The following is a 115,343-nucleotide window of genomic DNA, read 5'->3' on the forward strand; positions in this document are numbered from 1 at the left end:
GTGGCCGGCGGAGCTGTCATCAAGGCATGCACGCGCCTTGCGGAGAAGATGAAGCGAATCGCAGGATACCAACTGGAAGTCAGCCCGGAAGATATCTCGCTCTCTCAAGGCAAGGCCTCTGTCAATGGCGTGCCCGGCATGTCGGTCACGATAGAGACGATCGCCCAGACAGCGTACATGATCGGAATGGGTGACATGCCCGAGGGAGAAACGATTGGCCTGGACGCGCTGGAATTCTACGATCCGCCCTCGTCCACGTACGCTATGGCCTGCCATGTTGCTCAGGTGGCGGTGGATCCGGGAACGGGGCTTGTTACCGTGGAGCGCTACTACGTCGTCCACGACTGCGGGCGAGTCCTGAATCCGCAGATCGTCGATGGACAAGTGGTCGGAGCAATTGTCCAGGGTATTGGCGCCGTACTGATGGAGGGCGCCCGCTACAGTGAGGATGGGCAGCCTGTAGCGACGACTCTGCTTGATTACACAATACCCACAATGCTTGACGTGCCAGAGATCGTGGTCGATCACATCGAGACACCATCGACGTTCACGCTTGGCGGCATGAAAGGCGCGGGGGAGAGCGGCGCCGTTGGCGTGGTTCCGGCGCTCATCCTTGCGGTCACTGATGCCTTGTCGGCCTACAAGGCTCAGATCACGACTATGCCGCTGACGCCGAGCAACGTCCTGAAGCTGATGGGCGTGGTGGGGACGCCTTCCTGAGACTGGTGCGGATGCGGCAGGGTTGGCAATGGATACTTCTGGACGTGTCGAAGGCGTCTGAGAATCTGCGAACCCTGTGCCGCCGTACCAGGATCTTGTCAATGCACTGGCTCTGCTAGACGGGGCCATCGGTTCTCGTGGGCCAGAGCGTCGGCCCCGCTGTCGCGCGCCAGCTCACCTGGCGCCATCCGGAGTTCATTCTCGCTGTCGCGGCCCTGGCGCAAGCGTTGGTAGCATTGCCCCGCCTTCCCCCGCTCGACAACTTCTCCGGGACCGCGCGTGAAGGCTCTCGGCAGCGCTCTATCAATTCCGGCAGGTTGGTTTCCTGAAGCTGCTATTGCGCTATTTCACCTTTCTCGTTCTGTGCGGCCCACGTACTGGCAACGCGGCGGTCTACCCGCGAGCTTCGCACGCATGCACGGAATTCTCTCGCGATCGCCACGAAGATGCATGGTGCATGAAGTCTCCTCTGCGCGTTGCCCTCAGCACCGTCCGGGTGAAGTTCGGCATCGTCTACCTTTTTGGTTACGCATAAAGAGTGCGTATATGCCCAGTGTGTGTGCGGCCGTTTTTTCCTTGGAAACATAGCTACATATCGTATTGACATACATACGCACCGTAGTTAAAGTCTTTTCGTCGCATATCGAGCGAGAGGCTTTGGTGTGGAGATGCCAGACTCGAAGCGCACGCATGAACGGATGCGTTGGGATCCAAGTTGCGCGCATGCACTGTTCCACTGCCATTGCGCTGGCGAGTGGTCCCATCGATAGACAGGTGACGACCTGGGAGGCCTTCGTCTGTCCCGCAAGCGTTTCCAGCGTCGGCAGACACGGGGTGGTCAATCGCCAAATCCGAGGGGGATTAGGAAGGGAAGACTACTGAAGCTACAGCGCGATCCAGCGAGCCATCAACAAAGAAAACTAGCCACAGGAGAGAGGGAACAGTATGCGTAAGACAGTCACGGCACTGATTGCCATCGGTGCCGCAGGGATTCCTTTTGCCGCGCAGGCCGATGTAACGCTGTACGGCCTGATCGACACGACCATTCGATTTTCCACCAATGAGAATGCAGCGGGAGACAGCAAGTGGCAGATGTCGGACGGTCTGATTACAGGCAGCCGCTGGGGTATCCGGGGCACGGAGGATCTTGGCGGTAACCTAAAGACCTGGTATATCCTCGAATCAGGTTATGCGCCAGATACAGGTGTTAGTTTGCAGGGCGGGCGGCTGTTTGGCCGCACCGCTGTGGTGGGGCTTGACGGCGATTTTGGCAGGATCGTGTTCGGGCGGCAATACACGCTCGCCAGTGACATCATTGGTTCCTACGATGCCTTGTCAGTGGCCAATCACGGTATTATCGGGTTCCAGGGGGGCAACTATACGGGACTGCGCTACGACAACACCGTCAAGTACATCAAGTCTTTTGGGCCACTGCAAGTGGCGGGTGCATACACGTTTGGAGAAGTTGCAGGTAACTTCTCAGGCAACAGTGCCGCTGCCGGCTCTTTGGTCTACAGCTCTGGGCCGCTGGAGATCGGTGGGGTTTATCAGGTCACTCACGACGTCTCTACTGCCTACTTCGGCGCGGTGCCGCCATCTCAGGCCAGCAAGCAAACGTTCTTCAGCATTGGCGGAACCTATAAAGCATCCCGCACGCAGTACTTTCTCGGCTACTCGAACAATCGCCTTGATGTAGCAGACTACCGCAATGACCTGATTTATGCGGGCATCCGATTCAATCTAACGGGAGCGCTGGCTCTCGTGGGCGAGTTCAACTACGATTGGCTTCAGCATGCTGGCCAGGGTGGCAAGCGGCTATCAACGGCAGCGATGCTGGACTATAACGTCAGCAAGCGTACCGACGTCTATCTGGAAGCTGACTACACGCATCTACGCGGTGCCTGGGTGGCCTTGAATGGCTCGCCTGGTTTCATCAGCAGCGCAAACACTTTTGGCAACAGCACGCGCCTTGGCGTGATGGCGGGCCTGCGTCACAAATTCTAATGGAATTAACCGTGCTCATTGGCCTATGAATCCGTCAACTTCTGCGCTGAACTGCTCGGCCTTCGCGGCAATGAATCTCGATAACCTGAGAGAACTCTCATGACACGCTATCCTCCCATCGCGCCTGAAGACATGTACTACGAGCAAAAGCGCGTATTTCAGGCAGTTTCCAGCCGCCGCAAGCCCTCGGCCTCGTCAGAAGGCGGCGTCGAGGGGCCTTTCGTGCCGCTGGTGCACGTACCCGGCATCCTCGATCGGCTGCAATCGCTTGGCGAGTACTGCCGTTTCCATACTGCCATTCCGCCAAAGCTGCGAGAACTGGCAATCATGATCACGGCCCGTCACGTAGCAGCGCAGCTTGAGTTCCATGTGCATGCCATGGAAGCCCGTGAATTTGGCCTCGCCGAAGAGGCAATCGAAGCGATTGCGGCGAGGCGCCGTCCCGCGGCGTTGGATGACGACGAGGCGATCGTCTATGACTTCTGCACTGCCTTGTTCGCAGAGGGTCGCGTGTCCGATGCCCTATTTGATCCCGCGGCGGAGCGGTTTGGCAGGGCGGCAATTATCGACCTCATTGCGACCTGCGGTTACTACGCGACGCTAGGCCTAGTCATTAACGTGGCGAAGCCGGCGACACCCGCATTCCTGGCGGGCTTCGTCCCGGCCTTTCCTGTTCCGAACGATTGAAGGAGTCTCCCAATGCGATTTCCAGAGCTAGCCCCAGACGAAATGACGCCAAGACAGCGCGAGGTTGCCGCGGCCATCGGCGAGCGAAGGGTTGGTGGCCTTAACGGCCCTTATGTGCCACTCCTCTACTCGCCAGAAATTGCAGACCGCGCACAGTTGCTGGGCGATTACCTTCGCTACAATCTGAGAGTTCCGGAGCGGTTGCGCGTTCTCGCCGTCTTGGTGGCCGCTGGTCGGTACCGAGGCAGCGACGCCGCTGCATTTCTTCAACTGGATGCCATCCAGGAATCCGGGCTCGCGGCGTCGACGATCGATGCTTTGTGCAATGGGCGCCGACCCGACGAGATGACTCCGGATGAGGAGATGGTCTACGAGTATTGCATGGAGCTGACGCGATCTGGCCGTGTCAAGGGTGTCACATACGACAAGCTCTCGGCTCGCCTTGGTGCCGAGATCTGCCTGGAGTTGGTTGCCGTCTGCGGCTGTGCGTCCTTTCTCACCATGGTTATTAACGTGACGGAATCCACAATCTAATAGAAAGTGAGTAATAGTCACTCATCCGGGGGGCGCCGTTACACCGGTGAGTCTGGCGAGTTTAATGAACAGAAGGCGTGCGCCCCGCTGTCTGTACCTCAAGGCGGTATTCGTCGCAGCAAGTGTAAAAGCACTGATTTCCGTACGACGCCAAGGTGTGCTCTGGGGGCACGTGCGAAGTCTTAATGCGCTAACGCTGCCGACAGCTCCCCAATCGTGATGGCGCATTGCATGAGCAGCGGCGCGACGCGTTGGTGCAGGATCCGCTCGGGCAGTTGCTCCGCTGGGCCACCGCAGGACAGGAGCCTGCGCCGGCCGAGATGCGCAGATTGAGCATGACGCTGATGCTGTGGTTGCTTGGCCTGCTCTCCCCGAGCGATGTCCAATAGCCCTGGTTGCGGTATGACTGGATCGCGTGGTCGAGTTCGCTGCGCAAGATCCCAGTTTGCGGTTATCGCCATGTGCCAGATGCGCAACAATCTTTTCCTTCTCGTTGTCACTGTAGGACGCCATGTGCGCGCGGCCCATGGCCCTACGCGGAAGCGCATACCGGTAGCCCACATAGCTCGGGGCTGGAATGTCGGGATTGGTGCATGCGTCGCTGCACCACGGTAAGGCCAGAGATAAAGTCAAGTTATGAAGGTGATCGTGGCCGGTCGTCAAACCGCGAGTCTCTGCTGAACCGGCGGATTGTCTTGCTCTTGCGCCGGCGCAACGTCCTTGAAGGGGACGCCCTTCAAGAGCAGTTCGATGTGTTCGGCACCGTTGATGCGGCGCCAGGTTTTCTCGGCTTCCTCGATCAGCCTGAAGGGCAGGCCAAGGAAGGTCGCTCGTGACACGCAATTGCGCGTGCGCGTCGTGTGGTGTGCTGGCAGTACTTCTGGGCGAGGAGTACTTCCTGATGCGGCTGTCGTGTGACCCGATATTTCCGACAGGTCCTGGGTGAGGCATGGCGTCGAGGAACTGCTGGACACGAGGATTGCTGCTGCCACTGCCGTGCACATGAAGGTGATCAAACCGGCCGAGTTCGAACGGGTCATCGTCGACACCACGGTGCAAGAGAAGGCCAATGCCTATCCGCTCAACAGCCGGCTGCTGTAAGTAGCGCGGGCCAAGGTGGTGCAACTGGCCAAACGCGCCGGCATCCAGCTCAAGCAGACCTTGCCAGGGAAGGCAAGTCGTTGCGATTTCGTGCGGGTGGTTATGCACACGCCAAGCAGTTCAAACGGCTGAGAACCGTGTTCAAGCGTCAGCGCACCGTGCTCGGCCGCGCACTACGTGATATCGAACGCAAGATGACGGCGCTCGCGGAGGATAAGCAAGAGCGTCTGCGTCCCTGGCTCGAATGCGCCCGACGCATTGCGCAGCAACGTGCCAAGGACAAGCTCTATACCCTGCACGCAGCCGAGATGGAGTGTGTCGCCAAGGGCAAGGCCCGTCAGCCCTACGAGTTCCGCGTGAAGGTGAGCCTGGCGATCACCGCCAATCAGGGACCTCATCGTCGGTGCGCGCAGCTTCCCCGGCAATCCCTATGACGGCCACACGCCGCACGCCCAACTGGAGCAGACCACTATCCTGCTGCAGGACCTGCTCGGATCGCCCCGACCTCGCACTGCCATCGTTGACCTCGGTTACCGCGGGGTCGATGCCGAAGTGGCGCCAGTGAAGATGAATCATCGCGGCAGGATCAAAACCATGAATCGTCGTCAGCGCAGAACGTTCAAACGTCGCCAAGCGGGCGAGCTTGTCTTCGGTCATGTCAAAGGGAATCACGACATACGCCGGAACTGGTTGAAGGGCGAACTCGGTGACGCCAACCATCCTATCCTCTGTGCTGCAGGCTTCAATCTCCGTTGGTTGCTGCGAGCAATTTCCCGCCAGGGCGTTCACCGGCTTTTTTACGTTCTGAGCCTGCTCACAGTCATGGCTCGCTTCGCCACGGGCGCAGGCCAATCGACTCTGTCCGCATGCCTGGGTCAACTGATACGACCAGAATCCGCCACCTTTCGGCCGAACCCACAATCCGAATTTTGCAGGTCCGACTATTTATTCGAAGAAGCCCTACGACGACATGAATCGACGAGTCCCCTTCCTTCCGCGGCATAGCGATGACTATCGCCTGGCAAGGCACAACCCATCGTGAGTGAGCACACTCGGGTATCGATGTTCGCGTCAGGCAACAACGGCCTTAAAAAAATGCGCTTGCAAGAACGAAAAATTCACAATGAGACATGGCTCCAGACGGCTTAGAAAATATATACCCTTCGTACGTTCCTGTGCTAGCATGGAATCACAGCATTGTCATGGAACATCGCGCCAGGGGGCCGACGCAAGCCCTTGAAATGAAGGCAGGGTTTGAGGAAGCGCTGGGAGGGAGCAATCACTCGTCATAGGCACAGCCATCAACGTGTTTATGTTGGGGACGATGACTATCGCTACCGGGGATCGAAACCTAGCGGATTGACCCAAGCCACCCGGCCTGCCATCATGCGGAAAATATGTACCATTTGTATATTGGCGTGCTAGCATGCGCAGTAACCGCGTTACATCGCGCAGTCGGCGTGACGAATGTTCTTGAAGTGAGTCGAGGTTAGCGGTTTGCGAACGACTTAGAGCGTGTTATGCACTTTGCAGAATGGGGACTGCATGAACAAGCATGAGCATGGCGAAGACAACGAAATGCAAGCCAGCCAGGGTTTCTGGCAAACGTTCATAGTCTCGTGCGAGCCGGCGAAAGCGATTGCCCCAGCCGAAGCTGCAATCCACAACCGATCGTCTGGGCAGCAGGACGAAGCCTTTCTTGGCTTCGGGCAGTCGAATCACCTGCAACTCTATGCCTTCATTGCGCGCCGCCTCTGTCGACTCATCACCGGTGTAGCCCTGGTCTGCAAAGGCAACCTTCGTAGTTTGGCCGCTTGCACGCTGGACCTGTTGCGCCAGTTCTTGGACTTGAGCCCGCTCTTGTTCGTTGGCCGGCGTTATATGTACCGCGAGCAAGGAGCGGAGCGTGTCGACGGCCATATGAACTTTGCTTCCCCGCTTGCGCTTGTACCCATTGTATCCAGCCCTTGGTCCGCTTTCACATGTCGACTGCAACGTCCGACCGTCGAGAATCACGGCCCTGGGCTGGCCACGACGACCCTGTGCAACACGCAGTATCGAACGCAAGTTGCTCACCATTGCTTCAAAGCACGCCGCGCGCAACCGGCGCTGCGTTTGCTGATAGTCCGCCTCCCACGGCGGGAAATTAGTCGGCAGCAGTCGCCAGGCTGCTCCCGCATGTGCTATCCAGCGCAGCGCATTGAAAATTCGCGCAACTCACGCTTGCGCTGTGGAGCGTCCTTGTCCATCAGCGTCAAATACGGCGCTACAAAGCTCCCATTCGTCGTCCGACACGCCCGTCAGGTACGGTCTGCGTTTCGTCATCTCCCTATGACATCAGCGGTGACGAGAAGTGCATAGCATTCTCTAGAGAAGCTGTTGCGAAATTATTTCATGCAGGGCTTTAGCCTGCTCCAGCAAATCAGCGAACAGGCAAGGGACAGGAAGGCTTCGTGGACATGGGCATGTCGTTCGTATCGAATCTTCAGGCGGCTGAACGAGTGGAGCCAAGCAATCGAGCGCTCCACGACCCAGCGCGTTTTGCCGAGCCCACTGCCGTAAGGCGACCCGATTTTGGCAAGCTCGGGCGTGATGCCGCGCTAGCGCAGGCGGTGTCGGTGTTGCTCGAAACTGTAACCCCGGTCGCCTTGGACGATTTTCGGCTTACGCAGAGGGCGTCCGCGCTTTCCGAGAATGGGAGGAATCGCCTCGATCAGCGCATCAAGTTGCGTGATGTCGTTGCAGTTCGCGCCGGTCAGGATGACCGCGAGTGGGATGCCTTGCGCGTCGACGACAAGGTGATGCTTGTTGCCGAGCTTGCGCCGGTCTGTTGGGCTCGGAGCGGTATTTTTCCCGCCAGCATGGCGAGGACCGAGGCGCTGTCGACAATGGCGCGCGCCATATCGAGTCGGCCGCGCCGGCGCAATTCGGCAAGCAGTATCTCGTGGCTCCGTTGTCAGACGCCAGCCTCCTGCCACGCAACCAGCGGCCGCCAGCATGCGGTGCCCGAGCCACAGCCCATCTCTTGCGGCCGTAGGTTCCAGGCGATGCCAGAGCGCAGCACGAACACGATGCCAGTCAGCACCGCTCGGTCTGGCGTCGGCTTGCATCCTGCATATCGGCGGTTGCGCGGCGCCCGCGCCGGCCACAACGGTTCGATGAGTGACCACAGTTCGTCGTCTATCAGTTCTCCGGGCATCGATTCCTGTCAGGCAAAACAAGACAGGAAGTTAACACCCGCTCAAAAAAGTTAACAGACCCTCTGGGTAATTTCGCGACAACTTCTTCGTGAGGATATGCAATGACGCAGCAGTGTATCGGAAGTAGGGGAGCTGGAGGTCTCACGGCCGGAGGTCTTCTTCAGCGGGTTTCTAAGGTGGCCGCTTGCGTGCGGGTGAAACAGTGCTCATACGTCGGAGTGAGAAACCCACGGTCTTCAACAATTCCGGAATTCTCGAGCTTTTGCGGGGAGGCTCAGTCATCAAAAAAACACAGCACTTGTGGGCGCGCAATCACCTATCTAGAAAGATAGCGTCGGACAACCATGTGAGATCCGCTCCCCGTGAGGTTGACGACGGAGCGAACATTTCCCTCCAAATGCCAGGTGCAGATATGCGTGAGACCTATTTTTCCCTGAACTCGGTACTGCGAGTTTTTTTAGTATTCCTGAGCTTCCTAGCGAGCTCCTCCGCTTACTCCGTTACCCTCGATGAAGCGAAGCGAAATCTTCCAGAATCGATCAAGAGCAGTGGAACCATTCGTGTGGCCGTGTACCTTCAGTGGGCGCCGTTTGGCTATGTTGACGAAAAGGGTCAGCCAACGGGGATTGATGTTGAGCTTGCGAAGCTCCTCGGTCGGAAACTTGGGCTAACTGTGCAATTGAACGATATTGGTTCTGCTTCGATTATTCCTGGCGTGTCGTCTGGCCGATTTGACATGTCTGCGGCGCAGCTTTCTATCACAGAGGAACGAGAAAAAGTGGTTGATTTCGTGCCTTATTTCAAGAACGATTGGAATTTGCTTACAAAAAAGGGCGCGCCAAGTATAGACATTAATAATCTATGCGGACATACGCTTGCCGTCACGCAAGGCAGTGCACAGGCTCTGATGATCGATAAAATCTCCGATAATTGCCTCGCTACGACTGGAAAAAAAGTTAATACTATCTATTTCAAGGACGGCGCGCAATCATATTTGGCAGTGGCTAATGGACGTGGCGATGGATTTATCGCAGCGAAGGCAGTAGGGCTATATCTTTCCAAGCATAATCATAACCTCGATGTGTCAAAAGATGTGCTGCGCGGCTATTCTGTGCTTTGTGGGATAGCCGTGAATAAAAATTTGCCAAAGCTGAAGGAAGCCTTAAGCGCCGCGCTGAGTGAGGCGATGATGGATGGTAGCTATCAGGCACTGTTAAAAAAATATGGGGTTCCGGAAAGTGCATATACTTCCCAATAGGAGCGCCGTGAGATGAAAATGACCGCTCACACTTTTACTATGAAAGACGTCACACCAGTGATTAAAGAGCCAAACCGTCCTGGTCGCGTAGTTGGAATACTTATCGCTCTCATTTTCATATCCTGGATCGTCTACCAGATGTTGACAAATAGAGGGTTCCAGTGGGATGTGGTTGGTAGATATCTGTTTCACCGGGATGTTATCAAGGGGGTTGTGACGACTGTTGTTTTGACCATACTGGTGATGATCATTGGAATGGTTACTGGGACTATTCTGGGGATCATGTCTATCTCTAGCGATAGATTCTTCCGGCATTGCGCCAGTACATTTGTCTGGTTCTTCCGCGGGTCACCAGTCCTTGTTCAGCTCGTTTTTTGGTATAACCTGGCGGCGTTATTTCCCATCCTAGAACTCGGCATTCCGTTTGGGGGGCCAAAATTCTTCGAGGTTTCGGCGACCCTTGCGATTTCTTCGTTTACCGCGGCATTGCTAGGTTTGGGTTTGTGTGAGGGAGCATATATGTGTGAAATTATCCGTTCGGGATTGCTTTCAGTCGATCCTGGTCAACGCGAAGCTTCGCAGGCGCTGGGCCACAAGCCACGACAAACATTTTTTATTGTCATCCTTCCGCAGGCTATGAAAGCAATTATTCCACCGACTGGTAACCAGGTGATTGGAATGTTGAAATACACGTCGATAGCAAGTGTCGTTGCACTCCCAGAGCTTATGCATTCCGTTGAGACAATCTATTCCAGAACTTTTGAAACGGTACCGCTCCTAATTGTCGCTTCAATCTGGTATCTGGCGCTGGTGACCATACTGTCCTGTGTTCAATTTAAGATCGAGCAGTATTATGCCAAGAGCACGTCGAGCAATTTCCGACCACAGCTGAGTGAGATCTAGTTATGTCGAAAGATATGAAGGATTCAGTGCTTGTTCGGATAAACGGTGTGCATAATAGCAAGGATGGGGCGGCAATATTGAAAGACATTGACCTAGAAATCGAGCGCGGAAAGGTTGTTTGTCTTTTAGGTCCATCCGGCGCGGGGAAAAGTACTCTTTTGCGCTGTATAAATGCAATTGAGAGGTTCGACTCGGGCGTTATCTATGTTGACGGTGAGCCGATCGGTTTCCAGGAGGAAAATGGAGCGCTTGTGAGATTGCGGGAGCGCGATGTTGCTCGTCAACGGGCGGAAATTGGCATGGTTTTCCAGAATTTTAATCTCTTTCCGCATTTGTCCGTACTTGAAAACATCATCAATGCTCCGATCAGGGTGAAGGGTATCGGCCGCAAGCGAGCTGTTGAGATTGCCCAGGATCTATTGAATAAGATAGGACTTTCGGAAAAGATTAACTACTATCCACGACAATTATCCGGAGGACAACAGCAGCGGATTGCCATTGCGCGTGCATTAGCGATGACGCCGAAGTTGATGCTTTTCGACGAGCCAACTTCCGCCCTTGATCCGCATATCACCGGTGAAGTGTTGGACGTTTTGCGTACCCTCGCTTCCTCCGGTATGACCATGGTCGTTGTGACCCATGAGATTTCGTTTGCTCAGGAAGTTGCCGATGATGTCGTGATAATGAGTGAAGGAAGAATCATTGAAAAAGGCCCGGTCGACAGAGTTCTGCTCAATCCGAGTAATCCGATAACTAAAATGTTTCTATCGAAGTCCGTTCGTGCTGCAGCTTGACCAATGTCGGCAAGGGCGCGAATTTATCTGTGAGTGAGATTAGGAGTGTATAAATGAAAAAGATGCACCTCGGAACGATGGTTCTTGGGACTGGCCATCATGTCTCCGGATGGAGAATGCCGGGCGCTGAATTTGGCTCGGAGAATATTGATCTAATCCGAAAGATCGCGCTCAATGCTGAGCGTGGTAAGTTCGACTTTATCTTCTTTGCTGATGGTCTCGACACTAGCGCGGATGCACATCCGGGGACTCAGGTCAGACTGGAGCCGCTGACACTGTTGGGGGCACTGTCAATGGTGACCACAAAGGTGGGGTTGGTGGCCACCGTCTCCACGACGTACTCACAGCCCTATAACACGGCAAGAGCACTAGCGTCAATTGATCAAATGAGTTCGGGGAGGGCTGGCTGGAACGTTGTGACTGGCGGTATTCCAAACGTTGCGTTCAATTTTGGCAATGAAGCGCATCCAGATCATGCATCTCGGTATGAAATGGCTGCGGAGTACTTGGCTGTTACCAAGGGTCTTTGGGACAGTTGGGAAGATGATGCACTAGTCGCAGACAAAGCTCGGGGTATCTACATGGATGCCTCAAAAATGCATTATCTGAATCACCAAGGGAAGTTCTTTCAGGTAAAAGGTCCCCTCAATGCAAGTCGTCCACCGCAAGGGTACCCCGTTATTTTCCAGGCCGGTGCTTCTGACAAAGGCAAGGACTTTGCAGCATCTTCCGCGGAGGTGGTATTCGCGACGCAACAGATCCTAGAGCAAGCTGTTGATTTTACGCGCGATCTCAAAGATCGTTGCGAGCAGTTTGGCAGGAGCAGAGATTCTATTAGGGTGATGCTTGGGGTCTCTCCGATTATTGGAAAGACCCTTGAGGAAGCCAAGGAGAAAATTTCCGATCTGGCGAAGCTGATCGACCCTGCAACGGCCTTGAGGGTACTCTCAGATCGGCTAGGACACGACTTGACTCCTTATGCGTTGGACGAACCCATTCCGGATCTTCCGGAGTCGTCTATGACGCAAGGCCACGCGATCGCTCTTAAAGCTGTAGCTAGGAAATACGGCATGACCCTGCGCGAACTAAGAGATTATGCGGCGGTAAGCCTCGGCCATCGACTGGTTATGGGTACGCCAGATCAAGTGGCGGATGACTTGCAGATGTGGTTTGAGCGCGGAGCTGCCGATGGGTTTGTTCTGATGCATCCATTCTTGCCAGGCCCTGCCGAGGATTTTGTCAATGAGGTGATTCCACTTCTGGTCAAGAGGGGCATCTTCAGAAGCGAATATGAGGGCGTAACATTGCGCGACTATTTGGGCCTGCAGCGTCCAGCACATCCTACCTCGGTAAATCGCTCACGCGCATAGAAAAATTGAGGAAATGATGGAGCAAAGTATTTTTTGGGATGCGGCATCCAAACTTAAATGGTCTTGAGGAAAGATACTTAAATATTGTGCCAAAGTCATCTTAAGCTTCATCCGGAAAGATCACTCTGGATCCGCGTCATCCTTTCCCCCTCTAACCCTAAGCAAGAGGCCAGCATGAGCATACCGTCCGCCAGTGCCACAATCACTCCCACCGAAATCCCTACCTTGGACGCACGAGACTTCCGAAACGCGCTGGGAGCATTCGTTACTGGGGTGACCGTCGTGACTGCGACACCGGAAGGAAAACCGATCGGCTTCACGGCAAACTCTTTCAGTTCCGTCTCGCTTGATCCTCCGTTGATCTCCATTTGCATCGGAAAATCTTCCTCAAACTTCGACGCCTTCAGCCGCACTGACAGGTTCAATGTCAGCATTCTTTCGGAGGAGCAAAAGGATGTTTCCAAAACCTTCTCCGCGAAAGGCATCGATCGATTTGCGCAGGTGAACTGGAGACCCGGAAAACTCGGGGCACCAATCATCGAGGGCACCTCAGCGTGGTTCGAGTGCACTCTTCACCAGCGAGTCGATGCTGGAGACCACCAGATCTTGATCGGACATGTTCGCTCCTTTGGGCACAACACCGGCAGCCCACTAGGCTTCTGTCGCGGCAACTACGTTTTGTTCCATCTAGGACAGGAAGTGGCAAATCTGTCGACTACGAAGGCCAAGGTGGGGGCGCTGCTCGAAACGCCTGATGGTATCTTGATGGTTCCCGACGAGCGGGGCCTCCTCGTTCTGCCGCACGCGCAACAGCTTGGTAGCCGGAAGTCGCAAGACGGTCTGTATCAGATGCTCGCGGGCCTGATCGAGAACTTCGAGGTGGACTTCCTATATTCCCTGTGGGAAGAGAAGGACGGCGGATTCTTCAATATCTACTACCGGGGAACGGCCGAGGGTGACCTGCGCGACAGGAATGTGCGAGTTGTTCCACTGCACGCATTGAAGGACCTGGAGACGACGCGCGACCTGTCCATCATGTTGAAACGCTACGTCAATGAGCGAGAGGACTTCAGATACTCGGTCTATCCCGGACTGACACCCTGACCAAGTTGTGTATCACGACGCAACGGAACGCTGAGGGTGACCCAAAGCGTTTGCGCAACGCGCCGGCTGCCCCTCAGGTACCCGCGCACATGTGGCGCGGGCGCCCGACAGCAGACACGTCTTCTTAGATCAGTTTCTGGCACGGCCGTCGATTCACCGTTGCGCGATCGTGTGCACAACTTGCTTGCAATTCCTTGCCCCACTGAATCAAGAGGTGTACCCGTGAAAGCTTTCTCCCGACGTATCCTGCTGGCAACGTTCAGCGCCGCCGCCCTCAGCGTCGGCGATGCGGCGCTGGCCCAACCCTACCCCAACAAGCCAATCACCATTGTTGTGCCGTTCCCCGCGGGAGCGGGCATGGACGTGGTTGCGCGGGCCCTGGGGGAGAAACTGGCAAAAAGGGTGGGGCAGCCCGTTCTCGTCGAAAACCGGAGCGGCGCAAGCGGCACCATCGGCAATCGTTACGTGGCCCAAAGCCCCAAGGACGGTTATACGCTGCTCTTGGCGTCGACAAGCCTTTCGTTCGCGCAGATGGTGCTCAAAACATCGCCGGCGAATGGCTATGATGCGTTGAATGACTTTGCGCCTATCATCGAGATCGGTAGGACGCCAGTCTTCCTGGTGACCAATTCGGCGAGCGGTTTCAAGTCATTCAAGGAGGTCTTAGTCGCCGCCAAGTCTAAGCGGATGGCCTACGCCAGTGCCGGGTCAGGCTCAACGAACCACATCGTCGGCGAGATCGTGAACAAAGTGACCGGCGTGAACCTCGATCACGTTCCGTACAAAGGGTCAGCACCTGCCGTGACAGATCTGGCGGGTGGTCATATCCCGTTTGCTTATGTAGCGTTGTCCACTGTCAAGCCCTACATGGCGAGCGGAAGGCTTATTCCCTTGGCTGTGGCGAGCGGTGAACGGTCAAAACTCGCTCCGGAGATCCCTACGCTGAACGAATATGGCTACAAGGGTATTGACTATGACACATGGTATGGGCTTTTCGGTCCAAGGGGTATGCCCGCAGAAGCGATCAAGTTGCTTAACTCGCATCTCAACGAAATCTTGGTGCTGCCAGAGATCGTCAAGGTCCTAGCCGACCAGGGGACGTCGGTAACGGGCGGAACGCCGGAGTCGCTCGGTAAAGCAAACCAGACAGATTCCGAGCGATGGGGTAAGGTCATCAAGGAAACAGGGATCCAAGCCGACTGATCAACAACGTAGCCGACAGCCTCCGGTGATGCATCGATGTCCTCGTTCTGTACGTGAAATGTTCCCAGCGAATCCCGCTGATGGCATCACGAAGCGTCTGTCATCGTACTTACATCTGCGCCATTCCACAGCGGATATGCCATCCCCGCCCCGTGTGGGGAACGCTGGGGTCGAGAGTGGCATCTTTGGCCTCATCTCTTGCCATGGCGTGGGGGCCCGCAAACTTTGGAGCTATCGATATGAAGCGCTATCCGGAAATCGAACCGAGGGACATGTATTTCGAGCAACGCCGTGTCTTCGATGCGGTGTCTGCTCGTCGAAAGGGTGGGATCGCGGGCCCGTTCGTACCCCTCGTCCATGTACCCGGCACTCTTGATCGTCTGCAGGCACTAGGTGAGCACTGTCGTTTTCATACCGGCCTACCCGATAAGTTGCGCGAACTCGCGATCCTGATCTCCGCCAGGCACGTTGCGGCACCTCTGGAGTTCCACGTCCATGCAATCGTGGCGAGACGTTTCGCATTGTCGGAAGAAATCGTCAGCGCTGTCGCGTCGGAGCGCTATCCTGCTGGCATGGACGCCGACGAGGCATTGGTTCACGAGTTCGCTACAAGCTTGTTCGCAGACGGCCGTGTTTCCGATGACGTATTCGGCCGCGCTGCGAAGCGCTTCGGCAAGGCAGTGATCATTGACCTGGTTGCCACATGCGGCTACTACGCCATGTTGGGTTTGAGTATGAACGTCACCCATGCGCCGATTCCCCCGGAATATCTCGACGACTTCGTCCCGGCCTTTGCCGTTCCTGCCGATTAAAGGAGCTTGGTGAACATCTGATCGTACTTAGCGACGCCATAGCGGTATGGCAACGCCTACCCTATCGCCATCTCGTCGCATTCAGCGCGGCATGCACCATCGCGCTGGACGCATTTATCTACATGTACCGAGGTCGTGCACTTCTAGATCCTATGTATTTACGCTGGCCGGCGAATTTTTGCCTGTAGCAATGGAGCTTTCGAGCGGATCCTGGAAGGCTTGTAGTTACTTGACAAACTATTCCTCATAGAAGCGGTCCCCGCTACGAGGAGGTGGAACTACTGGCGCGCAAGTTTGCTTCCCTGACGGCATTTCGGAGGGCCGCACGGCCCGGGACATGATGACACCGGCAGCGAGAACGCCGCCGGCAACCTCGGTCAGGAAGCGCACCCGGCCCATCCTGTGCGCTAGGAACGCACCGAGGGAATCCTCGACGTGGTCAACGGCTTGTGGGGCGGCGTCGAGGACGACGCTTTCCTGTACGACAAGCAGAGCGGGGTCTACTTCGACAACAGTAAACCAGTAAACTGCACAGGCCAGGGCAAGCACTTCTCGGTAGGGGGGCGCTCAATATCTCGCGTTCCGCTGGTGGTTCACGCGGGCTGGTCGGACGCCGGCGCGAGTTGGCCGCGCGTACCGCTAAGATAATACTCACCGCATGAGGAAGCGCTGACAGGGGGCCATCTCCGGCGCGTCAGTTTGAAGGTGACGGCCTATGAGCAGACGGAGCAGTCCGGACGTATCGACGAGGGAAGCCGTCAGACGCCATCAGTTCGACGGCTGTGAGCGCATCTACTTTGACAAGGCGCTCGTTTTGGTCATTCCAGGCTTTACCCGCAAGCTCGGTCGTACGCTGATCAATCTTGGACGGTGCGACTGCACACGTCCCCCATAGGCGCGACCTCCATACACGAGGCACGCGTTCGCGTCGCTAGCTTTGGTTTCGGCCGACGTGGCGCAGGTGAGGGCGTCGCCGACCAACGTCTGTCTGACATCCATGCAACACCCTCCGGCCTGGCGATGGCTTTCCGGCGGCAGGGCGGAAGTCGGGCCCTGATGTGTCATCGCATCTCGTGATCAATGTAATGTACGATCGGTATATATAACTCTTGAGCTTGTGGTAAATTATAACAATACCGCGAACTTTCTCAGGGCGGGGTGATCGGCGGTAATCGTGTGATACATGCGTAGCGCGCGAGCGCTTGCAGCTGCAGCGTTGCAGCAAGGTCAGTAAACCGGGTGCGATTCCGGGGCCGACGGTCAAAGTCAAGAGTCCGGATGAGAGAGAGTGGGGTTATCGCGCATGCGTGCGCGGCTTGACCCTGTGCGCCGATTTCACTTTCACAGGAGCAAGCCAGGTGACGCAAATCCAGATCACACCGCATTCCCAGCGTATTGCATTCATTCAGTCGTGCTGGCACAAAGAGATCGTCGATCAGTGCCGGACATCGTTTGTGGCGGGGCTCGCACGCGCCCGGATTAGTGAATCGGATTGCGATTTCTTCGAGGTTGCCGGCGCATTCGAGATTCCGCTGCATGCGAAGCTGTTGGCAAAGACGGGAAAGTATGGAGCAATCGCCTGTGCCGGATTCGTGGTCAATGGGGGCATCTATCGTCACGAGTTCGTGGCGCAGGCGGTCGTCAGTGGGCTTATGCATGTTCAGTTGGAAACGGAAACGGTCGTACTTTCGGCAATACTGACGCCGCACAACTTCCACGCGTCCGGTGAACATACACAGTTTTTTCGGGAGCATTTCGTTGTAAAGGGCAATGAGCTGGCAGATGCCTGCATCGACACCATCCAGAAGATTGAAGCGTTGCGCCGTGAGTGAGCCATCGACCTTATCGGTACAGCAGATTTTGTAACGCATCCACTGATGCCCGTTGGCTTTGCGGTGCTTGATCGACGCCGTGTTGCTGACGCATTTCCGAGACCTCGCCCATGTCGATCGGCTCCCGCTGTCGGTGCTGCTGGGCGAGGATGCTAAAGGGCTATCGGCCAACGTGGCGAGCCGCTTGAAGGCGCAGTGGGCAGACGAGCATGCGAGCTTGAATCAGCGTGGTCTGTCGCCGGCGCGCTATGTGTATTGGTGGGTGGAGAGCATCCACATGGGTCTGCGCAGCGAGGGCTCGGACGGGCAATGCCTGCTGGTGATCATCGGCGTTACGCCCGACGGCAGGAGGGAGCGCGTGGCGATCGGTGACGGCTATCGGGAATCGAAGGCATCGTGGGCGGAAGTACTGTTGGATCTGAAATCCCGCGGCCTGCAGGCTGGCCCGCTGGCGGGGGGCGGCGATGGCGCCGTGAGATTCTCGGCTGCCCTGGAGGAGATGTTCCCGGCCACGCGCGCCCAGCGTTGCCGGTTCCACAAGATGGGCAATGTCCTGAACGCGTTGCCAGAATCCCAGCACGGCCGCGCCAAGGCAGATCTGCAGGCGATTTGGATGGCGGCTACCAGTGCAGATGCCTCTGCCGGCGGACGGGAACTCCCGTGCTCGAGCGTTAAGTTGAATGTAGGCCAGGTCGGGCAGCCGCTGGAGAACGAGGCGCAACGTGCAATGATGATGATGGCGGCTGTGACCGCGCCACCGCGAAGTTCGCCATTCACCGGGACGCCGGTTGGTCTGCAGATCGATGCAGGTTATATCAAGGCGCCGCGGCAGGAAGATGGTAAGCGATGGACTCCCGTGGTCGCCTCCAAGCTGATTTGGCCCAAGACTCCTTGTACCCATGCGCATGCCTACGCAGTAGGGCATGACCCTAGCCAAGGGCTGCGTCAGCAGGCGTTCTTACAGTCTGTGGGCATCGGGCCCCAGGCCCCCGTCACGGTCATCAGTAATGGTGGCGATGATATTAGTTTGCGTGCAAGTTGCCATCGGTAACGGCCCGCGTGCTGGACTGGTATCACATTGGCATGCGATTCGAGAACCTCCCCATGGCACTCCGCATGCGGTTATACACAACTGCCCTAAACTAATCGTCGGCGGCTCGAAGCCCGCGCAGTGTTTTTGCGGCGACACGAACTTCTTTCAGCCCGAGCCAAATCGTCTTCACGCCGGGCTCGCCATCGCTCTTGCGGCCGAGGAAGCCGCCAAGGGTGGCAATCAGGCGAAGTACCTGATTCAGCGTTGGCTTGGCAGGCGTTCTTGACGCTGGTAGTCGCATGAGTTTCTGTTTCACGAGGTAAGGTATTGATCAAACCGGTTGCTCGATCAACCGTAAACCGTACCCTGCCCGGACATGCGGAGCGGGGTAACTGCTGTGAAGCTCCGGGGACAACGTACCCACCGGTTTATCCGGTACACGGGCCCGCGAGGGGCCGCGGAAACTGCCAGTACAGAGGCGGTGAGGGGCTACGGACGAGCGGCAACGATCAAAATACGTGAACTTCCCTTAAAGTTAAATGTCGTCATCATTGAACAAGCCAAATGTGCTGTCAGGCTTGAGCCAAAAGGCAAGTGGCAAAGCATGGTCTCTATGCGCTGGACCATCATGGCCAGGACACCGCCGGCAAATAGGTAGGTTCCGACCCGCTCTGAGACTCATGTGGAACAGGGTCCAAGGCAGGCGAATCGCAAGGAACGCGCTGTTGGCGTTGCGGGTATAGGAACACGGAAAAAGCGAAGGCCTTGCTGTAATGGGAAGGTACCGGTTATCCGGTGGCTACGTTGTCCCCGAAGCTTCACACCGAGCTGTTGCCGGGCTCGGCATGTCCGGGGTATGGAACGGTTGATGGAACAACTGGTTTCATCAGATCGTACCTTCTCCAGTGAAACAGAAACTCAAGCGAGTTTCAAGTCGCACATGAACATCGAGACCGACGTGTACCGCGCTATCGTGCTCCATGCATGGCCTCCATGCCGGAGATCACCGGGTGTGACCCTGTTCACACTGTGCTCTGGCAGCAATGCTAACCGGCGTTTGATTTGATTCCTCACGGCGGGCCAGCCTCTGCCTCATGGACAGTCATAGTGTCTTACGTAACTATGTCAATACGGCTTGTAGCTATCTCTGGCATAATGAACCAACTTTCTCGGGATTGTCTGACCCAACGCCAGAAATGAAAAAATCATCTCGCATCAGCGCAAAAGCAAGTGAGCAAGTGGGCTCGCGTTTTCAGCCTGCGACTTCGGTCTCGCATGAGGCAATGCTGGTAGATGGCAACGATGAGTTATTTCGCCACGTCCTGTTCCTCTCACGATTGTTCGCGGACAGGCTAATCATGTTTCTGGAGGCAGTCGCCCGACAGATTGGTCTCAGCGGGAACCAGTACGTGATCCTCTTGGCAATCGCTCACTCCCAGCGCAAAGGGGGCGTAACGGTTCGGGACGTCGCGGGCTACGCACTTATGGCATCGACCCACGTGACAACACAGGCCGGGGCCCTTATCCGCAAAGGTCTGGTGCTGAAGCGGCCTAATAGCGAGGACGGCCGCAGTGTGTTGTTGTTGCTCACACCGAAAGGCGAAGAAGCTATGCGCCGCATTGCATCTCTCCGCCAAGAGTTCAATGATGCTATGTTCGAGAGCGTTTCTCGAAAATCGCTGCTCGATGCCGCTAAATTTCTGGAGCAGGTGACGGCAAATAGCGAGAAGGCGCTTCCATTGCTGGAGCGCCCAGCGATCCAGGGCAAACCTGCCAGGCAACTGGGAGGTGGCATCGAAGGTGCAAACAAGGGCAGCGATCCGGAAGTCCACTTTGCCGATGGGTCGACTTCAGTGAAGGAGCGGAAGCCAACTGCGCGAGCGCGTCGCATTGGCGCGGCTGTTCAGGAGGGGGCGGGCAGAGCGGCTAGGCGCGCACATGGCAACGTGGGCTGATTACTGCCAAGTCTGGAGAAGTCCTCCAGGAGTGCTCTTGCTTCACCCCAGTCAATGGTATCGAACCCTTCTGTGAACTTTCCATGGATCTCGGCCAGGGTCTGTCGAGCAGCATCCTTCTTATCCTGATGTTGCTGTAGCCGTGCGAGGCTCAGCGTGCCTTGGAGCTCGACCGACATGGCCCCTTGTTTTCGGGCAAGGGCAATTGAATTCTGAAAGCACGCTTTGGCTTCGTTGGTCATGGTGCTTGAAGAGCCTTTCTCGCACGGCTGCTGCAGAATGAATTCTCCACTGAGCCTAAGCAGGGAGGGTTCATCGTAACGTTCGCCAGTAATCTCCACCAAAGCCATCGCCTCGGTCAGGACGCGAAGCCCCGCTTCCGCTTGTCGTGCTCTTCCGTACGAGCGAGGAGTGAAAGATGAGTCGACCGTCCCAATGCCGGTGGCTTCGTAGTCAGCGAGGCCCTTGCGAACTTGAGCGATGCCTGAGGTGCACTTCTGCAGCGCTGCGCGCAGCCCAGTCTAGGGCGCGGTCTGGGCGGTAGGCGTGCATGTTGGCCTGGAACTGCACCATCTTGAAACCCAGCTTCTTGACGCAATGCTCGATCGCATTGATGCCGTTCTTCACGCCGCAGCGCGGGTTGTAGACAAAGCAGCCGATAAAGCGATCTGGGTACTTCTGCACCATCTCGACGGTGTAGGCCATGTAGGCGTCGATGGGCTCGGTGCCGGACTTCACACCGTCGGTGTAGGTATAGATGGTGTTGCCCTGCGGGGGTTGAATAAAGGCTTTGTCGATGCGGGCGGCTTGCCGTTGATGGTGAACGGGCCGTCCATCATCTGGATCAGGCGCTCGCCGGTGAACAGGTCGCCGTCATAGCGCCAGGTGAGGTCGACCCGGTTCGTCGGATAACAGCTGGTGTCGATGATCATAGGCGATCCCCTAACAATGACTAGGTTGGGCATGGATGCGGCGGACGCGCGCGAACAACGTCACGGGGCCGGCCTTGCATGCTGCTTTCGGGAGTCTTTGTCAGGGGAGCTGTTGGACCACTGCGCCACCGACGAAACACTCCGTCATTGAGCAATCTCCAGTTGGACCTCGCGGTATTGCACCCCTGCTGTCCAATGGACCGCTGCTATCGACGCGCACGTTATACAGAGCCCCGCGCGCGACCGTCAAGAAGCTCGTGTGCTGGGCTGCAGAACACGCAGTGTGCTCAAACCGGCCAAGCCAGGAAAGCGGTGATGTAGGTGCATCGGCGTGCGATAAATAGTGACGCGCATACAATTTCTCCGCAGCTTGACAATCAAGCCGCGTGTTCTATATCACTAACTGATAGCGGCAGGGAGGGCGAGAATAATCCCCCTCCGGACTTGCCCGGTGTTGGAGGAGCCACTGAAAATGATAACGATCATGGTCCTATTCAACTTGCCTGACGGTATGAGCCGGCAGGAGTTTGTTGCCCACTGCCACAAGACAGCGGAGCACTGGAAGGAGAACCAGGCGTTATTGCACAAGACATATCTGTATGACCCGAAAGCGCGCCAGGGCGGCGCAGTGTTCCTGTGGCGGGACACAGCTGCTGCGGAGCAGGCGCTGGGCGATGCCTGGCGCCAACAGATGGCGCAGTTTTACGGCGCGGACCCGGTCGTGCAGTACTTCGAAGCGCCGCTTGTTATTGCCGGCGGGGAATTGCGCAACAGCAATGAAGCATCCGCTTAGTTGCTTCTTGCTGAAGGAAAAATTCCGGGGCACCAGCGCCGCTCCGCCGCGACCGGATGAGTCAGCGCCGATTTCGGGTGCCGCGCGGATGCCTTTGACACGAGCACCATGATCGTTCCCGCGGTATTGATCTGGCGCCGCGGTTGGCGCCAAACGCCACGTCTTGCATCCACGGAATGCACCTAGCGTCAATGCGGAGGCTAGATAATTGAGCGAAATCTGGACAACGGGTTTCCCGGAGGCGCGAATTTTTTGCCATACCCTGCCGGTTGGTATTCACAGCGGGAGATTACCCGTCGCGCCGCGGGCAAATGTGCATTTCCGGCGTCACATGGTCCAGCAGGGTGGCGGGCATGAGGGTGCTGTCCGCCTTGCCGCCGCATACCAGCTTCGCGCCCTTAGTCAGGGCATCATCGATCAGTGCATTGCAGCGTTGCACCGTGCTCAGGTCTCCCACGGAGCCGAGCGCCGCGGGGCTTTGCGGGGGTCGCCCAAGGGAAGGCTTTGCGCCTTGGCGGCCAGCCCGGCCACGAATTCCTCAGCGACCGCCTGGTCCACCATGATGCGCTCGGTGGACAACTAGTTCTAGTGGAACTCGGCGAGCAGCGCCCTGGCCTGCTGCAGGTCCGCGGTATCGAAGCCTTCAGTGAACCAGCCGTAGCTCTCGGCCAACATCTGGCGGGCCTCCTCCGCTGGCTTGCCCTGCTGCCGCCACAGCCGGGTTAAGGCCATCGCCGCGCGCAGCTCCAGCGATCGGGCGCCCTGCCGGCGCGCGATCGCGATCGCTTGCAGGAAGCAGGCTTCGGCTTCGCCCCGGCCGCCGGCTCCCGCCCCTTCTCGGCTTGCTTGCAGCAGCGTCAGCTCGCCCTTCAGCCGATGCAGTTCCGCCTCGAACACGCGCTCCTGCGTTCGCTCCAGCACGGCCAGCGCCTCGGCCAGCGTCTTCAGCCCTGCCTCGGCACGCCCCGCTCTTGCGTAGGCTTCGGCCAGCAGCGCCAGGAAATGCGTGCGCCAAAGCTCCGCCCCGGTGGCCCGGAAAGCGCTCATACCCTGTTGCATCCGTTCGATGCCCTCTGCTGCTCGCCCCTGCTCGGCCAGCACCCAGCCCGAGAGGATGGTTCCCCAAGTTAACCAGAACGGGAAGCCGTGCTCGGTGGCGAGGGCGAGGGTTGCGTCGGCAAAGTCGCGAGTCTGCTGCGCCTCGCGGCGAAGCAGACGAAGCTCGGTGGCGTAGATCAAGGCAGTGGCCGAGGCAGGAGGGTAGGACAGGGTCTGAGCCAGAGCAAGCGCGGCCTGGCTACGTGCGAGAGCTTGATCCGGATAGCCGAGCAGCCACAGGTCCAAGGCAACAAACGCCTGCCCCAGCACGCCGGGCTCCACTCCATGGAAGAAGCCAGAGGAGTAGTGCTGCCCAGGGTCATAGAGGGCCAAGGCCTGCTCCAGCTGTGCGCGGGCAGGCTCGAGTTCGCCGAGATAGAGCAAGCTGGTCCCCAGCACCCGATGGGCGTGCACAAGCAACGCAGGATCCTGCGCCTTGCGGGCCAGCGTAAGCAGTTGCTCGTCGAGCTCACGTGCGGTCCGCAACTCCCCATGGGTTACGTAAAACGAGCGCAGCCCCAGTAGGGCGGGGAAGAGTTCAATGGTTTCCCCCAGTTGTCGACTCAGCATTGACGCCCGGGTATAGGTTGCCTGCACTTCCGGGGCAGCAGGCCCCTTGGTGGCCATCCAGGCCGGACCAAGGGTGATCTGGAGTGCGAGTTCCTGCCGCGCGCGCTCCGGAGCATCGGGCAGGGTCTCGAGCAAGGCCAGCGCCGTGGTGAGGTGGGCGACTGCTTCGGCATCGGCGGAGCGCTGCAACGCCTGGCGCCCGGCGCAGTGCAGGTATTGCACCGCCTTCGGCGCGTTGCCGCTGCGGCTAAAATGATGCGCCAGCTCGCTGCAGTGCTCCTCGAGCTGGGCGCCAAACATGGCCTCGATCGCCTCGGCCGTGCGCTCATGCAGGGCACGGCGCCGCTCACTTAGCAGCGAGCCGTAGGCCACCTCCTGGGTCAGCGCATGCTTGAAGCTGTACTCCACCTCCGGAAACGCCGGCTGCTCGTAGATGAATTCCCCGGCTTGCAGCCGCGTCAGCAGGCGCTTTGTAATGTCCTCGGGCTGCTCGACGACACGCGCGAGCAGGCTCCAGGGAAATACCTTGCCGATCACTGCCAGGGTTTGCAGCAGCGCTTTCTCGGCCGGCTGCAGGCGGTCGATGCGGGCGGCGAGCACGCCCTGCACGGTGGTCGGGATGTGCAGCGTCCTTGGGATCTGCTCGAGACGGTAATGCCCGCGCTCGCCGCGTAGCACCTGCCCTTCGACCAGCGTCTGCACCACTTCCTCGATGAAGAAAGGATTGCCTTCGGTTTGCTCCAGGATTCGTTGCTCGAGCTGGGCGAGTCCGGCGGCGTCGCCCAGCAGGGCGCGCAGCAGTTCCCGGGCTTCGGCTTCGCCCAGAGGATCCAGCCGCAACTGGGAGTAATAGCTCTTGCGGCTCCATTGGTGCCGGTACTCGGGCCGGAAGTTGACCAGCAGCAGGATTCGGGCGCTGGCCACGCTCTCGCCAAGAAAGCCAAGGAAGGCCTCGGTTTCGCTGTCGAGCCACTGCAGATCCTCGACAATCAGCTCCAGCAACTGGGCTTGGCTCTCGCGCACCAGGAGCCGCTTGATCGCCTCGAATGTACGCTGCTGGCGGATCTGGGTGTCCATCTGCGCCAGCGCCGAGCTTGAGTCAGCGGCCCCAAGCAGGTGGAGCAGATAGGGCAGGGTGTCTTCCAGCGCGCGGTCCAGGGTCAGGACCTTGCCGGTGAGCTTCTCGCGCCGCCGGCGCTCATCGTCCTGCGCCGTGATCTGGCAGTAGTTCCGCAGCAGCTCGATCAGCGGCAAATACGGATAGGCCTTGCCGTGCGAAACCGAGAAAGTTTCCAGCACCAGGCAATCGCGCGGCGCGAGCAGCTTGAACTCGTGGCATAGCCGCGACTTGCCGACCCCTGGCTCGCCGACCAGGCCGACGATCTGACCACGTCCAGCCTGTGTCCTCACCCGCGCTTCACGCAACTGCTCGAGCTCGTGGGCGCGGCCGACAAAGCGCGCCAGCCCACGGCTGGCAGAGAGCTGCAGCCGGGTGCGCAGTGGGCCAAGACCGAGGACTTCGAAGACAGCGAGCGGCTCGGGGAGCCCCTTGATCGGCGTCGCGCCGAGCGGCTTGAACGCAAAATAGCCTTCGGTCAAGCTGTGGGTGTGTTCACTCGCGACGATGGAGCCGGGCACCGCGATGCCTTCCATGCGCGAAGCAATGTGGATCGAATTGCCCACCGGATCGTAGTCAGTGTGCAAATCTTTGATGCGTATTGTACGCACCACCACTTCGCCGGAGTTGATGCCGACACGAATCTGTAGCGCGATCCCCTGAGCGAGACGTACCCTGTCGGCGTACTGGCGCATGGCCTCCTGCATGCGCAGCGCCGCCAGCAAGGCTCGCTGCGGATGATCTTCGTTCGCGATTGGCGCCCCGAACAGCGCCAGGATGCCATCGCCCATCGACTTGGCGACATAGCCTTCATAGTGATGCACGGCCTCCATCATCAGCCCCAGCACCGGGTCGATAAGGCGGCGCGCATCTTCGGGATCGAGGTCATGGACCAGCGCGGTCGAGCCGGCCATGTCAGCGAACAGCGCCGTGATCGTCTTGCGCTCACCGTCCGCCGCGCCGCGGGCTTCCATGTCTGCCTGCGCCGCCCGGATGCGCTCGGCCAGATAGGGAGGGGTGTAATCGATGGGGGCGCTGGGCACAAGTCCCGCAATAGGGGGCGTCGCGCTCAACGGCGCGCCGCATTCGCTGCAGAACTTGGCGCTCGCGCTCGCCTCCTGCCCGCAGGCCGGGCAGACGCGCACAAGCTTGGCGCCACATTCCTCGCAGAACTTGGCGCCTGCCGGATTCTCCAATCCGCAGCCTGCACAGCGCATAAGGCTTGTCCCCTTTCTGGGGCCAGCAAGACTCAACGATTAAATCTTATCAGGGCGGGCAGGGCTCGTCGAACAGATCGCAGCAAGCTTGCGCGCCGCGGGACCTCCAGGCCGGCGCTCTCTCGATTTTCCTGCCGGTTTGCAGTTCCTGTCCTGCCACGGCGCCCTCTAGCACAAACGCCGGCGGGCGGGACTGCCTGAGGACAGGTCCCAGTAGGCCGGGTCGGCTAAGATGCCGTATCGCAGGTCCAGCAGCCAACGCGCGACCGGTTGCGGATCAGTCAGGAAGCGTTCGTAGGCCAGCAGGTCTTCATGGGTCAGCGAGGACATACCAAGTTCGGCATTCGGCTTTGTCTCCTCGCACCACCGGTGCACGGGCTTGCGTGCTGTAGGAATTTGCCAATGGCCACAGTGTGATTGCGGATGGCCACGTGACTGTCGCGGCCGGACGCTCCGAACTCTGCCATGCAGCCATTGCAACTCATCTGTGCTTGCATCCGTCAGGTAGCTCTTGAGCGGTGACACATATCTAGACGATATCTAGAGCCATCAGCACCACAATTGCAGGCCTGCCATCGTTCGTGGCAGTTAAACACCTTCCCGAGTGTGGTCACCTCAGAGCAATGACTATCGGTGCGCCCCGCAGGCCACACACGCTCTACGCGAGGCGCAGAAGCGTTCGAGTTGCTCGACGACACACGCCTACTAGACGATGCCGTTGACGGGATTGGCAGGCGAGTGATTCTGAAATGCAATTAATCGCCGAGTTTAACCTACGACTGCCCAAGTGCTGGCTGGTATGAGGCCAACGTCCCTATTGAGCTATACCGTTGCCGAGTATAATTTCACGATCATGAAATACTCTGACGAGTAGCCTCCACGCAGGCTTCGCTCTTCAAATGACGGGCCTCCATGCCGCGACCACTACTTGGTCCGACCCCACCTTCGCGCGCGACGATTCGCTGCATTCACCAACTGGGCGACCGCATTCGAGCCACCCGGGCAGGGGACGGGATGCCCATTGACCGCGAGGCATTGCGGGGTCGCCATCGGCATGCTGTCCAAGCTAGAGAACGGCAAGGGCGTCAATCTCGAGCACGCCCTGCGTGTGGTGGATGAACTGGGTTTGACGATGCTGATCGTTCCCAAGGCGCATGCGCCTTGGCTCGAACAGGCAGCGACCCATGCGGCCAAGATCGACGAGGATATTGCGTGGGAACGGCATGCCTGGGCTGGAGGAGTCGCGTGGTGCTGTGATCACCCCAGGCGTAAGCCTCGGATACGGCTTGTGTGTGACGTGAAACCGGGTTTGACGTGGCCGAGATCGGCCAAGAATTCGCTTGAGAAGGTCATTCCCGCTGGTGCCGTGGCCCTGAGATTGACTGTTGCGCGCCTTCGCCGGGCCAGCTGCCGATACCCTGACCTCAGGGCATCGACCAGGTAGCGGATGCCGTGGCACCAGTTCCGGATCGCCTCGCGCAATTCCGCCTCCGTCAGGGCAAGCGCTTGGGCACGTTGAATGAGGTCCTCGAAGATGCCGAGCTTGAGCGGCACCTTGGGCGCAGGGTTGTTCGGAAAGGTTTGCGGGAAGCGCTTCTGCAGCCTGGCGGTGGCGTGCACCGCCTGGGGAGTGGCGCGTCACAGGTCCTTCAACGCGACCTGTACGTGTTGCTGGAATTGCTGTGGATTTCCCAGTGCGTTGGCGTTGAGCAGCGCCAGCTTGACCAGAAACAACTCAGTCTTGTCCGCGCCCGCCTGATCGATGGCACTCGACAGGGCGTCGTAGACTAACTCCAGGCCGGCAATGGTGAGGCTTTTGTGGTGGGCAGTCATAGAGGCTCTCCTGAGGGATTTTTACTGAGGCAAGGCCGTGTGCAGGGCCGCTTGCAGCCGCGTCGCATCCAGCGTCAGCCAGCGGGCACATATGTGCTGGTCGGGACGCAGCAGGTAGGCGGCGCCGCTGGCCAGCACGCCATAGCGTTGGCGGAAGTGGCCATTGACGTCTTCAAGCGTCAGGTCAGCGCCGGCCACCGGTTGTGCCGCGCCGACGGCGATGACCCGCAGTGGCACGCCGCGGGAGCGGCTCGCTCGGACGACGTCTTGAAGGGGGGCAGGCAGCGCTGGCGCCTCGGTGAAATACAATAGATCGAAGCCGCCACCCAGATGATCGAGCAGGAAATCGTCAGCTGACAGGCGAATGTTTTGCGGCGGGGCGCCATGAGCAGGGCCCTTCACGAATAGCGCGTTGTCGTCCCCCCGACTGTTGAGCGCCGAATCGGTATACTCGTGCGGCCGCGAAGTGCGCCAGTGATAAAGTGGTCGCACAAACGCCTCACTGAGCGACAGCGACAACACCGCGTCGCGCAGCAGGCGGAAGCCTTCGCTGGGCGGCGTCATGAAACGTGTGCTCTTGCCCGCCTCCTCGATGATCTCGCGGGCTGCGCCGACGCGCTCGGTGCTGTAGTTGGCCAGCAGCTTGGGGCCGGCCAGCCCGTTGATGACGAAGGCGAGATGCCAACCCAGCGATTGCGCGTCCTGGAATGCAGTATTTGCACCGCGCACGCCGAAGATTGGCAGCAAGTGGGCCGCGTCGCCGGTGAAGATCACACGGCCGTGTACATAATCAGGCAGCGTCAGGGTGCGTGCAGAGTAGACGGAACACCAATCCATCTCCCAAAGGGTGCCGGCGTACCCGATCATCGCCAGTTGAGCATCGATGCGGGCCTTGAGCGACTCGGGCCTGAGCGCCTCCTCGGGCGTTTCACCGACAGGCAGCTGGTAGTCTACCCGCCAGATCCCGTGCGGCTCGCGGTGCATCAGAATCGTATTCCCGGGATTCCAATCGGGGTCGAAGAACGCCAGCCGCTCCGTCGGCAGGGGAAGGTCAATCCTGATGTCGGCGATCACGAACAGGCCCTCATAAGAGGCACCTTCCATCTTCAGGTCCATCGCGGCGCGAATCCCGGAGCGACCGCCGTCGGCCGCGATGAGCCAATCTGTCTCCAGCGTGTAGAGGCCTTCGGGGGTGTCGATCTCAACGCGAGCAACGTCAGCCTCCTGCTCGACTGAGACTACCTTGTTGCCCCAGCGGAAGTCGATCAACGGGTTGGCCGCGCAGGCGTTGAGCAGGTATTCCTCCATGTACTGCTGCTGGATATTGAGCATGGGGAAGAAACGTTCGTCCGGATCGTGCGGGGCCTCCATCCGGAAGACATGCTGGCCGCGGTAGTACGAGTTGCCAAAGCGCCAGGGCAAGCCGTTCTCCGTCATGAGCCCGGCCACACCGACCTGTTGCAAGATTTCCATGGAACGGCGCGTGAACACGATCGCGCGGCTGCCCTGGGACACCTGCAGCTCCGCGGTGACAACAACGCTGGGCACGCCATGCCGGGCCAGTTCGAGCGCCGTGACCATGCCGGCCGGGCCGGAGCCGGCAATGACTACCTTCTTGCGCTCCTGCGTGGGATGGGACGAAGGCAGCCAGGGGGGGAACACCTGGTAGTCATAGTAGATCGACGGGCGAGCTTCGGTGGTGGGCTGATGCATAAGCTTGATTCCTGTTCAGGAATGGGAAAGTGGGCGTGCCGGATCGAGAGCGACGATTTCGGCGTGCGAACGTAACAATGGCGCTTCCCGTCAGGCTGCAGGCTTCGGCGCCCCAGGAATCGGAAGAACCAGGAAGACCGCGCAGCCCACCACAAGTAGCGCTGCCGCGTAAAGCAGGCCGGTGGTGAAGCTGTGCGTCATATCCTTGAGCCATCCCACGACCAGCGGGTTGAGGGCAGATCCAAGGTTGCCGGTGGCATTGATCACGGCGATGCCCAGGGCTCGCGCTGCGAAGCTCAATGCATGATCTGGCGTCGTCCAGAAAATCGACATCGCGGTGTAAGCGCCGGTGGAGGCCAGGCACACGCCCAGCAGTTGTATCGCCGGCTGCGAGGACCCGGCCGTCAGCAGCCAGCCCGCGGCCGCGCACAACATCGGCAGTACGGTGTGCCAGCGGCGTTCCTGGGCGCGATCCGAGCGCCGACCCCACCAGATCATGCCGATGATCGTGCACACCTGCGGGATGGCGGCCAACAGGCCGATGGTGGTGTTGCTGGCGTCACCGGCAAAGCTTTTGACGATCAGAGGCGTCCACACGGCCACCATCGCCAGGCTGTTGACCAGACAGAAGTAGGCCAGCGAGAACTTGAGCACGGTGGTAGAGGTCAGTTCCGACCACAGGCTGCGTGGGCGGTCGTTAGATGGACGTGACACCGGCTCGGCTCCGTGCTCGGCCGCCAACAGGCGGGCGAGCGTGGTCTTCTCATCCGGTGTGAGCCAGCAGGCCTGTGCCGGCGTGTCGCTGAGATAGAAGTACACAATCAGGCCAAGCACGGAAGCCGGCAGCCCTTCCAGCAGGAACAGCCACTGCCAGCCTTTGAGCCCATATAGCCCGTCCAGGCCCAGGACCACGCCCGAGATCGCCGAGCCGAAGGCGGCAGTGACCGGCATTGCGATCATGAACAGGGCGTTGGCCCGTGCCCGGTAGGCGGCCGGGAACCAGAACGTCAGGTACAGCAGCATGCCAGGCAGAAAGCCGGCCTCGGTGACACCCACCAGCATACGCAGCCAATACAGTGTCCTTGCATCGTTAGCGAACATGGTCGCCGTGGAGGCCAGCCCCCAAGCGATCATGATGGCGGCAATCCAACGTCGCGCGCCAATACGCGCCAGCACAACGTTGCTCGGCACGCCGCAGGCGATGTAAGCCAGGTAGAACAAGGTGGTGGCCAGACCGAACTGGGTACCGGAGAGACCCAGGTCTTTCATCATGGTGAGCGCCGCGAAACCGATATTGATGCGGTCGAGGAACGAGACCACAAACAGCAGGAACAGGAACCACAGCAGATGACGTGACACCTTGGCGACAATCTGCCGGCTTTCGCTGCTGTGGCTTGGCTGCGCAGCCGGCGCATCATTTGCGGTCTGGACGAATCCGAAGCGGGATCTCATGGGGGCTTCTCTTGCGGCGCCGTATGCCGGCAAATGGGTAGAACGAACGCGCTGCCTTTGCGGCGTTGCCGTCTGTGCCGGATGGTCTGGCGCTCTGGATTTCCTAGGCCGGGACCGTTGGTTATGGTTGCGCACGCAACTATTGTGCTTTAGGTAAACGCCAGCCAATATTGGGGTTTATACTGGTTGCGCGCGCAACCGTATGGATGAGATCGTTGGCCCGACGGAGGGTGTCGTAGTCAGCACTCCTCGGTGGCATAGTTATGCCCGCAACAAATCGGCCGTATAGTTGCCGAATCGCCTGAAAGTCTGAATGGGTTGCTGCTTGTGACATTGAAATCGATTCCCGTTGCCCTGGATCGCACCTTGACGCACCGCCTGCACACGCTGTCGAAGCTCACGGACCGCGTCACCCAACTGGCTTACGAGGCCGAGGTGGGGATTCCAATGCACGAAGGACGCTGCCTGGCCGCGATCGGATCGTTCAGTCCGATGTCGGTCAACGACCTTGCGCATAGTGCAAATTTGAACAAAGGGCAGGCAAGCCGCGCGGCGCAGTCACTGGTTGATCAGGGGCTGGTGTGCAAGGCGGTTAGCGCAACGGACGGCCGCGGTGTGGTGTTGACACTCACCGCCAAGGGGGAGCGGATCTGGCGGCGGGCGATGGCCCTAATTGAGCGCCGCAATGTCGAAATTCTCTCTTGCCTGGATTCGGTCGAGCAGGAGCATTTCGATCGCATGCTTGATCGCCTGGTTTCCTACGCGCGAGAGAGAATCAATGAAGCGGGGTAACCCCACTTCTGCAGTTCATCAGCGCCCTTGAAGCCCGTCACTCGTCGGCTTTGCCGTACCTGCCGGCGTAGGAGCACAGTCCGAATTTGCCTCTGCGCTGCCGCCGCGCCAAGGCTTAGATAGCGTCAAGCAAGATGCCCGGCCCAGCGGGCGCGTCTCCCCGGGCAAAGCGGGGTGGGCAGCAACCCGTGCGCGCGACGGCACGCGAGCGCGAGTTGGAGCGGACCTGGGCTTGCCGCCGTAGCCGGCAATGCTCACTGCAAATTGCATTCGTTCGGCGCCTCTGCCGTTTGCCTGGTGCCCGCGCGCCTACGACAGCAGGCTTTCGTAGGGGATGCGCAGGCCATCGTGCAAGCGCTTGACCATGCTCAGGCTGAGCTTGCGCTTGCGGTTCAATACTTCAGACACGCGGCCACTGGAGCCAATGAACGGCTCAAGATCGCGCGTGGTGAGGCCCTGCTGATCCAACCGAAACTTGATGGCCTCGACCGGATCGGATGGCGGCATAGGGTAATGCTCTTCCTCGTAGCGTTCCACGAGGATCGACAAGACTTCCAGCTCATCGCCTTCGGGCGAACCAACCGGCGCGCCCCATAGCTGGCCAATGCGCTCCATGGCGGTGTCGTAGTCTAGTTCGGTACGAATGGGCTTGATATCCATCACACGCTCTCCGCGTCAACTTTGTCGTATTGGGCATGGGTGCCAACGAAACGGACCCACCCGATCTGGCGTTCACAGTCGATAGCCAGGATCAAGCGATACTTGTTCCCGGCGATGTTGAACACCACGCGACCACCCTTGAGGATGCTGGCTGTCCGTAGTTCGGCTTTCACATCCTGTGGTGTAGCATATGTCACTTTCTCCATGTGGCGATACCACTCCGTGAGGGGTGATATCGCATCCGCATACGCGGGGTCGCTCTCCCAAAACTCTCGCAGCGTCCGCCGCGCAATGATCCGCATCCTTTGGTTCTCCCATTCCGGGAGGAATGTACTCCCATTTTGGGAGGTCTGCCTATCTCGGGGCGATTGAGGGTCCGCAATTCGCAAATATGTGGAGCTTAAGATATTTGCGAATCTCGGCCAGAAGCCCTCGGACTGAGAAGGAGGAGAACGCTGGCCAATCAGCACTCCGCAAGCGGCGTTGTTAGGGCAATTAGTTGGCAGTAGCGACCCGCCACCAGAAAGGCCGCCAGCAAAGGGCAGTCGCACCTACCCGAGCGGATCCACAGTCGGTGTGTCCGTGACAGTGGGAGGTGGGGTCTTTCATTCATGAGGTCCGGCGGGTGTGCTTGTGGGCTCAAATAAAATTTCATCATCGTGAAATTACGAGGCGCGGGCAGGCTCTGGGCTGGCTTGCTGTAATTAAGGAAAGACGGCGGCCTTATGTCTTGTGGGTCCACCCAATCCGATGCCGCTCCTGCGTGGCTTCGTGCCGCGCATCCTCCTCGCTGTGCAGGTAGCCGCTGGTGGTCGAGATCGACGAATGCCCAAAGTTGTCTCGCACAAAGCGCAGGTCGACCTGTTTGTCGGTCATGTGGAGCCGGCGGTGTGGCGCAGCAAGTGGGCCGAGGCGCTTGCCAAGACATCGGCCTTCACCTTCCAGTCGGGCCCGCGCGCGCAGGCGCACGAATTCTATAGCTGCGCTGGATTCTAATCAGTCCGCAATGCCGGCGCGGACAGCAGGATCGGCCAGAACCTCGTCAAGCGCGCTTCGCAAACGAAGAAACAGCGTTTCAAAGTCGGCTTCCGAATAGCACAATGCCGGCGCAAAGCCAAGGATGTTGTCCCCGAAGGCACGGTAGATCAGGCCGTTTCGGTACCCTGCGGTGAACAGCTTGTCGGAAAGACCCAAGGCCGGGTCAAAGCGCTGCTTTGTCGATTTGTTGCTGACCAGTTCGAGTGCCCCAAGCAAGCCCAGGGAGCGAGCATCGCCCACCAGCGGATGGTTGAGCATCTGCTTTAGGCCCTCCGCAAATGGTAGTGCGACGCGCTGGCCATTGGCCAAAAGTCCACCTTCCTGGTACAAGCGCAAGACCTCGAGCGCCACTGCGGCGCTCACCGGGTGAGCGGAGTAGGTCATGCCGTGTCCAATGGACTGGCCGGTCGGCGTACCGTCCGCGATGCCGTTGTAGACCGCGTCGGACATCAGCACGGCGCCCATTGGCACGTAGCCAGCCGTCAGCCCCTTTGCCACGGTCATGAGGTCGGGCTGCACATCCTCGTGCTCGCACGCAAACATCGGACCGGTACGGCCGAAACCCGTAATGACCTCATCGGCGACGAACAGAATGTCCAACTCCCGGCAGGCATCGCGCATTGACTTGAGCCATCCGCGGGGCGGCACGATAACTCCGCCCGATCCTTGTACCGGTTCGCAGAAGAACGCGGCAACGTTCTCCGGGCCGAGTTCTTCGACCTTCCTGCGCAGCGCAGCCACCGAAGCAGCAATAATCGCAGGCTCATCGGTTCCGTCAGGCTGACGGTACGGATAGGGAGAAGGAATGTAGTGTTGATTGGCGCGTGGCAGGTCGAAACCGTAGTGGAACGCGGGCAGGGCAGTCAGGCCGGCGCCGAACGACGACGATCCGTGATAGCCACGCTCCAGGGAAATGAAGTGCTTCTTTGTTGGCCGGCCCGTGGCATTGAAGTAGGCCGTGATGTAGCGCACAGCCGAGTCCACTGCGTCCGAACCGCCCAGCGTGAAATAGACATGCCGCAGGGAAGCGGGCGAGAGTTCGACCAGCTTCGAGGCCAGCTCGATCGCTGGTCCGCTGCTGAAGTGAAAATAGCCGGTGGCATAGGGCAGCTCGCGCATCTGTCGTGCCGCCGCTTCCACCACGCTTTCCTGGCCATAGCCCACGTTGACGCACCATAGCCCGGCGAACGCATCCAGCAGTTCGTTTCCATCGGCATCGCGGACATAGGCGCCCTTTCCGGATGTGAGGATGGTGGGCCCTCGCTGTTCATGAGTGCGCCAGGCCGATACGGGATGAATGAGATGGGCGCGGTCCAGCGCGGCCAGGGCTTCGTGGGAATCAGAGTGCATGGGCAAGGGTCGGTGCGAGAAAGGTCGCACTCAGCATATGCTGTTTCAAGAAGTAGTTGATGCCGCAATGCCATTGCGCAACCGGCGCCCGTCGCATAGTTAATGCGGATTCAGCAGAAAATGCCGTGGGCCGAAGGAAGTGATGTTCCCTGTCTCGGCCGCCCTTGTATTTTGGCGGGCGCGGGGCGCCCATGCCAGTATTACTTGGGAGCGTTCGTGGACGCTCCAATCGCGTCACGCAGGATGGTCAAGGCCTCCGCGATTGTCTCCGGGGCGCTGTTCAACGGCGCCAGCAAGCGCACCGTGTTGCGATGCACACCGCACTTGATGACGAGCAGACCGCGCGTACGGCATTCGTCGATAACCGATTGCGCCAGCGTAGCGTCCGGCTGGAAGGGGTCGCCGTCACGCACGAATTCCAGTGCGAGCATCGAGCCGACGCCGCGGACGGTGCCGATTGCCGGGAAGTCACGCGCGATGGCGTCGAGGCCGGAGCGCAGCAGCTCGCCGGTCTGTTTTGACTTCTCGAGCAGCTTGTCCTGCTCGAAGACATCCAGCACTGCCAGCGCCGCGGCACAAGCCAGCGGGTTGCCGGCGTAGGTACCACCAAGGCCGCCGGGAGCAGGGGCGTCCATGATTTCGGCACGCCCGACCACACCGGCCAGCGGAAGGCCGCCGGCGAGGCTCTTTGCGACCGTCACGAGGTCCGGTTGAATGCCGGCTTGCTGGAAGCCGAACATCGTTCCCGTGCGGCCAAAGCCCGCCTGGATTTCGTCGAGGATCAGCACGATGCCGTGACGCTTGGTCAGTTCACGGAGCGCCTGCAGGAACTCGGTACCCGCCGGCAGGAAACCGCCATCGCCCTGAACCGGTTCGAGGATCACTGCGGCAACGCGCTCGGGGGCGATTTGCGTGGCGAACAGATCTTCGAGCGCGCGGATTGCCGCAGCCGCGTCGAAGCCGCGATACGGATCCGGGTAGGGGGTGTGGTAGATGTCCGCTGCCTGGCCGAAATTCTGTTTGTACGGCGTGCTCATGCCCGTCAGCGTCGAACCCAGCAGCGTGCGGCCGTGGAAGCCGCCGCGGAAGGCGATGACGCCGGGCACATTGCGATAGGCCCGCGCAATCTTGATGGCGTTTTCCACCGCTTCTGCGCCCGTTGTCACGAACAGCGACTTGTAGGCTTCACTTCCGCCAACGAGCTTGTTCAGGCGCGCTGCCAGGTCCACGTACACGTCATAGCCAACAACCTGAAAGGCGGCGTGCGTGACGCGGTTCAACTGGGTGCGCACAGCCTCGACGACCTTGGGATGATTGTGGCCAATGTTCTGGACACCGATACCGCCGACGAAATCGATATAGCGGCGACCCTCCACATCCCACAGGTAGGCACCCTCTGCCTTCTCGGCGAAGAGCGGATGGGCCGTGACCACTCCGTGGGGCACGTGTTTGCCGCGCTGGGCGATATAGGCTTGGTTGGTTTGGCTCATGCTAGATACCTCATTGAAGTTCGGCGACAGCGGCGTCGCGTTGATTTGCGGGGGCAACAGATCGGTCAATAGGGGCAGTCGCCTCGGCTAGAACCTCGGCCAGATGGCGTGCATCGCGTCCGGATACCTTACGAATCTGGGACCGGCAGCTGAAGCCGTCAGCAACCACCGTGGCGTCGGCGCCAAGGGCGTCAAGCTTAGGAAGAAGCGTGGTCTCGCCAATGCGACGAGAGACGGCCGCCGTCTTCTCGTGGTAGCCAAAGGCACCGGCCATACCGCAGCAGCCGGTGTTCATCACGTTCAGGCCCATGGCGCTCTCTGCGCTCGAACCACCGCATGCGCGCTGGTGGCAATGGGCATGTGCATGGACCTCCGTATCGGCCTCAAGCCTGATGCCGGCGCGCTTGGCAAACTCGGCCATCGTCACGGTGAGACCCGCTAGCTTCTTCGCCCTGGGATCGTTGGGAAGCATTGCCAGCATTTCGTCGCGGAAGACCGACAGACAGCTTGGCTCCAGTACCAGAACGGGAACACCCGCTGCGATGGGATCTGCCAGCACGTCGAGCAGCTCGCGCAAATTGTTGCGGGCCTGGTCGAGAAGACCGACATCGTAGAACGGGCGGCCGCAGCAGACGTGCCGTGAGCTAAGCCGTGCGCGCCAGCCGTGCCGCTCGATCACCTTCACGGCCGCCTCGATCACGTGCGGGGTGAAGCCGTTGTTGAAGCTGTCGGTCCAGACCACCACATCGCGCGGGCCAAACGATTCGTTGCGCGGGGTCTCCAGACGCCTTGCCGTATTGCTGCGACGGAATGCCGTGTCAGCCACAGGTGGGAGAGCCGCACCCTCTGCCAGGCCGAACACTCGTCCGATCCTGCGCGAGAGGCGGTTCTGCATGACGGCATTGAACGCGCCGCTGAATCGGGTGGCGACAGGCAGCCATTGCCCGAGTCGGCCGATCAATGCGTCCATCGGCGCCCGCATACGTCGCTGATAATAGCGATAGAGGAATTCGCTCCGGTACTTTGGGATATCGACGTGGGTGGGGCAGTCGTTCTTGCAGCCTTTGCAGGAAAGGCAAAGGTCCATCGAGTCCTTGACGTCCTTTGCATCGCGCGTCTCGTCGATGATCTCGCCGTTAAGCATCTCGAAGAACATGCGTGCCCGCCCACGCGTGGCATATCGTTCCTCACGCGTGGCCTTGAAGCTGGGGCACATGGTGCCGCCGTCCAACGAACGGCACTTGCCCATACCAATGCAGCGTTCGGTTTCACGTCCGTAACCGGCGTTGGCACCGGCGCCCATGGGGTACGTGAACACGCTGGGGGCGTCGCTGCGGCGATAGTCAGGGCCCAGCCTGAGGTTGGCGTCGACCGGCATGGCGTCGATCAGCTTGCCGGGGTTCATCAGGCCGTGCGGGTCCCATAGGGCTTTGAACTCGCGGAATGCCTGCATGAGGCGTGGGCTGAACATGAGCGGAAGCAACTCGCCCTTGGCTTGGCCGTCACCATGCTCGCCGGACAGTGAGCCCTTGTACTTGACCACCAGTGCTGCCGCCTCTTCCAGAAACTTGCGCCAGTCGCTTACGCCGGTCTTCGATCGAAGATCGAAGGTGATGCGTGAGTGAATGCAACCATCGCCGAAATGGCCATACATATTGGTCTTGTAGCCATAGCGGGCGACCAGTGCAGAGAACTCCCGTAGGTACGGGCCGAGCAGGGACGGCTCAACCGCGGCATCTTCCCAGCCTACCGTGGGATCGGGTTGGCCTGGTACGGTGGACAGCGAGGTAGCCGATGCACCGGTTTCGCGAATGGCCCACAGTCGGCCCATTAGCCCGGCGTCTTCAACCAGTCGGACATTGGGCTTCGGGACAAACTTTGCTGCGGCTTCCGACGCATGGCGTACCTGCCTGATGGCCTCGCTGCGTTCGCTCGCGCCGAACTCGATCATCAGCCAGGCATTCCCGGCCGGAAGCTCGGCGATGTCGTCGAGCTTCAACCCCAGCTCCTTCAAACCACCGATGATGCCGGTGTCGAGGCCCTCCATGGCGATCGGGCCAAGCGGCAGCAAATCGGGCACGCAGTCTGCCGCGTCGAAGATCGACTCGAAGCCCAGCACCAGCAGGACCCGCTCCGGCAATCCTTCCACCAGCCGTGTTTCGGCACGCAGAACGGTGGCGCATGTACCTTCCGTGCCGACCAGTGCGCGCGCAATATTGAAATCGTTCTCGGGCAGCAGCTGGTCCAGGTTGTAGCCTGAGACGCGCCGTTTCAGACGGGGGAAGCCGACGCGAATGTCATCGGCATAGCGATCGGCGAGATCACGCAGCCCTCGCACAATGCGGGCACGCTCGCCACCGGCGGCCAAGTGCTCGGCGTACGCGGCTTCGCTGGTGGCACCGACCCAGAAGCGGGCCCCGGTGGCCGTTATAACCTCCAGACGCTCGATATTCTCGACGGTTTTTCCTGCCATGACCGAGTGGGCGCCGCAGGAGTTGTTGCCGATCATGCCGCCAAGGGTGCAACGGCTGTGGGTGGCGGGATCTGGACCGAACGTCAGACCATGGTCGGCGGCGGCCTGCTTGAGCTGGTCGCAGATGACGCCTGGCTGTACGCGACCGATGCGCGTTTCCGAGTCAATCGACTCGACGGCATGCAGGTATTTCGAGTGGTCGATACAGATCGCTGCATTGACCGACTGTCCGCTCATCGAGGTACCCGCACCACGTGGCACCATCGCGACACCCAATTCGCCACAAGCGCGCACGGTAGTCTCGAGGTCCGCCATGGTGCGGGGGATGACCACACCCAGCGGCACCTGCCGGTAGTTCGAAGCTTCGGAGGCGTAGATGGCTCGCGTCACCTGGTCGAATCGCAACTCCGCCGTGGTCTCTGCTTCCAGGCGTTTGCGCAAGCGCAGCAGCAGGTTTAGATCGCTTTGCAGTGGGGAGGTGGCTTGTGTCATAGTCGTTGCGGTTCGGCCCGTTCGGCCCCCGATGCGCGGGGGTGTGGCTCAGTATAGGGAGGCGGGCAGTGAAGCTTTGACCGAAATCGGGGGGCTGTTCAGCAGCGTATTTCGTTGTCTGGCCGACGAACAGCAGTTCCTTTTTTCGTGCCGACCGCGCTCAGTGAGCGCGGCGAATGGGCGCGGGAATCGCGCAGGAAGCGCCTGCGGTATCCAGAATCGCAGGCGCGAATGCACACTGCTCATTCGAGCTGACCCTGGCAGACGTACTTGATGTGCATGTACTCTTCCAGGCCGTAGCGCGAGCCTTCACGGCCGTAGCCAGAGTCCTTGATCCCGCCGAAGGGTGCCGCCTCTGCCGCGATCGCGCCTTCGTTGATACCGACGATGCCGGACTCGAGCGCGTCGGCCAGGCGCCAGATGCGCTTCACGTCGTTCGAGTAGAAGTAAGCCGCGAGACCGAAAGGCGTAGCATTGGCGGCGGCCACGACTTCGGCCTCGATCGAAAAGCGCGTCACCGGAGCGACCGGCCCGAACGTCTCTTCGCACGAACACTCCATGGTCGCATCGACATCCACCAGAACCGTCGGCGCGTAGTAGTTCGGTCCAGGGCAGCGGTCCGACTTGATCCGCTTGCCGCCCGCCACCACGCGGGCGCCGCGGCTAACTGCGTCATTGACGTGGCGCTCGATCTTATCCACGGCGCGAGCGTTGATCATCGGGCCGATCTGGGCGGCCGAGTCGGTCGCGGGCGCCACGACGAGTGCGCTGACACGAGCTGCCAGCTTTTCGACGAATGCATCGTGGACCTTGTCCTGCACGAAAATGCGGTTGGGGCACACGCAGGTCTGACCGCCATTGCGGAACTTGGCAGCCATCAGTCCCTCGACGGCTGCGTCCAGATCGGCATCATCGAAGACAATGAACGGAGCGTTGCCGCCCAGTTCCAGTGAAAGCTTCTTGAGCGTGTCAGCAGAGCGGCGCGCCAGGTGCTTGCCCACTGGTGTCGATCCGGTGAATGTCATTTTGCGTACGCGGGGGTCCTCCAGCCACACGTCAACCACTTCGGCGGCACGTTCGCGCGACGTGGTAACGATGTTCAGCACGCCCGGCGGTACGCCGGCCTGCTCGGCAAGCTTGACCAGCGCCAGGGAGGTAAGGGGCGTGTCTTCCGCGGGCTTGCATACGACGGTGCAGCCTGCTGCGAGGGCCGGGGCAATCTTGCGGGCAATCATCGCTGCCGGGAAATTCCACGGGGTAATGGCAGCGATCACACCAACGGGCTCGCGCAGTGCAAACATGCGACGGCCGGGTACCGGCGCTGCGATGACGTCGCCATCGGCACGGGTCGCTTCCTCGGCGAACCACTCGATGTAGCTGGCTGCGTAGATGACCTCGCCCTTGCCCTCGGCAAGCGGCTTGCCTTGTTCGCGCGAGATCAGGCGGCCGAGGTCCTCTACGTGCGCGACAACAAGGTCATTCCAGCGTTTGACGATCTGCGCTCGTTGTTTGGCCGGGACCTTCTTCCATGTGGCAAACGCTGCATGGGCAACATCCACAGCGTGCCTGGCGTCCGCTGCGCCGCTGTCCGGCACGATGGCAAACACTTCGTCGGTCGCCGGGTCGCATACGTTCAGTGTGCGGCCATCCGCGGCGGCGCTCCATTCCGCTCCGATCAGGTTGGCGCCCGGCAGAAGGCTGGTGTTCTGGATGGTCAAAGACATTTCATCTCTCCTAGGCAATAGGGGGCCGCTGCCATGTCGCGCAAATGCGCAGACATGGCGAAGCAGCGATTCGGGTATGAAAAAAGAGGCCGCGTCGGCAGCAGCTAGTGGGTTGCTACGGCCGGGTTCTCGCATGCCGAGCGGGCAGCGGCCAGATCGACCTCGTCGATCCACCCACGCCGCAATTCCGGTACGGAACGGGCAAGCAGATCGTAGTACGGGTGATGTGGTCCGCGCTCGTAGTCCGCGTGTGCAACCTGTGTCAGCTTGCGGCCGTGCTGCAGCACCACGATTTCGTCGCAGATCGCCCGCACAGTGTGCAAGTCGTGACTGATGAACAGGTACGACACCCCAAGTTCGCGGCGCAGCTCCGCCATCAGGTCGAGGATCGCCGCGCCAACGACAGTATCAAGCGCAGACGTAATCTCGTCGCACAGGATCAGTTCCGGCTCAGCCGCAAGCGCGCGGGCCAGGTTGATGCGCTGCTTCTGCCCGCCGGAAAGGCCGGCAGGAGTGCGGGCAGCAAGGCTGGCGGGAAGCCGAACCAGATCCAGCAGCTCCCGGATGCGCGCACTTTGCTTAGACCCGCGCAGGCCATGGAAGAATTGCAAGGGACGGGCCAGGATTTCCTCGATGGTGTGCGACGGATTCAACGCAGTGTCAGCCATCTGGAACACGATCTGGATCCGGCGCAACGAATCACGGCTGCGCTTATCCAGGGATGGCGGAAGCGGCTGTCCGTCGAACTTGATGCTTCCGGTGCATGGCGAAACCAGGCCTGCGATCGCCCGGGCCAACGTCGTTTTTCCCGAACCGGATTCGCCGATTACCCCAATGGACTGGCCCCTGTGAAGTGTCAGATTGATGTTGTCGAGGATCTTCACTGCCGGTTGTCCTTTGGCGTCGACCGCCCCATATCCTGCGGACACTCCTTTGACTTCCAGCAGCACCGGGCTCGATCCCGCGCTTCCGGGCCTGCCGCTACGCTCTGCTGGTCGCGCAGCGGCCAGCAAGCTGCGCGTGTAGTCATCTGCTGGAGCATGCAGGATCTGGTCAGTCTCGCCAAGCTCGCGCATCTTGCCGTCGCGCAGTACGAGGATGTGATCGGCTACTTGCGCCACAACGGCAAGGTCATGACTCACGTACACCGCAGTGGAGCGCCGCTCGCGCACTGCGCGGCGGAATGCCCGCAGTACTTCGACCTGCGTGGTGACATCGAGAGCCGTCGTCGGCTCGTCGAGAATCACGAGATCCGGATCGGTGATAAGCGCCATGGCGGCCATCAAGCGCTGCAGTTGGCCCCCCGACACCTGATGGGGATAGCGCTCCCCAATTGTCTCGGGATCAGGCAATGCCAGTTCCCGGAAGAGATCGATGGCCTTGCGCTCAGCGCTGGCGCGGTCCATCAGCCGATGGATCAGCGCCGGCTCGACCACCTGGTCCATGATGGTCCGCGAGGGATTGAAGGACGCTGCAGCACTTTGCGCGATGTAAGTGATGGACCGGCCGCGCAATGCGCGTTGCTCGGATGGCGACAGCGACAGCACCTCGGTGTCGCCAACACGGATGCTTCCGCCGGCGATCCTGCAACCCTGGCGAGCATAGCCCATCAGGGAAAGCGCCGTGGTGGTTTTTCCGGATCCCGACTCGCCAATCAGGGCGAGGACTTCGCCAGGCGCAATGTGGAAGTTGACGTCGTCAACGATGGTGGTGTCGCCTGCCGCGATGCGCAGATTCCTTACCTGTACTGACTTGCCCATTATTTTCCTCCGGCGCGTGCCGAGCGGCCCGGCAGGTTGTCGATGACAAGATTGACCGCGATCGTCAGGCTCGCGATCGCCAGGGCCGGTGCGATGACGGCCATGCTTCCGTCCGCGAGCGCGCCAATGTTTTCGCGCACGAGCGACCCCCAGTCGGCGTCGGGCGGCTGAATGCCGAGGCCCAGAAAGCTCAGGCTAGCCAGCAGAAGAACGACGTAGACAAAGCGCAGGCCAAGATCGGCCAGCATCGGTCCAAGAATGTTAGGCAGAATCTCCTTGCGCATGATGTAGGCAGTGCTTTCGCCTCGCGTCCGGGCGACTGTCACGTAGTCCATGGCATTGATGTTGACGCCAAGCGAACGGGCAATACGAAAGGCGCCAGGCACATAGATGATCGCGGCGGTGACTGCGAGCATCCAGACCGAGGAGCCAAATGCCGCGACCATGATCAGCGCAAACATCTTGCTCGGAATGGCGGTCAGCGTATCGAGACCTCGGCTCAGGGCCACATCGATCCACCGTCCGCTAACCGTGGCAAGAAGCGCCAGCGAGATGCCAATGCCGCTCGCACACAGCGTCGAGACCAGCGCCACGCACACCGTGTAGCGCGCTCCCAAGATGACGCGCACCAGCATGTCACGACCGAGGTAGTCGGTGCCGAGCCAGTGTTGCCCGCTCATTGGGGCGAATACCTGAACATCGCCAGAAGGGGTGCCGTCGGTGGTGATCAGCATGGGGCCGATCACCGCCGCAACCAGCCAGGCCACCAGCACCAGCGCGCCGAGCCAGCCGGCCGGGCCAAGCCTGGGGCAGCGGAGCCGGAAGCGTGATTCGGTCGGGGTCACGGACGAGTGCCGGGTGTGGGTATTTGTTGTCGTGGTCATGTTAATAATCCAATGGCGCGTCAGCGATGGCGCAGGCGCGGATTGGCCACGATGCCGCAGACGTCGGCCAGCGTGACGAGAAGCAGGTAAGCCACGCAGAAGATCATGGCGCACACCTGGACTACTGGCATGTCGCGCTGCGACACGCTGTCGACCATGAGCTTGGCGATGCCGGGATAGTTGAAGATGGTCTCGACAATGATGACACCACCGAGCAGGTAGGACAGGCTAAGTGCGACGGCATTGGCGATCGGACCAATCGCGTTGGGCAACGCATGGAACAGCACCATCCGCGATGGTGAGGCGCCCTTCAGGCGCACCATCTCCACATACGGGGCGTTGAGCTGGTCGATCACCGCAGCCCGGGTCATGCGCAGCATCTGCGCCACGATGACGCAGCACAGGCTTAACACCGGCATCGCCATTGAACGCAGGAGCGTTTGCCACGAGTCGCCCTCGCTAACATAGGCGAGGGCGGGCAGCCAACGCAACTGGACCGCAAACAGCAGTACCGCAAGGGTAGCGACAAGGAATTCCGGGATCGATACGACGGCGACCGAGCCGATACTTACGGCGCGATCAAACCACGTCCCGCGATAGACGGCGGCTAGAATTCCAAGGCCCAGGGCAACGGGCACCGAGATCAGCGCCGTCAGCCCCGCCAGCAGCAACGAATGAGGAAGGCGGCCGCCAATGGTCTCGGTTACCGCCATCCCGGTCACTAGGGACGTGCCGGCCGTTCCTTGCAGCATGCCGCCCAGCCACTTCACGTAGCGGACGGGGGCCGGCACATCCAGGCCCATCTGTGCCCGAAGCGCGGCCAGCGCTTCAGGCGTGGCGTCCTGGCCAAGTTGTTCCTGAGCGGCGTCACCAGGCAACACCGCGGTGATGGCAAAGACGATCACGGAAACCGCCAGCAGAGAAAGCACGGCCATGCCGAGGCGGCGTGCCAACAAGCGCAGAATGAACAAATTCACGATGCCTCCTACACCCTTCTGATCAAGCCGCCAGCCAGACGTGTTCGGCGAACGAATAGCCCATCAGTCCACCGAGCGGTACGGGCGCCAGGCCCTTCAGGCGCTTGTTGTAGCCGTCGACTGAGGCGACGAACAGCGGGATGCCGATGCCGGCCTCCTGGCGAACCATTGCCTGCATGTCTGCATAGATCTGCTTGCGCTTCGCCAGATCGGTCTCGGCACGTGCCTGCAGCAGCAAGGCGTCGAACTTCGGATCCTTGTAGCGCGACTCGTTCCAGGTTGCGTCCGATTTGAAGAACTGGGTGAACAACGTGTCTGCGCTGGCGCGCGGGTTTACGTTGCCGAAGCCGACGGGGCTGTTGAGCCAGTGGTTGGACCAGTAGCCGTCGGCCGGCATGCGCTTGACTTCAAGGTTCAGGCCCGCGGCGCGGGCGCTCTGCTGCAGAATCTGCGCCATGTCGACGGAGTACAGGGCGGCCGGCGACGCCACGACGGGTATCGGCGCGCTGCCGATGTTGGCCTTCTTGAGGTGGAACTTCGCCTTCTCCGCATCGAACTTAGTTTGCGGCAGGCCAGGGGCGTAGAAGCGATTGGTAGGATCGATCGGTTGGTCGTTGCCGAGCACGGCATAACCCATCGCGATGCTTTTCTTCATCAGTTCGCGGTCAAGAAGCAGCTTCATGCCCTGTACGAAGTCGGGATTGGTGCCCGGACCGGTGTCGCGTCGCATGATCAGATCCGTGTACTGACCGGACTGCGTGACGAAAATGTTGGAATTGGGCGAGCCTTTGACGCGTGCTGCCGAGCGCGGATTGATCGACGCAACAAGATCAAGATCGCCGGAGAGCAGCGCGTTCACCCGGGCGCCTTCGTCGCCGATTCCGACGAACTCGATTTCGTCGAGATACGGCTTGCCGGGCTTCCAGTAGTTTTCGTTGCGGACCACTACCGAGCGCACACCCGGTTTGAATTCCTTGAGCTTGAACGGACCGGTGCCGATGCCCTGGTTGAAGTCAGTCGTGCCGGCACGGACGATATGGAAGTGGAAGGTGCCAACGATGACCGGGAAGTCAGCATTCGGGGCCGTCAATACGACGGTCACTTCGTTGGGGCCCGAGGCCGTAACGCTCTTGATCTGCTCGGCCAGCGACTTTGCCTTGGAGGCCGTTGCGGGATCCTTGTGACGCATCAGGGAGAACACCACATCGGCCGGGGTCAGGGCTTTGCCATCGTGGAACGTCACGTCCTTGCGCAGCTTGAATACCCACGTGGCCGCGTCCTGCGTGGCAAACGAGGCAGCAAGGGCTGGCTGTGGCGTAAGCGTCGAATCGAGTTCGGTCAGGCAGTTGTACAGCATCGTTCCGCGACAGTAGTCAGTCTTGTTCGACTGCTTGGCGGGATCGAGCGTATCTGCCGCGGAGGCGTTATCGCCCGCTACGCGAATGCGTCCACCGCGACGAGGCGTCTGGGCGTGTGCCGACACCGCGACGCCCGCCAGCGATCCCGCCAGGGCCGCCTGCATGCCGCCTGCGGCCAGCAGCTTGAGAATGTCGCGCCGTGTGGCGCCGCGTTGCAGGGCATGCATGATGCGGGACGATTCGGTAGGACCGACGAAGTCTTCCAGCGGCTTCTTGTCAAACATGGCGATAGATCCTTGATGGGGGCGGAGTGTTATTCGGAGGGGCGTAGCGTCAGGACACTGCGTCCTTCATCTTGAAATAGAGGCCGACGGCAGGCAGGAACCACGGCGGGCCAACGTGGCCAGGGATGGCAGGCCAGTCGCGCCCGCGCCACGGGTTAGCTGCAGCTTCGCCGGCCATCACCCGTGCCATGCACTGGCCCATGTGCACTGACATCTGTGTGCCGTGACCGCTGAAACCCATGGCGTAATACAGGCCATCGCGCTCGCCAGCATGCGGCAGGCGATCCTGGGTCATGTCCACCAGCCCGCCCCAGCAGTAGTCAATGGCAACGTCGGAGAGTTGCGGAAACGCTTCAAGCATGCCGGCGCGAAGGATGGGACCGCTGCGTGCGTCCGATTGCGGGCTCGACACCGCGAAGCGCGCACGGCCGCCAAAGATGAGGCGGTAGTCCGGTGAGAGGCGGAAGTAGTGGTGGACGTTGGCCGTCGTCACGTACGTGCGCTGGCCAGCGAGCAGCGATTGGGCGCGCTCTTTGCCCAATGGGGCGGTGGCAATGATGAAGCTGCCGATGGGGACAATGCGGCGACGCAGCCAGCCGAAGCTGCCATAGCTTCCGTGGCGGCTGGCTCCTGTGGCGAGCAGCACCTGGTCGGCCAGTACGGTACCGCGCGGCGTCTGGACGCGGTACGAGTGTCCATTGCCAACGCGCAGTAGCCGTTCCACCGGCGTATTGAAGTGGATGGCGGAGCCATAGCGCGCAGCGGCGCTGGCCAGGCCAACGGCAAAGCGGCCCATGTGCATTTGGCCGCTTTTCTTGTAGAGCAGGCCACCGTGATATCGATCGCTCGCAACTTCGGCGTGTACCCGCGCGGCGTCCAAGAGTTCCACGTCAGTATCGACGCCATCGCGGTGCAGGCGTTCGCAGCTGCGCGACAATGCGTCCATGTGCGAAGGCCGCGAGGCGAGCTTCAGCTTGCCACGGCGCACAAAATCGCAAGCGATGTTTTCCTCGCGTACGATTGATTCCACTGTATCGACGGCGGCGTCATAGGCGTGATACCAGGCGCGAGCCCGATCGGCGCCGACGCGTGCCGCCAGCGTGGCGTAGTCAACGGCGAGGCCATTGTTGACGTGTCCACCGTTGCGACCGGACGCTTCTCCGGCAGGCCTGTCGCCTGCTTCGAGGACAATGACGCGCGCGCCCCGTCGTGCCAGCCCCAGCGCCGCCGACAGGCCGCAGAACCCACCGCCCACGACGACAACATCTGCCGTTGCGGGCAATGGGTCAGCCGAGCCGGCGAATTCTGGTACACCTTCCTTCCAATAGCTATCGAGCTTCATTTCAGTCGTGGTTTGGAGCCGCTGGCGCTGCCTGGCTTGCTGTCAAAGCATGCTGGCGTTGCGCTGCGAGCGAGTTGCGTCATCACGCTGAAATTGAAGCATGCATGTCCGATGAGTTTATGGGGTATTTATCGCCGCCACAGCGAATACTGCGGTTTCTGACGGGGCATTCGGCATTGCCTGCCACGGGCACACGGGACGTGCATGTGCACCGCAAAAAAATCAGGGATTACCCGCGGATTGCACCGCACTGGTGCGTCTTCGCTGGGCAAGCATTTTTTCCTATCTCCGCGATCTGCTTCGACGCATCATGGGCGCTTCCTGACTGAATCCCGTTGCGTCGTGGAAACAATGGAATCGGCAAACATTTATGCACAACCTGCTGGCAACGCCTTTCGAGTTCGCCCGATGGTGGAGAGCGATCTGTCAGATGCTCTCCAACTCCTGGAGCTGGCCGGATGGCCGCACAGGCTGCGCGATTTGACGGCACTCTTTGAAATTGGCCAGGGCTTTGTGATCCAGGCAGGCGATGCCACTGTTGGCATGGGCATGCGCTGGCTCTGGGGAGCCGACGAGGCATCCTTGGGACTGATTGCTGTGCACCCCTCCTGGCGAGGGCATGGCTTCAGCAAGCAGCTGATGAACGCGCTCTGTACGGGACTCGAGCACCACTCCGTACGCATGCAGGTGACGCCCCCGGTACCAGACTGGGCGACTCGTCTAGGCTTTGTCCATGTGGGTGATATTGCACGGCTTGAAGGGCGTGCAGCGTTGCCGCCGCTGGTAGCCTTGCCAGATGGCTATCGTTTGCGGCCAGCGGGTCGCAAAGACCTGCCCCTGCTGACACAACTGGATACCGCTGCCACCGGAATGACGCGGAAGGACATGCTGCAGTCATGGCAGCCCAACGCGCTGGCTACCGTGGTGCTCGACCACCCGGACGGCGCTCAAGGCTTCGCGTTAATGCGTCGGTTCGGCCGAGGTGCCGTGATCGGCCCAGTGATTGCGCCATGTACTGTAACGGCCAAGGCGTTGATCGCACATCTGGCTGCCATGGCCGATGGGCGGTTCCTGCGGTTGGATGTCATGAACGCTCCGGACTTGCGTGACTGGATCGTTACACTCGGGTTGGCGCAGACGGGCCATACGGCCGTCATGGTCAAAGGCGGCCTCGCGGAACGTCAGCCACAGTGCCGCTGCGTCGTGTTGGCGGACGAAACTCTGGGGTAACAAACAGTATGCGAGACGAGGTCACCTTCCTCTACAAGGCAGATCCCATTCGAGGGCAGACGTGGGCCGAAGTGTTTGAGCGGGAAGCCCCGCACGTGCGCTTTCGCATGTGGCCTGACATCGGGAATCCGAGTGAAGTGCAGTACCTGGCCGCTTGGGAGCCGCCAGATGACCTGGCAGTCTTTCCGAATCTGCGTGTGTTGTTTTCTACCGGTGCGGGCATCGATCAGTTCGACCTGAACAGGCTGCCTGACCACGTGCCGCTGGTGCGCATGATTGAGCCTGGCATCGTCGAGGGGATGGTCGAATATGTCACACTGTCAGTGCTCGCCTTGCATCGCGACATGCCAGCGTACAGGCGCCAGCAGGCGCAAGGCAACTGGCGACCGCTGCAGGTCCGTTCCGCAGAGTCCTGCCGCGTAGGTGTACTTGGCCTTGGGTCGCTTGCGCAAGCGGTATTGGGCAGGCTCTCTTCGTTCGGCTTCGATTGCGCGGGTTGGGCGCGTTCGGCGCATCGGCTGGACGGGGTGCAGACATTCTGTGGATGGTCGGTTCTTGACGAGTTTCTTGCGCGCACCGACATTCTCATTTGCCTCTTGCCGCTCACGGAGGAAACACGCGGCATTCTCAATGGCTCGCTGTTCTCGAAGCTGCCTCGTGGCGCGAAGCTGGTTCACGTCGGACGCGGGCAGCAGCTTGATACCTCGGCTCTCATGATGGCGCTCGATGATGGCGTGGTAAGTGATGCCATCCTTGACGTCACCGATCCGGAACCACTGCCGCCTGACGCTCCGCTATGGCGTCACCCCCACGTCTGGATCACGCCTCATGTGGCCAGCATGACCCGCCCGGACACCGCTGCGCGAGTGGTGCTCGATAACTTGCGGCGCATGAAAGAAGGGCAACCCATGGTAGGTCTGGTCGATCGCGCAAAGGGATACTGACCGGGATAGTGCCTGTTGCGTACTCCGGGGCGGACGGAGAAAATGCTGGGCACACACTTCAGTCGTTAGGAAAAATGGCAACCCCCGTAAAACTCGACCGTCTGGACCTTCGTATTCTGGCCCAACTCCAGAAGAACGGTCGTATGACCAACGTGGACCTAGCGGAGGCTGTTGGCTTGTCTGCCAGCCCCTGCCTGATTCGCGTCAAGCGCCTCGAACAGGCTGGCTATATCGGTGGGTACAGTGCACAGATCAGGATGGACAAGCTGGGCGACATCCTGACGGTTTTCACCGAGATCACCCTGGAGGACCATCACCGGGAGGATTTTGTGCACTTCGAAAAGGCTGTGGCAAATATCGACGAGATTGTCGAATGCCATCTGGTGAGCGGTGGGTACGATTATCTGCTCAAGTTCATCACGCGGGGTGTGAACCATTATCAGGAGATAATGGAAAACCTGCTGGAAAGCAATATCGGAATCGAGAAATATTTCAGCTTTATCGTTATCAAGTCCCCATTCATCAAGACCCATTATCCGATCGAGCGTCTGTTCCCGTCGACGTGAATGGCATGGCGTGCCCGGCGCCAGGGGCGAGAGCCCCTGGAAAATCGCTTAGCCCATTACCACATAGACTTTGCGAAGGGTTTCGCGGATATCCCATACGCCCACAGTGTTGACGGGAAAAAACAGGGTATCTCCAGCACGAATCTCCTGCGGCCCTTCGCCGGCAGGCGTAAATGTGCAAGCGCCGCTCAGAATATGCATGACTTCTGCATTGGCCAGCTGCCGTTCGAAGCGACCTGGCGTGCATTCCCAGAGTCCGCTGCGATTGGCGCCAGCGCCCTCAATTGGGACCTCCAACGATACGGTTTCGCAGGCAGGCTGGCTCAGGGGGCGCGCGACCGCGCCGCTGGCTATGAGCCCGTCGGCCTGGGCGGAATTTGAAACAACGACGATCGACATAGGGAACGCTTCAACAGACGGAGGAAAGCGCCCAAACCTGGCTGGCTGGGCGTGCAACATCACAGGTGGGCTTACTTGCCGGCTTCGACGGCGTCAGCCAACTCGGCCAGCGAGTGGAAGTGGTAGTCCGGTGTGGTGTGTGCGGATTCGATCGTGCCACCGGATCCCTTTTGCGCATGCCGGCGCTCGATCCAGCAGGTCGTGATGCCGAGTTCTTTTGAGATGCCGATGTCGTGATATTGGCTCTGGGCGACGTGCAGGTTATCCGCCTGCTTGTAGCCCCAGGCGCCTTCGTAGCGGCCCCGCGCATAGGCAAAATAGCGGGCGTCAGGCTTCTCGCACATGGCGTCATCGCAGCTCAATTCCATGTCGAACGGATTGCCCAGCGTTTCTGCGAAGTGGCGCAGCGCCCAGGTTTGCGCGTTGGTCATCGTGACCAGCTTGAAATGCTTGCGCAGGCGCTTCAACGCTTCGACGGAATCCGGGAACGCGGGCCAGTGAGCGACGGAGTCGCGGAAGCCCTTTGCGATCTCATCGGCCGCGGGCAAGCCCAGGCTGGGGGCGATGACCTTCCAGCAGCGCTCGAGGTCGTCCGGGTACCAGGTCGTGTCGGGACTCTTGCGGGCTTGCCTGTAGGCAGCCAGGAAGTCCTCGTCACCGAGCTTGGAATCCGGCGCTACGCTACGCAGATAGTTGAGCATGCCGCGCTCGAAGTCGATCAGGGTGCCGACAACGTCGAAGGTCAGGACTTTGAAATCTTTCAGACTCATGGTGAACTCGCTCTTCAATGAATGGGGACTGAGGCAGGAAGGGAAGCGCCACCCGCGCTCTGCAATTGCCGCGGGGTAAGCCCGCAGGCATTCTTCAGGCAGAGTGCGAGATGGCTTTGATCGTAGAAGCCGCACGCCTGTGCCGTGTCTGCCGGGGAGCAACCCCGTTTGAGCATGGCGCGTGCACGTTCCAGCCGGGCGCCGCTGATGTATCGATGCGGCGGCATCCCGAGCGCCTGACGAAACAGCGTGACGAAGCGGCTGACGCTGAGCTGGCAAAGCCTTGCCAGCTGCTCCAGTTTCAGGCGCTCGTCCAGATGCTGGTGAATGTACGTCAGCGCCGCTGCCACACGCTGATAGTTTCCGTGAGTGGGCAGGATTTCGACAGCTGTTTGTGGGGCGTATGCTGTGGCTTTCATGACCATCAGCATACGAGTAACCGCGCCGCGCTTCTCGCTGATGTTGCTGCGCCTTTCCGCATTGAATTGCGAAATGGACGTGGGCAAAAGCAGATCGTGTTGTGAATTATGAGGCATCTCAGACTGTGCCCCGCGACGGCTCGTTCAGGCGGTTCCGAAGGGGGATCAGCGCGTAGGGACGCAATCTCGAAGGCGACAGATTGAGATGCCGCGTCGATCGCAGCAATGGATGCGCGTCCGTCCGCGTTTCGCGCGCCCATTATTTCAGGATCACGAAGACCTTGCGCATGGGCTCCTGGATCTGCCACGTGCCGGTGGTATTGGCCGGGAAGAACAGGGTGTCCCCCGCCTTGATGCGCATCGGCTCGCCGCCGGTCGGCGTGAACACGCAAGCGCCTGCCAGGATATGCATGACCTCGGCTTCCGGCACCTGTCGCTCGTAGGATCCGGCAGTGCATTCCCACAGGCCAGTCCGGTTATCGCCCGCGCCTTCGAGAGCGACTCGCAGGCTGCTGGTGCGGCAAGGCGGGAGGCTTAGCGGACGACCGACCAGGCCATCGTCGGTCAGTTCGTTGCATTGCGCGGCATTCGGGATGATCGTGATCGGCATGGCAATTCGCAGGGACGAAGGCCGCTCATCGCGATATCGCGATGAGCGGCCCCGGAGTTGGGAGGGACTTACTGGTTGGCCTCGACAGCGTCGGCAAAGTGCGCCAGCGAATGGAAGTGATAGCTCGGCTTGGTCAGCTCCGGTACCTCCATGGTGCCGCCGAAGCCGGGCTGCGCGTGGCGCCGCTCGATCCAGCACGTCTTCAGGCCGAGGGCGTTTGCCGCGCCGATGTCGTGGTACTGGCTCTGCGCCACGTGCAGGTTATCTTCCTGCTTGAAGCCCCATTTGGCGTCATAGCGGCCGCGGGCGTAGGCAAAGTACTGCGGATCAGGCTTTTCGGTCAGTGTATCGTCGGCGGTGTTGGTGTCGTCGAACGGAAAGTCCAGCGTCTTCTCGAAGTGCGACAGCGCCCAGCGCTGCGAGTTGGTCATCGCTACGAGCTTGAAATGTTTGCGCAGGCGCTTCAGCGCATCCACGGAATCGGGGAACGCCTTCCAGTGCACCACCGAGTCGCGCAGCCCTTTTGCGAGTTCGTCGGAATCGGGCAAATCCAGGCTTTGCGCCATCAGGTGCCAGCAACGCTCCAGGTCATCGGGGTACCACATTGTTTTGTCTTCGGCCCGCGCCCGGCGGTAGGCGGCGAGGAATTCCTCGTCCGTGATCTTGCTGTCCGGCACGACGCGACGGAAGTAGTCGAGCATGCCACCTTCAAAGTCGATCAGCGTACCGACCACATCGAACGTAAGTACCTTGAAGTCTTGCAGTGCCATCAGATGCCTCTCTCGGAAAAATGAAGCGAAAAAAAGCGAAAGGAGTCCCCGGCCGCAACGGCGTGCGGTCCTGGTCGGAAAGAAAAACTGGATCGTTCGGCGGGCGGGCTCAGCCTTCGAGCCAGACGTTCTCCGCGAACGAATAGCCCATCATGCCGCCCAGCGGAATCGGCGACAGCCCCTTGAGCTTCTTGCTATGGCCGTCGATGGTGGCGACGAACAGCGGAATGCCGATACCCGAACCCTCGTGGATCATCACCTGCATGTCGGCGTACATCTGCTTGCGCTTTGCCATATCCGTCTCGGCGCGCGCCGCGGACAGCAACTGGTCGAACCTTGGATCCTTCCAGCGAGATTCGTTCCAGGTCGCGTCCGACTTGAAGAACTGCGTGAGGATGGTGTCCGCGTTTGGACGTGGCACGATGGAGCCGAAGCCCACCGGGCTTTGCAGCCAATGATTCGACCAGAAGCCATCGGCCGGCATGCGCTTGATATCGAGATTCAGGCCGGCCTGCCGTGCGGATTGCTGCAGTACCTGCGCGATATCCACCGAATACATGGCCGCCGGCGAGGCCACCACCGGAATCGGGGCGCTACCTAGATTGGCCTTCTTCAGGTGGAACTTGGCCTTCTCGGGGTCGTACTGGCGTTGCGGCAGCCCCGGAGAATAGAAGCGGTTGGTCGGATCGATCGGCTGGTCGTTGCCAGTCAGTGCATAGCCGAGAGCGATGGATTTTTTCATCAGCTCGCGATCCTGCAGCAGCTTCATGCCCATCACGAAGTCCGGGTTGGTGCCGGGGCCGGTGTCTTTGCGCATAATCAGGTCGGTGTACTGGCCCGATTGCGTGACAAACACGGTATGGCCCGCTGAGCCTTTGATACGGGCAACGGAACGCGGATTGATGGTCGTGACGAGGTCGAGGTCGCCGGACAGTAGCGCATTGACGCGCGCACCCTCGTCGCCGATGCCGACGAACTCGATCTCGTCCAGGTACGGCTTGCCGGACTTCCAGTAGTTTTCATTGCGCGTCACCACCGAGCGCACGCCCGGCTTGAACTCCTTGAGCTTGAAGGGGCCGGTGCCGATGCCCGCGTTGAAGTCGGTGGTGCCGCTCTTGACGATATGGAAGTGGAATGTTCCCAGGATGACCGGCAAGTCGGCGTTGGGCGCGGACAGCACCACAGTCACCTCGTTAGGGCCGGTGGCCGAAACGCTGTCAATCTGGTCGGCCAACACTTTGGCCTTGGAAGCGGTGGCAGGGTCCTTGTGGCGCAGCAGGGAGAATGCCACGTCGGAGGGCGTCAGCGGCTTGCCGTCGTGGAAGGTTACGCCCTTGCGCAGCGTGAAGATCCAGGTCTTCGCATCCCTCGACGTGAACGATTCGGCCAGCGCCGGCTGGGGTGTGAGGGTTGCGTCAAGCGACGTCAGGCCGTTGTACAGCATGTTGCACCGACAATAGTCGACCTTGTTCGACTGTTTGGCCGGGTCCAGCGTATCGCCCGCGCCAGCATTGTCGCCGGCCACCCGAATCCGCCCGCCGCGGCGCGGAGTCTGTGCATGCGCCGAAACCGCCATGCCGGCCAGGCTTCCGGCCAGCGCTGCCTGCATGCCCCCGGCCGCAAACATGGCGAGTACGTCACGGCGCGTAAAACCCCGCCGCAGTCCGTCCAGGATGCGTGTGCTCTCCGCTGGGCCGATTAGGTTGTCAAGCTGTGTGCGGTCGTTCATGGCAGAAGGTTCCTTGGTGGCGTCGTCGCATATGACAAGACTGCGTCTATGTAATAGGATCGGGCGCAGGACAATACCGTTTGGGTGGCGTCCGGACGGCCCGCTTACTGCAGAAATCCCTGTGACTTGCTCAAAGTTTAGAAAAACGGGGGGCTCGCGAGCAACTTCCGAATTGTTGGGTCAAGCATAATCTGAGGTTATGGCAAATTTCCGTCGCAAGTTGCCTAGTGCCAATGCACTGTTCGTCTTCGAGGCCGCCGGGCGCTGCGGGAGCCTCACCAAGGCGGCTGCGGAGCTGTATGTCAGCCAGCCCGCGGTGAGCCGCATGCTGGCCCGCATGGAGGAGCGCATGGGCGTGCGCTTGTTCAACCGGGTGCGCGGCGGCGTTGAGCTGACCGATGACGGCCGCCTGCTGCATCAAGCCATTACCGCCGGGTTCAATACCATCGAGGCGGCAATCAGCGAGATCGAGGCGCGGGCGACGGGCATGGAGACAATCACCCTGTCAGTGTCGACGGCGTTCACGACGCACTGGATGATGCCGCGGATGGAAAAACTGCGGCGGGACTTTCCAAAGGTCGACCTGCGCTTCCAGCTAATCTCCGGCAAGGTGGGCGGTTCGATGCACGATGTGGACCTGGGTATCCGCTTTTTTACCGGCAACGAGACACCCGAAGCGGGTGCGCTGCTGATGCCGGAAATCATCCTGCCGGTCTGCACGCCAGGCTACCGCGACAAGCCGGTGCATGGCAGCGACATCATCATCAACCTGACCGACAGCTTCCGAGACTGGTCGAATCTTTTTCCAGGGCTGCGCCAGCGGGAACTCGATCTGTACAGCCTGAACTTCTCCGACTATTCCATCGTCATCCAGACCGCGATGCTAGGCCAAGGGATCGCACCGGGCTGGCTCAATGTCGTCACGCACTGGATGCGGGTGGGCACGCTAGTGCCTGCAATCGGGCAAACACATGTCACAGAGCGGCGCTGCTATCTGGTCCAGCAGTCCAGTGGCACGCCGCGGCCGACAGTGGCAAAGCTTCGTGACTGGATCATCGAGGAGACCTTCAGGGATCTAGAGGAGATCGACCGGATGTATCCGGAAATGGAGCTGCTAAATCTGGCGTCGGGACGAGGGTAGAGATTGTTGGTACGGTCGGTATGCGACGTGACCTAAGCCTGGGCGGTCTGACGAAATCGACTTCCCCCACTGCACGCTCTTGTCTACGACCGACCCATCTACGGAAACGGCAAAAGGGCCATGGGGGGAAATTTCATTCAAGAGGCGTGAAGTGTAGTAAAGACGCTCCTCCAAATCTGAGTACAAAATCAGGAAAGTCAACAACTTAGCGATTCGTTTGTACTAACATTATTACGATTTTTCAAGTAGTAATGTTGTTACCCTCCGCCTGCGAGAAGTAATGTTGATCCGATCGCAGGTCCGTCGCTTGGTCACATCTTTACTACGTTTCACACTGACTACGCGGCTTCAATCTCGTTCAGTAAAAAGAGCGTTCTCGCGCGTCATGGCCTAAATAGCTGGAATCTAAGGCGCTGAACAAAAAGCCGGACCGTCTTGTCGCCGCGTGAGAGTAGGAGCGGAGGGGACACGTGCTCACCGAACTGCCGCATTAAAGGAGAGCCGTGAGACGGTGAAATGAGCGCAATCAGGGCGCGTATCAACTTTACTACCCAAACGGAACATCATTACTACACTTCACGGCGGGCCATTAATTCGGCAAACGCGGGCTACGCCGGGCGGTATCGACGAAATTCTATTGCTGGTGGGGCAAGGCGATCGGGAAGGGTGATTGTTCGGTAGAGACATGCGTACGAATTCGGTGAAGATCCCAAGAATAGGGGCCATTCTGTCCATCCGCGTTCACACCGCGACTGGGCGACAGTGAACTCTCCCGCCGCAGTGCTCGCGAGCGCTGGCAAGGCAAAGGGCCTCTTTCATCTTCATCGTATCAAACTATCCTGGCTGGCCCCACATTCGCGGAATTAGTGATCGCCATTAGCCGAAATGGCGATCTGCAACAACAGGGTTCAAATTTCAACATTGGCGGAAATAGTGACCGCCATTAGCGGAAATGGCGATTTGCAACAGCCGCGCGAAATGGTTGCCGGTCTTGCCTGGTACAACTACCTCACCGATGAGAAGCGGGTGGTTTGGCAGGACAAAGGAGCCGCACTGGCCGGCGATCGAAACTCCCACTCAGCGTGGCTCGCGCTCAAAGCGGAGCGGCCGCGGACCGCCCATGACAACTAATGCGAAGGGAGCCCGCGCGGCTTCCTAGGGCGCCGTCGCCGATCGCGTTAGTACACGGGAGACATTACCCGGAGTTATGTCTGCATAGGGCAGGCAATCAGGCCGGCGTCGCAATTTCGTCGAGCAGGCGGGGGCGATATCGCCTGGCCAGCGCCAACTTGTCGGTGTTGGCCGATTCGACGATTGCCGGAGCCGAGCAAGTCGGCGGGCAAGTCAAGCGACACGGATTGGATTGGCTAGTGGCGACTCGGGGCGGTCGTTCGACGCGATCACATTGGAACTAGGCCGCGACATGACGCGGCCCAAGCGTCGCCACACTTGCGTCAGCTTGCCCGGATACTTCCGCAGAAAATATCGAAATTGCCATCCGCTGGGCTAGTCCGCACCACGACCGTATATCCGCCTCCCCTGAGCTCACTCAATATGGCTGGGGCTCTTCTCGATAGTGTTAACACGCCACCATTACCAGGCAGGTTGTCTGGCAGCACAGTGCGATTCAAATCGTACGCGGGTTTCGTGTCATGGCTCGCGCAGGTGCCGCGGTAGATAAACGCGTACAGATGGGGAGGGGCATTCACCTCGTCGGGCACGCCGCCAACAAGAAGGGTGATTGCCGTCTGGTCGCCCTGCGCTGCCAGCGTGGCCTGCGCGGTATGTCCGGCATTGCGCGTCGTGGCAGTGAGGGGGACGACAGTCACGGAGTTGTTCTGGGCGATGGCGTCTGTTGCCGCGAGTCCCGCGGGGAAAGCCGAAAGCGCCACTATTGCTGACCAAAGGGTATTTTTCATCACGTTTCTCCAACATTGGTCCCCGGTCCTATTCCGACCCAATATAGGCCACCCTGCGGCACTTGCATCTTGCGGCGCAAAAGGCGCTAGCGACTGACCGCTTCCGCTCGATTGTGTTGAAAAACTCGGCTAACACGGTTTTTGGGAGACTTCAGGGGTACCCAAACCTCCAACCGAGTAACGATCGTCCGATACCGGCTGATCTGAGAGGTCAGTTTTTCGAATTCTCGGCCCGTTCAGTGGGCGATTGGGTTTTCAACACACTGGGCGATTGCAGGGCCACGTTGTTTGGTGCCCAATTTATCGTCACTTCCGACGATGTTGCGTGATCGCGGACGTCTCTAGACTTTCCTGCAAGCCGCGCTGTCCGCCCGTCCCCGGCCTTCCCCGCGCCACGACGTAGCCGCCCCGCACCGGGCTGCCGTCCACGAGCGGCCGGACCGTGCCGGTAACTTTCCCAAACCATCCAGCAGGGACCCGACACATGAGACTCGACTCAAACGTATCCGCTGTCATCACCGGCGGCGCCTCCGGCCTGGGCGCGGCGACCGCGCGCCGCCTGGCTGCCCGGGGCGTGAAGGTAGCGCTGTTCGACCAGAACGAAGCGCAGGGGGAAGCGCTCGCCAAGGAACTCGGCGGCGTCTTCTGCCGGGTGGACGTGACCTCCGAAGATGACGTGGTCGCAGGCTTCGCCAAGGCGCGGGCTGCCATCGGACAGGAGCGCATTCTTGTGAACTGCGCCGGCACCGGCAACGCCATCAAGACCGCGAGCCGCGAGAAGGAGACGGGTGAACCCAAACACTTCCCGCTGCACGCCTTCGACCGGATCATCCAGATCAACCTCGTCGGCAGCTTCCGCTGCCTCGCCTTGTCGGCGGCCGGCATGCTGTCGCTCGATCCGCTGGAGGACGGCGAGCGCGGAATCATCATCAACACGTCGTCGGTGGCGGCGCAGGATGGCCAGATCGGCCAGGCCGCCTATTCGGCTTCCAAGGCCGGCGTCGTGGGCATGACGCTGCCGATCGCGCGCGACCTGATGGGCGAAGGCATCCGCGTCAACACTATCATGCCGGGCATCTTCGAGACCCCGCTCATGGCCGGCGCGCAGGAGCATGTCCGCGCGGCGCTGGCGGCGTCCGTGCCGTTCCCGAAGCGCCTCGGCAATCCCGACGAGTTTGCCGCCGTGGCAGAAATCATGGTGACGACCACCTACTTCAACGGCGAAAGCATCCGCTTGGACGGCGCGATCCGCATGGCGCCGCGCTGACGGGCTGACGGCCCACGGCCTCAGGTAGTGCGGGCATGGCGCATCTTTCGTGCCATGCCCTTCCAAGAACGCAGGTCTCCTCGCAAGGAAACATCGACATGGCAGAAGCATTTATCGTCGCCGCCGCACGTACCGCCGGCGGGCGCAGGAATGGACGACTGTCGGGCTGGCATCCCGCCGACCTGGCAGGCCAGGTCCTCAACGCGCTGCTGGATCGCGCCGACGCAGATCCGGTGCTGGTCGAGGATGTGATCCTCGGCTGCGTCGGCCAGGCCGGCGAGCAGAGCAACAATATCGCGCGCAATGCGGTGCTGGCCTCGCGCCTGCCGGAATCGGTGCCCGCGACGTCGGTGGATCGCCAGTGCGGTTCGTCGCAGCAGGCCATCCACTTTGCGGCGCAGGCCGTGATGTCGGGCACGATGGACGTGGTCATCGCGGCAGGCGTAGAAAGCATGTCGAGAGTTCCAATGGGGTTGCCTAGCTCGCTCCCGTTCAAGCACGGCTTCGGCACCTATGTCAGCCCCGCCGTGCAGGCCCGCTATCCGGGCGTGGAATTCAGCCAGTTCACCGGCGCGGAGATGATCGCGCGCAAATACGGCCTGTCCCGCGAGATGCTTGACGCCTACGCCTTCGAAAGCCATCAGCGCGCGATTGCCGCAACGAAGGCAGGGCTGTTCGACAGCGAGATCGTGCCCGTCGACGTGCGCACGGCCGAGGGTGGCGCCAACGGCGAGATGCACCGCTTGGACGAAGGCATCCGCTTCGACGCCACGCTGGAAGGCATCGCCAGCGTCAAGCCGATCCAGGAAGGCGGTTGCGTGACCGCCGCATCCGCGAGCCAGATCTGCGACGGCGCGACCGGCATTCTGATCGTGAACGAGCGTGGCTTGAAGACGCTCGGCGTCAAGCCGCTGGCCCGCATCCACCATCTGTCGGTGATCGGCCACGATCCGGTCATCATGCTCGAAGCGCCGATCCCCGCCACGCAGCACGCGCTGAAGAAGGCAGGGCTGTCGATCGACGACATCGACCTCTTTGAAGTGAATGAGGCCTTCGCGCCGGTGCCGCTGGCCTGGCTCAAGGAGACCGGCGCGGACCCGGCGCGCCTCAACGTCAACGGCGGCGCCATTGCGCTGGGGCACCCGCTGGGCGCCTCGGGCACCAAGCTGATGACCACCCTCGTGCACGCCCTGCACCAGCGCGGCAAGCGCTACGGGCTGCAGACCATGTGCGAAGGCGGTGGCATGGCAAACGTCACCATTGTCGAACGCCTCTGACCCTCGTCGGCATCGCCGCAGCGGGCACGCGGCGATGGCGACGGACGACTGACATCAATTTTCCTGGAGGGCTGGAATGAAAGGATTGGGAGCGGACGCCGAGTACTGGAACGCGCTCGCGGAAGGCAGTCTGAAAATGCAGCAATGCAGCGGCTGCGGCGCGTGGCACTGGCCGGCGGTCTGGCGTTGCGGCGAGTGTGGGTCATGGGAGCAGGGCTGGCACGAAGTGGCGCCACGCGGCCGCATCTTCACGTGGACCCGCACCTGGCACGACTTCGGCTGGCAGGCGAAGGGCTTGCCGTATGTGAGCGTAATCGTCGAACTCGACGGTGCGGGAGGCAAACGATTGAATGGCGTGATGGCAGATGCCGGCGAGCCGGTCCGGATCGGGCAGCGCGTAACGGCCGAGCCCTGGCAGTTCGAATGGGAGGGTGAGACCGTCCATGGTCTGAAGTGGACGCCCGTGGGCGACGAATCGGAACGGGAGGCGCGATGAATCCGAATGAATTCTGTGGGTCTGTCTCGGTGGCCGGCCTGGGCCTGCGGCAGTACAAGCGCGGAAGCGCACCGATGCCGGAGCAGGCCGTCCTGGTCAGGGCGATTGTCGACGCCTGCGAGGATGCCGGCTTCGATCCGGCGGACGTGGACGGGTTTGTCGCGTATGGCGACGACAACAACGAGCCTGTGCGGCTGATGTCGGACCTGGGCACGAGGGAGCTATGCTTCAATTCCCAGGTCTGGGGCGGCGGCGGCGGCGGCATCGCGGCGGCGTTCGGCATCGCGGCGGCGGCCATTGCGACCGGGCAGGCCTCGGCGGTGGTGGTGTTCCGCGCGCTGGTGCAGGACAACAGTGGACGATTGTCGGCCGCGGTGATGCGTCACCACCTCAACGCGCATTGCATCAGCGCCGGGCTGATGGCGCCCGCGCAGCTTTGCGCGCTGCGGGCACAGCGGATGTTCGAGCACCACAAGGTGCCGAAGTCCGTGGCCGAGGAACTGGTCCGTGCCTCCTACTACCACGGCTCCCGCAATCCGGAGGCGATGGCCAGCGGCAAGGATCTTGACCTGGAGGTGTATCGCCACGGCCGCTGGATTACCGAGCCGTTCCGGCTGTTCGACTGCTCGCGCGAGAACGACGGCGCGGGTGCGTTGTTGCTTGTCTCGACCGAGCGCGCTCGGGATCTCCGCAAGAAGCCGGTGCGGCTGCTGGGCGTGGCCAATGGCACGGCGAAAGGGTGGGGCGACCTGCTCGACAATGACGACGACTACGCCTCCGCAGGCTTCAAGCCGGTTGCACGCAGGCTGTGGCAGCAGACGGGCTTGACGCCGGCGGACGTGGACGTGATCCAGCTCTACGAGAACTTCAGCGCGCAGGGTGTCATGTCGCTGATCGACCACGGCTTCTGCACGTACGAGAACGTCGCCGAAGTGATCCGGTTCGAGAACCTGATCGCGCCGACCGGGAAACTGCCGGTCAATACCTCGGGCGGGAACTTTGCCCACGGCTTCGTGCATGGCATCGGCACGGCCATCGAGTCGGTGCGGGTACTGCGCGGCGAGTCGGCCAATCCGGTGCCGGATGCGAAGATCTGTCTGATGACAGGCGGGCCTGGGGCGCCGACAGTCAGTTCGGCGGTGTTCGGGGCTGACAATCTGTGATGCAAAAAGGGGGGCGCGGCGGCGCCCCCTCTCTTTTCTGGCTACATCAAGCCGCTTCGCGCTCGAATCCCGCAAAACGCCGGACATGGAAGTCCGCACTGCCCAGCGTATTGCCAAGAACCGTGGCCCGCTTGAAGTAATGCGTGACGGGAAGCTCGTCGCTCATGCCCATGCCGCCGTGAAGCTGGATGGCGTTCTGGCCGACGAAGCGGCAGGCCTGATCGGTCGTGACCTTCGCGGCGGACGCCGCCCTTGCACGTTCGGCCGGTTCCGCATCCAGCTTCAACGTCGCGCCGTAGACCGACGACCGGGCCAGTTCAACCTGGATCATCATGTCCGCCATGCGGTGCTGCAGGACCTGGAAGGACGAGATCGGCTGGCCGAACTGCTCGCGCTGGCGGGTATAGGCGATGGTGTCCTCCAGCATCCTTTCCATCAGGCCGACCGCCTCCGCGCATTGCGCCGCCACGGCCTCGTCGGCGATGCGTTCGATGAGGTCAAAAGCCTGTCCCTCAGCGCCCAGCAGCGCATCGGCGGGAAGCATCACGCCGTCGAGAACTACGTCCGCCGCGCGCCGGCCGTCGATGGTGTGGTACTCGCGCAGGGTCACGCCAGGACGTTCGCGCTCGACTAGGAAGAGGGAAATGCCATAACGGTCCGACGCGGCGCCGCCGCTGCGGGCCGTGACGATCAGGCTGGACCCCCACTGCGCGCCGATGACGGCCACTTTGTGACCGTCGAGACACCATCCGTCGCCTTGCTTCCGTGCCTGCGTGCCGACCGTTGCAAGTCCGAAGCGTGCGCCAGGCTCGTTCCACCCCACCGCGACGGTGTCGTCTCCGGAGAGCACGGCGGCGAGCAGGTCGCGTGCGCGCTGGCCCCCGGCGCGGCGCAGCAACCCGCCGGCCATCACCACCGACTCCGCGAACGGCTCCAGCGCGAGGGCCCGGCCCAGTTCCTCCATGACGATCATGTTCTCGACCGGGCCGCCGCCGCTGCCGCCCACGTCTTCCGGAAGGGCCGCGCCCAAGATGCCAAGCTCCTTCCCGAGCGCGCGCCAGATGTCGGGGCGCCAGCCCTTGTCCGATTGGCTGGCGTCCTTGCGCGAGGGGAAGGGATAGCGGTCGCGCAGGAACGCCCGCAGGCTGTTGCGCAGCAGTGTCTGTTCGTTGTTCAGCGAGAAGTGCATGGGTGTCTCGGATGTCGGTTGCGTGCGATGCCGGGCGTTATCAGAGGCCCAGCCCTGCCTTGGCGATGATGTTCCGCTGGATCTCGTTGGAGCCGGCGTAGATCGTCCCGGCCCGGTCGTTCAGGTAGTGCAGCGGGGCAATGGCGGAAAAGGCCGGGCCCACATGCGGCCCGGCGCCGAACGGCAATACCACCGGGCCGCCGGGCCGGGTGGCCTGGGGCTGATAGGCGATGCCGTAGTCGCCCGCGGCTTCGAGCGCCAGCTCGGTCACGTGCTGGCTCAGTTCGGTGCCGACGACTTTCATCACCGATGCCGCGAGGCCGGGCGAACCGCCGTTCGCCACCTCCGACATGGCGCGGAATTCATACAGTTCCAGGGCGTTCACGCGGATGCGCGCGGCGGCGAGCTTGTGGGCGAAGGCCGGGTCGTCGATGAGAGCGGAGGTGTCGTGGCCCGGGACCGTTGCGGCGAAGGCGGCGATCCGGTCCAGCCTGACCTGGAGATCGGGCGCGTAGGCGGTGCCGCCCCGCTCGTGCTCCAGCAGGTATTTCGCAACGGTCCACCCATCGCCGATCTTCCCCACGGCATTGGCCTTGGGCACGCGCACCTTGTCGAAGAACACCTGGTTCTGGATGTGCTCGCCCGATGGCGCGACGATGGGCCGCACGGTGATGCCCGGGCTCGCCATGTCGATCAGCAGGAACGTGATGCCGCGCTGCGGACGCTCGCACTTCTCGGTGCGGACGAGGCAGAACATCCAGTTCGCCAAGTTGGCGTGGGTCGTCCAGATCTTGGAGCCGTTGCAGAGGAAGTCATCGCCGTCGTCCTCGGCGCGCATCTGGAGCGAGGCGAGGTCAGAGCCGGAGTTGGGCTCGGAGTAGCCCTGGCACCAGTAGTGCTCGCCGGTGAGCATCTTCGGCAGGAAAAACGCCTTCTGTGCGTCGGTGCCGTAGCGGATCAGCGCCGGGCCGCACATGTGGATGCCTAGCGGGGCCGGCGGTGCACCGGCTGTTAGGCGCTCGCGGGTGTAGTGGTAGCGCTGCGCGACGCTCCAGTCGCACCCGCCGTGCTCCACGGGCCAGGACGGGGCGCCCCAGCCCTTTTCAAACAGCTTGCGCTGCCAGGTGATCGAGGCGTGATGGTCAACATAGACGCTCGTCATGTGGCGGCCCGCGTCGCGCAGCTCGTCGGTCAGGTTCTCGTGAATGAAGGCTCGGACTTCATCGCGAAAGGCAAGTTCGGCGTCGCTCCACCGAAGTTCCATGGTCAATCTCCTGTGAAGGCCGCTACAACCATAGCGGTCGTGAAATTTGCCGGGAACGGAACGACCGCTCCCGATGACTCAGTCCATGCGCATGCCGCCGTCGACGTTCATGGCCTGGCCGGTGATGTAGGACGCATCCGGGCTCAGCAGGAACGCGATTGCCGCTGCCTGCTCGTCGGGCATTCCCTGGCGCCGCATGGGGACGCCCCGTACACTGCCGCTCTTGATCGTGTCGAATGCCTTGCCGGAGCGGGCAGCGGACCGGCCGAAGGTGCCGTCCAGCATGTCGGTGTCGGTCAACCCGGGGCAAATGCAATTGACGCGGATGTCGTGCCGCGCCAGTTCCTGCGCCATCTGCTGCGTCAGGCCGATCACGCCGAACTTGGTGGTGCTGTAGGCGCCGTAGTTCGCCATGCCGATCCGTCCGGCCACGGAGGACAGGTTGACGATCGCGCCGCCCTCGCCCTGGCGGATCAGCACGCGCGCGACGGCCTGCGATACCAGGAACACACCGTCGAGATTGACGGCCACCGTGCGCTTCCACTCGGCCTCATCGAGGTCGACGATCGGCATGTCGCCCGCCCCGCTGGGGACGCCGGCGTTGTTGACCACGCCGTCGATGCGGCCCATGCCTTCCACGGCCGCGCGGATCATGGATTCAACGTCCGCGCCGCGCGTCACGTCACATTCGATCGCCATGCTGCGGCGGCCCAGCCCTCTGATCTCCTCGGCGAGCGATTCGATCCCGCGCCATTGCGCCGCGCGCTCGTGTTCGGGAAAGCTCGCGGGATCGCGGCGCTGGGCAGTTACCACAACGTCCGCGCCGTCGCGCGCAAGACGCAGGGCGGTGGCGCGGCCGATGCCGCGCATGCGGCCGGCGCCGGTAATCACGAAGACTTTTCCAGCGAGTGTGTTCATGTCGGGTCGGGATTGGGCGGGGGGGAGGATGGAATGTGCCGACACGGTCGGCACACAGGCAAACAGGCGCGCAACGCATCACCGATGCGCGCGGAGGTCGATGAAATCCTTCAGCACTTCATGTTCCCGCGTGAAGAAGATCGGCGAGGCCGGCAGGTCGATGAAGCGGTGCTCGTCATCTAGCAGGATCTGGCTGGCGCGCCGACGCTCCTCTACGGGGCCGGCCGGCACTTCGGAGAACCATAGTTCGGCCACGCCATCGAACGGCGGGTGGCCGCCACGGCTGCGCGAGAAACCGGCGAAGGTGGCGTTGTCGAGGGTATGGCACTGGACGTAGCGCTCGATGCCGAGTGTCGGCGCATGTTCCGCGACGAGCGGCGCATGCATGTCACGCCAGTAGGCCTGGAATTCCGCCCGGCTCAGGGACGCGAGCCGCCGGAGGCAGAAGACGATCTTGATCATGGCCGGGCCCTCCCGTCCGGCTCCTGCGTGATGCCGAGCAGCAGCTTGCCGTCATTCTTGCCGGAGAACAGCATCTGCATCGCTTCCAGCGCGTTCTCGATGCCCGGCACGACGTGATCCCGCCATTGGATCTGACCGCCGGCCACCCAGGGCTCCAGCTCGGTCAACGCCTCTTTCGCCTTCGGGAGGTGATCCACAACGACGAATCCCTCGATGCGCAGCCGCCGCATCAGGATGCGCGAGAAGTCGGCCGGTCCCGGCACCGGGCCATCCTTTTCGTAGCTGGAAATCATGCCGCACAGGACAATGCGGCCAAAGGTGTTCATGCGCGTGTAGACGGCTTCCATGATCGCGCCGCCCACGTTCTCGAAGTCGAGGTCGATGCCGTCGGGGCAGAGGCGGTCGAGCGCTGCCCCGACATCTTCGCGCTTGTAGTCGATGGCGCCATCGAAGCCGAGTTCGCCGGTCAGCCAGTCGCATTTCTGCTTGCCGCCCGCGATGCCGATCACGCGTGCACCGCGCAGCTTCGCGATTTGGCCGGCAACGGAGCCGACCGCCCCGGCGGCGGCCGAGACCACGACCGTGTCGCCGGCCTTGACCTGTCCCACGCGCGTCATGCCGAACCAGGCGGTGAGGCCGGTGGCGCCCAGCACGCTCAGCGTGGCCGTCAGCGGCACACCCGGCAGGGGGCTGACGGGCCGCGCCATGCGCGCATCGGTGACGCTGAGTGTTTCCCAGCCGGCTAGGCCCAACTGCACGAGATCGCCGGCCTTGAAGCGTTCGGAGCGGGAGTCCGTGACCACGCCAACCATCGTGCCGCGCATCGCGCTGCCGACTTCGATCGGCGGCAGATACTGTTCCCGGTCGCTCATCCAGATCCGCTGCGTGGGGTCGAGCGAGAGGTAGATATTGCGGACCTCGATCTGGCCTTCGGCCAACCGTGCCGGCCGGTACGCGACGAGTTCCAGGTCCTCCGGTTCGATGGCGCCCTTCGGGCGGCGCTTCAGTTGCCAGCGCAGCGCGGGCTCTTGCACACTCATTGCTTCTCCTTGGCCGGCTGCCCGGCAGCCGGCGTCGTTCCTTGCGGGACGTCCCCTCAGGCCTGTGCCTTGGGAATGAAAATGGACTTGATCTGGGTGAACGACTTCAGCCCCTCCATGCCGTTTTCCACGCCAATGCCGGATTCTTTCTGCCCCGCGAACGGGATGTGCGGCGCGTTCTGCAAGTTCTGGTTGATCCAGACCGTGCCGGTTTCGAGGCGCTTCGCAATCGCTACCGCGTTGTCGACGTTCTTCGACCAGACGGCGCCGGCGAGGCCGTAGTTGCTGTCGTTCGCGCGGCGGATCACGTCTTCCACGTCCGTGAACCGGAGCAGCGGCAGGACCGGGCCGAATGCCTCCTCGGCCACGACGCGCGCATGCTCGGGCGGGTTGTCCACCAGCGTGAGCGGGACGAAGTAGCCGCCGTTGTCGGGCGTCTCGCGGCCGGTGAGCAGCGTCAGGCCCTCGGCGCGGGCTTCGTCGATCAGGCCCAGGAGGCGGCGATGTAGCGGTTCGTTCTGGACGGGGCCGTAGTGGGTGCCCGGCTTCATGCCGTCGTCGACTCTCGCTTCCAGTGCCAGTGCGTGCAGCCGGTCGCGCAGGGCGTCGTAGATATCGTCGTGGATGTACAGGCGCTTGGTGGCCACGCACACCTGCGCGCTGTTGTAGAAGGCGCCGTGGAAGATTTCCCGGGCGACCTGGTCGATGTCGACGTCCGGCATGATGATCGCCACGTCGTTGCCGCCCAGTTCCAGCGTGATGCTCTTCAGGTCGCGCGCGGCGGCTTCCATCACCCGCTTGCCGGTGGCCGTCGAACCCGTGAACGAGATCTTCGCGAAGCCCGGATGGGCGGTCATCAGTGGGCCGAGTTCGTCGCCGCCGGAGAGGACGTTGAAGACGCCGGGCGGGAGGATTTCACGCCACAGCTCGGCGAGCTTGAGCGCTAGCAGCGGCGTGAAGGGCGACGGCTTCATCACCATCGTGTTGCCGGCGAGCAAGGCCGGGCCGATCTTCCACGTAGCCAGCAGGAAGGGGAAATTCCACGGCACGATCGCGCAGACTACGCCGAGCGGTTCGTGGTGGATTTCTACGCGCCGCGCAGGCGTGTCTTCGACCACTTCGACCGGCAGGTCTAGCTTCGCCACGGCCTTCAGCCAGGACGAGCCAAACAGGATTTCCTGACGGGCGGCCTCCAGCGGGCGGCCCTGTTCCAGCGTGAAGAGGCGCGCCAGATCGTCGGCGTGCGCCTTAATCTCGTTGGCCGCCGCGTTGATGACGTTCCGGCGTTCCGCGATCGGCAACGCCTTCCAGGCCGGGAGCGCAGCCTGTGCGGCGGCGACGGCGTCGTCGAGATCCTGTGCCGAGGCGGCCGGCGCGGCCGTGAACGGCTGACCGGTCGCGGGGTTCTTCACGTCAAGGCTGCGCGCCGTCGCGCGTGCCTTGCCGCCAATGGTCAGGGTGTAATCGGAAAAGAAGTCCATGCTTCCGTCTCCATCGAGTCGGGCGATCGGTTCAGAGGGGCGGCCTTACCGGCCGGTAAATGCCGGCGTTCGCTTCTCAGCGAAGGCGCGGGACGCTTCGTGGAAGTCTTCGGTCATCAGGGCCAGCACCTGGGCGTGGTTCTCCACTTCCAGCGCCGCATCGAGGCTGCCGGCTTCCAGGTTGGCCCACATGAGCTGCTTGGTGTGATGGGTCGAATAAGGGCTGTTGCGCAGCACGAGGGCGGCGGTCTCCAGGGCTTGCTCCAGCAGTTGGTCGTCATCGACCGCGGCGGTTACCAGGCCGATGCGCTCCGCCTCGCTCGCCTGCACGGGACGACCGGACAGCATGATCTCGAACGCGCGCGAAGCGCCGATGAGGCGGGGCAGGTGATAGCTGATGCCGCATTCCCCGGCGGTGAGCCCGATCCGCACCGCGCCGACATGGAACGCGGCGGATCGGGACGCCAGCCGGATGTCGGCCGCCAGCGTCAGCGCGAAGCCCGCACCCACGGCGGCGCCGTTGATCGCGGCGATAATGACCTTGGGGCTTGCGCGCAGGCGGCGGACCATGCCGGCGAACAGTTGCTGCCCGCGGTAGTAGTCGGTCACTGAGGCCGGCGCCTCGATCGGCCCGCCGGAACTGTCGGTCAGAGGGCTGGAGAGATCCCATCCGGCACAGAAGCCACGGCCCGCGCCGGTAAGCAGGATTGCCCGGACCTTCTCGTCGCGGGACAGTTCGTCGAGTGCGTTGGAAAGCCGGCGGACGGTCTGCTGGCTGAGTGCGTTCAGGCGTTCGGGGCGGTTCAGCGTCAGCACCGCGACGCCCGGTCGGCTCTTGTCTATCAGGATCTCGTTCTGATCCATACAATCCTCGCTTCTGGAAGATCAACGTGGTGCGCCAGGCGGCGCGGGCCCCCCTCGGGGAAAGGCGACGCGGGATGCGCTTCACAGGCAGCGGCCGGCGGCACTCCACTTGCGTTGTGGAGGCATCTTAGGTTTGTGCATTCGGCACTGGCAATCGTCGCTTTCGACGATCGGGCCGGCGGCGGCGCCGTGCTCTAATTCCGTCGAACTTCCCCGCAAATCCGCCAGAAAGAAGGAGTCACGAACTTGATCACCCTGTACCACTGCAACGACGCGCGATCGTTCCGCTGCCTCTGGCTGCTGGAGGAAATGAAGCTGCCCTACGAGGCGAAGATCATGGATTTCCCGCCCCGGATCCACGCGCCGGAGTACCTGCGGGTGAATGCGACTGGGTCCGTTCCCTGCCTGCAGGATGGCGCGACGACGCTGAACGAATCGGCGGCGATCCTGGAGTACCTGGCGACCCGCTATCCGTCGGGTGGCCTAGCAGTGGCGCGCGACGATGCAGACTACGGCCAGTGGCTGAACTGGCTGCACTTCGGCGAGGCGTCGCTCACCACGCCGCTGGCGACGCTGATGCGCTACGCATACTTCGAGCCGCCGGAGAGGCGCCAGCCGGCTGTCGTGGCGGATTATCGGGAGTTCTTCTTCAACCGCCTCGCCCTCGTGGAATCGGCGCTGCAGCAGCATGACTATCTGGTGGCCGACCGCTTCACCGCGGCGGACATCAGCGTTGGCTACGCGCTGCTGTTGAGCCGGCTGGTCGGCCTGCAACCGGACCTGCCGCCGGCGGTGCTGTCATACTGGGCGCGCTTGCAGGAGCGTCCTGCCTTCAAGGCCGCGAAGCAGGTGCAGAAGGCATGGTCGAGCCGGCAGGCCGAGGCGGCATCCGCCTGATCCTGCGCTGGAATTGAAAAGAAAGCACCTGGTGAACCGGGGCCTGAGAGGAGATTTATGAACGGTACGCTGATCGACGCCATCAAGTGGTGGGCGACGGAACGCCGGGACGAACTGGCGATTGTCACCAGCCACGACGGGGTGACGTATGGCGAACTCGGCACCTGGGCGGACGCTGCGTGTGACTGGCTGGTCGGGCTCGGACTGCAGGCCGGCGATCGGGTCAGCATCTATGCCACCAACAGTCTCGAATGGTGCGTGATGTCGCAGGCGGTAATGCGCGCGGGCGGCCTGTTGGCGCCGGTAAACCCGCGCTTTACGCTTAGCGAGGCGAGCCATGTCGTCGGCCGCTATGAGCCCCGCTTCATCTTCCACGACCAGGATCGGACGGAAAATGCGGTCGCCATTGGCGAGACGGCGCCAGGCATCGGCATCCTGCCGCTGGACGAGATCAGCCGCTTTCGTCACGCGACGCCGGCGGGCCGGCCACGCGACCCGGCGATCGGTCCCGACACGCCGGTCGTCATCATTGGCACGAGCGGTTCCACGGGATACCCGAAGGGCGTGGTTTATAGCCACCGCACCATGCTCGGCGGCTTCGCGGACCTCGCGCTTGCAGCCGCGCGGGCGGTCGAGCACCCGCGCGTGATGGTGTTCGGTCCGCTGTGTACCTCGGCGGGCTACTACGTGCTGACCGAAATGCTGGTGTATGGCGGCACTGCCTACTTTGAGGACAGCTTTGACCCGGCCAAGGCTCTCCGGCGCATCGAGACCGACCGGATCACGATCCTGATGGGCGTGCCGGTCTTCTTCGAGCGCATGGTTGCGTGCGAGTCCTTCGCTTCGACCGACCTGTCGTCGATTCGCATGTTGCAGTCGGGCGGAGCCCGGGTCTCCCGCCAACTGCTGGAAGCGTGGATGCAGCGGGGGCTGGTCTTCCAGCAGATGTACGGCCAGACCGAAGCCGGCGGCTGCGCCACCATCAATCCCGTTGCCGATGCAGTCAAGTTCCCGGAGAAATGCGGGCGTGGCATGCCGCTGACGCGCATCGCCACGATCGACGCCGACGGCAATTTCTGTCCGCCTGGCGTGCCGGGCGAGATCGTCATCAAGGGACCGGCGGTCATGGTCGGCTACTGGTGCGATCCGGAGGCCACCGCGCAGGTGCTGGTCGATGGCTGGCTGCGCACGGGCGACCTGGGCGTGCTGGACGAGAACGGCTTGCTGACCATGCTCGACCGCATCAAGGACATCATCATTTCCGGCGGCATGAACATCTCCGCGGCGGAGGTGGAGCGGGTGATCTCGGAATTCCCGGGGGTCGACGAGGTGGCGGTGATCGCGGCGAAGGACGAGCGCTTCGGCGAGACGCCGATGGCCGCGATCTACGCGCCGGGCGGCATCGAGATACCAGCGCTGATCGCCCACTGCTGCAAGCATCTTAGCGACTATAAGGTGGTGCGCTACGTCGCGGTCCGCGACGAGCCGCTGCCCCGCCTCGCCGCGGGGAAGATCTCCAAGCCGGAATTGCGCAAACAGTACGCCGATGCGCACCTTACATTGCCGAAAGTGCGCTGACGGCGCGACTCCAAACCACCCGTCCCCCTGACAGAGAACAAGATGTCCGCTGAGCACGTTGACGAACTGGCCTGGAATGACAACCTGCTCCTTGGCTACGAGCCGATGGACGCGGTGCATCGCGAATTCGTGGCGCAGATCGCGTCCTTGTCGCAATGCGCCGAGGAAGACCTCGCGGACGGCCTGGCGCGCCTCCACGAGCACCTGAAGGAGCACTTCGATGCTGAGGACGCGCTCATGGTCCAGCACGACTTCCCGCCGCGCGATTGCCATATCGACGAGCATGCGGCCGTCCTGAAGTCGGCGCGGGACGTGCTGGCGCTGGTGCAGGAGGGGGACGTCGCCATCGGCCGGGACTTTGTCGCGCACCTTGCCGACTGGTTCCCCGGCCACACCACTCATCTCGATTCGGCCCTGGCGCACTGGATGGTTAAGCGTCTGCATGGCGGGAAGCCGGTTGTCCTGCGCCGCCACATGAGCTTCGGCCACGGCGAGGCCGAGTTGTCTATATAGCCCCATGCCGGAAGATTCCAGAACCAAGATGACTACTGACGCAAGCCTGCGAACCATGCCGCAACGGGCGGAGTACGGAAACGGTGTCTACGTGCGGTCCCTGCAGATCAGCACCCCGTCACCGGGACAGGTCTGCCTGGCGATGGAGGACATTGGCCACGCCTTCCAGATTTCGCTGACGCACCAGGATGGCGTGGTGACCAGCGTCGGCAGCGCGTGGCACCGGCAGCCGCTCACCAGTTGCGCGGGCGCGGGTAACGCGCTGGAGGTCATGGTGGGCAGCCGGCTGTCGGACAGCCTGTTCGACATTGCCCGCCAGACGGACGCCAGCCAGCAATGCACGCACATGTTCGACATGTTCCGCCTGGCCGCGACGCACGCCTGGCACGACAGGGAAGACCGCCGCTACGACGTGGTCGTTCCCGACAGCCAGGGCGACGATATGGTCGTTGCCACGCTGAGCGTGAACGGCGTGCCGACGTTGAGCTTCACGATGGAGAACGACGAGCGGATCGTGGCGCCGGCGGCATGCCGGGGGCTGAGCGTGTTCAGGGGATTCATGTCGTGGGTGCGCACCAATGTGCCCGCTGACCGGCATGAGCACTACTTCATCATGCAGAAGGCGCTGTTCGTGGCACGCGGACAGAAGATCGACATGGAAGCCACGGTTGGCATGAAGGCGGCCTTGTCCGGACCGCCGGAGGGGACATGCTATGGCTCGCAGGCGGCGCGCTATGGGGAGGCGGTCCGGCTTGCCACGATGCGCCGCTTCGACAAGGATTCGGTCAGCGACGTGCTGACGTTCTTCCGGCCAGGCCAGACGCGGTAGCCGGAGGCGCGACAGGCGCGCCCGTGCGAATCCCAGGGGCGCGCCACTGCACTCAGTCTCGCCGCTTGCTCAGGAATGTATCGAACGTCTCCCGGCCGCTGGGCGGGCGCATGACAGTGGCCAGCGTCAGTTGCTCGGCGTGGAACTGATCATCCAGGCTGCGGCCGATGCCCTCGTCGATCAGGCGCTTGACCCATTGCGTGCCGAGTGGCGGCATTGCGGCAATCTGCCGCGCCTTCTCCAGGGCAGTCTGCAACAACGCTTCGCGTGGCACGACTTCGTGATACAGGCCGATCGCCAGCGCCTCCTCGGCACCCACCACCCGCCCGGTCAGCAGGATTTCCTTGGCGCGCGCCGCCCCCACGATATGCGGAAGCTGCCAGGCGCCCTCGGCAGCGCCATGCACCGCAGCGGCGACGCGGAAGCTGGCTTCGTGGCACGCGACACGGATGTCTGCCGCCATCGCATAGAGCGCGCCGACGCCGTGCGCCAGCCCGTTCATCGCGGCGATCACCGGCTTCGGGTGCCGGGCGATTGCCCGTATGACGGGGCAACGATGGACGGCGGCCAGCAGCATGGCGTCGGCGTCCATGCCTGACATTTCCTTGATGTCGTAGCCTGAGCTGAAGGCCCGTTCTCCCGCGCCGGTCAGCACGATAGCGCGCGCCGTCGCGTCGGTGGCGGCGTCGTGCAGCGCAACCGCCAGCGCATCCGCCAGTTCGACTGTCACGGCATTCATCGCGAATGGCCTGTTGATCGTCAGTTGGACCACGCCGTCGAATGGCCGATGATTGATCAGAGATGGCTCGTTCATCGTTCTGTCTCCAATGGTGGAAATTGTGCATCACGGCAATGCGGAAATTCCGACCTGCCGCGGATTCCGAATCCTATGTCGGATTGAATACCGCGTATCGAGAAATCACGTGTCACCGCGAGAAATCGTCGAAAACGACGAGTGTTACGACCGCCAGACACCTTGACGGAAGCGAAGTAATTCGCCACGTCGTCGACCGTTCATACCCACCTTGTAGCACGCGCGGGAAATCGTCGAAAGGGACGATCGTTTGACGCGCCATCCCTCAGTAACCTACTTCCAGCATTACCCGCGATCTCGCATCGATACCCATTGCACCATCGCGGAAATAGTCCGGAAAGAGACAAGAAGTGAATTCAGAAATGTGCGGTCTGCACAGGAATCGAATTTAAAAGGGTGGGAGACAAAGTGATGGGAGACATTGTGAACAGAAGGGAAGGTGATGGCTGCCGGCGAATGGGCGGCAGTCGCCGTCTCAATGCCGGCCTTCGGATTGCGCTTTCAGGCGCCCTGGTGATGGTCACGGTGCCAGCCCTGTCGATGGAGTTCGACACCGGCGATTCGGACGTGAAGTTCCGCTGGGACAACACGCTGCGCTACAGCCTTGGCAACCGCCTGCAGAATGCGAGCAATAGCATCAACAACGCGGCCGGCTTTCCGTTCGATCAAAGCAATTCGCTTTTCAAGAAGGGCGACTTCTTCACGAACCGGCTCGACTGGCTGAGCGAACTGGACGTGCGGTACAAGGAGTTCGGCGCGCGCGTCAGTACTGCCGCCTGGTACGACGCCTCCTACGGCAGCAACGCCGCGCATACGAACAATCCGTCCGCATACGTGAATGACCGCTTTACGTCGCCGGTCACTCGGTACTACCGCGGCCCGTCGGGCGAAGTCCTCGACGCCTTCGTCTTCGGTCGCGCGGACGTCGGCACGGTCCCGGTCGATGTGCGCCTCGGCAAGCATGCAGTGATCTGGGGCGAGGGCTTGTTCGGGAGCACCAACTCGGTGGCTTACTCGCAAGCACCGTCTGATTCGAACAAGGCCGTGGCCAATCCGGGCGCCTCAGCCAAGGAAACCGCGCTGCCCGTCTGGCAGATGTCGGCGATCGCGCAACTCACGGACGAGGTCAGCGTTGCCGGGCAGTACACGTTTAGCTGGGCCACGAACCGGCTGCCGGAAGGCGGCACCTACTTCGGCGCCGCCGACACCATCCTGCTCGGGCCGAACGTGGGGCGCGAAGGCGCCGTCAACGGGAAGGGCGGCGACATCGGCCTGTCGGCGCGGTGGCGGCCGGACTGGCTCGACCAGGGCACCATCGGCATGTACTACCGAAACTTCGACGAAAAGAACCCCTGGGCATCGCAGCTCGATACGACGACCGGCCTGCGCCGCGCCGTCTATGCACGCGACGTCAACCTGTACGGCCTGAGCCTGGCGAAGGTGGTGGGCGGCGTTTCGCTTGGCAGCGAGGTCTCGTACCGCACCAACATGCCGCTGAACAGCCGGGGCCAGGCGGGGTCCGACTCCTACGGTGCCCGCGGCGAAACATTCCATGCGCTGCTGAATGGCGTCAAGACATTCGGCCAGTCGCCGGTGTTCTCGTCGGCAGCGCTGGCGACCGAACTCGCCATGACGAGTCTGGTCAAGGTAACGGATAACGCGGCGGCTTATCGCGGCAACGGCAATGCGGCGGCCGGGTGCGCCACCACCGACATCGTCGCGGGCTGCTCGACGGGGACGTTCTGGACGTTCGGCGTGTCCTTTACGCCGACGTGGACCCAAGTGTTCCCGGGCGTCGACCTCTCGATGCCGTTGTTCTACTCCATCAATTTCAAGGGATCGGCGCCGACGAACAGCGGCGGCTTCGAAGGCGCGCAGACCGTGAAGGTCGGTCTGTCCGCCGCGGTGTACCAGCGTCACTTCATCGACCTGTCGTTCAACTACTACCACGGCAAGACGGACCCCTCGCGCGGTCTGGTGCTGGGGGCGCCGTACAACGACAAGGCCAACCTGATGCTGACTTATCAAACGTCGTTCTGACGTGCAGACAGAAGGAGACAACATGAAACTACGATCGAAGATCGCCGTCATCGCATCGCTGGCGCTGATTGCCGGCACCGCGCATGCCGCCGTGAGCGCCGACCAGGCGAAGCAACTGGGCTCGACGCTGACTGCCGTCGGCGCCGAGAAGGCCGCCAACAAGGACGGGACCATCCCCGCCTACGAAGGAGGCCTGCCGACCAGCCTCGATCCGTCCGGCTTCAAGAGGGACTCGGGCAAGTGGGTGAACCCGTTCGCCGGCGAGAAGCCGGTGTTCACGATCACCGCGGCGAACATGGACAAGTACGCCGACAAGCTCTCGGAGGCGAGCAAGGCGCTCTTCAAGCGCTTCCCCGATTACAAGATGGACGTCTACAAGACGCACCGCACGGCGAACTGGCCACAATTCTTCCTCGACAAGACGGCACGCAACGCCACCACGGCCAAGCTCGGGAAGGATGGCATGGCGGTCGAAGGCGCCGACGGCGGCATCCCGTTCCCGATTCCGAAGGACGGCCTGGAGGTCATGTACAACCAGCAACTGCGCTACGTCGGCACGGCGGCCAAGGGCTGGGTACGCAATATCTACGTGGACAGCTCGGGCAAGATCGTCCAGTCGGGTGAAGTGCAGTACGACCAGGACTATCCATACAACTGGCCGGCCGACTGGCCGAAGAACGTCGACCGGCAGTCCTTCCTGCGCATGGCGCTGAACTTCACCGGCCCGACCCGCGCCGTGGGCGACGCCAACGTGTGGCAGGACAACACCGACTTCGAGGACAAGCCGCGCCGCGCTTACGCTTACTCGGCCAGCACGCGCCGCGTCCGCCTCGCACCGGACATCTCCTACGACACGCCGATTGCCTCGGCTGGTGGTGTGATGGTCTATGACGACGCCTACATGCTGTCGGGCAAGATGGATCGCTGGGACATGAAGCTGGTCGGCAAGAAAGAGATGTACATCCCGTACAGCACCTACGATGTCCACTTCAACGTCAAGAGCGATCAACTGCTCGGACCGAAGTTCATGAACCCGGATTTCGTGCGCTGGGAGCTGCATCGGGTGTGGGTGGTGGAAGCCACGCTCAAGCCGGGCGCTCGTCACGTCTACAGCAAGCGCGTGTTCTATATCGACGAAGACTGGTCCGGCGCCGGCGTGGCCGACATGTACGACCATGCGGGCAAGATCTACAAGGGCACCTTCATGGGCATGACCCAGCTTTACGACAAGCAGGTGCCGTGGTCGTGGCCGTACTGGACGTATGACTTGTCGACGGGCGCCTATGCCATCGCCTCCGCGGCGGGGGACGGCCCCAACCTCGGCTGGTTCATCCTCGACAAGCCGCACGCCAACTCCAAGTTCGTGCCGGACGCCATGCAGGCGCGCAGCGGACGCTGACCTGCCGGCAATCCACGCAGCAGTGGTCCGGTGCAACCCGGTTGACCGGACCGCTCCCTGAATCTCCCACATCGGTTCGCTCCACAATCGTCTCGAGGTCTTTCATGTATCCAGCGATAAGGATAGGTCTTGCCGCGGCCACGCTCCTCGGCGCTCAACTGGCAAGCGCCGCGCCAAACGTCTTCCTGGACCCGCTGGACCAGCCGGCGCGGATGAGCGTCAATGCCGAGCGTGCCATGCTGGTGGGTGCCACGCGCACCCCGGACGGCCGGCTGGTCGTGGTCGGCAGGCGGGGTGTCGTGCTGACCTCCGATGACAACGGCGCCCACTGGAAGCAGGCGAAGGTGCCTGTGTCGACGGACCTCCTGGCCGTGAATTTCCCGACGGCCACGCAGGGCTGGGCGGTCGGGCATGCCGGTGTGGTGCTTCACACGCACGACGGCGGCCTGACCTGGGAGCGGCAACTCGACGGCCGCACCCTGCCAGACCTGCTCATCAAGCACAGCAAGCCGGCGGCGGACGCCGGCGACGAACGCGCGCGCCGCGACCTGCAGGAAGCGGAACTCTTCAAGGCCGACGGCCCGGGCCGTCCGCTGTTCGACGTGCGCTTCACCGACGCCACGCACGGTATTGCCATCGGCGCCTACAACCTGGCATTGCGCACCGACGACGGCGGCCGCAACTGGCACCCGATCGGCGAACAGATCGACAACCCGCTGAACATGCATCTCTACGGCCTCGCCAGCGCCGCCGGCACGCTCTGGATGGCCGGCGAGCAGGGACTGGTGCTGAAGCAGGACCCGGCCACCGGGCGCTTCGAGCGCGTGGCCACGCCCTATCCGGGCACCTTCTTCGGCATAGCGGGCAATGGCGACGACGTTGCCGTGTTCGGTCTCCGGGGCAATGCCCTGCGCAGCCGCGATGCCGGCAAAAGCTGGGAGCGCCTGGACACCGGCACGCAAAGCAACCTGACCGGCGGGATTTTCCTGGCCGACGGCCGCCTGATCCTGACCAGCGCGGCCGGCGAACTGCTGGAAGCGGGCGCCGCCCCAAACAAGATGAACCGTCTTGCACAAGGCATCCCGGTGCCAGTCTTCGGCGTGAGCAAGACCCGCGACGGGCAACTGCTGCTGACCGGCGCGCATGGCGTGCGCGTGGTCGCGCCGGGTGCGGCCGGCCAGCCGGTCGCCACGGTGGCGGGCGCGATGGCCGCTAGCAACAGCATCAAATCGGAATGAGGTCGCCCATGCATGTACAGCAGAATGGAACGGATGCACCGATGACGGAAGCGACTTCCGCCTTCGATCCCAAATCCGGCAACGTCCTGGAACGCCTGGTCTTCAATCACCGCCCCTGGGTCCTGGCATTGGCGGTGCTGATCACGGTCGTCCTCGGCTTCCTGGCCGCGAAACTGGAAGTCAACGCGAGCTTCGACAAGCTCCTCCCGCAGACCCATCCCTACATCCGCAACTACCTGGAGAACCGCGACGAGTTGCGCGGGTTGGGCAACAACCTGCGGGTGGTGGTTGAGAACACCGAGGGCGACATCTACGACCGCGAGTACCTCGAAGCGATGCGCGCGGTCAACGACACGCTGTTCCTCCTGCCAGGTGTCAATCGCCCCTTCATGAAGTCGATCTGGACATCGGGCGTGCGCTGGGTCGAGGTCACCGAGGAAGGCTATCGGGGCGGCGCGGTCCTGCCGGCGAACTACAACGGCTCGCCGCAATCCATTGCCGACCTGCGGACCAACGTCGGCCGCGCCAACCTGGTCGGCACCCTGGTTGCGAACGACCTGCGCTCCAGCATGATCGTAGTGCCGCTGCTGGATCGCTACGCGGATACCGGCGAACGCATCGACTACGGCCGGCTCGGCCGCGATATCGAGAGCCAACTGCGCGCCAAGTCGGCCAGCCTCGTCCCCGGCAAGCCCGGCAAGATCAAGATCCACGTGGTCGGCTTCGGCAAGCTGGCTGGCGACCTGATCGAGGGCCTGCGCGAGGTGATGCTGTACTTCGCCTTCACGGCGGCGATCGCAGCCGGACTGATCTACGCCTATACCCGCTGCGTCCGCAGCACGGTGCTGGTGCTGTCGTGCTCGGTCGTGGCGGTGGTGTGGCAACTCGGGCTGGTGCGGCTGTTCGGCTACGAGCTGGACCCGTATTCGATGCTGGTGCCCTTCCTCGTGTTCGCCATCGGTGTCTCGCACGGCGCGCAGAAGATGAACGGCATCATGCAGGACGTGGGCCGCGGCATGGACAAGTACGTGGCCGCCCGCTACACGTTCCGCCGCCTCTTCCTCGCCGGCTTCACCGCGCTGATGGCCGACGTGGTGGGCTTCGCCGTGCTGGCAGTGATCGACATCCCGGTCATCCGCGACCTTGCCGTGACCGCCAGCCTGGGCGTGGCCATGCTTGTGTTCACCAACCTGATCCTGGTGCCGACGCTGCTGTCGTACGTGGGCGTGAGCGGCCGGGCGGCGCAGCACAGCCTGCGCAGCGACGAGGCGGCGGATTCCGGGCGCGGCCTCGGCAAGCTGTGGGACCTGCTCGACCGCTTCACCGAACGCCGCTGGGCCCTGCCGACGGTGCTGGCTGCGGCAGCGCTGGCCCTGGGCGGCTTCGTCGTCAGCCTGCACCTGCAAATCGGCGACCTGGACCCGGGCGCGCCGGAACTGCGCGCGAACTCGCGCTACAACCTCGACAACGCCTACATCACTTCGCACTACGGGCTGTCGTCCGACCAGTTCGCGGTGATCGTCAAGTCCGAGCGGGACGGCTGCCTGAAGCCGCAGGTGCTGATGGACATCGACCGCCTGGACGCCACCCTGCGCGACGTGGAAGGCGTGCAGACGACCACGTCGCTGGCCGACGCCGTCGCCAACGTCTCGGCCGGGCTGAACGAGGCGGCGCCGAAGTGGATTTCGGTCAGCCATAACCAGAGCCTCGTCAACACGGCGGTGCTGCGCGCGCAGGACGCCAATCCTGATGTGGTCAATTCAAGCTGCTCGGTGACTCCGGTAGTGGCCTACCTGACGGATCACCGCGCTGACACCCTCGGCCGCGTGCTGGAAGCCACCGAGCAGTTTGCCGCCACCCACGACCGCGCCGACGTGCGCTTCCTGCCGGCGGCCGGTTCGGCGGGCATCGAGGCGATCACGAACATCGTCGTGAAGCAGGCCAATCGGACCATGATCGTCCTCGTCTACCTGTCGGTGATCGTGCTTTGCATGATTACCTTCCGTAGCTGGCGCGCCACGGTCGTGACGATCCTGCCGCTGATCCTGACCTCCATCCTGTGCGAGGCCCTGATGGTCAAGCTCGGCATGGGCGTGAAGGTGGCCACGCTGCCGGTGATCGCGCTGGGCGTGGGCATCGGCATGGACTACGCCCTCTACCTCGTCAGCGCGCAACTGACGCTGATGCGTCAGGGCGCGGACCTGGCGGAAGCCTACCGTGGCGCCGTGCGCTTCACGGGCAAGGTCGTCGCGCTGGTCGGCGTCACGCTGGCCGCCGGCGTGGGTGCGTGGGCGTTCTCTCCCATCAAGTTCCAGGCCGACATGGGCATCCTGCTGACCTTCATGTTCCTGTGGAACATGGTCGGCGCCCTGGTCCTGATCCCGAGCCTTTCGCACTTCCTGCTGAAGAAAGTCCCGGCCAGGCCGCAGGCAGGCGCTGCGCTCAAGCCCCTAGAAGCCAATTGACCGCCAAATGACCGCCGGTGGGCACCGGCGTGCCCGCCCGTATCCGCAACAGAGAGCCATAAAGTGCAAAACGCTACAGTACCCCGCCCCCAAACCAAAGCCTCGCTCGAACGGCTGTTCAACCCGCGCTCGATCGCGCTGGTCGGCGCGACTGAACGGTCCATCTGGTCGACGGCCGCATACGACAACCTGATGCGCTTCGGCTTTTCAGGCAAGCTTCATTTCATCAACCCTAAGGGCGGCACCTTCTTCGGTGCGCCGGCAGCGACAAGCTGCGCCGCCACCGGCGAGGAAATCGACGCCGCGCTGCTGATGGTGCCGGAATCGAAGATGGCCGAGGTCTTCGACGATCTCGAGCAGGCCGGCGTGTGTGGCTCGGTCATCCTGTCGGCTGGCTTTGCCGAGGTGGGCGAATCCGGCGCCGACCGGCAGTGCAGGATGGCGGACGCCGCACGTGCGGCAGGCATCCGCATACTTGGGCCCAACTGCCTCGGTTTCGCCAATTTCGTGGCGAGCACGCCGATCTGGACCACGCCGCTGCGCCGGCCAATGGCGAATCCCAATGTCGCGCTCGTCTCGCAAAGCGGGTCGGTGGCGAGCCAACTGGAGCAGTTCGCCTACCAGCAGCGCGTTGGCCTGACGCACATGATTTCCACCGGCAACGAGGCGGATATCGACGTGGCCGACGCCATCGAATACCTGGCGCGGCTGCCGGAGCCGAAGGCGATCGCGCTGTTCCTGGAATCGGTGCGCAACCCGGCGCGCTTCATCGATGCCGTGAAGGCCGCCGGCGCCGCCGGCAAGCAGGTTGTGGTGCTGAAAGTCGGCAGCAGCGAGGCCGCCGCCCGCGCCGCGCAGGCGCATACCGGCTCGCTGGTGGGCGACGACCGCGTCTTCGACGCGATGTGCCGCCAGGTCGGCATCTCGCGCGTGCATTCGATGGAAGAACTTGTCGTGACGGCGGACCTGTTCGCACGGCTCGGTCCGGTGCGGGGCAAGGGACTGGCGGTGTCGGCGATGTCGGGCGGCCTGTGCGAAATCGTGACGGACCAGGCGGAAGCCGGCGGCATCCCGATTCCCCAACTCGCGGAGCAAACCACCGGTGCGCTGCGCGATACGCTGCCCGCGCTCGCGACACCCGCGAACCCGCTCGACCTGACGGGCGCCGCCATGCTCCAGCCCGAACTGATTTCGCGCACGCTGGCGACGCTGGCCGGTGACGCGTCGGTCGGCATCCTGGGCTTCATGTTCGAGGCGCCGCTCAAGGAGGACAAGCGCGGTGCGGCGCGGATGTTCATCAAGCATGTCGGCGATGGCTTCAAGACCACCGGCAAGCCGTGCCTGATGATGAGCAGCACGTTCTCGGCGGTGAATGCCGATGCGCGGGCACTGACCGAGGAGTGCGGCGTCGTTTATTCGGGCGGAGGCGTGCGCCACTGCCTGAGCGCGATCGGGCACCTGCTGCGCCGGGGGGAATGGGAAACGCGCCAGACCAGGGCGGCCGTCGTCGCGGCGTCGGCGCAGGTTGCCGGCGGCCGTCCCGCCACCGAGCGGCAGGTGCTGGATTATCTGGCCGCCCAGGGGGTGCCGGTCGTGCCGGCGAGCATCGTCGATTCCGCCGACGAGGCCGTGCGCGTAGCTGCCTCCCTCGGCGAGCCGGTCGCGCTCAAAATCCTGTCGCCCGACATCGCGCACAAGACCGAAGTCGGCGGCGTGGTGCTCAACGTGCGCGGCAACGATGCCGTGCGCGCGGCATACGACCGGATCATGGCCTCCGTCAGCGCGGCTCGTCCGGAGGCGCGTATCAGCGGCGTGATCGTCTCGCCCATGCGGACCACGGGCGTGGAACTGTTCGTCGGTACGCTGCGCGACCCGCAATGGGGCCCGGCCATCGTCGTCGGTCTCGGCGGCGTCTTTGTCGAGGCGCTCAAGGACACCAGCATGCGCCTGCTGCCCATCAGCGAGCAGGATGCGCTGGCGATGTTCGACGAACTGCGCGGCCGCGCGCTGCTCGACGGCTTCCGTGGCGCCGCCGCCGTGGACCGCCAGGCGCTGGCGCGCGTCGTGGTGGACATCGGCCAGGCGGCCCTCGCCCTCGGCCCGGACCTCATATCGCTCGAGATCAACCCCTTGCTGGCCGATGGCGTCCGGATCGAAGCGCTGGACGGCCTGACCGAATGGAGCACTGTCAATGAACAAGCCTGAGCACATTCCCGTGATCGTCGGCGTCGGTGAGTTCGTCGACCGGCCCGCCGATCCCGCGCAGTCGCAGGAGCCGCTGGCGCTGATGGCGGAAGCCTTGCGCGCCGCCGAGGCCGACAGTGGCGGCGCGCTGCTGTCCCGCGTCGAATCCATCGAAGTCGTCGGTTTCGTGAGCTGGCGCTATGCCGACCCCGTCACGCAGCTTTGCCAGCGCCTCGGCATCGACCCGGCGCGCAAGGTCAACGCCAGCATTGGCGGCGAGACGCCGACCCGCCTGGTCCACGAAGCCGCCGTGCGCATCGCGCGGGGCGAGCAGGCGGTGGCCGCCATCGTCGGGGGCGAGGCGATGCATGCCCGCGCCCGGGCCCGCAAGGACAAGGTAAGGCTCGACTGGAGCCCGCTGGTCTCGAAGGAAGAGGCGGTGGAGTTCCCCTCCAGCCGGTTCGCGATTAGTCGCGTGGCGAAGCGCCTGCGCGTGATGGACCCGGCGCAGGTCTACCCGCTGTACGAGATGGCAGCGCAGGCGGCATGGGGCCAGTCGCCGCAGCAGGCGCAGGCCGAGTCGGCCCGCCTGTGGGCGCAGTACGCTGGCGTGGCGGCCACGAATCCGTCCGCGTGGATCGGCAAGGCGCCGGACGCGCAGGCCATCGCGGAGGTCAGCGAGCAGAACCGCCTGATCAACTGGCCCTATCCGAAGCTGATGGTGGCCAATCCACAGGTCAACCAGGCGGCGGCGGTCATCGTCACGAGCCTTGCGGCGGCGCGTGCCGCCGGGGTACCGGAAGACCGCATGGTGCATATCTGGGGCGGCGCGCATGCGTGCGAGCCGGAAGACTATTTGCTGCGCGACGGTTACGCGCACAGCACCGCGCAGGCGGCGGTGCTGCGTCGGGCGACGGAGTTCGTCGGCGGCGATGCGCGCCGCTTTGACAAACTGGAACTGTATAGCTGCTTCCCGGTCGTGCCGAAGATGGCGCTGCGCACGCTGGGCCTCGATCCCGCCGGACATGTGCCGACGGTGACCGGCGGCCTGACCTTCTTCGGCGGCCCCCTGAACAACTACATGGGCCACGCCATCTGCGCGATGGTGCGCGCGTTGCGCGCGGCGCCGGGCGAGGTCGGCCTGCTGTACGGGCAGGGCGGCTATGTCAACAAGCATCACACGCTGGTTGTCAGCATGCAGCCGCCGGCCGCCCCGCTGGCGCTGGAGTATTCCGTGCAGGACGAGGCGGATCGCACGCGCGCCGAGGTGCCGGCACTGGTGGAGGACTACCAGGGCCCGGCCACCGTCGAGACCTATACCGTGCAGTACGCGCGGGATGGCAAGCCGCTCCACGGCATCGTGATCGGACGCACGCCCGCCAACCAGCGCGTGATGGCGAAAGTCATGGCGGACGATGGCGCATCGATGGAACTGCTGCTCTCCACCGCCCGTACCGCCGTTGGCGGCGCGGGACACGTGCGGATCGACACCTTCGGCCTGCCCGTCTGGGAAGCCGGCGCCGAACCGCGCGATCGCCGGCAACTGCCGCGCCGGTATTGCAGCGTGACGCGCGAAGGCCACCTGACAATCGTCACGATCAACCGTCCCGAGTCCATGAACTGCCTGCACCCGGCCGCCAACGCGGAACTGGCCGAGGTGTTCGACGCGTTCGATCGCGACTCGTCGCAATGGGTGGCGATCATCACCGGCGCGGGCGACCGTGCCTTCTGCGCCGGCAACGATCTCAAGTTCACCGCTACCGCGATGGCGCGCGGCGAAAGCATCGAGCCGCCCCTAACCGGCTTTGCCGGCCTGACTGCCCGCTTCGGCCGCACCAAGCCGGTGATCGCGGCAGTGAACGGCGTGGCGATGGGCGGCGGCTTCGAGATCGCGCTGGCGTGCGACTTGATCGTCGCCGCCGACAATGCGGTGTTCGCCCTGCCGGAACCGAAGGTCGGCCTTGCCGCGCTGGCGGGCGGGCTGCTCCGGCTGCCGCAGCAGATTCCGCTGAAGCAGGCGATGGGGATGATCCTGACCGGCCGGCGCGTGGGCGCACAGGAGGGGCTGTCGCTCGGCTTCGTCAACCAGGTCACCTCGCCGGGCGGCTTGATGGAGGAGGCCCGGCGCCTTGCGGCAGAGATCATGGCCTGCAGCCCGATGTCGATACGCGCGTCCGTGGAGATCGTCAACAAAGGCCTGGCGGAGCCGACGATGGCGGATGCCTACATCCGGCAGAACCGCTATCCGGCGGTGGCCGGCCTGTTCCGGTCGGACGACGTGCGCGAGGGTCCGCTGGCGTTTGCGCAGAAGCGCGCGCCGCAGTGGAAGGGCGAGTAGGCCCGGACAGCAGCACAGAGAAAAAATGCGAGGCACGGAACATGAGTGGAGATCATTGCGTAGTCGTCGGCGGCGGTCACGCCGCGGCGCAGATGGTGGCGAGCCTGCGACAGGAAGGCTGGAGCGGCGCGATCACGCTCGTCAGCGATGAGCCGATCCTGCCTTACCACCGGCCGCCCCTGTCGAAGGGCTTCCTGTGCGGCGACAAGTCCCGCGACGAGTTGCTGATTCGGTCGGAGGCGTTCTATGCGCAGAACCGGGTCGAGACCGTCCTTGGGGTGCGGGTCGCCTCGCTGGATCGCGGGCGCAAGCGCGTGGAATTGGATGACGGCACGAGCCTGTCCTGGGACAAGCTCGTGCTGGCGACCGGCGCGCGTGCCCGCAAGCTGGACGTGCCGGGGGCATCGTTGCCCGGCGTGTACTGCCTGCGCACCGTCGGGGATGTGGGCGGCATCCGGCAGTTCATCGGTGCCGGAAAGCGTGTCGTGATGATCGGCGGCGGCTATATCGGCCTGGAGGCGGCGGCTTCGCTGCGCACCGCGGGCATGCAGGTAACGGTGCTGGAGGCCATGCCGCGCCTGCTACAGCGGGTGACGGCGCCGGAGGTGTCCGCTTTCTATGCCCGCGTGCATGCGGAAGAGGGCGTCGAGATCGTCACGCAGGCCGTAATGGCCGGCATCGAGGGGGACAAGGCCGTGCAGGCCGTGCGCCTTCGCGATGGACGCACGATTCCCGCCGACGCGGTCATCATCGGCGTCGGCGTGGTGCCAGCCACGGAACTGGCCGAGGCGGCCGGATTGCGGGTCGACGACGGGATCCTCGTCGACGAATTCGGGGCCACCAGTGATCCCGACATCTTCGCAGTAGGCGATTGCAGCAACCACCACAACCCCATCTACGGCCGCCGGCTGCGGTTGGAATCCGTCCAGAACGCCACTGACCAGGCGCGCACCGCCGCCCTGGCCCTGTGCGGCAAAGGCTTGCCCTACCGCGCGTTGCCGTGGTTCTGGTCCGACCAGTACGAACTCAAGCTTCAGATCGCGGGTCTGTGCACGGGCTACGACCAGGTCGTGCTGCGCGGCAGCGCCAGCGAAAGCCGGAGCTTCTCCGCCTTCTATTTCCGGGAAGGCAGGCTGATCGCGGTCGACTGCATCAACCGCGCGAAGGAATTCATGGTGACGAAGCGCTTCCTGGCGGAAGGCCGCTCGGCCGACATGGCGCGCATCGCCGACGAATCGATCGACATCAAGGACTGCTTCTGAGGCCACCACGGAAGCGAGAATAGAAGAAACAGGACCGAAACAGGATATTTCATGCCCTCGATTACTTTCATTGCCCACGACAGCACGGCCACCCAGGTGGCGGCCAAGCCGGGCCTGAGCCTGATGCAGGAGGCCGTCAATCACGGGGTCACGGGCATCATCGGTGAGTGCGGCGGAACCGGCGCCTGCGCCACCTGCCATTGCTACATTGACGATGCGTGGATCGACAAGGTGGGACCGGCTAGTTCCATGGAGAAGGACATGCTCGAATGCGTGGTGGACCCCGCGCCGAACAGCCGGCTCGGCTGCCAGGTCAAGGTGACGGAGGCGCTCGACGGGCTGGTGGTCCGCCTGCCGGTCTCGCAGTACTGAACCAGCCAGTGCGACGGCTGGCAGCACGCCTGCCGTCGCACCTCAGGGCGCTCAAGGGCGTCTCACACACCCATATAGTGGCGCCAGGCTCGATGGAACACCTGGTTGCCCACTTCGTTGAGGCCAAGGAGCACCGGGCTGCCGAAAGGATGGCCCGCCGAGGACTGGATGCTGTTGCCCACCGGTACATCCTCGTTGACAATCGCGGCTTCGGCAATCCTCCAGTTTTTCGCCATGATCGCCTCGTCACGCTCGTCGTGCTCGCGGGTGCGGGTCAGGATGCGTAGCTGGACGCGGCACCGGCCCGGGTCCTTCGTGTCCTGATAGAGCGTCCAGTGCTCGATGTGGTGCGGATGGAGCACGAAGGTCGTGTTGGGCGACACCAGGTTGCCGAACACCGCATAGTCGTCCAGCGGCTTGCTGCCGGGCGGCTGGTCAAGGATGGTGTCGATCGTGCGGCGCGGGGTGCCCGTGACGTGGTGATGCCCGAAGTCGTCGATCACCATTATGTTGAGGTAGAAGTAAGGCTTGATCGTGTCGCCGTGCACGAACGACACATGGTAGCCGTCGAGCACGCCCTCCAGCATCACTTTCCAGTTCTGCGGAAATTCCAGCTCGTGCGTGCGGTAGCAGAAGAACTGCTCCAGGTGGTATTCGGCGAGCAGCCGGTCCATGCCGGGACCGAGATGCGCGGCAATGTCGATGCTGCCGGCGGGGTCTTCCACGATCCAGATGAAGCCGTGGCGCTCCTCAACCGGAAGCCTGACGAGATCACGCGGCGCATCGAGCTGGCCGAACGTCTCGCGAAAGGAGATCGCCTTCAGCTTCCCGTCGGGGGCATAACTCCAGCCGTGATATGGGCAACTGAACAGGCGGCGCTTGCCGCTCTCCTGCGTGACGACGGTGGCACCACGGTGCCGGCAGGCGTTGACGAAGGCCATCACGCTGCCATCCGGCTGTCGCGTCACGAGCACGTTGGTCTCGTTCAGCCGCACCGTCACGAAGTCGCCGGCCTCCGGTAGCTGCGAGCTCAGCAGGGTCATCATCGGGAGGCGGCGGAAGATGCGCTCGCGTTCCTGCCGGGCAATATCCGGATCGGCATACATGGACAGGTCGTACTCCATCATGCCCGCCGCCTGGTCGGTGGTGCCCGCGCGCACGTGGGCGAAAAGCCGCTCGGTGAACCACTGGTTCCGTTCGGGACTGAAATACATGCTTGGCTCCTCGGGTGTGGGGATGGCGCCGTGGATGAGGAACCCGGGCATCGCTCCGATGGCCGGGGCGCTGGGCGCCTGGTGTTGCGGGAGAGGACGAAGGCGCGGCTGCGCCTTCGGGTATTGCAGGAAAAAGCCGGAGCCGTCGCTCAGTACGACGTCCACCCGGCATCGGCCACGACAACCGCGCCGTTGAGCAGGCTGGCCTCGTCGGACGCGAGGAAGCAGGCGATGTTCGAGATCTCCTCCGGCTCGCCGATGCGGACAAGGTTCTTCATGCCTGAGTTGGCGCGCCGCGCACCGTCGCGGTTCATGCTGCCTGCCTGCTCCATCGCCGCCTGGACCATGGGCGTTTCCACGGGACCGGGGCAGATCACGTTGCAGCGCAGGCCGGTGGGGGCGTAGTTGAAGGCCGTGTGCTTGGTCATCGCGACAAGCGCATGCTTGGAGGCGGTGTACGCCACGCCGGAGCGGCCGTACTCGGTGCCGCCAATGGAGGCGATGTTGATGATGTTGCCGCGGCGTTCGATCAGGTGCGGGACGGCGAACTTGCTGGCGAGGAACGCCGCGTCGAGGTTGAGGGCGAAGACGTCGTGCCAGAGTTCCTCTTTCATGTCGGCGACGGCGGAAAAATCGTCGTTGATGCCGGCGTTGTTCACCAGCACGTCGAGCCTGCCGAAGCGTTCCACGGCGACCGCCACCATCCGGCGGATGTCGTCCTTGTCTCGCATGTCGCCCCGGAAGGGCATCACGCCCCCCGGATAGTCGGCTGCCCTGGCGGCGATCTCCTCGAGCTTGTCGGCGCGCCGGGCCACGGCCAGCACCCGGGCGCCTTCACGCGCGAAGCGCAGCGCCATCGCCTGTCCCAGCCCGGAACTGGCGCCGGTCACGATGGCGACCTTGTCCTTCAGTCTCATGGTCGATTCCCGATACGGTGGAGGTCAGGCGACGGCACGGGTCTCGCCGTGCAGCGTTTCATAGAATTGGGGCAGGTTGTTGCGCGGGACCTTCCCTGTGCTCGTGCGCGGCAGGGGCTTGCTGCTGATGATGATCTCCTTTGGCGTCTTGTATGCGCCCAGCGCGGTCCGGCAGGCCTTCATGATGCTCTGGGGATCCAGTACTTCCTGTCCGTGGACGACGGCCACCACGCGCTCGCCCCAGGTCGCATCGGGCATGCCGAAGGCGACCACCTCTTCGACGCCGTCCAGCCCGCTCATCGCGCGCTCGACCTCGGCGGGATAGACGTTCACGCCGCCCGAGATCACCATGTTCTTCTTGCGGTCCGCGATCTGGAGGCAGCCCGCTTCGTCGAGCTTGCCCAGGTCGCCGGTACGATACCAGCCATTGGTCCACGCCTCGGCGGTTGCCTCGGGATTGGCCCAGTAGCCGCGGAACATCTGCTCGCCGCGCAGCAAAATTTCGCCCGCTTCGCCGACGGCGCAGGCGCGGCCGTTCACGTCGACCACGCGATACTCCAGCGTCGGACTGGCCCAGCCGCACGACCAAGGCTTGGCGATCGCTTCGCGCGGATTGGGCACGGCGATCCAGCCGCCGGCCTCGGTGCAGCCGTACGTCTGGCGCACGCAGACGCCCTTGTCGGTGTACTGCTTCAGCAAGGCCTCGGCGACCGGGGCGCCGCCCGTGGTTGCGGTCTTCAGCGAGCCGAGGTTGGCGGCGGCGAAATCCGGCGAGGCGGCCATGCGCTCCCACAGGATCGGCACGCCAGTCAGGCCGGTGATCTTCTCCCGCGAGATGATGGCCAGGGCGCGCTCGGCGTCGAGGGTTTCCTCGATGAAGATGGCGCCGCCGATGATGTAGGCCGGGGTGTAGACGCAGATGAGTCCGCCCGTGAACGCGAACGGCGCGAGCAGCAGCACGCGTTCGTCGTTGGTCCAGCCGAATACCTTGAACACGCTCGACGCGTGCGCCTCGATGGAGCGGTGGGTCAGCATCGCGCCCTTCGGCAGTCCCGTGGAGCCGGACGTGAAGGTGATGACGGCGACATCGTCGGCAGCCGTTTCGACCGGCACCGGAATGCCACCGGCCGCGACGGCCTCGCGCAGCGAAATGGGCGCCGCGTCGCTCTTCATGGGGACGATGTGGATGTCGCCGCTGTCAGCCACGCGGCCAGCCACCTTCGGATTGATGCGGCCGACGTGCTCGGCAACCGACACGAGGGCGGTGCAGTCGGTCTGGGCGGCGATCTCGCACAACTCGCCGTTGCCGTAGCGCGGGTTCAGCGGCACCAGGATGGCACCGGCCCGCAGCACGGCCACGAACGTGACCACCCATTCCATGCAGTTGTTCAGCAGGCAACCGACGCGATCGCCCTTGCCGATGCCCGCCTGCTGCAAGGCGGCGGCAACTGCGTTGGCCTGCGTATTGAGGTCGGCCCAGGACAACCGGTGCTCCTTGAAGACCGCCGCGAGCGATTCGCCGCGCATTCGCGCCCAGTAGTCGGCGTAGCGAGCCAGATTCATGTCTCTCCTCCAAGTCGTTCCATGACGACGTGTTATTCGTAGTTCACCCCGTGAGGGTGGCGTGGCTAGAAGACCGTATTGGACTGACGCAGACGCTCCACCTCGTCCGCGCCTATCCCCAGCAGGTTCCCCAGCACGTCGTCGGTATGTTCCCACTGGGCCGGCGCGGCCGATGGCGCGAACGGCTGGCCCGGCGTCTTGACCGGCGTGCCCGTCAGCGTCAGGGTGCCGATGCCGGGATGTTCCATCTCGTAGGTATTGTGGCGCGCCAGGAAGTGGGGGTCGGAGGCCAGCGTCCGTGGCGAGTTGGCCGGACCGCCGGGGATGTCGTGTTCCAGGAAGCACTGCATCCAGTCGTCGAAGTCCCGCGTCAGGAAGATCTTCGCGAGTTCGCCGTGGATATCCTCGTCGACGTCGGCGGGATCCTTGCCTGACTCGTAGCGGGCCTGCAGGTCGGGCCGGTCGACCAGCGCGCAGAAGCGTTGCCAGAACTTCTCGTACATCCCCTGGAAGAAGAGCTTCTGGCCGTCGCGCGTGTCGTAGGCGCACAGGCGCGACCACAGCGCCATGCGACCCGCGCTGTTGTAGAAGCCAGGGCGTTCATGCAGCACGCCCTCATTGAGCACCGTGTTGACGCCTTCCGGCAGCCAGTGGGCCGCCGACTCTGCACCCGTGACCTCGATCAGCGCGCCATGGCCGGTACGCTTGGCCCGCAACACGGCGGCCAGCGTTCCAAGCGCTGCGTTGAGGCCCATCGCATGCATGCCGACGGGCGCGAAGTTGGAAGTTTCGCGTTCCGCTGCCGTCAGCGAATGCGGGTTGGTGGAGGACAGGGCGCCAAAGGCATCGAAGGACGGCCCGTGCGAGCCGAGCGTGTGGTAGGGACCGTCGCGGCCCAGCCCGGACAGCGAACAGAACACGAGGTGCGGCGCAACGGCGCGCAGGTCCTCGTAGCCCAACCCCAGCCGGTCCAGGACGCCGGCCCGCATGCCCTCGATCACGACATCCGACTTCGCCGCCAGCTTGCGGAACAGTTCCGCGCCGCCCGGGCTCTTGAGGCTCAGGCCGACGCTCTTTTTGCCACGATTCCAGCGCAGGTGCAGGAAGCTGACGCCGTCGGGCGACCCGATCGCCGGCGAACTGCTGTGGCGCACGGGGTCGCCATCGACCCCTTCGATCTTGATGACCTCGGCGCCCATGTCGGCCAGATAGCCGCCAAGGCTCGAAGGGCCCAGATGCGCGACTTCGAGCACGCGGACGCCGTTGAGAAAGTCATATCCTGACATGAAGACTCCGTCTTGCCGTGATGTGGTGAAGCCCGGTGGGGCGCTCAGAGTTCCTTGCCATCGAGATCGCGGGCAAGCTGGCGGTGCAGGTGCTGGGCCGATAACTCGCTGCGGCCATACCGGAAGGTGCCGGTGGGGCGCGCCGTGGCGTTCTGCTGGATCCATTCCTCCATCGGCCAGTCTTCGGTCGAGGCGGCGTTCTCCAGGATGTCCCAGCTCTTGCGCACGCGGCGCTCGATCTCGGGCGAGAGGATGTTCTTGCGCACGAGGAAGCGGATCTGCACGGTGGCCTTCGCCGGATTCTCGGTGGGCCAGACGGTCCAGAATTCGACGTGCTCCGGCGCCGCGATCATCATCGTGTTCGGATAGATGACCAGGTTGGAGGCGATGTACTTGGTGCCGAGGTTTCTCGCGTCGCCGTTTTTCGCCAGTTCCCGCAGCTTCTTGCGCGAGCTGAAGTGCTGGCCGTGCCGCCCGTAGCTGCGGAACACGCCGACATTCGTCTCGACCAGTTCGGCCACGCCGCCCGGGTGGAGGAATTGCGGATGGAGCACATCGATGGCGCCGTCCATCAGCAGCTTCCAGTTGATGTCGAGCGTATAGGACTTCTCGATCAGGATCGTCGAATCCTCCAGGTACCACGGCGCGATCTGCGCTTCCACCTCGGGTCCGAGGTAGTCGGCAACAGGGCGTGCCTGGTTGTTCGAGAAGTCGACGAAGATCAGGCCGTGTACTTCCTCGGTCTTGATCCGGTCCAGGCCGTGCGTGCTGAAGTTGATCGGGTCGAACGACGTCTGGTAGGGGACAACCCGCAGCCCGCCGCCGTTCGCGTCGTACGACCAGCCGTGATAGCGGCAGGTGAACACGCGCCGGTTGCCGGATTCGCCCGTTTCCACGCGGCCGCCTCGGTGGCTGCACATATTGAGGAAGGCCTGCACCGAGCCGTCGTTCTGGCGCGAGAGCAGCAGCGGCGTGCCGAAGACGTCACGGGTGATGAAGTCGCCGGGATTCGGCAGCTCGCTGCGGTGCGCCACCAGCAACGGCAGCGTCTTCATGAGGTCAATCTCGGCCTGGGCGCGCAGCGGACTCACGAAATGCTCGACGGGTACGTGGATGTCGCGGTCGGCCAGGTCCGTGGTCTCGTTCATCAGATGCGAGATCATCGTCTCAGCGACGGCCGCATTGACGCTAATCTCCTGTTTCAGGTCGGACATATTGCTCCTTGGCTGGAAATGTTCGGTAGGTCGGTTCATCTTGTGAAGGAGTGTTCGGAGAGCCTGCTTCCGCAAGATGGCACGACGGAAGCGTAGAGGGCCGGGGCAAAGGGGGTCGTCGTCGTAAGAGACGATTTCGGGGGGGGCCGGCGGACCACGTGGCGCAATTCGAGAAATGTCGAAAACGACGATTTTTCGCAGCGAGGCGGGTCCATAGAATGCAGACGGGTCTGCCGGGCAGGCGACGCAACCGAAACCACAGCAACTTTGCAGCGAGATTCAGGAAGGAGTCAGAGATGAATGACGTGGACAACCCGCTGGGCACGGCTGCCATCCGGGTGTTGAGGCCGACGCTGGAGTCGCTCGGTCCCAGCGCGATCGCGGCCATACGGCGCATTCCTCCCCATGACAGGAACGAGGTGGTCTCCACCATCGCGCGGCGGCCGGCCGGTATCTTCACCGACCCGTCGCACTACGAGCTGGAGCAACGCGCGATCTTCCGGCGGCTGCCGGTGCCGGTCGGCCTGTCGGTGCAACTGCCTGAGCCGAACATGTTCCTGGCGCTCAACGCCTACGGCCTGCCGATCCTGCTGAGCCGTACCGCCACGGGCGAGGTCAAGGCGTTCCTGAACGTCTGCCAGCACAAGGGCTCCCTGCTGGTGGAGCGCACCGACGCATTCAAGGCCGGCCGCGTCAGTTGCCCGTACCACGCCTGGACCTTCAGCGCGACCGGCAAGCTCGTCGGCGTGCCGCGCCAGGAAGTGTTCGCCGGCCTGCGCAAGGAAGACCACCCGCTCACGGAACTCGCGTGCAAGGAATCAGGTGGCCTGATCTGGGTCGTGCTGGATCGCAACGTGGAGCCGGATTTCAGCCATATCCACGACGAGCTCGTGAGCGACTTCGAGGCGCTGAACTTGCCGCGCCTGCACTTATACGGCCACAAGACGTTCGAACTCGATGCGAACTGGAAGCTCGTGCTCGAACCGTTCCTGGAGCCGTATCACATCCAGCGGTTGCACGCCAACTCGGTGGCGGGGATGTTCGCGGACCTGCCGAATGTGGTCGACGTGCTGGGCGAGCATATCCGGCAGGTGTCGGGCAAGGCGGATTTTGATCCGTCGGTGCTCGACATGCCTGGCGAGAACATCCACAAGTCCGTGACCTTCGCCTACATGGTGTTCCCCAACACCGTGGTGATTACCAGCCCGCACTACATCAGCGTGAAGATCGTCAAGCCGAACGGCCCGGCGAAATCCACGGTGGAGTATTTCATGCTGACGCGCACGCCGCCGGACAACGACAAGGCGAAGGAACTCTACGCGCGCTCGTTCGAACTGATCCTCGACGTGTTCGGCAACGAGGACTATCACGCGGCCTGTATCTCCCAGCGCGGCATCGAATCGGGGGCAATTCGGGAACTGACCTATGGGGGAATGGAGACCAACATTCCGCTGTTCTACGAGTTCGTCGAGCGCCGCCTCGCGGCGGCGGGCGCGTAGGCAATGACCGATCATTCTTCGCGGAGCTAAACGAGCATGAGTCTGACTTTCAGCAGCGCAATTTCCTGGTGGGCCAGGAACACGCCGGATACAGTCGCGATCCATGTGCTGGGCGAGACAATCTCCTATCGCACGTATGACGACCGCGGCGACCGCATTGCGGTAAGGCTGGTGGAGATGGGCGTCTGCCCGGGCGACCGTGTCGCCATCTGCGCAGGAAATTCCATCGACTATTGTGCGCTCATCCTCGGGGCTATGCGGGCGGGTGCTATCGTGCTGCCCGTCAGCACGCGCCTGACCGCGCACGAGATTGCCGAGGTCTTTGCCGACACCAGGCCGGCCCGCGCGTTCGCGGACGTGGCGAACCGCGCCAAGCTGGCTAGCACGGATGTCGCCGTGGTGGACATTGCGGAGGTTGCGCAGATGCGTGGCGACGCCGCGTTGCCGGACCTCCTGCCCGATGCCCCGGTCGCGATCATCACCACGAGCGGATCGACGGCCAGGCCGAAAGGCGTGGTCTACTCGCACCGGTCCATGGCGAACGCCGTCGCTGAATTCGTGCTGCATCTCCCCGGCTGCATCGCGCCGGGCGCACGAGCGCTGACCTGTGCGCCGCTCAGCACCTCCGCCGGCTTCGTGCAACTTGTCACGTACATGACCGCCGGGTCGACCTTCTACCTGGAGCCGGCCTTCAATGCCCAGCGCGCGCTGGACCTGATCCAGCAGGACCGGATCAACGTATTCTGCGGCGCGCCGATCTTCCCCGAGCGCATCACCGCCTGCCCCGGGTTTGCCGAGGCTGACCTGAGTAGCCTGCGCCTGGTGACGGTGGGCGGCGCGGCGGTGAGCCGGGTGTTGCTCGATACGTGGAAGCAGAAGGGCGTCATCATCCGCCAGATGTATGGTCAGACCGAGATCGGCGGCTATGCGACGGTCATGCCGGCCGACCGTGCGGTGGACTCGCCGGAGAAATGCGGTCGCGGCGGCATCTTCACCGACCTGCGGATCATGGGTGACGACGGCAAGTTCTGCCCGCCCGGCCAGCCCGGCGAGATCGTGCTGCGCGGCCCGGGCGTGATGCTGGGGTACTGGAACAATCCCGAGGCCACGGCGGCGGTGATCCGCGATGGCTGGCTGTACACCGGCGACATCGGCGTGCTCGACGAGGACGGACTGCTGACCTTCGTCGACCGCAAGAAGGACATCATCATCTCCGGCGGTCTGAACATCTCGGCTGCCGAAGTCGAGAGCGTCATTCTTCAGTTCCACGACATCGAGGAAGCGGTGGTCATCGCCGCGCCGGACGAGAAGTTCGGCGAGACGCCGCTGGCCGTGGTCCATGCGAGCCGCGCGATCAGCGCGGAGGAGATCATCTCCCACTGCAACGAGCGGCTGGCCGCCTACAAGGTGCCGCGCTACCTGGTGCTGTCGGACGAACCGCTGCCGCGCCTGGCGACAGGAAAGCTGTCGAAGGTGGCGCTGCGCGAGAAGTACCGCGACATGGTCGCGACGCTGCCGCGTGTGCGTTGAGCATCGATCCTGTGCCGACTGACATGACACAACCCACACCTGCCAGCGCTGCCAGCCTGTTCCGTGGAACGCGCGTCGAACTGTCCCGCGACGAATCGAGCGCGACGCTTGCGCTGTTCAATCCGCCGCACGGCTATTTCGATGCACAGAGCGAGCGCGAATTTCTCGAAGCGTTCGACCTGATCGACGCGCAGGCCGACATCCGCACCGTCATCGTGACGGGGCACGATCCCGGCGTGTTCGTGCGGCACTATGACGTTGGCGTGCTGGCGCGGCGCGGCCGCACGCTTGTCGAGCGCGATCTCCGTTTCAGCCCCCAGGCACCGCCGACGGAGTCGGGATTCCATCGCTGCACGGCCCGCCTCGCCAGCCCGGAGCGGATCTCGGTCGCGGCGATCAACGGCTGGTGCATGGGCGGCGGCCTGGAACTGGCGCTGGCCTGCCACCTGCGGTATGCGCAGAACGGCGACTACCGCCTCGGCCTGCCCGAAGTCGAACTGGGCCTGATTCCCGGCGGCGGCGGTACGCAGCGGCTGGGATGGGCGGTGGGGCATGCCAGGGCGCTGGAGATGCTGCTGCGGGGGACGTGTGTCGAACCGGCGGAAGCGACGCGGATCGGTCTCGTTCATGCCGTCGTGCCGGATGCCATGGCCCATGCGCGCGCCGTCGCGCGCCAACTGGCGCGACGGGCGCCGGGCGCGCTGGCCCATCTCGTCAGGCTGAACCAGGCGGCGCGGGAGGCCGACGAAGGCGCCGGGATGGCGCTGGAGCGCGGCGCCTTCGCGGAACTGCTGCGCAGTCCGCACGCGCTGCGGCGCATGGAGGATTTCAATGCCGGCCACCAGCCGTTTCCCGACCTGAACACTGTCGTCCAAAAGTCTTGAGGAAAAACCAGCATGAACCAGCAAGCCGCTGAAGTCACCGCGCAGTCGCCTGGCAGGACTGTCCAGGCAATCGAGTCGCTGAGCCCGAGCCAGATCGAGGCCATCCGCCGCATCCCGGCACACGACCAGGCCACGCATGTGAGCGTGATGGAACGCCGACCCGTGGAGATCTTCGTCGACCCGGCGCACTTCGCGTTGGAGCAGTCGTCGATCTTCAAGCGGTTCGGGATGCCGGTCGCGCTGTCGGTCCAGTTGCCGGAGAACAACATGTTCCTGGCGCTGGACGCGTATGGCTTGCCCATCCTGTTGAGCCGCGATGGCGGGGGCGAAGTCAGGGCGTTCCTCAATGCTTGCCAGCACAAGGGCTCGAAAGTGGTTGAGCGCACGGATGCGTTCAAGGCCGCGCGGGTCAGTTGCCCGTACCACGCATGGACGTTCAGCCTGGACGGCAGGCTGGTCGGCGTGCCGCGCCAGGAAGTGTTCGCCGGGCTGTGCAAGGAAGACCACGGACTCGCCCCGCTCGCGAGCCGGGAAGCCGGCGGCCTGATCTGGGTGATGCTCGACGCCGCCGCCTCGCCCGACTTCTCCAAACTGAACGACGAACTGCTGGCCGATTTCGAGGCGCTGAATTTGCCCCGGCTGCACCTGTACGGCCACAAGACCTTCCATCTGGATGCCAACTGGAAGCTGGTCATCGAGCCATTCCTGGAGGGCTACCACGTCCAGCGCCTGCACGCCGCCACCGTCGGCCCGCTGTTTGCCGATGTCCCGACGGTCCCGAGCCAGCTCGGCGATCACATCCGGCAGGTATCGGGCAAGGCGAACTTCGAGCCGTCGATGCTGGACGCACCTGGCGAGAGCATCCACAAGACCGTGACGATCACCTACGTGGCGTTTCCCAACGTCGTCGTGGTGACCAGTCCGTACTACGTCAGCGTGATGATCATCAAGCCCGTGGCCGCCGGGAAGTCGACGGTCGAATACTTCATGCTGACACGTGACGCGGCCGACAACGACAAGGCGAAGGAACTATTCAGCAAGTCCTACAAAATGATCGTCAACGTGTTCGGGAACGAGGACTTCCGAGCGGCCTGCATCTCGCAGGTGGGGCTCGCGTCCGGCGCGATCAAGGAACTCATTTATGGCGGGCTGGAGACCCAGATTCCCGTGTTCTACCGCATCCTCGAGCGCCACTTTGACAAGGGCTGAGCGGGAGGCCATCCGCCGGGCAGGGCGACAGCACAAGGCTCGGCGTAACGGCGGCCGGATCAGGGCATGAGCTTAAGGCGCCGTGCGATTGCCACGGCCTGCGTGCGGTTCTGCGCCTGGAGCTTCGCGCTGATATTGCGCAGGTGGGTACGGATCGTGCTGTCGGAGACGAACAGCTTCTCGGCCATTGCGCTGTTCGAATAGCCTTCCGCGACCAGTTGCAGTACACGCACCTCCTTGCGCGAAAGGGCCTCGACGATCTGCGGACCACTGGCATCTTCGTCGGCCTCCACCGGGCCGCAGATCTTGAGCAAGCGCTGGAGGTAGTCGACGAAGATGGGATCACTGCGCGGGCCGTCGCTGCCGGAGACGGTCGCGTAGACACGCTGAATCAACTGCGCCGCCGCAGTGCCTTCGTCGAGGATCAGGCGCACGTATCCTTCCTGGCAAGCCAGCAGCAGGATTTTCGACATCAGCGTGGTGGCGGTGCCCAGGTCTCCCGACTTCGCAGTGGCCAGCGCGCGCAGCACTTCCAGCTTGAACGCGCGCCGGCCCAGGCCGCGCTGGCGGGCTTCGCGGAACGCGTCGAGCAGGCGCCGCGCCACGGCGGCGGCATCGCCGAAGGTCATCTCCCAGCGCATCTGAGCCAGTTCGATGTAGTCGAGGTCGTGGACGACCTGCCGGTGCTTGCGAACCCACGTCCAGACCGCCTGGTCGTTGGCACGCTCCAGTTCGACGCGCGAACCGAGGCTGTTGCCCTGCAGCAGCAGGAGCCGCGACCGTTCCAGCCGCGCCGTGGCGATGAGGCGCGGCAACTGCCGGTTCTGGCCGATGTATTCGAGCTGGATCAGGTGCTGGAAGGCCTGGTCGATGTCGCCACGGCAGAAGGCGATGCGGGCCAGGATCAGGTGACAGCTAATCAGGCGCTCCGGCAGGCCAAGGTCGCGCGCCAGCGGCAGGTGGATATTGAGCAGGTGCTCAGTCTGGTCGAACTGGTTCGTCTCGTACATGGTGTCCGCGAGCAGTACCGCGGCCCAGGCATTGACGTTGCTGTGTGTGGCGCCGCCGGGCTGGTCGGGGCCAACTGCCATGCGAAAGCGCGCCATTGCATGGCGCAGCCGACCCTGCTGCAGGTCCAGTACGCCTTCGAGGCAGTCGGAGTACATCCGGTTGAAGGCGCTGTCCGGATAGGCGCTGCGGGTCAGGGCCGTCAGGCGCTGCGATTCCTCCTGATCGCCTAGCGTCGCGGCGAGGTGCGACATGCAGTTGATCAGCACCGAGTCCGCGAACGGGAGGCCCGTGGGCAGGTTCGGGACGATCTCCTTGCAGGCGGCAAAGGCCTCGTCGAAGCGGTCCGTCATGGTGAGCAGGAAGATGCTCAGCACTTTTACGTTGAACGCCACCGTCTCGTCGCCGCTGTGGAGGCAGCCGGACCGCTTGAGCAGTTCCCACGCATCGCGCGGACCGCACGTAAAGCAGATGGCCCATGCCCAGGTGACCAGCAGCAGCGGATGCTCCGCGACCAGATGCTCCGGAACCTGCGAGAACCAGCGCGCAAGCAGCCGCAGGCGGCCCTGCTTCAGGAACTCGGGTGCGTGCTGCGACAACAGGCTGAGCGCGTAAGGATGGTCGCCGCCATCGATGGCATGGTCGATGGCAGGCCCCGGCCGGCCGTGTGACTCGTACCAGCCCGACGCGGCAAGGTGCAGCCGCGCCACTTCATTCGGCAGTTCCAGCGCCAGTTGCGAGCGCAGGTAGTCCGCGAAGAGATGGTGATAGCGATAGGCATGCTGCTCGCCCGGGATCGGAGTCAGGAACAGGCTGGTGGAGGCGAGATGTTCGAGCATCTCCGCGCTGTTGTGCGCCGGGCAGAGGGACTGGCACAGGGCCGGATTCAGTTGCTTCAGAATGCTGGTGCGCAGCAGGAACTGGCGGACCTCCGGCGCCTGGCGCGACAGCACGTCCTCGGCGAGAAAATCGGCCACCGCCTGGCTCGACCCCGAGAAATGTTCGATGAACTTGCCTTCGTCGCCGTGCTGCGCGAGCGTAATCGACGCGAGCCACAGGGCCGTCACCCAGCCCTCGGTCTTGCCGTGCAGGCGCAATACGTCCTCCGCCGGCAGCGAGTCGAGCCGATGCTGTTTGATGAACTCCCGGGTCTCGTCCAGCGTGAAGCGCAGTTGCTCGGCGTCGATCTCCAGAAGCTGGCCACGGGCGCGCAGGCGTCCGAGGCCCAGGTTGGGAACGCTGCGCGAACCGACGACGATCTGGCTGCGCCGGGGCAGGCGGTCGATGATCTCGCGCAGCAGCTTGAGCACGTCCGGATCGTGGATCACCTCGAATTCATCGAGAAACAGCACCAGCGGCGATGGGTGGGACGCAAGCATCTCGATCGTTTCGAGCGGCGTCGTGGCGCCCCGGCGGTCCGGCCAAAGATTCGCCGCCGCCATCGACAGCCCCCTGAGCAGGCGCTCGGGGCTGTTGTCCTGCTGGTCGAGGGTGAGCCAGGCGGTTTCGATTCCCGATTGCTCCAGGCAGGCCCGCGCCTGGTTCATCACCGTCGTCTTGCCGAAGCCCGCCGGCGCGCGCAGCAGCACCAGCTTGGCGATGCTGGCATTGCAGATCAGGCTGGACAGGGCAGGGCGCGCGACCTGATCGGGCGTGACGGGAGGCTGTTCGAGCTTGGCTGCGAAATTGGCGGCGGAATTGGTAGCGAATGGGCCAGGGGAGGGGCGCATCGGGGATGTCTCGTAATCATAGTTATGGCCTCGCTGGCATGCTCCGGGAGGCGGAGAGCAGGGCCAGGGGGCGTAGTGATTGTAGCGCGCAGCGATCGGGCAGTGTTCCCCCGGCGGCTCCGCGGACTCGTCGAAAACGACGATATTGCGCTGGACATCGCACCAGAGCCGCTTTCGCCCTCCACTTCGCGGATACGATTGCCGCTCGTGTCCAATCCATCCGTGAATCATGACTCTGCACAACGGCTCGCGCCCCGGTGAGGCTGCCCAGGGGACATTCCATCTCGATGCCGCCCGGCTGGAGCGCTGGCTGGAAGAGAACGTCAGCGGCTTCCGCGGTCCCGTCAGCGTCTCCCGGTTCCAGGGCGGGCAGTCGAATCCGACGTACCGCCTGACCTCGCCGTCCGGCACCTATGTGCTGCGCAGCAAGCCGGCACCGAAGGCGCGGCTGTTGCCGTCGGCGCATGCTATCGAACGCGAATTCCGCATACAGCGCGCGCTGGCCGGCACGGACGTGCCGGTGGCCAAGGTCTACGCGCTCTGCGAGGACGAGGCGGTTATCGGACGTGCCTTTTATGTCATGGAGTGCCTGCAGGGGCGCGTGTTCTGGGATCCGTCGCTGCCGGAGATGGCGCCGGCGGAGCGTGCCGCCATCTATCACGCGATGCATGATGCACTGGCGGCCCTGCATCGGGTGAAACCCGGAGAGGCGGCGCTGTCGGATTTCGGAAAGCCCGGCAACTACTTCCAGCGGCAGATCGAGCGCTGGTCGAAGCAGTACCGCAGCAGCGAAACCGCCCGGATCGCCGCGATGGACGAACTGATGGAGTGGCTCCCCTCGCACATCCCGCCGGAAGACGCGCCGCCGGTGTCCATCGTCCACGGCGATTTCCGCATCGACAACCTGATCTTCCATCCGACCGAGCCTGTCGTCCTCGGCATCCTCGACTGGGAACTGTCGACGCTCGGGCATCCGCTGGCCGACTTCAGTTACCTCTGCATGTACTGGGACATTCCGCCCGACGTTTTTCGCGGACTCGGCGGCCTGGACCTCGCCGCTCTCGGCATTCCGGACATGCACGCATACCGCGACAGCTACCTCGCCTCGACGGCCCTCACCGTGACGGGCGACTGGAATTTTTATCTCGCCTACAACCTCTTCCGCATGGCTGCCATCCTGCAGGGAGTGCTGAAGCGGGCGCTCGACGGCATGGCGGCGTCGGACGATTCAATCGGCAATGGCCTGCAGGTGGCGGCGCTGGCGGAACTCGGGCTGGAGCGTGCGCGCCAGGCAAATCGCTGACGCATCGATCGCGCGTCAAAACGTCGGATAAGACGATTACCGGGAATCGGTAAGCCCCGAGAATGCATCTCACCTCATCAAACCATTGGTCCGCGATCACGCGGCAGACACAGAGATGCGCTCCTTCGTCGCGCCCCTGGGCGAGATTCGATTCATCCTTCGCGAACTGCTTGATGTGGACCGCGAGCTATCCGGCCTGGCGGCCTATCGCGGGCTCGGCGCGGACACCTGCGAGCAGGTCATTCGCGCGGCGGCGCGCTACGCCGAGGATGTTGTCGCGCCGTTGAACGCGCGCGGCGACCGCGAAGGATGCGTGCTCGAAGCCGGTGAAGTCCGGACGCCTCACGGCTACGCAGCGGCGTATCGCGCCTTCGTCGAGCAAGGCTGGCCGGCCCTGGCCTGCCGCGCGGAAGATGGCGGGCAGGCCTTGCCGTCGCTGCTGAACAATGTTCTCTACGAGTTCCTGAACGCCACCTGTCCCGCGTGGAGCATGTATCCGGCGCTGGCGCATGGCGCGTATCACACGCTGCGCCACTACGGCAGCGAGGCGTTGCGCCGGCTATATCTGCCGAAACTGGTGTCGGGCGAGTGGACCGCGACGATGTGCCTGACCGAACCGCAGAGCGGCTCGGATCTTGGCACGGTGCGCTGCCGCGCCGAAGCGGCCGGCCACGGCGCGTGGCGGCTCAGTGGTGCCAAGCTATTCATTTCCGGCGGGGACCATGACCTCGCGGAGAACATCGTCCATCTGGTCCTGGCACGCCTGCCTGGTGCGCCGGCGGGAAGCCGTGGGGTGTCGCTGTTCGTCGTGCCAAAGTTCATCCCTGATGCGGTCGGACGGCCCGGTGTGCGCAATGCCGTCCGCGTCACCGGCATCGAGCACAAGATGGGCATTTGCGGCAGCGCCACCTGCGCGATGCAGTTCGACGGCGCGATCGGCTGGCTGGTCGGAGCGTCCCACTGCGGTCTCTCGAATGCTTTCGTTATGATGAACGCCGCCCGGCTTGGCGTTGGGGTGCAGGCCGTTGGCATCGCGGAAGCGGCCAGCCAGGCGGCCATCGACTACGCGCGCCAGCGTCGGCAGGGCAGGGCCGCGAACATTGCCACTGAAGCCGCACCGATCATCGCCCACGCGGAAGTCCGCCGGATGCTGCTCACGCAGAAGGCGTGGGTGGAAGGCGGGCGCATGCTCGCATACTGGCTCGGGCTTCAGCTCGACGTGGAAGCGCACCACGAGGACCCGCACGCCCGTCAGCGCGCCGGAGACCTGGTGGCGCTGCTCACGCCAGTCGCCAAGGCATTCCTGACGGACAACGCATCGGCCTGCGCGAACCTCGCCATACAGGTGCATGGCGGCTACGGCTACATGGTCGAGACCGGCGTCGAACAGCTTGTGCGCGACGCGCGCATCATGCAGATCTATGAAGGCTCCAACGGCATCCAGGCCATCGATCTGCTGGGCCGCAAGGTCATTGCCGACGACGGGCGCCGCTTGCGTGTATTCCTCGACCTGATCGCCGCGTGGCTGGCATCGCCTGGCGCGCAGACGGCGCCCGCGCCCATGAGACAAAGGCTCGGCAGCCTCGCGGCGGACGTCGAGGTGTTGAGCCGAGAGCTTGCCGCACGCGCGGCAAGCGATCCCCATCTGGTCGGCGCGGTGGCCACGGACTACCTGCGCATCATCGGCCATCTGTCCTTCGCCTACCTCTTCGCCCGTTCCGCTGCCACGTGCGCCGCGCGGCCAGGCGCGGGCGATCCCTTTTACCAGGCCCGGCACGCCGTCGCACACTTCCATTTCAACCGCCTCCTGCCCGAAGCCGACGCATGCCTGGCCGCCATCCGCGCCTGCGATGGCGACTTCGCGGTGCAGGACGACGCCATTCTCTTTTCCTAAGGGCGCCCGCGTCCGTCCCGTGAATGGGACGAACACCCGCGTCGCGTACTCACGTACTCATCGAGATCACCATGACCGAAGCCTATATTTTTGATCACGTCCGCACGCCACGCGGCCGTGGGCGTGCGGACGGCGCGCTGCATGCCATCACGCCGGTGGAACTGGCCAGCCAGGTGCTGGCGGCGCTGAAGACGCGTACCCGGCTTGATACCCGCGAGCTGGAGGATGTGGGACTGGGCATCGTCACGCCTGTCGGGGAGCAGGGCGCCGACATGACGCGCGCGGCCATCCTCAATGCGGGATATGGCGAACACCTGCCCGGCTATCAGGTGAATCGCTTCTGTACCTCTGCGCTGGATGCCGTCAATCAGGGCGTGAGCCTGATCCGTGCCGGACAGGCGCAGGCGGTGGTCGGCGGCGGCGTGGAGTCGATGTCACGGGTGGCGATGGGGTCCGACGGCGGTGCCAACTATACAGACCCCCGAATCGGCCATCGCTATCCCTATATTCCGAACGGCGTGGCGGCAGACCTGATGGCAACGTTGTGGGGCTTCTCCCGCAGTGACGTGGATGCGTATGCCGTCGAAAGCCAGCGACGCGCCGCGCACGCGCGCGCATCCGGCTATTTCGAACGATCGCTCGTCGCGGTGCGCGACTTGCTGGGCGAGTCCGTTCTCGCGCAGGACGAGGCCGTGCGTCCGGGCACGACGATCGGAGACCTCGCCCGGCTGAAGCCGTCCTTCACCAGCTTGGGCGAGGCGGGCTACAACGCCGTCGTGCAGCAGCGCTATCCGCACGTCGAGGCGATCGAGCACATCCATACCAGCGGCAATTCCAGCGGGATCGTCGACGGCGCTTGCGCGATGCTGCTGGGCACGCGCGAGTTCGGCGAGCACAGTGGGATCAGGCCCCGCGCGCGGATTCGCGGCTATGTATCGGCCGCGTCGGAGCCGCTGCTGAGCCTCGGTGGGCCCATGCCGGCCACATCGAAGCTGCTGGACCGGCTGGGCATGGGCATCGCGGACATCGACCTGTTCGAGATCAACGAAGCCTTCGCCGTCGTGCCGATGGCCTACATGAAGACCTTCGACATTTCCCACGACCGCGTCAACGTGAATGGCGGAGCGATCGCGCTCGGCCATCCGCTGGGGGCAACGGGCGCGATCCTACTGGGCACGCTGCTCGACGAACTGGAACGCCGCGACCTGACCACCGGCCTCGTCACGCTGTGCGCGGCCGCGGGCCAGGCCACGGTCACCATTATCGAACGCATCTGAGCCATCACCATGAATACCATTGATTTCGAAGTCGACGCCGAAGGCGTCGCGCGCGTCAGCATCAACGTGCCCGATCGCCCGATGAATGTTTTCGTGCCAGATCTGGTCGCGGACCTAGCCGAGGTGGTGCAGCGCGTGCGCCAGCAGGGCGGAATTCGCGGCGCGGTCATCACGTCCGGCAAGCGCGGCGGCTTCGTTGCCGGCGCGGACCTGAAGGAATTCGTCACGGCATACGACCGCAACGTCACGGCGGAGATGGCGCGCGATTCGGTGCTGCAAGCGTCGAAGATCCTGCGCGACCTGGAGACCTGCGGCAAGCCCGTCGCCGCCGCCATCAACGGCGTAGCGCTAGGCGGTGGCTATGAGCTATGCCTGGCTTGTCACTATCGCGTGCTGGTGGATGATCCCAGGGCGGTGGTCGGCCTGCCGGAGGTCACGGTCGGACTGCTGCCGGGCGGCGGCGGGACGCAGCGCCTGCCCCGGCTGATCGGCATCGAGCGCGCCATGCCGCTGCTGCTGGAGGGCCGCCACGTCAAACCGGCGGAGGCCCTGCGGATCGGTATGGTGGATGCCGTCGTCCCGACGGATCAGCTCTACGCTACGGCCCGCGCGTGGGTCCTCGCCAATCCCGGCGCTTGTCAGCCGTGGGACGTCAAGGGCTTCCGCGTACCCGGCGGCGCCGGCCCGTTGGCGCCGCACGCGACGACGACGTTCGGCGTGGGCGTGGCGGCCTCGCATGGCCGCCACAGCGGCAACTACCCCGCGCCTGCGGCCATCCTGTCTTGCGTCTACGAAGGCACGCAACTGCCGATTGATGCCGCGCTTCGCGTCGAGGTGAACTACTTCGCCACTCTGCTCTCCGGCCCCGTGGCGAGAAACCTGATGCGCACGCTATTCGTCAACAAGCTGGCGGCCGAGAAGGGTGCGGCGCGGCCCGCCGGGATTCCCCCGAAGCCCGTGCGCAAGCTCGGCGTGGTCGGCGCTGGCATGATGGGCAGCGGCATCGCACATGCGGCCGCCGTGGCGGGCATCGAGGTCGTGCTGCTCGATGTGGACCTGGCTGCCGCCGAGAAGGGCAAGGCCCGTTGCACCGGACTGCTGGCCGGGGAGCTGACGAAGGGCCGCCTCACCGATGTCTCTGCGGAAGAGATCGCCGCACGCATCCGGGCAACCGACGCTTTCGCGTTGCTGGACGGTTGCGATCTGGTTGTCGAGGCCGTCTTCGAACAGCGGGAAGTGAAGGCCGATGTCATCCGCAAGGCAGAGGCGGTACTGTCGCCGTCCGCGGTCTTCGCGAGCAATACGTCGACGCTGCCGATCACCGGACTGGCAAGCGAAAGCGCTCAGCCGGCGCAGTTCATCGGCATCCACTTCTTTTCGCCGGTCGACCGGATGCCGCTCGTCGAGGTCATCGTCGGCAAGGAAACGGCACCTGCAACGCTCGCGCACGCGCTCGATTTCGTCCGGCAACTGCGTAAGACGCCGATCATCGTCAACGACAGCCCGGGCTTCTACACCAGCCGGGTGTTCTGCGCCTATATCGACGAAGGCATGGCGATGCTGGCCGAAGGCATCGCGCCGGCGCTGATCGAGAACGCGGCTAAGCAGGCGGGCATGTCAACCGGCCCACTTGCCGTCACCGACGAAGTGTCACTCGACTTGCAGAAGCGCGTAATCGACCAGGCCGTCGCCGATGGCCTGCCGGCGTCCTCGTGGCGGCGGCATGCGCAACCCGTCATCGAGAAGTTCAACACCCTGGGCCGCCTGGGCCGCAAGGCCGGGAAGGGCTTTTACAGCTATCCGGACGACGGCAGAAAGCGCCTGTGGACCGGGCTGTCCGATCTCTATCCGGTGCAGGTCGTCCAGCCGAGCGTGGAAGACGTCAGGAGCCGCCTGCTCTGCATCCAGGCGCTCGAAGCCGCGCGCTGCGTGGAAGAGGGTGTCGTGACGAGCGCGGCTGACGCCGACGTCGGCGCCGTGCTCGGCATCGGCTTTCCGTCGTGGACGGGGGGCACGCTGTCGCTGATCGAGACGATGGGCCTTGAAGCATTCGTCGCCGAATGCGACCGGCTGGCCGACCGGCACGGCGCGCGCTTCCGTCCTTCCGGTTGGCTGCGGCGCCGCGCCGGCGCGAACGACAGGTTCCACCCCCGTCCCGTGCAGTAAGCCCTTGCGAGGAACGCCATGAGACGCACGCATTTTGAGCCGGATCACCATGCCTTCCGCGACAGTGTGGCCCGCTTCTTCCAGGGAGAAATCGGCCCGCATACCGCGCGCTGGCGCGAACAGGGCTTCGTGGACCGCAGCGCCTTCCTCAAGGCCGGCGAACAGGGCTACCTGCTGATGTGGGCGCCGGAGGCCTATGGCGGGCCGGGCCTGAAGGACCTGCGCTACGAGCAGGTCCTGTACGAGGAGAACGTCCGCCACGGCGACATTGGCTTCTACATCAACCTGCACTCGCGTGTGGTCGCGCCGTACCTGGGCGCATTCGCATCGGAGGCGCAGAAGGCGCGCTTCCTGCCGCCGGCCATTCGGGGGGAGAAGATCCTCGCCATCGCCATGACGGAACCGGATGCCGGCAGCGACCTCGCGGGCATGAAGTCCAGCGCAAAGGACATGGGCGACCACTGGCTGCTCAATGGCGCGAAGACCTATATCTCCAACGGGGCGCAGGCAGACCTCATCATCGTTGCCGCCCGCACGGACCCCGGGAGCCGGCACGCCATCGGCCTGTTCGTCGTCGAGGCCGGCATGCCCGGCTTCACGCGAGGGCGGAAGCTGAAGAAGATCGGGCTGCATGCGCAAGACACGGCGGAACTCTTCTTCGACAACGTCAGGATCCCGAAGGAGAACGTGCTCGGCGATCCGGCCAGGGGCTTCTTTTACATGTCGGAGCTGCTGGCCGAGGAGCGCCTGCAAGTCGCCATCGGCTCGATCGCGCATGCGCAGGTGGCGTTCGACCTGACGCTCGACCACGTCAGGCAACGGAGGGCGTTCGGCAAGCCGGTCGGCACGTTCCAGCACGTGCGCTTCGAGATGGCCACCATGCGCGCGCAGCTTGACGCGGCGCAGGCGTTCGTCGACCACAGTGTGATGGAGGCCAATGCCGGCGAACTGACGGCGGTGGTCGCGTCGGAAGCGAAGCTGCTGGCGACCGAACTTGAGAACCGTGTGATCGACGCCTGCGTGCAGTTGCACGGCGGCGCCGGCTACATGGAGGAGTACCGGATCGCCAGGATGTACACCGACGCACGGGTCTCGCGCATCTTCGCCGGCGCGAACGAGATCATGAAGGAAATCATCGGGCGCAGCCTTGGCCTGGACGACAGGAAGAAGGCATGACGATCGCCCAACCTGGATGGTCGATGGTCGGGACCTGACTGCTCTGGAGAGCCGACATGAATTTCGAAATTTCCGATGACCTGAAGGCGCTGCAGTTGCGTACGCGGCGCTTCATTGCCGAGCAAGTGATTCCGCTGGAGCGCGATCCCCGGCAGACGGCCCACGGGCCGAGTGAATCGCTGCGCCTTGAACTCGTTGCCAGGGCACGCGATGCCGGCCTGCTGACGCCCCATGCTTCCGTCGAGTCGGGCGGGTTGGGGCTGTCGCACCTGGCCAAGGCGATCGTGTTCGAGGAGGCGGGCTACTCTACTCTCGGCCCCACGGCGCTCAACATCGCGGCGCCGGACGAGGGCAACATTCACCTGATGGAAGCCGTCGCGACCCCGTCGCAGAAGGCGCGCTGGCTGCAGCCGCAAATCGAGGGAAAGATCCGCTCGTGCTTCTGCATGACGGAACCGGCCCCGGGGGCGGGCTCCGATCCCGCCATGCTCCAGACGACGGCCGTGTGCGATGGCGACGGCTACGTGATCAACGGCAGCAAGTGGTTCATCACGGGCGCGGACGGCGCCTCCTACGCCATCATCATGGCGCGCATGGAGGACGGCAGCGCCACCATGTTCCTCTGCGACACGGACCGCCCCGGCTTTATCCACGAGCGGACGATGGACGCGCTGGATGCCTGCTTCACAGGCGGTCACGGCGTGATTCGCTTCGAGAACCTGCGGATTCCCGCCACCGACGTGCTGGGCGAGGTCGGGCAAGGCTTTCGCTACGCGCAAATCCGCCTCGCGCCGGCAAGGCTGACACACTGCATGCGCTGGCTGGGGCAGGCGCGCCGCGCGCACGACATTGCCTCGGACTACGCCGCGCGTCGCCACGCGTTCGGCAAGCCGCTCGGCAGCCACGAGGGCGTGGGCTTCATGCTGGCCGACAACGAGATGGACCTGCATACGGCCCGCCTGACGATCTGGCATTGCGCCTGGGTACTCGACCAGGGCGGGAAGGGACGCCACGAATCTAGCCTGGCCAAGGTGATCTGCTCTGAGGCCGAGTGGCGCGTGGTGGACCGCTGCGTGCAGATTCTCGGCGGGCAAGGCGTAACGCACGAGAGGATCGTGGCGCGGATCTTCTCCGACATGCGCGCATTTCGGATCTACGACGGTCCTTCGGAAGTGCATCGCTGGAGCATTGCGAAACAGATTCTCCGCCATGCCGGTGGCGGTTCAGAGTAAGGAGCGAAAAGATGTGGAAAGAGAACGGGCAGGAGGCGGCAGCCCCTACGGTGCGCCGTGCGGCCGTGCTCGGCGCCGGCATCATGGGCGGCGGGATCGCCTACCAGAGCGCGTTGCGCGGCACGCCGGTCGTGATGAAGGATATCACTGCCGCGTCGCTCGACTTGGGCATGCGTGAGGCTGGCCGACTGTTGGGTAAGCAAGTCAGCGGCGGCAAGATGACCGGCGAGGCGGCACAGGCCGTGCTGTCGTCCATCGTCCCGACGCTCGACTACGGCGGCTTCGGGACGGTCGATGTCGTGGTTGAAGCCGTGGTCGAGAGCCTCGGCATCAAGCGTGGTGTCCTGGCCGAGGTGGAGGCACTGGTGCCGGCGCATGCCGTCCTGGCCTCGAATACTTCGTCGCTGTCGATCACCGATTTGGCGGCGAACCTGAAGCGGCCGGAGAACTTTGTCGGGATGCACTTCTTCAACCCGGTGCCGTCCATGCCGTTGGTGGAGGTGATTCGGGGGGAGCGAACCTCGGCGGCGGCTGTCGCCACCGTAGTCGACTACGCGCGCCGCTTGGGCAAGACGCCGGTAGTCGTGGCCGATTGTCCGGGATTCCTCGTCAATCGCATCCTGACCGCCTATATCCTGGCGTTTCTGCGCCTGGTGCGGGACGGCGTCGACTTCGTCGCCATCGACGAGGCGATGGAGGCATACGGCTGGCCAATGGGGCCGGCATATCTGCAGGACGTGGTGGGGATGGACACGGCGTCGCATGTCATCGAAGTCATCGGCAAAGGCTACGCGTTGCGAATGAAGATCGACGGCGAGCATGCCGTCGCGCTGATGGCGCGAGCTGGCCGGCTGGGGCAGAAGAGCGGGGTCGGCTTCTACCGTTATGTCCGGGACGACAAGGGCAGGCCGGTGAAGTCGCCGGCGGACGACACCCATGCGCTCCTTGCCATGATCCAGCCCGGTGGGACCCGCGCCATGGACGCGGAGGAAATTGTCGCGCGAATGATGCTGCCGATGGTAATTGAGGCGGCACATTGCCTTGAGTCAGGGGTTGCCGCGTCCGCTGCGGACATTGACATGAGCCTGGTCCTCGGGCTCGGCTTCCCGCGCCAGATTGGCGGTGCACTGCACTATGCCGACGCGCTCGGTGCCCGGGAGGTGCTGGCGGCTTGCGAGCGCCTGGCGGACTTGGGCGACCTGTACAGGCCGACCGCCGGCATGGTCTTACTGGACGAACGACATGGCCGCTACTTCGAATGACGGGGAGACAAGGGTGAGCAGGGAATTCGACGAACAGTTCTCGCTGCAAGGGCGAGTGGCGCTGGTAACCGGCGCCTCAAGCGGACTCGGGCGGCATTTCGCCCGGTTCCTCGCGGTTCGCGGGGCGACGGTCTCGGTCGGGGCGCGGCGTCTCGACCGGCTGACGGCCCTGGTCGGCAAGATCGGGGATGCTGGCGGACGGGCACTGGCTGTCGAAATGGACGTCACGCATGCGGACAGCGTGCGCGAAGCATTCGACGCGATGGAGTCGGAGATCGGCACTGTCGATCTGATCGTGAACAACGCGGGGGTCGCGGTGACCCGTCCGCTGCTGGAGCACGACGAGCACACTTGGGACGCGGCGATCGACACCAACCTGAAGGGTGCCTGGCTCGTGGCGACGGAGGCTGCGCGCCGCATGGTCGCCGCCGGAAGGCCGGGTTCCATCGTCAATGTCGCGTCGATCACCGGGGTACGGGTGGCGGGCGGCGTGGCGCCGTACTGTGCCTCGAAAGCCGGGCTGATCCATCTGACGCGATCTCTGGCGCTGGAGCTGGCGAAGCACCGCATCCGCGTGAATGCGCTGGCGCCCGGCTACATCAGCACCGAGTTGAACGAGGCGTTCCTCGCCAGCGATGCCGGCCAGAAGCTGATGGGCCGCGTGCCGCAACGCCGCTTCGGCACGCCGGACGACCTGCTCGGCCCACTCTGGCTCCTCGCATCGGACGCCGGGGCCTACATGACCGGGGCGGTGCTGGCCGTCGATGGCGGGCATCTAGCGAGCGGCCTCTGACGGTGGCAGGAGAACAAAACATGCTGATCGAGGAACTGGACTCCCCCGCCCTCAAGGTTGAACTGGCCGATGGCGTGGCCACGCTGACCATGCACGTGCCGTCAAAGCGCAACGCGCTGACACCCGAGCTCTACGAAGGACTCGCCCGTGCGCTGGCCGCCCTGCAGGACAACGACGCCTGCCGCGCCGTGCTGCTCACCGGCGGCGCGCATTTCTGCTCCGGCGGCGACGTGGGCGGACTGGATGCCCCGGGCCTCGTTATGCGCCGCAACATGCAGATCGGCCAGCAGGTGGTGCGCACGATGATCGGCGGCCGCCTGCCCGTGGTGGCTGCCGTGCAGGGTGCTGCGTTTGGGGCGGGCTTTTCGCTCGCGATGGCGTCGGACTTCGTGTTCGCCGACGCCAATGCCACCTTCTGCGCAGCCTTCGGCCGTCTCGGGCTGACGCCGGACTATGGACTGCTGTGGTCGCTGCCTCAGCGTGTGAGTATGGGCGTGGCGCGTGAAATACTGATGCTGTGCGATCCGATCCCCGCCACACAGGCCAGGGCACTCGGACTGGTCGACGTACTGACCGAAGCGGGGCAGGTCCTGGAGCATGCGCGGGAACGGGCCTTGCGGCTGGCCGAGGCGCCCCCGGCTACGATTGCCACCACCAAGGCAGTGCTCTCGCGCGTACCGATGTCGCTTGACACCATGCTCGCGTGGGAGGCGGATACGCAGTCCTTGCTCGCCGCCTCCGCCGATTTCCGCGAGGGATGCGCCGCCTTTGCGGAGCGGCGGCCGGCCGTATTCCTGGGACGGTGAGCAGGCTCGGCGCCTGCCACGCGATGTGACTTCAAAGCGGATCAAAGGATCGACACATATGGCTTCCAGGAATGAGCCAGCCGGCATCGGCATGTCCCTGACCCGGCCCCTGCACAAGGCCGTGCGCCAGTGCCCGCAGGCGGAGGCGCTGGTCTCGGGGCAACGGCGTTCCACGTTCGCGGTTCTTTGCGACCGCGTTGCGCGACTGGCCGCCGCGTTGCAGCGCCTCGGCATGCGTCCCGGCGACCGCGTCGGCATGCTCGCGCAGAATTCTGATCGCTATGTCGAGTACCTGTATGGCGCGTGGTGGGGCGGGGGCGTGGTGAACCCCGTCAACGTCCGCTGGACGGCGCGCGAGATGGCGTGGTCGCTGGACGATTGCGGCACTCGCATCCTCCTGGTCGACGATGCCTTCGCGAGGATCGCCAGGGATCTGCGCGCGCAATCGAAGTCGCTGCAAACGCTCATCCATGTGGGCGACGGTCCAGTGCCGTCCGGCATGCTTGGCTACGAGTGGCTGCTCGCCGAGACGGCGCCGGTCAGAGACGCACAGCGGGGCGGCGCTGACCTGGCGGCGATCCTGTATACCGGCGGCACCACGGGCACGCCGAAGGGCGTGATGCTGACCCACGCCAACCTTGCGATCGACGCGCTCGCCGCCGTGGCGGCCGCCACCCGCCCCGAGCGCGCGGTCGGCATCCAGGCAGCGCCGATGTTCCACGTGGGCGGCATCGGCCTCACGTTGCAACTGATGTTGCGGCTGTGCAAGCAGGTCATCCTGCCGGGCTTCGAAGAGGCGGCGGTGCTTCGAGCCATCTCGGAAGAGCGGGGCAGCGAGATCTTCCTCGTGCCGACCATGATCCAGCGTCTGCTCGACGCTCCGGAGTTCGGTGCGCACGACCTGTCGAGCCTGTCGCTGGTGCTCTATGGTGCGGCGCCGATCGATAGCCCGCTGCTCGACCGAGCCCTCGCGGCCATGCCCCAGGCGCGTTTCGCGCAGTTGTACGGCATGACGGAACTGTCGCCTGTGGTCAGTTGCCTGCCGGCGAGGTGCCACGCCGGGCACGGGCGTGAGGCCGGCAAGCTACGTTCAGCGGGTCTGCCGGTGCCGGTGGCGGAGGTGCGTATCGTCGACGGCGACGGGAGGGAGGTGCCGCGCGGCACCGTAGGAGAGGTGACCGTGCGCGGCCCGACCGTCATGGCCGGTTACTGGAACAACCCCGAGCAGTCGGCCATCGCCCTGCGCGATGGCTGGATGCATACCGGCGACGCAGCATGGATGGACGAGGACGGCTTCCTCTACATCGTCGATCGCGTCAAGGATATGATCGTCACCGGTGGTGAAAACGTCTATTCGGCCGAGGTGGAGAATGCGCTGGCGAAGCATCCTGCAGTGGCAGCCTGTGCCGTAATTGGCATCCCGAACGAGAAGTGGGGCGAGTCGGTCCACGCGGTGGTCGTGTGTAGGCCGGGCGAGTCCGTCAGCGAGACAGAGCTTATAGCGCACTGCAAGGTGGAGATCGCGGGCTACAAGAGTCCATGGAGTATTGAATTTCGCGACGCGTTGCCGCTTTCCGGAGCCGGGAAGATCCTCAAGATCGAATTGCGGAAGCCGTTCTGGGAAGGACGCGCGAGGCAAATAGGCTGAGGACCAGCGCTGACGGCAGCATGGTT

General features: G+C 63.1%; 88 protein-coding genes and 11 pseudogenes. 52 read left to right on the forward strand and 47 right to left on the reverse strand.

Features of this window, described 5'->3' with window-relative positions; translation table 11 throughout:
- The 4 genes from AC3WL8_RS00005 to AC3WL8_RS00020 form a co-directional block, all read left to right on the forward strand.
- Positions 1-720 (forward strand): xanthine dehydrogenase family protein molybdopterin-binding subunit (locus AC3WL8_RS00005; RefSeq protein ID WP_492377636.1); only part of this gene is annotated, 720 nt, incomplete at its 5' end.
- Positions 721-1,665: 945 nt separating this feature from the next.
- Positions 1,666-2,724, forward strand: a complete 1,059-nt coding sequence (locus tag AC3WL8_RS00010) for a porin (RefSeq protein WP_492377637.1) — start codon at positions 1,666-1,668, stop codon at positions 2,722-2,724.
- Positions 2,725-2,823: 99 nt separating this feature from the next.
- A complete protein-coding gene (locus AC3WL8_RS00015; RefSeq protein ID WP_492377638.1) occupies positions 2,824-3,411 on the forward strand; it encodes a carboxymuconolactone decarboxylase family protein in 588 nt (195 codons plus the stop codon).
- Between the two features lie 12 nt (positions 3,412-3,423).
- A complete protein-coding gene (locus tag AC3WL8_RS00020) occupies positions 3,424-3,945 on the forward strand; it encodes a carboxymuconolactone decarboxylase family protein (protein ID WP_492377639.1) in 522 nt (173 codons plus the stop codon).
- A 659-nt stretch (positions 3,946-4,604) separates the two neighbouring features.
- Here the strand turns inward: AC3WL8_RS00020 and AC3WL8_RS00025 are convergent.
- Positions 4,605-4,811, reverse strand: a pseudogene (locus AC3WL8_RS00025) (IS256 family transposase); the annotation flags it as partial.
- Between the two features lie 60 nt (positions 4,812-4,871).
- Between AC3WL8_RS00025 and AC3WL8_RS00030 the strand changes: the two are divergent.
- Positions 4,872-5,862, forward strand: a pseudogene (locus AC3WL8_RS00030) (IS5 family transposase); the annotation flags it as partial.
- A gap of 702 nt (positions 5,863-6,564) precedes the next feature.
- On the opposite strand, the pseudogene AC3WL8_RS00035 reads toward AC3WL8_RS00030, so the two are convergent.
- Together AC3WL8_RS00035 and AC3WL8_RS00040 are read right to left on the reverse strand one after the other, a co-directional pair.
- Positions 6,565-7,371 (reverse strand): annotated as a pseudogene (locus tag AC3WL8_RS00035) (IS5 family transposase).
- 62 nt (positions 7,372-7,433) lie between these two features.
- A pseudogene (locus tag AC3WL8_RS00040) lies at positions 7,434-8,245 on the reverse strand (IS5 family transposase).
- 413 nt (positions 8,246-8,658) lie between these two features.
- Here AC3WL8_RS00040 and AC3WL8_RS00045 point away from each other — a divergent pair.
- From AC3WL8_RS00045 to AC3WL8_RS00085, 9 genes and pseudogenes are all read left to right on the forward strand, one after another.
- A complete protein-coding gene (locus tag AC3WL8_RS00045) occupies positions 8,659-9,504 on the forward strand; it encodes an ABC transporter substrate-binding protein (protein WP_492377640.1) in 846 nt (281 codons plus the stop codon).
- A 12-nt stretch (positions 9,505-9,516) separates the two neighbouring features.
- The gene (locus AC3WL8_RS00050; RefSeq protein ID WP_492377641.1) at positions 9,517-10,407 is read left to right on the forward strand and encodes an amino acid ABC transporter permease; all 891 of its coding nucleotides are present in this window, start codon (positions 9,517-9,519) and stop codon (positions 10,405-10,407) included.
- 2 nt (positions 10,408-10,409) lie between these two features.
- A complete protein-coding gene (locus AC3WL8_RS00055) occupies positions 10,410-11,201 on the forward strand; it encodes an amino acid ABC transporter ATP-binding protein (protein ID WP_492377642.1) in 792 nt (263 codons plus the stop codon).
- Between the two features lie 53 nt (positions 11,202-11,254).
- On the forward strand, positions 11,255-12,571 hold the full coding sequence (locus AC3WL8_RS00060) for an LLM class flavin-dependent oxidoreductase (RefSeq protein ID WP_492377643.1): 1,317 nt from the start codon (positions 11,255-11,257) through the stop codon (positions 12,569-12,571).
- Positions 12,572-12,745: 174 nt separating this feature from the next.
- Positions 12,746-13,675 carry a flavin reductase family protein gene (locus AC3WL8_RS00065; protein ID WP_492377644.1) on the forward strand — a complete coding sequence of 310 codons (930 nt, stop codon included), beginning with the start codon at positions 12,746-12,748 and terminating at the stop codon, positions 13,673-13,675.
- Between the two features lie 222 nt (positions 13,676-13,897).
- Positions 13,898-14,878: a Bug family tripartite tricarboxylate transporter substrate binding protein gene (locus tag AC3WL8_RS00070; RefSeq protein ID WP_492377645.1), complete on the forward strand. Its 981-nt coding sequence runs from the start codon at positions 13,898-13,900 to the stop codon at positions 14,876-14,878.
- Positions 14,879-15,117: 239 nt separating this feature from the next.
- Positions 15,118-15,690: a carboxymuconolactone decarboxylase family protein gene (locus tag AC3WL8_RS00075; protein WP_492377646.1), complete on the forward strand. Its 573-nt coding sequence runs from the start codon at positions 15,118-15,120 to the stop codon at positions 15,688-15,690.
- 1,358 nt (positions 15,691-17,048) lie between these two features.
- Positions 17,049-17,522 carry a 6,7-dimethyl-8-ribityllumazine synthase gene (locus AC3WL8_RS00080; protein WP_492377787.1) on the forward strand — a complete coding sequence of 158 codons (474 nt, stop codon included), beginning with the start codon at positions 17,049-17,051 and terminating at the stop codon, positions 17,520-17,522.
- Positions 17,523-17,649: 127 nt separating this feature from the next.
- A pseudogene (locus tag AC3WL8_RS00085) lies at positions 17,650-18,165 on the forward strand (transposase); the annotation flags it as partial.
- Between the two features lie 499 nt (positions 18,166-18,664).
- Here the strand turns inward: AC3WL8_RS00085 and AC3WL8_RS00090 are convergent.
- Positions 18,665-18,823: pseudogene (locus tag AC3WL8_RS00090) on the reverse strand (IS4 family transposase); the annotation flags it as partial.
- An 826-nt stretch (positions 18,824-19,649) separates the two neighbouring features.
- Here AC3WL8_RS00090 and AC3WL8_RS00095 point away from each other — a divergent pair.
- Positions 19,650-20,510 (forward strand): MarR family winged helix-turn-helix transcriptional regulator, encoded by an 861-nt coding sequence (locus tag AC3WL8_RS00095; protein ID WP_492377647.1) that lies wholly within the window; start codon positions 19,650-19,652, stop codon positions 20,508-20,510.
- Positions 20,511-21,001: 491 nt separating this feature from the next.
- Here the strand turns inward: AC3WL8_RS00095 and AC3WL8_RS00100 are convergent.
- A pseudogene (locus AC3WL8_RS00100) lies at positions 21,002-21,442 on the reverse strand (amidohydrolase family protein); the annotation flags it as partial.
- Positions 21,443-21,914: 472 nt separating this feature from the next.
- Between AC3WL8_RS00100 and AC3WL8_RS00105 the strand changes: the two are divergent.
- A complete protein-coding gene (locus AC3WL8_RS00105; RefSeq protein ID WP_492377648.1) occupies positions 21,915-22,235 on the forward strand; it encodes a hypothetical protein in 321 nt (106 codons plus the stop codon).
- A gap of 310 nt (positions 22,236-22,545) precedes the next feature.
- Here AC3WL8_RS00105 and AC3WL8_RS00110 read toward each other — a convergent pair.
- The 9 genes and pseudogenes from AC3WL8_RS00110 to AC3WL8_RS00150 all read right to left on the reverse strand — a co-directional run.
- Positions 22,546-22,814 (reverse strand): annotated as a pseudogene (locus AC3WL8_RS00110) (aldehyde dehydrogenase family protein); the annotation flags it as partial.
- 6 nt (positions 22,815-22,820) lie between these two features.
- The gene (locus tag AC3WL8_RS00115; protein ID WP_492377649.1) at positions 22,821-26,237 is read right to left on the reverse strand and encodes an adenylate/guanylate cyclase domain-containing protein; all 3,417 of its coding nucleotides are present in this window, start codon (positions 26,235-26,237) and stop codon (positions 22,821-22,823) included.
- A 168-nt stretch (positions 26,238-26,405) separates the two neighbouring features.
- The gene (locus AC3WL8_RS00120) at positions 26,406-26,567 is read right to left on the reverse strand and encodes a hypothetical protein (RefSeq protein ID WP_492377796.1); all 162 of its coding nucleotides are present in this window, start codon (positions 26,565-26,567) and stop codon (positions 26,406-26,408) included.
- Positions 26,565-26,888 (reverse strand): annotated as a pseudogene (locus AC3WL8_RS00125) (ISKra4-like element ISBusp5 family transposase); the annotation flags it as partial. The pseudogene AC3WL8_RS00125 and the gene AC3WL8_RS00120, both read right to left, overlap by 3 nt.
- Positions 26,889-27,303: 415 nt before the next feature.
- On the reverse strand, positions 27,304-27,462 hold the full coding sequence (locus tag AC3WL8_RS00130) for a hypothetical protein (RefSeq protein WP_492377650.1): 159 nt from the start codon (positions 27,460-27,462) through the stop codon (positions 27,304-27,306).
- Between the two features lie 215 nt (positions 27,463-27,677).
- Positions 27,678-27,848, reverse strand: a pseudogene (locus tag AC3WL8_RS00135) (ProQ/FinO family protein); the annotation flags it as partial.
- A gap of 27 nt (positions 27,849-27,875) precedes the next feature.
- Complete coding sequence (locus AC3WL8_RS00140) at positions 27,876-28,070, reverse strand: DUF2783 domain-containing protein (protein WP_492377651.1); 195 nt, start codon at positions 28,068-28,070, stop codon at positions 27,876-27,878.
- Between the two features lie 21 nt (positions 28,071-28,091).
- The gene (locus AC3WL8_RS00145) at positions 28,092-29,783 is read right to left on the reverse strand and encodes an FAD-dependent monooxygenase (RefSeq protein WP_492377652.1); all 1,692 of its coding nucleotides are present in this window, start codon (positions 29,781-29,783) and stop codon (positions 28,092-28,094) included.
- Between the two features lie 90 nt (positions 29,784-29,873).
- Positions 29,874-31,370, reverse strand: a complete 1,497-nt coding sequence (locus AC3WL8_RS00150) for an MFS transporter (RefSeq protein ID WP_492377653.1) — start codon at positions 31,368-31,370, stop codon at positions 29,874-29,876.
- 231 nt (positions 31,371-31,601) lie between these two features.
- Between AC3WL8_RS00150 and AC3WL8_RS00155 the strand changes: the two genes are divergently transcribed.
- The gene (locus AC3WL8_RS00155) at positions 31,602-32,027 is read left to right on the forward strand and encodes a MarR family winged helix-turn-helix transcriptional regulator (protein ID WP_492377654.1); all 426 of its coding nucleotides are present in this window, start codon (positions 31,602-31,604) and stop codon (positions 32,025-32,027) included.
- Positions 32,028-32,336: 309 nt separating this feature from the next.
- Here AC3WL8_RS00155 and AC3WL8_RS00160 read toward each other — a convergent pair whose 3' ends face one another.
- The 12 genes and pseudogenes from AC3WL8_RS00160 to AC3WL8_RS00215 form a co-directional block, all read right to left on the reverse strand.
- Positions 32,337-32,687: a helix-turn-helix domain-containing protein gene (locus AC3WL8_RS00160; protein ID WP_035821158.1), complete on the reverse strand. Its 351-nt coding sequence runs from the start codon at positions 32,685-32,687 to the stop codon at positions 32,337-32,339.
- Positions 32,687-32,989, reverse strand: a complete 303-nt coding sequence (locus tag AC3WL8_RS00165) for a type II toxin-antitoxin system HigB family toxin (protein WP_492377655.1) — start codon at positions 32,987-32,989, stop codon at positions 32,687-32,689. The genes AC3WL8_RS00160 and AC3WL8_RS00165 overlap by 1 nt, the downstream gene beginning before the upstream one ends.
- A gap of 421 nt (positions 32,990-33,410) precedes the next feature.
- A pseudogene (locus tag AC3WL8_RS00170) lies at positions 33,411-33,646 on the reverse strand (tyrosine-type recombinase/integrase); the annotation flags it as partial.
- A gap of 37 nt (positions 33,647-33,683) precedes the next feature.
- Positions 33,684-35,075: an aspartate aminotransferase family protein gene (locus AC3WL8_RS00175; protein ID WP_492377656.1), complete on the reverse strand. Its 1,392-nt coding sequence runs from the start codon at positions 35,073-35,075 to the stop codon at positions 33,684-33,686.
- A gap of 200 nt (positions 35,076-35,275) precedes the next feature.
- Positions 35,276-36,565 (reverse strand): aspartate aminotransferase family protein, encoded by a 1,290-nt coding sequence (locus AC3WL8_RS00180; protein WP_492377657.1) that lies wholly within the window; start codon positions 36,563-36,565, stop codon positions 35,276-35,278.
- A gap of 10 nt (positions 36,566-36,575) precedes the next feature.
- The gene (locus AC3WL8_RS00185) at positions 36,576-39,530 is read right to left on the reverse strand and encodes an FAD-binding and (Fe-S)-binding domain-containing protein (protein ID WP_492377658.1); all 2,955 of its coding nucleotides are present in this window, start codon (positions 39,528-39,530) and stop codon (positions 36,576-36,578) included.
- Between the two features lie 242 nt (positions 39,531-39,772).
- Positions 39,773-41,254 (reverse strand): NAD-dependent succinate-semialdehyde dehydrogenase, encoded by a 1,482-nt coding sequence (locus AC3WL8_RS00190; RefSeq protein ID WP_492377659.1) that lies wholly within the window; start codon positions 41,252-41,254, stop codon positions 39,773-39,775.
- Positions 41,255-41,358: 104 nt separating this feature from the next.
- A complete protein-coding gene (locus AC3WL8_RS00195; protein WP_492377660.1) occupies positions 41,359-43,014 on the reverse strand; it encodes an ABC transporter ATP-binding protein in 1,656 nt (551 codons plus the stop codon).
- Complete coding sequence (locus AC3WL8_RS00200; protein WP_492377661.1) at positions 43,014-43,898, reverse strand: ABC transporter permease; 885 nt, start codon at positions 43,896-43,898, stop codon at positions 43,014-43,016. Before AC3WL8_RS00200 ends, AC3WL8_RS00195 begins: the two co-directional genes overlap by 1 nt.
- A gap of 20 nt (positions 43,899-43,918) precedes the next feature.
- Complete coding sequence (locus tag AC3WL8_RS00205; protein ID WP_316154913.1) at positions 43,919-44,875, reverse strand: ABC transporter permease; 957 nt, start codon at positions 44,873-44,875, stop codon at positions 43,919-43,921.
- Between the two features lie 22 nt (positions 44,876-44,897).
- Positions 44,898-46,517, reverse strand: a complete 1,620-nt coding sequence (locus tag AC3WL8_RS00210; protein ID WP_492377662.1) for an ABC transporter substrate-binding protein — start codon at positions 46,515-46,517, stop codon at positions 44,898-44,900.
- A 49-nt stretch (positions 46,518-46,566) separates the two neighbouring features.
- On the reverse strand, positions 46,567-47,859 hold the full coding sequence (locus tag AC3WL8_RS00215; RefSeq protein ID WP_492377663.1) for an NAD(P)/FAD-dependent oxidoreductase: 1,293 nt from the start codon (positions 47,857-47,859) through the stop codon (positions 46,567-46,569).
- Positions 47,860-48,063: 204 nt separating this feature from the next.
- Between AC3WL8_RS00215 and AC3WL8_RS00220 the strand changes: the two genes are divergently transcribed.
- From AC3WL8_RS00220 to AC3WL8_RS00230, 3 genes are all read left to right on the forward strand, one after another.
- Positions 48,064-49,089, forward strand: a complete 1,026-nt coding sequence (locus tag AC3WL8_RS00220) for a GNAT family N-acetyltransferase (protein WP_492377664.1) — start codon at positions 48,064-48,066, stop codon at positions 49,087-49,089.
- An 8-nt stretch (positions 49,090-49,097) separates the two neighbouring features.
- Positions 49,098-50,033, forward strand: coding sequence for a 2-hydroxyacid dehydrogenase (locus AC3WL8_RS00225; RefSeq protein ID WP_492377665.1), 936 nt, complete (start codon positions 49,098-49,100; stop codon positions 50,031-50,033).
- A 74-nt stretch (positions 50,034-50,107) separates the two neighbouring features.
- A complete protein-coding gene (locus AC3WL8_RS00230; protein ID WP_492377666.1) occupies positions 50,108-50,599 on the forward strand; it encodes an Lrp/AsnC family transcriptional regulator in 492 nt (163 codons plus the stop codon).
- Between the two features lie 48 nt (positions 50,600-50,647).
- On the opposite strand, the gene AC3WL8_RS00235 is transcribed toward AC3WL8_RS00230, so the two are convergent.
- The 6 genes from AC3WL8_RS00235 to AC3WL8_RS00260 all read right to left on the reverse strand — a co-directional run bounded on the left by AC3WL8_RS00235 (position 50,648) and on the right by AC3WL8_RS00260 (position 55,296).
- Positions 50,648-50,998, reverse strand: coding sequence for a cupin domain-containing protein (locus AC3WL8_RS00235; RefSeq protein ID WP_492377667.1), 351 nt, complete (start codon positions 50,996-50,998; stop codon positions 50,648-50,650).
- Between the two features lie 71 nt (positions 50,999-51,069).
- Complete coding sequence (locus AC3WL8_RS00240; RefSeq protein ID WP_492377788.1) at positions 51,070-51,768, reverse strand: HAD-IA family hydrolase; 699 nt, start codon at positions 51,766-51,768, stop codon at positions 51,070-51,072.
- 14 nt (positions 51,769-51,782) lie between these two features.
- Positions 51,783-52,274: a helix-turn-helix domain-containing protein gene (locus AC3WL8_RS00245; RefSeq protein WP_492377668.1), complete on the reverse strand. Its 492-nt coding sequence runs from the start codon at positions 52,272-52,274 to the stop codon at positions 51,783-51,785.
- Positions 52,275-52,446: 172 nt separating this feature from the next.
- Positions 52,447-52,797, reverse strand: coding sequence for a cupin domain-containing protein (locus AC3WL8_RS00250; protein ID WP_492377669.1), 351 nt, complete (start codon positions 52,795-52,797; stop codon positions 52,447-52,449).
- 68 nt (positions 52,798-52,865) lie between these two features.
- A complete protein-coding gene (locus AC3WL8_RS00255; protein WP_492377670.1) occupies positions 52,866-53,567 on the reverse strand; it encodes an HAD-IA family hydrolase in 702 nt (233 codons plus the stop codon).
- A 109-nt stretch (positions 53,568-53,676) separates the two neighbouring features.
- Complete coding sequence (locus AC3WL8_RS00260) at positions 53,677-55,296, reverse strand: ABC transporter substrate-binding protein (protein WP_492377671.1); 1,620 nt, start codon at positions 55,294-55,296, stop codon at positions 53,677-53,679.
- A 199-nt stretch (positions 55,297-55,495) separates the two neighbouring features.
- Here AC3WL8_RS00260 and AC3WL8_RS00265 point away from each other — a divergent pair, with 199 nt between their 5' ends.
- Complete coding sequence (locus tag AC3WL8_RS00265) at positions 55,496-56,437, forward strand: LysR family transcriptional regulator (RefSeq protein WP_492377672.1); 942 nt, start codon at positions 55,496-55,498, stop codon at positions 56,435-56,437.
- Between the two features lie 885 nt (positions 56,438-57,322).
- The gene (locus AC3WL8_RS00270) at positions 57,323-57,568 is read left to right on the forward strand and encodes a hypothetical protein (protein ID WP_492377673.1); all 246 of its coding nucleotides are present in this window, start codon (positions 57,323-57,325) and stop codon (positions 57,566-57,568) included.
- Positions 57,569-57,891: 323 nt separating this feature from the next.
- On the opposite strand, the gene AC3WL8_RS00275 is transcribed toward AC3WL8_RS00270, so the two are convergent.
- Positions 57,892-58,356 carry a hypothetical protein gene (locus AC3WL8_RS00275; protein WP_492377674.1) on the reverse strand — a complete coding sequence of 155 codons (465 nt, stop codon included), beginning with the start codon at positions 58,354-58,356 and terminating at the stop codon, positions 57,892-57,894.
- A 484-nt stretch (positions 58,357-58,840) separates the two neighbouring features.
- Here AC3WL8_RS00275 and AC3WL8_RS00280 point away from each other — a divergent pair, with 484 nt between their 5' ends.
- From AC3WL8_RS00280 to AC3WL8_RS00295, 4 genes are all read left to right on the forward strand, one after another.
- Positions 58,841-59,623, forward strand: a complete 783-nt coding sequence (locus AC3WL8_RS00280; protein WP_492377675.1) for an SDR family NAD(P)-dependent oxidoreductase — start codon at positions 58,841-58,843, stop codon at positions 59,621-59,623.
- A 98-nt stretch (positions 59,624-59,721) separates the two neighbouring features.
- A complete protein-coding gene (locus AC3WL8_RS00285) occupies positions 59,722-60,900 on the forward strand; it encodes an acetyl-CoA C-acetyltransferase (protein ID WP_492377676.1) in 1,179 nt (392 codons plus the stop codon).
- 76 nt (positions 60,901-60,976) lie between these two features.
- The gene (locus AC3WL8_RS00290) at positions 60,977-61,396 is read left to right on the forward strand and encodes a Zn-ribbon domain-containing OB-fold protein (RefSeq protein WP_492377677.1); all 420 of its coding nucleotides are present in this window, start codon (positions 60,977-60,979) and stop codon (positions 61,394-61,396) included.
- A complete protein-coding gene (locus tag AC3WL8_RS00295; protein ID WP_492377678.1) occupies positions 61,393-62,559 on the forward strand; it encodes a thiolase C-terminal domain-containing protein in 1,167 nt (388 codons plus the stop codon). Before AC3WL8_RS00290 ends, AC3WL8_RS00295 begins: the two co-directional genes overlap by 4 nt.
- A gap of 46 nt (positions 62,560-62,605) precedes the next feature.
- Here AC3WL8_RS00295 and AC3WL8_RS00300 read toward each other — a convergent pair whose 3' ends face one another.
- The 7 genes from AC3WL8_RS00300 to AC3WL8_RS00330 form a co-directional block, all read right to left on the reverse strand.
- Positions 62,606-63,748: an acyl-CoA dehydrogenase family protein gene (locus tag AC3WL8_RS00300; protein ID WP_492377679.1), complete on the reverse strand. Its 1,143-nt coding sequence runs from the start codon at positions 63,746-63,748 to the stop codon at positions 62,606-62,608.
- A gap of 40 nt (positions 63,749-63,788) precedes the next feature.
- Complete coding sequence (locus AC3WL8_RS00305) at positions 63,789-65,012, reverse strand: acyl-CoA dehydrogenase family protein (RefSeq protein ID WP_492377680.1); 1,224 nt, start codon at positions 65,010-65,012, stop codon at positions 63,789-63,791.
- 78 nt (positions 65,013-65,090) lie between these two features.
- On the reverse strand, positions 65,091-65,930 hold the full coding sequence (locus AC3WL8_RS00310; protein ID WP_492377681.1) for an SDR family NAD(P)-dependent oxidoreductase: 840 nt from the start codon (positions 65,928-65,930) through the stop codon (positions 65,091-65,093).
- Positions 65,931-66,008: 78 nt separating this feature from the next.
- The gene (locus AC3WL8_RS00315; protein ID WP_492377682.1) at positions 66,009-66,392 is read right to left on the reverse strand and encodes an EthD domain-containing protein; all 384 of its coding nucleotides are present in this window, start codon (positions 66,390-66,392) and stop codon (positions 66,009-66,011) included.
- Entirely contained in the window at positions 66,389-67,432 is a 1,044-nt protein-coding gene (locus tag AC3WL8_RS00320) for an NADP-dependent oxidoreductase (protein ID WP_492377683.1), read from the reverse strand. Before AC3WL8_RS00320 ends, AC3WL8_RS00315 begins: the two co-directional genes overlap by 4 nt.
- A 56-nt stretch (positions 67,433-67,488) precedes the next feature.
- Entirely contained in the window at positions 67,489-68,913 is a 1,425-nt protein-coding gene (locus AC3WL8_RS00325; protein WP_492377684.1) for an aldehyde dehydrogenase family protein, read from the reverse strand.
- Positions 68,914-68,958: 45 nt separating this feature from the next.
- On the reverse strand, positions 68,959-69,777 hold the full coding sequence (locus tag AC3WL8_RS00330) for an enoyl-CoA hydratase/isomerase family protein (RefSeq protein ID WP_492377685.1): 819 nt from the start codon (positions 69,775-69,777) through the stop codon (positions 68,959-68,961).
- 246 nt (positions 69,778-70,023) lie between these two features.
- Here AC3WL8_RS00330 and AC3WL8_RS00335 point away from each other — a divergent pair, with 246 nt between their 5' ends.
- From AC3WL8_RS00335 to AC3WL8_RS00350, 4 genes are read left to right on the forward strand one after another with little or no spacing between them, the layout of a single operon-like run.
- Complete coding sequence (locus tag AC3WL8_RS00335) at positions 70,024-70,674, forward strand: glutathione S-transferase family protein (protein WP_115015594.1); 651 nt, start codon at positions 70,024-70,026, stop codon at positions 70,672-70,674.
- A 57-nt stretch (positions 70,675-70,731) separates the two neighbouring features.
- Positions 70,732-72,252, forward strand: a complete 1,521-nt coding sequence (locus tag AC3WL8_RS00340) for a class I adenylate-forming enzyme family protein (RefSeq protein WP_492377686.1) — start codon at positions 70,732-70,734, stop codon at positions 72,250-72,252.
- A gap of 42 nt (positions 72,253-72,294) precedes the next feature.
- Positions 72,295-72,765 carry a bacteriohemerythrin gene (locus AC3WL8_RS00345; RefSeq protein WP_492377687.1) on the forward strand — a complete coding sequence of 157 codons (471 nt, stop codon included), beginning with the start codon at positions 72,295-72,297 and terminating at the stop codon, positions 72,763-72,765.
- A 28-nt stretch (positions 72,766-72,793) separates the two neighbouring features.
- A complete protein-coding gene (locus AC3WL8_RS00350) occupies positions 72,794-73,594 on the forward strand; it encodes a DUF2889 domain-containing protein (RefSeq protein WP_492377688.1) in 801 nt (266 codons plus the stop codon).
- A gap of 52 nt (positions 73,595-73,646) precedes the next feature.
- Here AC3WL8_RS00350 and AC3WL8_RS00355 read toward each other — a convergent pair whose 3' ends face one another.
- Positions 73,647-74,408, reverse strand: coding sequence for an enoyl-CoA hydratase/isomerase family protein (locus AC3WL8_RS00355; RefSeq protein WP_492377689.1), 762 nt, complete (start codon positions 74,406-74,408; stop codon positions 73,647-73,649).
- A 411-nt stretch (positions 74,409-74,819) separates the two neighbouring features.
- Between AC3WL8_RS00355 and AC3WL8_RS00360 the strand changes: the two genes are divergently transcribed.
- The 8 genes from AC3WL8_RS00360 (at position 74,820) to AC3WL8_RS00395 (ending at position 87,706) form a co-directional block, all read left to right on the forward strand.
- Positions 74,820-76,448 (forward strand): DUF1302 domain-containing protein, encoded by a 1,629-nt coding sequence (locus AC3WL8_RS00360; RefSeq protein ID WP_492377690.1) that lies wholly within the window; start codon positions 74,820-74,822, stop codon positions 76,446-76,448.
- Positions 76,449-76,470: 22 nt separating this feature from the next.
- The gene (locus tag AC3WL8_RS00365; RefSeq protein ID WP_492377691.1) at positions 76,471-77,847 is read left to right on the forward strand and encodes a DUF1329 domain-containing protein; all 1,377 of its coding nucleotides are present in this window, start codon (positions 76,471-76,473) and stop codon (positions 77,845-77,847) included.
- 104 nt (positions 77,848-77,951) lie between these two features.
- Complete coding sequence (locus AC3WL8_RS00370) at positions 77,952-79,085, forward strand: WD40/YVTN/BNR-like repeat-containing protein (RefSeq protein ID WP_492377692.1); 1,134 nt, start codon at positions 77,952-77,954, stop codon at positions 79,083-79,085.
- Positions 79,086-79,126: 41 nt separating this feature from the next.
- Positions 79,127-81,550: an efflux RND transporter permease subunit gene (locus tag AC3WL8_RS00375; RefSeq protein ID WP_492377693.1), complete on the forward strand. Its 2,424-nt coding sequence runs from the start codon at positions 79,127-79,129 to the stop codon at positions 81,548-81,550.
- A gap of 63 nt (positions 81,551-81,613) precedes the next feature.
- Complete coding sequence (locus AC3WL8_RS00380; RefSeq protein WP_492377694.1) at positions 81,614-83,755, forward strand: acetate--CoA ligase family protein; 2,142 nt, start codon at positions 81,614-81,616, stop codon at positions 83,753-83,755.
- Positions 83,742-86,072: an enoyl-CoA hydratase-related protein gene (locus tag AC3WL8_RS00385; RefSeq protein ID WP_492377695.1), complete on the forward strand. Its 2,331-nt coding sequence runs from the start codon at positions 83,742-83,744 to the stop codon at positions 86,070-86,072. The genes AC3WL8_RS00380 and AC3WL8_RS00385 overlap by 14 nt, the downstream gene beginning before the upstream one ends.
- 41 nt (positions 86,073-86,113) lie before the next feature.
- Positions 86,114-87,334, forward strand: coding sequence for an NAD(P)/FAD-dependent oxidoreductase (locus AC3WL8_RS00390; RefSeq protein ID WP_492377696.1), 1,221 nt, complete (start codon positions 86,114-86,116; stop codon positions 87,332-87,334).
- A gap of 51 nt (positions 87,335-87,385) precedes the next feature.
- Complete coding sequence (locus tag AC3WL8_RS00395) at positions 87,386-87,706, forward strand: 2Fe-2S iron-sulfur cluster-binding protein (RefSeq protein ID WP_039013908.1); 321 nt, start codon at positions 87,386-87,388, stop codon at positions 87,704-87,706.
- A 62-nt stretch (positions 87,707-87,768) separates the two neighbouring features.
- Here AC3WL8_RS00395 and AC3WL8_RS00400 read toward each other — a convergent pair whose 3' ends face one another.
- From AC3WL8_RS00400 to AC3WL8_RS00420, 5 genes are all read right to left on the reverse strand, one after another.
- Positions 87,769-89,085, reverse strand: a complete 1,317-nt coding sequence (locus AC3WL8_RS00400; RefSeq protein WP_492377697.1) for an aromatic ring-hydroxylating oxygenase subunit alpha — start codon at positions 89,083-89,085, stop codon at positions 87,769-87,771.
- Positions 89,070-89,837: a glucose 1-dehydrogenase gene (locus AC3WL8_RS00405; protein WP_492377698.1), complete on the reverse strand. Its 768-nt coding sequence runs from the start codon at positions 89,835-89,837 to the stop codon at positions 89,070-89,072. Before AC3WL8_RS00405 ends, AC3WL8_RS00400 begins: the two co-directional genes overlap by 16 nt.
- Positions 89,838-89,861: 24 nt before the next feature.
- Entirely contained in the window at positions 89,862-91,400 is a 1,539-nt protein-coding gene (locus tag AC3WL8_RS00410; protein WP_492377699.1) for a class I adenylate-forming enzyme family protein, read from the reverse strand.
- A 65-nt stretch (positions 91,401-91,465) separates the two neighbouring features.
- Positions 91,466-92,686, reverse strand: coding sequence for a CaiB/BaiF CoA transferase family protein (locus tag AC3WL8_RS00415; RefSeq protein WP_492377700.1), 1,221 nt, complete (start codon positions 92,684-92,686; stop codon positions 91,466-91,468).
- 44 nt (positions 92,687-92,730) lie between these two features.
- Complete coding sequence (locus tag AC3WL8_RS00420; protein WP_492377701.1) at positions 92,731-93,900, reverse strand: aromatic ring-hydroxylating oxygenase subunit alpha; 1,170 nt, start codon at positions 93,898-93,900, stop codon at positions 92,731-92,733.
- Between the two features lie 296 nt (positions 93,901-94,196).
- Between AC3WL8_RS00420 and AC3WL8_RS00425 the strand changes: the two genes are divergently transcribed.
- Genes AC3WL8_RS00425 through AC3WL8_RS00440 form a run of 4 tightly spaced genes read left to right on the forward strand, consistent with a single transcriptional unit; the run spans position 94,197 to position 99,022 of the window.
- Positions 94,197-95,399: an aromatic ring-hydroxylating oxygenase subunit alpha gene (locus tag AC3WL8_RS00425; RefSeq protein WP_492377702.1), complete on the forward strand. Its 1,203-nt coding sequence runs from the start codon at positions 94,197-94,199 to the stop codon at positions 95,397-95,399.
- Between the two features lie 36 nt (positions 95,400-95,435).
- Positions 95,436-96,929 carry a class I adenylate-forming enzyme family protein gene (locus AC3WL8_RS00430; protein WP_492377703.1) on the forward strand — a complete coding sequence of 498 codons (1,494 nt, stop codon included), beginning with the start codon at positions 95,436-95,438 and terminating at the stop codon, positions 96,927-96,929.
- Positions 96,926-97,813 carry an enoyl-CoA hydratase/isomerase family protein gene (locus AC3WL8_RS00435; RefSeq protein ID WP_492377704.1) on the forward strand — a complete coding sequence of 296 codons (888 nt, stop codon included), beginning with the start codon at positions 96,926-96,928 and terminating at the stop codon, positions 97,811-97,813. Before AC3WL8_RS00430 ends, AC3WL8_RS00435 begins: the two co-directional genes overlap by 4 nt.
- Before the next feature lie 12 nt (positions 97,814-97,825).
- Positions 97,826-99,022 carry an aromatic ring-hydroxylating oxygenase subunit alpha gene (locus tag AC3WL8_RS00440; RefSeq protein ID WP_492377705.1) on the forward strand — a complete coding sequence of 399 codons (1,197 nt, stop codon included), beginning with the start codon at positions 97,826-97,828 and terminating at the stop codon, positions 99,020-99,022.
- A 59-nt stretch (positions 99,023-99,081) separates the two neighbouring features.
- Here the strand turns inward: AC3WL8_RS00440 and AC3WL8_RS00445 are convergent, their stop codons facing one another.
- Positions 99,082-101,760 carry a winged helix-turn-helix domain-containing protein gene (locus AC3WL8_RS00445; RefSeq protein ID WP_492377706.1) on the reverse strand — a complete coding sequence of 893 codons (2,679 nt, stop codon included), beginning with the start codon at positions 101,758-101,760 and terminating at the stop codon, positions 99,082-99,084.
- 229 nt (positions 101,761-101,989) lie between these two features.
- Between AC3WL8_RS00445 and AC3WL8_RS00450 the strand changes: the two genes are divergently transcribed.
- From AC3WL8_RS00450 to AC3WL8_RS00495, 10 genes are all read left to right on the forward strand, one after another.
- Entirely contained in the window at positions 101,990-103,063 is a 1,074-nt protein-coding gene (locus tag AC3WL8_RS00450; protein WP_492377707.1) for a phosphotransferase, read from the forward strand.
- 115 nt (positions 103,064-103,178) lie between these two features.
- Positions 103,179-104,957 (forward strand): acyl-CoA dehydrogenase family protein, encoded by a 1,779-nt coding sequence (locus tag AC3WL8_RS00455; RefSeq protein WP_492377708.1) that lies wholly within the window; start codon positions 103,179-103,181, stop codon positions 104,955-104,957.
- 71 nt (positions 104,958-105,028) lie between these two features.
- On the forward strand, positions 105,029-106,234 hold the full coding sequence (locus AC3WL8_RS00460; protein WP_492377709.1) for an acetyl-CoA C-acetyltransferase: 1,206 nt from the start codon (positions 105,029-105,031) through the stop codon (positions 106,232-106,234).
- A 9-nt stretch (positions 106,235-106,243) separates the two neighbouring features.
- The gene (locus tag AC3WL8_RS00465) at positions 106,244-108,400 is read left to right on the forward strand and encodes a 3-hydroxyacyl-CoA dehydrogenase NAD-binding domain-containing protein (RefSeq protein ID WP_492377710.1); all 2,157 of its coding nucleotides are present in this window, start codon (positions 106,244-106,246) and stop codon (positions 108,398-108,400) included.
- Between the two features lie 18 nt (positions 108,401-108,418).
- Positions 108,419-109,576: an acyl-CoA dehydrogenase family protein gene (locus AC3WL8_RS00470; protein ID WP_492377711.1), complete on the forward strand. Its 1,158-nt coding sequence runs from the start codon at positions 108,419-108,421 to the stop codon at positions 109,574-109,576.
- A 56-nt stretch (positions 109,577-109,632) separates the two neighbouring features.
- The gene (locus tag AC3WL8_RS00475; protein ID WP_492377712.1) at positions 109,633-110,808 is read left to right on the forward strand and encodes an acyl-CoA dehydrogenase family protein; all 1,176 of its coding nucleotides are present in this window, start codon (positions 109,633-109,635) and stop codon (positions 110,806-110,808) included.
- Positions 110,809-110,819: 11 nt separating this feature from the next.
- On the forward strand, positions 110,820-112,070 hold the full coding sequence (locus AC3WL8_RS00480) for a 3-hydroxyacyl-CoA dehydrogenase NAD-binding domain-containing protein (RefSeq protein WP_492377713.1): 1,251 nt from the start codon (positions 110,820-110,822) through the stop codon (positions 112,068-112,070).
- Positions 112,071-112,083: 13 nt separating this feature from the next.
- A complete protein-coding gene (locus AC3WL8_RS00485) occupies positions 112,084-112,863 on the forward strand; it encodes an SDR family NAD(P)-dependent oxidoreductase (protein ID WP_492377714.1) in 780 nt (259 codons plus the stop codon).
- A gap of 20 nt (positions 112,864-112,883) precedes the next feature.
- A complete protein-coding gene (locus AC3WL8_RS00490) occupies positions 112,884-113,669 on the forward strand; it encodes an enoyl-CoA hydratase/isomerase family protein (protein WP_492377715.1) in 786 nt (261 codons plus the stop codon).
- Between the two features lie 91 nt (positions 113,670-113,760).
- Positions 113,761-115,317: a long-chain-fatty-acid--CoA ligase gene (locus tag AC3WL8_RS00495; RefSeq protein ID WP_492377789.1), complete on the forward strand. Its 1,557-nt coding sequence runs from the start codon at positions 113,761-113,763 to the stop codon at positions 115,315-115,317.
- Positions 115,318-115,343 lie beyond the last annotated feature (26 nt).

The organism is Cupriavidus sp. FW305-F7, assembly GCF_058782875.1.

Coding starts and splice junctions, on each gene's coding strand:
- AC3WL8_RS00010 (WP_492377637.1), top strand. CDS start 1,666: ATGCGTAAGACAGTCACGGCACTGATTGCCATCGGTGCCGCAGGGATT.
- AC3WL8_RS00015 (WP_492377638.1), top strand. CDS start 2,824: ATGACACGCTATCCTCCCATCGCGCCTGAAGACATGTACTACGAGCAA.
- AC3WL8_RS00020 (WP_492377639.1), top strand. CDS start 3,424: ATGCGATTTCCAGAGCTAGCCCCAGACGAAATGACGCCAAGACAGCGC.
- AC3WL8_RS00045 (WP_492377640.1), top strand. CDS start 8,659: ATGCGTGAGACCTATTTTTCCCTGAACTCGGTACTGCGAGTTTTTTTA.
- AC3WL8_RS00050 (WP_492377641.1), top strand. CDS start 9,517: ATGAAAATGACCGCTCACACTTTTACTATGAAAGACGTCACACCAGTG.
- AC3WL8_RS00055 (WP_492377642.1), top strand. CDS start 10,410: ATGTCGAAAGATATGAAGGATTCAGTGCTTGTTCGGATAAACGGTGTG.
- AC3WL8_RS00060 (WP_492377643.1), top strand. CDS start 11,255: ATGAAAAAGATGCACCTCGGAACGATGGTTCTTGGGACTGGCCATCAT.
- AC3WL8_RS00065 (WP_492377644.1), top strand. CDS start 12,746: ATGAGCATACCGTCCGCCAGTGCCACAATCACTCCCACCGAAATCCCT.
- AC3WL8_RS00075 (WP_492377646.1), top strand. CDS start 15,118: ATGAAGCGCTATCCGGAAATCGAACCGAGGGACATGTATTTCGAGCAA.
- AC3WL8_RS00095 (WP_492377647.1), top strand. CDS start 19,650: ATGGACAGTCATAGTGTCTTACGTAACTATGTCAATACGGCTTGTAGC.
- AC3WL8_RS00105 (WP_492377648.1), top strand. CDS start 21,915: ATGATAACGATCATGGTCCTATTCAACTTGCCTGACGGTATGAGCCGG.
- AC3WL8_RS00115 (WP_492377649.1), bottom strand. CDS start 26,237: ATGCGCTGTGCAGGCTGCGGATTGGAGAATCCGGCAGGCGCCAAGTTC.
- AC3WL8_RS00120 (WP_492377796.1), bottom strand. CDS start 26,567: ATGTCCTCGCTGACCCATGAAGACCTGCTGGCCTACGAACGCTTCCTG.
- AC3WL8_RS00130 (WP_492377650.1), bottom strand. CDS start 27,462: ATGCCGTTCCCACGCAATATCCTCGTCGATCTTGGCCGCATGGGTCGC.
- AC3WL8_RS00140 (WP_492377651.1), bottom strand. CDS start 28,070: ATGACTGCCCACCACAAAAGCCTCACCATTGCCGGCCTGGAGTTAGTC.
- AC3WL8_RS00145 (WP_492377652.1), bottom strand. CDS start 29,783: ATGCATCAGCCCACCACCGAAGCTCGCCCGTCGATCTACTATGACTAC.
- AC3WL8_RS00160 (WP_035821158.1), bottom strand. CDS start 32,687: ATGGATATCAAGCCCATTCGTACCGAACTAGACTACGACACCGCCATG.
- AC3WL8_RS00165 (WP_492377655.1), bottom strand. CDS start 32,989: ATGCGGATCATTGCGCGGCGGACGCTGCGAGAGTTTTGGGAGAGCGAC.
- AC3WL8_RS00175 (WP_492377656.1), bottom strand. CDS start 35,075: ATGCACTCTGATTCCCACGAAGCCCTGGCCGCGCTGGACCGCGCCCAT.
- AC3WL8_RS00180 (WP_492377657.1), bottom strand. CDS start 36,565: ATGAGCCAAACCAACCAAGCCTATATCGCCCAGCGCGGCAAACACGTG.
- AC3WL8_RS00185 (WP_492377658.1), bottom strand. CDS start 39,530: ATGACACAAGCCACCTCCCCACTGCAAAGCGATCTAAACCTGCTGCTG.
- AC3WL8_RS00190 (WP_492377659.1), bottom strand. CDS start 41,254: ATGTCTTTGACCATCCAGAACACCAGCCTTCTGCCGGGCGCCAACCTG.
- AC3WL8_RS00195 (WP_492377660.1), bottom strand. CDS start 43,014: ATGGGCAAGTCAGTACAGGTAAGGAATCTGCGCATCGCGGCAGGCGAC.
- AC3WL8_RS00200 (WP_492377661.1), bottom strand. CDS start 43,898: ATGACCACGACAACAAATACCCACACCCGGCACTCGTCCGTGACCCCG.
- AC3WL8_RS00210 (WP_492377662.1), bottom strand. CDS start 46,517: ATGTTTGACAAGAAGCCGCTGGAAGACTTCGTCGGTCCTACCGAATCG.
- AC3WL8_RS00215 (WP_492377663.1), bottom strand. CDS start 47,859: ATGAAGCTCGATAGCTATTGGAAGGAAGGTGTACCAGAATTCGCCGGC.
- AC3WL8_RS00220 (WP_492377664.1), top strand. CDS start 48,064: ATGTGCACCGCAAAAAAATCAGGGATTACCCGCGGATTGCACCGCACT.
- AC3WL8_RS00225 (WP_492377665.1), top strand. CDS start 49,098: ATGCGAGACGAGGTCACCTTCCTCTACAAGGCAGATCCCATTCGAGGG.
- AC3WL8_RS00230 (WP_492377666.1), top strand. CDS start 50,108: ATGGCAACCCCCGTAAAACTCGACCGTCTGGACCTTCGTATTCTGGCC.
- AC3WL8_RS00235 (WP_492377667.1), bottom strand. CDS start 50,998: ATGTCGATCGTCGTTGTTTCAAATTCCGCCCAGGCCGACGGGCTCATA.
- AC3WL8_RS00240 (WP_492377788.1), bottom strand. CDS start 51,768: ATGAGTCTGAAAGATTTCAAAGTCCTGACCTTCGACGTTGTCGGCACC.
- AC3WL8_RS00250 (WP_492377669.1), bottom strand. CDS start 52,797: ATGCCGATCACGATCATCCCGAATGCCGCGCAATGCAACGAACTGACC.
- AC3WL8_RS00255 (WP_492377670.1), bottom strand. CDS start 53,567: ATGGCACTGCAAGACTTCAAGGTACTTACGTTCGATGTGGTCGGTACG.
- AC3WL8_RS00260 (WP_492377671.1), bottom strand. CDS start 55,296: ATGAACGACCGCACACAGCTTGACAACCTAATCGGCCCAGCGGAGAGC.
- AC3WL8_RS00265 (WP_492377672.1), top strand. CDS start 55,496: ATGGCAAATTTCCGTCGCAAGTTGCCTAGTGCCAATGCACTGTTCGTC.
- AC3WL8_RS00270 (WP_492377673.1), top strand. CDS start 57,323: ATGGCGATCTGCAACAACAGGGTTCAAATTTCAACATTGGCGGAAATA.
- AC3WL8_RS00275 (WP_492377674.1), bottom strand. CDS start 58,356: ATGAAAAATACCCTTTGGTCAGCAATAGTGGCGCTTTCGGCTTTCCCC.
- AC3WL8_RS00280 (WP_492377675.1), top strand. CDS start 58,841: ATGAGACTCGACTCAAACGTATCCGCTGTCATCACCGGCGGCGCCTCC.
- AC3WL8_RS00285 (WP_492377676.1), top strand. CDS start 59,722: ATGGCAGAAGCATTTATCGTCGCCGCCGCACGTACCGCCGGCGGGCGC.
- AC3WL8_RS00290 (WP_492377677.1), top strand. CDS start 60,977: ATGAAAGGATTGGGAGCGGACGCCGAGTACTGGAACGCGCTCGCGGAA.
- AC3WL8_RS00295 (WP_492377678.1), top strand. CDS start 61,393: ATGAATCCGAATGAATTCTGTGGGTCTGTCTCGGTGGCCGGCCTGGGC.
- AC3WL8_RS00300 (WP_492377679.1), bottom strand. CDS start 63,748: ATGCACTTCTCGCTGAACAACGAACAGACACTGCTGCGCAACAGCCTG.
- AC3WL8_RS00305 (WP_492377680.1), bottom strand. CDS start 65,012: ATGGAACTTCGGTGGAGCGACGCCGAACTTGCCTTTCGCGATGAAGTC.
- AC3WL8_RS00310 (WP_492377681.1), bottom strand. CDS start 65,930: ATGAACACACTCGCTGGAAAAGTCTTCGTGATTACCGGCGCCGGCCGC.
- AC3WL8_RS00315 (WP_492377682.1), bottom strand. CDS start 66,392: ATGATCAAGATCGTCTTCTGCCTCCGGCGGCTCGCGTCCCTGAGCCGG.
- AC3WL8_RS00320 (WP_492377683.1), bottom strand. CDS start 67,432: ATGAGTGTGCAAGAGCCCGCGCTGCGCTGGCAACTGAAGCGCCGCCCG.
- AC3WL8_RS00325 (WP_492377684.1), bottom strand. CDS start 68,913: ATGGACTTCTTTTCCGATTACACCCTGACCATTGGCGGCAAGGCACGC.
- AC3WL8_RS00330 (WP_492377685.1), bottom strand. CDS start 69,777: ATGGATCAGAACGAGATCCTGATAGACAAGAGCCGACCGGGCGTCGCG.
- AC3WL8_RS00340 (WP_492377686.1), top strand. CDS start 70,732: ATGAACGGTACGCTGATCGACGCCATCAAGTGGTGGGCGACGGAACGC.
- AC3WL8_RS00345 (WP_492377687.1), top strand. CDS start 72,295: ATGTCCGCTGAGCACGTTGACGAACTGGCCTGGAATGACAACCTGCTC.
- AC3WL8_RS00350 (WP_492377688.1), top strand. CDS start 72,794: ATGACTACTGACGCAAGCCTGCGAACCATGCCGCAACGGGCGGAGTAC.
- AC3WL8_RS00355 (WP_492377689.1), bottom strand. CDS start 74,408: ATGAACGAGCCATCTCTGATCAATCATCGGCCATTCGACGGCGTGGTC.
- AC3WL8_RS00360 (WP_492377690.1), top strand. CDS start 74,820: ATGGGAGACATTGTGAACAGAAGGGAAGGTGATGGCTGCCGGCGAATG.
- AC3WL8_RS00365 (WP_492377691.1), top strand. CDS start 76,471: ATGAAACTACGATCGAAGATCGCCGTCATCGCATCGCTGGCGCTGATT.
- AC3WL8_RS00370 (WP_492377692.1), top strand. CDS start 77,952: ATGTATCCAGCGATAAGGATAGGTCTTGCCGCGGCCACGCTCCTCGGC.
- AC3WL8_RS00375 (WP_492377693.1), top strand. CDS start 79,127: ATGACGGAAGCGACTTCCGCCTTCGATCCCAAATCCGGCAACGTCCTG.
- AC3WL8_RS00385 (WP_492377695.1), top strand. CDS start 83,742: ATGAACAAGCCTGAGCACATTCCCGTGATCGTCGGCGTCGGTGAGTTC.
- AC3WL8_RS00390 (WP_492377696.1), top strand. CDS start 86,114: ATGAGTGGAGATCATTGCGTAGTCGTCGGCGGCGGTCACGCCGCGGCG.
- AC3WL8_RS00395 (WP_039013908.1), top strand. CDS start 87,386: ATGCCCTCGATTACTTTCATTGCCCACGACAGCACGGCCACCCAGGTG.
- AC3WL8_RS00405 (WP_492377698.1), bottom strand. CDS start 89,837: ATGAGACTGAAGGACAAGGTCGCCATCGTGACCGGCGCCAGTTCCGGG.
- AC3WL8_RS00410 (WP_492377699.1), bottom strand. CDS start 91,400: ATGAATCTGGCTCGCTACGCCGACTACTGGGCGCGAATGCGCGGCGAA.
- AC3WL8_RS00415 (WP_492377700.1), bottom strand. CDS start 92,686: ATGTCAGGATATGACTTTCTCAACGGCGTCCGCGTGCTCGAAGTCGCG.
- AC3WL8_RS00420 (WP_492377701.1), bottom strand. CDS start 93,900: ATGTCCGACCTGAAACAGGAGATTAGCGTCAATGCGGCCGTCGCTGAG.
- AC3WL8_RS00425 (WP_492377702.1), top strand. CDS start 94,197: ATGAATGACGTGGACAACCCGCTGGGCACGGCTGCCATCCGGGTGTTG.
- AC3WL8_RS00430 (WP_492377703.1), top strand. CDS start 95,436: ATGAGTCTGACTTTCAGCAGCGCAATTTCCTGGTGGGCCAGGAACACG.
- AC3WL8_RS00440 (WP_492377705.1), top strand. CDS start 97,826: ATGAACCAGCAAGCCGCTGAAGTCACCGCGCAGTCGCCTGGCAGGACT.
- AC3WL8_RS00445 (WP_492377706.1), bottom strand. CDS start 101,760: ATGCGCCCCTCCCCTGGCCCATTCGCTACCAATTCCGCCGCCAATTTC.
- AC3WL8_RS00450 (WP_492377707.1), top strand. CDS start 101,990: ATGACTCTGCACAACGGCTCGCGCCCCGGTGAGGCTGCCCAGGGGACA.
- AC3WL8_RS00455 (WP_492377708.1), top strand. CDS start 103,179: ATGCGCTCCTTCGTCGCGCCCCTGGGCGAGATTCGATTCATCCTTCGC.
- AC3WL8_RS00460 (WP_492377709.1), top strand. CDS start 105,029: ATGACCGAAGCCTATATTTTTGATCACGTCCGCACGCCACGCGGCCGT.
- AC3WL8_RS00465 (WP_492377710.1), top strand. CDS start 106,244: ATGAATACCATTGATTTCGAAGTCGACGCCGAAGGCGTCGCGCGCGTC.
- AC3WL8_RS00470 (WP_492377711.1), top strand. CDS start 108,419: ATGAGACGCACGCATTTTGAGCCGGATCACCATGCCTTCCGCGACAGT.
- AC3WL8_RS00475 (WP_492377712.1), top strand. CDS start 109,633: ATGAATTTCGAAATTTCCGATGACCTGAAGGCGCTGCAGTTGCGTACG.
- AC3WL8_RS00480 (WP_492377713.1), top strand. CDS start 110,820: ATGTGGAAAGAGAACGGGCAGGAGGCGGCAGCCCCTACGGTGCGCCGT.
- AC3WL8_RS00490 (WP_492377715.1), top strand. CDS start 112,884: ATGCTGATCGAGGAACTGGACTCCCCCGCCCTCAAGGTTGAACTGGCC.
- AC3WL8_RS00495 (WP_492377789.1), top strand. CDS start 113,761: ATGTCCCTGACCCGGCCCCTGCACAAGGCCGTGCGCCAGTGCCCGCAG.